Source organism: Tistrella sp., from assembly GCF_002684955.1.
GTDB lineage: Bacteria > Pseudomonadota > Alphaproteobacteria > Tistrellales > Tistrellaceae > Tistrella > Tistrella mobilis.
The window spans coordinates 57,672-170,271 of the sequence record NZ_NYWI01000071.1 but is presented as its reverse complement, the minus strand read 5'-3'; the positions used below and the strand labels follow the sequence as shown (position 1 = coordinate 170,271).

Here is a 112,600-nt window from a genome sequence, read left to right as displayed (position 1 = left end):
TCGCGGGGCAGTGTCGATGAAGGTTATCGCTTGCAACAGCAACCGGCCGCTGGCCGAAGCCATCGCGACGTTCCTGAACCTTCCCCTGACCAAGGCGAATATCCGCCGGTTCTCCGACATGGAAGTGTTCGTCGAGATCCTGGAGAACGTCCGTGGCGAGGACGTGTTCGTCATCCAGTCGACCAGCCACCCGGCGAACGACAATCTGATGGAGCTGCTGGTGACGCTGGACGCGCTGAAGCGCGCCTCCGCCCGCCGGATCACCGCCGTCATCCCCTATTTCGGCTATGCCCGCCAGGATCGTAAGCCCGGTCCGCGCACGCCGATCTCGGCCAAGCTGGTCGCCAATCTGATCACCACCGCCGGCGCCGACCGCGTGCTGACGCTGGACCTGCATGCCGGCCAGATCCAGGGCTTCTTCGACATCCCGGTCGACAATCTCTATGCAGCACCGGTGATCGTGCGCGACATCCAGGAGAAGTCGGCCGGCCGCAACCTGATGGTGATCTCTCCCGACGTGGGCGGCGTGGTGCGCGCCCGCGCGGTCGCCAAGCGCATCGATGCCGATCTCGCCATCGTCGACAAGCGGCGCGAGCGCGCCGGCGTGTCCGAGGTGATGAACATCATCGGTGATGTCGAGGATCGGGACTGCATCCTGATCGACGACATCGTCGACAGCGCCGGCACGCTGTGCAACGCCGCTGCCGCCCTGATGGCGAACGGCGCCCGCTCGGTGAAGGCCTATGTCAGCCATGGCGTGCTCTCGGGCGGCGCCGTCGCCCGCGTCACCTCCTCGGCACTCGAAGAGCTGATCGTGACCGACTCGATCGCCGCCACCGAGGCGATGCGCGTGTCCCGCAACATTCGCAGCCTGAGCATCGCGCCGCTGATCGGCGAGGCGATGCGCCGGATTGCCGACGAAAGTTCCGTGTCCAGCCTGTTCGACTGACGTCCCGGACACCTGACGGTATCGAGGGCGGGCACCCCTGGAGGCCCGCCCTGCCGTATTTCCGGACCAAGGCATCAGCGAACCGGCATAACCCCCCGGCGGGCCGTACAGACAGGCACCGCCGGCCAGCAGGAGACCATCCTCATGACCACTCAGCCCGTGCTGAATGCGACGGCGCGTGACCGCGGCGGTAAGGGGGCCGCGCGTCAGGCCCGCCGTGACGGCCTCGTCCCCGGCGTGATCTACGGCGGCAAGCAGCCCGCCCAGATGGTGTCGTTCAACGCCCGCGAGTTCGGCCTGTTCTTCAACCGTACCCCGGACCTGGCCTCGACCGTGATCGAGGTGAAGCTGGACGGTGAGAGCATCCGCGTGCTGGCCCGCGACGTGCAGCTCCATCCGGTCACCGACGTGCCGCTGCATGTCGACCTGCTGCGCCTGACCGGCGATCACGAGATCCGCGTCGAAGTCGCCGTGCACTTCGTCAACGAGGCGACCTGCCCCGGCATCAAGAAGGGTGGCGTGCTGAACGTCGTCCGTCACGAGGTCGAGCTGATCTGCGCCCCCGACGCGATCCCGCAGTCGATCACCGTCGACCTGGCGAACGCCCAGATCGGTGACAGCATCCACATCAGCGCCGTCGAGCTGCCGAAGGGCACCCGTCCGGCGATCACCGATCGCGACTTCACCATCGCGACGATCGCGGCGCCGGCCGGCCTCTCCGAGGACGCCGGTGAGGCCGAAGGCGACGAAGAGGCCTGACGATCATGTGGCTGCTGGTCGGTCTGGGCAATCCCGGCCCCGAATACGCCGGCAATCGCCACAATATCGGCTTCATGGCGGTGGACGAAATCGTCCGCCGCCATGGCTTCTCCCCCTGGCGCCGCAAGTTCCAGGGCGAGATTTCCGAAGGCCGCATCGGCCCCGAGCGCGCGATCGCGCTCAAGCCCCTCACCTACATGAACGAGAGCGGCCGTTCGGTCGCCGAGGCCGCCCGCTTCCACAAGATCGAGCCGGGCCGCATCGTCGTGTTCCACGACGAGCTTGACCTCGCCCCCTCGAAAATGCGGGTGAAGACCGGCGGCGGCCATGCCGGCCATAACGGCCTGCGCGACATCACCCGCCATATGGGGGCCGATTTCGTGCGCGTGCGGCTGGGCATCGGCCATCCGGGCGACAAGGCCCGGGTCCATGGCTGGGTGCTGGGCGATTTCGCCAGGGCCGAACAGGATTGGCTCCGCGATCTGACCGATGCGGTGGCGGTGCATCTGCCGCTGCTGCTGGCCGGCCGCGAGAGCGATTATATGAGCAAGGTTGCGGGTGCCGTCCGGCCGCCGAAACCGCTGAAGCCGGCAAAGCCGGCGAAGCCGGATGCCGCGGGTGCCCCGCCCGCGGGTGCGACCGGCGGCGAGGAGTAATCCCATGGGCTTCAAATGCGGCATCGTCGGCATGCCGAATATCGGCAAGTCGACCCTGTTCAACGCGCTGACCAGCACCGCGGCGGCAGAAGCGGCGAACTATCCGTTCTGCACCATCGAGCCGAATTCCGGCCGGGTGATGGTGCCGGATCCGCGCCTCGACAAGCTTGCGGCCATCGCCGGTTCGAAGCAGATCATCCCGACCCAGCTCGACTTCGTCGACATCGCGGGCCTGGTGCGCGGCGCCAGCCGGGGGGAAGGTCTGGGCAACCAGTTCCTGGCACATATCCGCGAGGTCGATGCCATCGCCCATGTGCTGCGCTGCTTCGAGGATGACGACATCACCCATGTCGAGGGTGGCGTCGATCCCTTGCGCGATGCCGAGACCATCGAGACCGAGCTGATGCTGGCCGATCTCGAAAGCCTTGAGAAGCGCATGGCCGGCATCGAGAAGCGCGCCAAGGGTGGCGACAAGGACGCCAAGGCCCAGATCGAGCTGATGGGCCGGGTGCTGACCGCTCTTCAGGATGGCCGCCCCGCCCGGACCGTGAAGATCGACGCCGAGGAGCGCCGTGCCTTCCAGCTGCTTCAGCTGCTGACCGCCAAGCCGGTGCTCTATGTCTGCAATGTCGACGAGAGCGCCGCCGCCGAGGGCAATGAGCTGTCGGCCCGGGTCTTTGCTCGCGCCGAGGCCGAGGGCGCCGCGGCCGTGGTGGTCTCCGCCAAGATCGAGAGCGAGGTCGCCATGCTCTCCGACGAGGCAGAGAAGCGCGATTTCCTCGAGGCGCTGGGGCTTGAGGAAACCGGCCTCACCCGGGTCATCCGCGCCGGATACAGCCTGCTTGATCTGCTGACCTTCTTCACGGTCGGCCCCAAGGAGGCCCGCGCCTGGACCGTCCGCAAGGGCGCCACCGCCCCGCAGGCCGCCGGCGTGATCCACACCGATTTCGAGCGCGGCTTTATCCGCGCCGAGACCATCGCCTTCGACGACTACATCACCTGCGGTGGCGAAAGCGAGGCCCGAGCCGCCGGCAAGCTGCGCATGGAAGGCAAGGAATACGTGGTCCGCGACGGCGACGTCTTCCACTTCCTGTTCAACGTCTGACGGCCCGTCCTCCCGGCCACCGCGCCCGACACGGAACGCCCGGCATGCTGTCATGCCGGGCGTTTCGCATAAGCACGGAATGCTCGGTCACCAGTCCTTCTCGAGCGGCAGATCCCAGGGCAGTCGGTTCCAGGGGCTGTCGGCATCGGCGCTGAGGCCGGCTGCCGCCTTCTCGAAGACCGGTTGATCGGCGTCCGCACCACCCGACCACAAGGCCCGCCCCTCCAGATAGGCCGCCGCCATATCGGTCCACGAGCCATAGGCGCTCTGGATCTCGCGCGCGATCGGCAGCATCCGCATCCAGGCATCATCGGCATCGATCCAGCCGGCCATGTGGCCCCAGCGGATCAGCATCAATGCCCGGCCGAAATCCCAGGCCATATGCCGGTCATGGGTGACGGCGCCGGGACCGGCTGCCTCCAGGAGCCGCAGCCGCCCCAGCTCTTCGGCCGGAAAGTCGGGATCGGCCAGCTGGTGCAGGAAGATCCGGAGCTGGACATAGAGCTCGAGCGCCCCCGGAACCTCGATCACTTCGCGCGTGAAGGCCGCGCGCCAGGCGTCGAAGGCGCCCACCCCCTCGTCGCCGAATTCCGTCCCGACCATCTCGCGGGCCCGCGCCCAATGGGGTTCGAGCTCGTCCGCATCGACCTCGGGATCCCACAGCGGGCCCAGCATGGCGGTCTCCACCAGATCAACCACGGAAGGGTCGGTCTCGGGAGCACGGCGCAGCACGCCGCCCATCACCTGCAGGCCCTGGGGGCCGTAGCGCAGGGCGATCAGGTCGGCGAGCGCCCGCTGCCGGGCGGCGGGATCATTCGCCAGCCCACTGTCTGTGAGGGCGTGGAGGGCCCGGCCATAGCGCACCCGCTCGCCCTCAGACAGCTCTGCGACACGGGCGGTGAAGCCGAAATCCTCGCGATGCCCCCGGGTGATCAGGGACATGACTTCGCGGTCGACATCCTCGCCGCCCGGAATGCCCCAGCCCTCGCGCAGCAACGCCACGGCCTTGCGCCGGCCAAGCGCCCCGAGCGGCCCCGACACCTCTCCCAGCCGGTCGACCGGATGGCCGTTGGCGCGGGCGAAGATCGCGCCGGCGCCGATGATCCAGCCCTGGACCGGGGTCAGACGTCCCGGCGCTTTCGGAAGATCAGCGGAAAGGCCGGTCCCGGCGCCGGTGATCTGTCGGGGTGGAGAGGCTGGGCCTGCAGGCCGCGTGAAAGGTAGCCGCCGTTCCAGCAGCTCGACCAGCCGCGCCCGGACGGCCTGCGCCGCCTCCATCTTCGCTGCCGGGAAATGCGCCAGGCGTCGGTTCAGATCCGGATGCTCCAGGCTGAGCGCCACCCCGTCGTCATCGGGCGTCAGCTCCAGCTGAGCGGGCAGGATCCGGTCGAAAGGCAGGCTTGCCCCGCCATGGATCACGGCCCGCTGCCGCAGATCGAAATGCGTGCCCGAGCGCGGCGCTGCCCAGAGGGCGAGGCAGAGCAGGACAAGCGCCAGGGCAAAAAAGCTCCAATCCGGCAGAGGAAGACCAAGGAGCGCCAGATCGTTGATCAGAAACAGCGAGACGACGCCAGCCACCAGGGACACCGCCGCCAGGATCACGATCACGGCGAGCATCCCGTCGCCATTGGCGCTGCCGAAGGTCAGCCTGACCGCCCGTCGGTCGTAGTCCAGCCGGCCGTCATCCATCGCCCGCGCGAAGCCCAGCAGTTCGGCCGCGACCTCGGCGATGCTCCGTTCGTGGCGTCCGCCCGATTGCGCGGCCGCCGTCATCGTCTGACTCCCCATAAGTCCCGTGCTCCGACCAAGAGATCCCCTCTCAAAGGGTCCGGTCTCCACGGGTGCCGTCCGATCCATAATCGTCGACCGCCGGCCGTGCAGATCTTCTGCGGCAGGCGGTGGTCTTCTTCCGAAGATCTCTCAAGGCATCATGACGGCAGAGGGGCAGCCGGTCATGCGACCAGACGGTGTCAATCCTGGTTGCGGCATACCCGTCTCTTCCGTTCCCCAACATCATGTCGTATCTGAGAGGAGGCTCCGGAGCGTCCCGGAGCCCCGCCGCAACATCGTCACGAGGTTTCGCACATGGGTGAGTTCATCCGTCTGGATGCCGCTACCGGCACGTCGATCTCGGCCTGGCATGCCACGCCCCGCCAGCCCGCGCGGGCCGGCCTGGTGGTCCTGCAGGAGATCTTCGGGGTGAATGCCCATATCCGGGGCGTGGCCGATCGCCTTGCCCTGCCGGGCTATGAGGTGGTGGCACCGGCTCTGTTCGACCGGGTCGCGCCGGATACCGAACTCGGCTATGGCCCCGAAGACCTGAAGCGCGGCATCGAGCTGAAGGGCCAGGTGCCCGACGACGAGGCCCTGACCTATGTCGCCGCCGCGGTGGATCGGCTGCGTGCCCGCCACGGCGCCGCCTTCCCCGTGGGCGTGGTCGGCTTCTGCTGGGGCGGCAGCCTCGCCTATCTGGCCGCCGCAAAGCTGTCGATCGACGCCGCCGTCAGCTATTACGGCGGCCAGGTGCCGAAATATCTGGACGAGGGCATCAAGCCGGTGGCGCCGCTTCTGGTCCATCTGGGCGGGCGCGACGGTCATATTCCGGCGGGCCCCACCGCCGATAAGCTGCGCGTGGCGGCACCCGGTGCCGAGATCTACGTCCACCCGCAGGCCGGCCACGGCTTCAATTGCGAGGCCCGCCCGGACTATCGACCGGAAGAGGCCCGCTATGCCATGGAGGTGACCCTGCGCTTCCTGGACCGCCGCCTGTCGGGGCCGCGCCGGCCGCCGATCTGAAGATCCCGCGCCTGAACCGACAAAGGGCGGCCTCGACGGGGCCGCCCTTTGTCATGTCCCGGCGCAGATCCGTCGGTCAGACGGAGGTAAATTCGATCAGCACGCCGCAGGCCTCTTCGGGGCCGACGATAAGATCGCCATTCTGCTCGCGATCGAAGGCCACCCCGTTCTCCTCGAGCACGGCCGCCGTACGGTCGCGATCGGCGACGCCGATCTGCAGCGCCACCAGGCCGTGATCATGGGCGCGGGGCTCGTCGTCGAGATCGGGATGCAGATTGGGCAGGTCGTAGGGCGTGGCGAACATCAACACCCCCCGGCCGGTATGCACCGCGATCACGGTATCGGTGGGGGTGACCGCACCGCTGCCGAACAACCGGGAATAGGCCTCGGTGGCCGCGTTCACATCGTCGACCACGATGGTGGCCGACAGAATGCAGCGGGCGGTGTTGGGATGGGCCAGCCAGTCCGGGCGGCGCATCTTCTCGGGCGTCAGATGCTGGCAGAGGAAGGCCGGAATGCCCGGCGTGGCCCCGTCCGCCAGATGGACGTTGCGGAAGGCGAGTTCCACCGGGCCGCCATCCGGACCGTTCTCGATCACCCGGCCCAGATTGCGCAGCGCATTTTCGGGTGCAACCAGCCCGGCCGCGCCCAGCAGGGCGTGCGAGGCCTCGGCATCCGGGGTGGAGAACACCACGCCAAGCCCACCCTCGCCCTTTTCAAGGAAACGATCCAGGCCGTTGGTGAAGGCGGCGGGGTCGATCAACCCCAGCAGTTCCAGATAGTCGTCGTCGAACATGACGCAGTAATTCGCCGTGCCCCAGCCGACATGGCGTCCGCGGTCGGTGACGGCAAAGCCAAGCCGCCGAAACCGCTCCCGTGCCGCTTCCAGGTCGGCGACACCGATGATGGCATGATCGATGCCGTTGATCGCGTGGGTCATCTCTCCGGCGCTCCGCTTTTGTGGGGCTTTGCCGATTAGTGACCCGAACCGCGCTGCGGGGCAAGACCCATGCATGGGCCGGTCCGTCATGCGGCCCTGATTTTCCCCGGTCGGGCGCACGAAAAAGGGCGGCCGCAGCCGCCCCTCGTCTCTCAACCCGAGGTTCCCGATCCCGGATCGTCAGCCGGCCAGTTCCCGGCCGCGGTCGCGTGCGGCGGTGACCGCGCGCGCCATCAGCGGCGGCAGCCCCGCCTGCCGGTCCATCAGCACCGACAGGGCCGCGGCGGTGGTGCCGGCCGGGCTGGTGACGGCTTCCCGCAATGCGGTCTCGGTCTCGGGCGAGGCATCGGCCAGCGCTGCGGCGCCGATCACGGTCGCCCGCGCCAGCCGCCGGGCGGTTTCGTGGGGCAGCCCCACCTCTTCGCCGGCCAGGGTCATCGCCTCGATCATGTGGAAGACATAGGCCGGTCCGCTACCCGAAACGGCGGTCACCGCATCGATCAGCCCTTCATCCTCGATCCAGACCACCTCGCCCACGGCCGAGAGCAGTGCCTCGGCCAGGGCACGATCAGCGCCCTCGGTCTCGGGGACCGCATAGCAGCCGGTGATGCCGCGACCAATTGCCGCAGGGGTGTTCGGCATCGCCCTGATCACCTTCCGCGGATGGCCGAGCAGGTCGCGCAGGGTCTGCACCGTCTTGCCGGCGGCGACCGAGACCACCAGGGTCTCAGCCCCGACCAGAGGGGCTGCGGGCGGCAGGGCCGCCTCGAAGCTCTGCGGCTTCACCGCCACCACCAGCACGTCGAAACCGCCATCGGGCATGGCCACCGCATCGGCATCGGCGGCGACGCGCACGCCGCGGGCCTGCAGCCGGGCCCGGCCGTCGGCAGAGGGGTCGATCACGGTGATGCTGCGCGGATCGCGGCCACGGGCGATCCAGCCCTCGATCATCGCCCCGCCCATCCGGCCGGCGCCGATCACGAGAAGCTGACCGGCCGTCCCGGCTTCGGATGCGCTGGTCATCGGGAATCAGGCCTCGCCGACGGTTTCGAACATGGCGGCGGTGATGGCCTCGTCGGCCGTCTTGCCGCCCCAGATCACGAACTGGAAGGCGGGATAGGCGCGCTCGCATTCCGAGACCGCGATGTCCACCACCTCTTCCACATGCTCAGGGGTCAGCGGACCGCCGCGGACCAGCAGGGTGTGGCGGAACAGCGGCACCGATTCCTCGGTCCAGAGATCGAAATGGCCCAGCCACAGGCGCTCGTTCAGCTGCGCCAGCAGCGGGTAGATGTTCGCGCGGCGGCCGGCTGGCACCTTCATGTCCAGGGCACAGGACAGATGCAGGGCGGCGGTTTCCGGGCGCCAGGCGAACCAGAGGCGGAAGTCGCAGAACTTGCCGGTGATCTCGACAGCCATCTCGTCTTCGGTCTGGCGGTCGAACGGCCATTCGTTGGCGATGACGATCTGTTCGACGAGATCGAGAGGGTTGGCCACGACTTCTTCGGCTTCCGCGATGATGAAAGACATGCTCGATCGCCTCCTTGGGCGGGCGGCTGCGGGCCGCGGATCCCGGCGGCGGTCTCGATGGACACCGCCGCTGGCGCGAAGGTGGGGGCGAGAACACGACGACCTGCCGGACCTCCGCAGGAGCACGAGTTCATCGTCACTCCCGCGGTGCGGCGGCCTGCCGTCGGGTTCGAGGCGGCTACCACATCTTGTGGCGCAGACGGCGCAAACCGACTACGTCGGCAGCGTGCACGAAGCCCCGGTCAGCCGCAAGGCCCGTTGTTTAGCCATAATGGCGGGGCGGATGCAACGTCTTTCCGCAATGCACCCGCCACGACCGGAAAATCCCGTGGGCTCAATACCCTGGCCGATGACGGGGCATCGGCTGAGGGACGCGAAAAATCTGCCGGAAAAATCGATCCTGCCCCCTGCCCGTCTGCCCCGGCCGGATCAATAGAGGGTGCGCGGCAGGCGAGTGACGGCCTCGGCATCATAGCCGGCGGCGTCGAAATCCTGACGGGCCGCCTTCAGCATCTGCCCGGCGGTGGGCAGGGTCTCGGTGACCGGCCATGTTTCGGGGGTCCACAACCCGGACCTGATCAGCGCCCGCGCGCACTGGAAATAGACCGTGTCGATGGCGACCAGGATCACGGTGCGGGGCAGGTGCCCGTCGACCGTAAAACTCTCGCACAGTGCCGGATCGGTCGAGATGCGGGCCCGGCCATTGATCCGCAGCGCCTCGCCCTTGCCGGGGATCAGGAACATCAGGGCGACACGGGGGTCGCGGACGATGTTGCGCAGGCTGTCGATCCGGTTGTTGCCGCGCCGGTCCGGGATGGCCAGCGTCCGGTCGTCCAGCACCCGCACGAAGCCGGCCGGGTCGCCGCGCGGCGAACAGTCGAGCCCCTCGGCCGCGACGGTGGCGAGGGCGAAGAACGGGGCCGCCTCGACGAAGGCGCGATAGGGCGCAGTCAGGCCTGGGACTTCCTTGATCAGCGACGCCTCCACCGGGGTGCCGTAAAGTGCATCGAGTTCGGCTTCGGTGGTCACGACATGCCCGGTCATCGCATCCTCGGTTTCTGTCAGGGACGGCCGCCATCCGGACCAGCGGATGAAGCCGTCGTTGAGCCCGGGGCCGAGCTTATACCATCATGCGGTGATCCGTCGCCCCGCGACATGTTCCGCCCCTTGTCCTGCCCCCACCCTGCCGGAGCCCACAGATGACCAGCGCCACCGATCGCTTCGCCCCGCCCTCGCCCGCGGCCGAGGGCGCGGCCGACCGTCCCCGCCTCGACGGCCGGCGGATCGCCATGCTGGGCCTGGGGCTGATGGGCCGGCCGATGGCAGTTAACCTTGCCCGTGCCGGGGCGGAGCTGACCGTCTGGAACCGCAGCCCGGCCGCAGCGGAAGAGGTCTCGGCGGCGACCGGTGCCCGCGCCGCCGCAAGCCCGGCCGAAGCGGCCGCCGGCGCCGACATCGCCATCATCTGCGTCACCGACACCGCGGCGGTCGAAGCCGTGCTGTTCGGCGCCGGCGGCATCACGGCGGCCCATCCCGCACCGCGGGTGGTGATCGACATGGGCACCACCGACCCGCTGGCGACGCCCGATATCGGCCGCCGCCTGACTGAGGGCTGCGGCGCCAGCCTGATCGACGCCCCGGTTTCCGGCGGCACCCGCGGCGCCGAGGCGGCGACGCTTTCTATCATGGCCGGCGGGGAAGACGCGGCCTTCGACGCGGCCCTGCCGGTGCTGCAGGTGCTGGGCAGCCGCATCACCCGGATCGGCGGACCCGGCGCAGGCCAGGTCGCCAAGGCGGCGAACCAGGTGGTGGTCGGCGTGGTGATCCAGGCCGTGGCCGAAGCCCTGGCGCTGGCCGAGGCGGCCGGCGTCGATCCGGCCCGGGTGCGCGAGGCGATGATCGGCGGCTTCGCCGACGGCACCATTCTGCGTCAGCACGGCGAACGCATGGTCGCGGGCAATCTCGTCCCGGGCGGCAAGTGCCGCATCCATCTGAAGGACATGGTGCAGGCCACCCGGCTGGGCGATGCCAATGGTCTGGCCATGCCGGCGTCGACCCTGGTCCGCGATGCCTTCGCCCGGCTGGTCGAACAGGGCCGCGGCGAGCTCGATCACAGTGCGCTGCACCTGCTGCTCACCGCTACGTTCCGCGCCTCTGACGATGATGTCGCGGCACGATAGGCCACCAGAAATCCTCAAGACAATATCAGAAACGAAACATCCACGAGAAGAAACAAGATCAAATCTTTCCAAAGAGTTGACCGGGAAAAAATGTATCGCTAGGCTTCCCGACTTGATGAAGGGGGGAAACAATCGGACGAAGCCTGCCGACAGGCGGGCTTCACATGTCGGGACTTGCCGTCGCCGTCGGTCCCGAAACCGTTCCGCCCTCTCGATTTTCAGGAGCGCTTCCCGAAACATGACCCAGTTCCGCCCCGGTCCGCTGAACGCGATCACCGACGTCCCCGGCATCAAGGTCGGACAGGCGCATGACGACCGGCTGTGGAGCGGCGTCACCGTGATCGTGCCGGACGAGCCGATGCTGGCGGCGGTGGATGTGCGCGGCGGCGGCCCCGGCACCCGCGAAACCGATGCCCTCAATTCGGCATCGATGGTGCAGAAGGTGCATGCGGTCGTCCTGTCGGGCGGGTCGGCCTACGGGCTGGATGCCGCCTCGGCGGTGATGTCGCGGCTGGCGGCCCAGGGCCGGGGTGTGCAGATCGGCGAGGCGATCATCCCGATCGTGCCGTCGGCCATCCTGTTCGATCTGGTCAATGGCGGCGACAAGAACTGGGGCGCGGAGCCGCCCTATCGGGCGCTGGCCGGCCAGGCGATGGACGCGCTTGGCACGACCGTCGCCGAGGGCAATGCCGGTGCCGGTTACGGCGCCAAGGCGGGCGCCTACAAGGGCGGCCTCGGTACCGCATCGATCGTGACGGCCGAAGGCCACACGGTGGGGGCGCTGGTCGCCTGCAATGCGTTCGGCACGCCCGTCATCCCGGGCACGCCCTGCTTCTGGGCCTGGCCCCACGAGATTGACGACGAGTTCGGCGGGCAGCCGCTGCATCAGCTGGCGAAGCCTTCCACCCACGACTTCACCTTCACCCCGGGCCGCCCAGGCGTGCCGGGAGAGGTGCTGGACACCACGGCTGCCGGGGAGAGGGCGGCCGGGGCGACGAAGATGCCGGCGGATCTGGACGGCGGCGACCCCGCCGCGGCAGCGGCCGGCGGCAACACCACGATCGGCATCGTCGCCATCGATGCGGATCTGACCCGCGGAGAGGCGGAGCGCATCGCGATCATGGCCCAGGACGGCTATGCCCGCGCGGTGCGCCCGATGCACACGCCGTTCGACGGTGATACGATCTTCGTCCTCGCCACCGGCAAGCGACCGCTTGCAAATCCGGTGGTGGACGTCGCGCGGCTCGGCATGCACGCGGCCGACTGCGTCGCCCGTGCCCTGACCCGCGGCGTCTATGCGGCCGAGACGCTGGGACGGTATCCCGGCTATCGGTCCGTTCACGGGCATCGGCTCAATCGGGCCGCGCAGGGAGGCTGAAAAAACATGGGCACCATCAAGCCGTGGCTCGCCGCGGCGCTTCTTGGCACGGCGGTCGCCTTCGGGCCGGCCGCGGCCTTCGCCGCGAAAGACACCTTCTCGATCGGTGCGGTGCTGGAACCGCCGCATCTCGACCCGACCGCGGGTGCCGCGGCGGCGATCGACGAGGTCGTCCACATCAACATCTTTGAAGGTCTGGTTCGCCTGGATGAGCACGGTGCCATTCAGCCGTTGCTCGCCGAAAGCTGGACAATTTCAGATGACAACCTGACCTACACTTTTAAGCTCAGGCAAGGCGTCAAATTCCACGATGGCACCACCTTCGACTCAGCTGACGTGAAGTTCAGTTTTGAGCGGGCCATGGCGCCAAACAGCGTCAACGCGCAGAAGGGCCTGTTCGCGCCAATTGCTTCAATTGAGACCCCGGATCCATTCACGGTCGTCCTCAAGCTCAAGCAGGTCGTGGGTGCGATGCTCCAGAATCTCGCCTGGGGTGACGCCGTAATCGTAGCACCGGAAAGCGCGGGTGAGTCCGAGAAGAGCAAGCCGATCGGTACTGGCCCGTTCAAATTCAAAGAATGGGTCAAAGGCGATCGCGTCGAGCTTGTTCGTAATGACGAATACTGGGGTGAAAAGGCTGGCATAAGGGAAGCGACCTTCCGCTTCATACCGGACCCGGCCGCAGCGACTACAGCCATCATGGCTGGTGATATCGACGCCTTCGCAAACTTCCCGTCACCGGAAAATCTGCCTCAGCTGGAGGCCGATCCCCGCTTTAAGGTATCGGTCGGCACCACAGAAGGCGAGATCATCCTCGCACTCAATAATGGGATAAAGCCACTTAACGACATTCGCATACGCCGAGCCCTGTCTTATGCTATCGATCGTCAGGCAGTAATCGACGGGCAGTTCGGCTACGGTACGCCGATCGGATCTCACTTCGCCCCACATGCGCCTGGTTATGTGGACCTCACCGGTCGCTATCCCTACGATCCGGCAAAGGCAAAAGCGCTGCTGGCCGAGGCCGGCTATCCGAACGGCTTCAAGACCGCAATTACGCTTCCGCCTCAGCCCTATGCGCGCCGTGGTGGCGAGATCATTGCAGCCATGCTGGCCGAGGTCGGCGTTACCGCTGAGCTCATCCCCATTGAATGGGCGCAGTGGCTGGATCAGGTATTCAAGAACAAGGCCTATGCGATGACAATCATTTCGCATAGTGAGCCGATGGATATCAACATCTATGCCAGAGATAACTACTATTTCAATTACAAGAGCTCGGCGTTCAAAGATCTGATTGCCAAGATTGACGTCACTGTCGATCCGAAAGAACGCGAACAGCTGTACGGCGACGCACAGAGAATGATCACTGAAGATGCCGTGAACGTCTTTCTGTATCAGATGCCGCAGTACGGCGTGTGGAACGCCAAGGTTGAAGGCCTGTGGACCGACCGTCCCTTCCAGGTCAACGACCTGACCAAGGTGCACTGGACCGAGTGACCGGTCCCCGCCCTGCGGCCGGACTGCTCCGGCCGCAGGGCGACCCGCACCGCCTGCCCGACGGCACCATCACTTCCAGACCGACACTTCCACCCGAGGACGCGCCGGCTCCATGGCCCTGTTCCTGTTCCGACGGCTGATCACACTGATGCTGACCCTGCTGGTCGCGGCAACGGTCGTGTTCGTCGTGCTCGAAATCCTGCCGGGCGATCCGGCCTCGGTCATGCTCGGCCTGAATGCCGAGCCCGACACGGTGGCGGCGCTGCGCGCACAGCTCGGGCTGGACCAGCCGCTCACCGACCGCTTCTTCGGCTGGCTGGGCGGCATGATCGTGGGCGATTTCGGCCGCTCCTATACCTATAGCGTGCCGGTGACCGAGCTGCTGGCCGATCGCGTCGCGATCACCGTGCCGCTCGCCCTGTTCGCGATCACGCTCTCCACCCTGATCGCCATCCCGCTCGGCGTGTTTGCCGCCCGCAACCACAACAAGCTGGGCGATGTGGGCGTGATGGGCTTTTCGCAGATCGGCGTGGCCGTGCCGAACTTCTGGTTCGCCCTGCTGCTGATCATCCTGTTCGCGGTCAATCTGGGCTGGACGCCCGCCGGCGGGTTCCCCGGCTGGGATGCCGGTATCGGCCCGGCGCTGGGCGCGCTGCTGCTGCCCGCCATCGCCCTCGCCCTGCCCCAGGCCGCCATCCTTGCGCGCATCACCCGGTCGTCGGTGCTGGAAGTGCTGCGCGAGGATTATGTGCGCACCGCCCGCGCCAAGGGGCTGGACCGGCGCGCGGCGCTCTGGCGCCATGCCGTGCCCAATGCGCTCATCCCCGTGGTCACCATTCTCGGCCTGCAGATTTCGTCGCTGCTCGCCGGCACGATCATCATCGAGAACGTCTTCGCCCTGCCGGGCGTCGGCCGGCTGATCTTCCAGGCGATCGCCCAGCGCGACCTGATCACGGTCAAGAGCCTGGTGGTGGTCATCGCCGCCGTGGTGGTGTTCGTGAACTTCCTGGTCGACCTGTCCTATGCCGCCCTCGACCCGCGTCTCCGGCGCGGCGGCGACATGCTCTGAGCCGGTGGAGGATCCCATGAGCCAGACCACCACCGTCACCATCCGCCGCCCCTCGGCCGCCGCCGAGATCTTCCGCCGGGCCCTCGCCAGCCGGAACTTCGTCGTGGGCGGCGTGATCACCCTGCTCTTCCTCGGCATCGCGGCGACCTCGCTGTTCTGGACGCCGCTCGATCCGACCAAGATGAATGTCCGCGCCCGTCTGCAGGCGCCGTCGGCGGCCAATCTCTTCGGCACCGACCAGTTCGGCCGCGACATCCTGTCGATGATCATGACCGGGGCGCAGAACTCGATTCTGGTCGGCGTGGTCGCGGTCGGCATCGGCCTGACCATCGGCACCGCGCTCGGCTGCCTCGCCGCCGCCCGGCGCGGCTGGATCGAAGAGCTGGTGATGCGCTTCAGCGACTTCGCCTTCGCCTTCCCGGCCCTGCTTTCGGCGGTGATGATCACCGCCCTGCTCGGCCCCGGCGCGGTGAACTCGATCCTGGCGATCGGCATCTTCAACGTGCCGGTGTTCGCCCGCATCACCCGTGGTGCCGCCCTCGCCGTCTGGTCGCGCGAATACGTCATGGCCGCGCGGCTCGCCGGCAAGGGGCCGGTGCGGATCACGCTGCACCATGTGCTGCCCAACATCCTGTCGATCATCATCGTGCAGGCCACCATCCAGTTCGCCCTCGCGATCCTGGCGGAAGCTGGCCTCAGCTATCTGGGCCTCGGCACCCAGCCGCCCACCCCCAGCTGGGGCCGGATGCTGAACGAGGCGCAGACCTTCATCTACATGGCGCCGCAGCTGGCGATCATCCCGGGTCTCGCCATCGTCTTCACCGTACTTGGCCTGAACCTGCTGGGCGACGGTCTGCGCGACGTGCTCGACCCCAAGCTCCGGCGGGCCCGCTGATGCCAGGCTTCCGGTTCGCCACCCCCGCCCATCCCTCCAACCCTGCCCGTGCCTGAAGGACCGCCAGCCCCATGACCGCAACCGACGAGCCTCTGCTCTCGATCGCAGATCTCCGGGTGACGCTGCCCACGCCCGACGGCCCGGCGCCGATCCTGCGCGGCGTCAGTTTCGACGTCGCCGCCGGCCAGATGCTAGGCCTGGTGGGCGAAAGCGGCTCCGGCAAATCCATGACCGCGCTCGCCATCATGGGCCTGCTGCCCGACAAGGCGATGGTCGAAGGATCGATCCGGCTGGCCGGCGAAGAGCTGACCCGGCTGTCCGAGCCCGAACTCTGCAAGCGCCGCGGCCGCAACATGGCCATGATCTTCCAGGAGCCGATGACCGCGCTCAACCCGGTCAAGACCATCGGCCAGCAGGTCTCGGAGGGCATGCGCCTGCATCTGGGCATCGGCCGGGCCGAAGCCGACGGCCGCGCCCGGCGGCTGCTGGAACGGGTGGGGCTGAACGCGAAGCGCTTCCCGCTCGACCTCTATCCTCACCAGCTTTCGGGCGGGCAGCGCCAGCGCGTCATGATCGCGGCAGCGCTTGCCTGCGAGCCCAAGCTGCTGATCGCCGACGAGCCGACCACCGCGCTCGACGTCACCATCCAGGCCCAGATTCTGGATCTGGTGGTGGAGCTGGTCGAAGAGATGCGCATGGGGCTGGTGCTGATCACCCATGACCTGGGCGTCATCGCCGAGACGGTCGACAAGACCGCAGTGATGTATGCGGGATCGATCGTCGAGGCCGCACCGACCGAGCCGCTCTTCGCGCAGATGGGCCATCCCTATACCCACGGCCTGTTCGCCGCCATTCCCCATGCCCACGGGCTGGAACATGCGGCCGACGGCGACGGTCCGGCCCATACCCGGCCGCGGCTGGCGACCATTCCCGGCACGGTGCCCGATCCGCGGCGCCTGCCGCCCGGCTGCGCCTTCGCCGGCCGCTGCCCGCGGTCGGATGCCGCCTGTGCCGGCGACATCCCCTGGGTGCCGCTTGCCCCCGATCACGGCGTCGCCTGCGTCCACCCGGTGGCCAAGGGTGAGCATATTCCGGAGTTCGCCGCATGATCGCCGCAGAGACTGCCTCCCGGCCCGCAGCCGATGCCGCCCGGACGCCCCTGCTGCGCATTCAGGGGCTGGTGCGCGAATACCGCCTGCCGCGCGAGCGGCTGACCCAGGCGCCGCCGGTGCTGCGGGCGCTGGACGGTGTCGATCTCGAGATGGCGCCGGGCGAAAGCGTCGGCATCGTGGGCGAGTCGGGCTGCGGCAAGTCGACCCTGGCCCGCACCGTGGTGGCGCTGGAAGCCCCCAGCGCCGGCAAGGTCTGGTTCGACGGCGACGACCTGTTCGCGCTGAAAGGCCGCGATCTGCTGAAGCGGCGCCGCGACCTGCAGATGGTATTCCAGGATCCCTACGGCTCGCTGGATCCGCGCCACAAGGTGGAACGGATCATCGCCGAGCCGATGGAGGGGCTGCATGTCGGCACCCGGGGCGAGCGCGCCGGCCGGGTTGCCGAGGCCCTGGCCCAGGTGGGTCTGCGCCCGACCGATGCCGACCGCTACCCGCACGAGTTCTCGGGCGGCCAGCGCCAGCGCATCGCCATCGCCCGGGCCCTGATCACCCGGCCGAAGCTGATCGTGGCCGACGAGGCGGTCTCGGCGCTCGACGTCTCGGTACAGTCGCAGGTGCTGAACCTGATGATGGACCTGCAGGCGGCCGTCGGCATGGGCTATCTGTTCATCAGCCATGATCTGGGCGTGGTCGGCCATGTCACCGACCGGGTCGCGGTGATGTATCTGGGCCGGATCGTCGAGACCGGTGCGACCGCCGAGATCTTCCGCGCGCCGGCCCATCCCTATACCCAGATGCTGCTGGGGGCCGTTCCGGTGCCCGATCCCGCCCGCAGCCGCAGGCGGCGTGCCCGCCAGACGGCGGATCAGGGTCCCGCTCTGCAGCCCCAGGCGGCCGGCCAGTCGAAGCCGGCCTGCGCCTTCATGCCCCGCTGCGCCCGCGCCACGGCCCGCTGCGGCACGGAACGCCCGGAGCTGAAGCCCGTTGCCGGGGGGCGTCTGGCCGCCTGTCATCACGTCTGACGCCGGCATGGCGGGGGGTTCAAGAAATCGCCACATTTCGCTTGCATTCCCCGCCGCCCCGCCTTAAGTTCCGCCCGTCCCGACGAGGTGGCCCGGACGACGCTCCGAACACCACCGAAGATGAGGACGGATACGCACCGGTAGCTCAGTTGGATAGAGCATCAGACTACGAATCTGGGGGTCGGGAGTTCGAATCTTCCCCGGTGCGCCATTCAGGGGACCAGCCGAGCAGGCTGGTCCCCTGTTTCTTTTGGGGCACCGGGTTTGCGGGCCCCTTGCCAGCCCGATCGCGGCCGGCTTATCCTTGACAGGTAACGTGTCGGTCCGCCAGGCCCACCGTCCGGACGCCCGGTCCAGTTCTTCTTCAGGTTTTTCCGGCCGCCCGGCCCCCTTACGCGCCCACCGCACCCGGCGGACAGGCCCCTCGCATCCACGTCCTCCCCGACGGCCGGCCCGATCCGGCTGCCCTTCGGCGGGAGCACGGCATGCGGCCGGATGACGGCGCCTTCGTGGGGAGGCGGGCGGCGCCGGACGCATGGCACCGGATGCGGGGTTCTCTCAGCTTCGGGTGGTTCATGGACAGCCTTGCGGACTGGCTCAAAGCCAACGCGATCACCGAAATCGAATGCCTGGTGCCGGATCTGAGCGGGGTGGCCCGCGGCAAGATCCTGCCCGCCGACAAATTCGTCCGCAGCCTGACGAGCCACGGGCTCCGGCTGCCGGAACCGGTCTTCACCCAGACGGTCACCGGGGAATACCCCGACGAGGACATCACCGACGAGGCGATGCCCGATGTCTGGATGAAGCCCGACGAGAATTCCATCCGCAAGGTTCCCTGGTATGTCGACGCCACCGCCCAGGTGCTGTGCGACTGCTATTATCTCGACGGCCGCCCCTGCGACATCGCCCCACGCTACGTGCTGCGCCGGGTGCTTCAGCGCTTCGCCGACAAGGGCTGGGCCCCGGTGGTGGCGCCGGAGCTGGAATTCTTCCTGGTCAAGATCAACCACGATCCCGACTATCCGCTGGAGCCGCCGGTCGGCCGCAGCGGCCGGCCCGAGACCGGGCGCCAGGCCTTCGGCATCGATGCCGTCAACGAGTTCGATCCGCTGTTCGAAGAGATGTACGACTTCTGCGAGGCGCAGGAGATCGACATCGACACCCTGACCCACGAGGCGGGTGCCGCACAGATGGAGATCAACTTCAACCACGGCAATCCGCTGGATCTGGCCGACCAGACCTTCCTGTTCAAGCGCACGGTCCGCGAGGCGGCGATCCGGCACAAGGTCTATGCGACCTTCATGGCCAAGCCCATGCAGCGCGAGCCGGGCAGCGCCATGCACATCCATCAGTCGCTGACCGATGTCGAAACCGGCCGCAATCTGTTCGTCGGTGAAGGCGGAGCCAGTTCGGAACTGCTCTACGGCTTCATTGCCGGCCTGCAGAAATACCTGCCGGCGGTGATGCCGCTGATCGCGCCCAATGTGAACAGCTACCGTCGGCTGATCCGCCATTCCGATGCGCCGATCAATGTCGACTGGGGCTATGAGAACCGGACCTGCGGCCTGCGCGTGCCGCATTCCGAGCCCGATGCGCGGCGGATCGAAAACCGGGTGCCGGGCGCGGACGCCAATCCCTATCTCGCCATCGCCGCCAGCCTGGCCTGCGGCTATCTGGGCATGATGGAGGGGCTGACGCCCACCGAACCGCTGCGCGGATCGGCCTATGTCCGTGCCCATGGCCTGCCCCGCCACCTGCCCGATGCGCTGTCGCAGCTGGCCGATTGCGATCCGCTGGTCGAGCTTCTGGGCGAACGCTTCGTGAAGGTGCTGATCGCGGTCAAGGAGGCCGAATACGACGCCTATTCCAGCGTGATCTCCTCGTGGGAACGGGAGTGTCTGCTGCTCAACGTCTGATCGTTCGTCATTGCAAGACGAATTTTTTCGGAAAACGTGACGAGCGGCGTCCCTCTTCCCCCGGCCGCGGTTGACCGCGGCGGGCGCCTTGTCGAAAAATGCCGGTCGGAGCGTGGTGTCCCGCCGTGCTCCGGCTCGCCCCGAAGTGCAGGCGGCAGCGGTCGGTCACGACTGCCCGCGGTCTGCCGTTGCGGAACCGAGCGCGGACAGACGCCCGCGCATGATAAGGATGAGGCGCCGCCCGATGACCAACCGACGCACCCGTCGCCCGACCACCGGCTCTGCGGCCGTAACCGGCCTTGCCGCCGGTATCGCGCTTCTCGCCCTGGGCAGTGCCCAGGCCGCCGAGGAGAAGGTCCTGAACGTCTATAACTGGTCGGACTACGTGGCCGAGGATACGGTCCCGAATTTCGAGCAGCAGAGCGGCATCAAGGTCAATTACGACGTCTATGACACCCAGGACGTGCTGGAGTCGAAGCTGCTCGCCGGCCGTTCCGGTTACGACGTCGTCGGTCCGACGCTCGCGCCCTATGCGGCGCGCCAGCTGAAGTCGGGCATCTATCAGAAGCTCGACAAGTCGAAGATTCCGAATTTCGGCAATCTCGATTCGAAGCTGATGGCGCGGGTGGCCAAATACGATCCGGGCAACGAGTATCTGGTGCCCTATATGTGGGGCACCACCGGCATCGGCTACAACGTCAAGATGGTCAAGGAACGGCTGGGCGAGAACGCCCCGCTCGACAGCTGGCGGCTGATCTTCGACCCGGAAGTGGTCTCGAAGCTGGCCGATTGCGGCGTCTCGGTGATGGACAGCCCCGACGAGACCTTCCCGGCCATGCTCAACTATCTTGGCCTCGATCCCGACGGACATAAGGTCGAGGATGTGGACAAGGTGGCCGAGGCCTACATGAAGATCCGGCCTCATATCCGCAAGTTCCACAACAGCCAGTACATCAACGACCTGGCCAATGGCGAGGTCTGCGTGGCCATGGGCTATTCGGGCGACATCCTTCAGGCGCGTGACCGCGCCCAGGAAGCCGATAACGGCAACGAGATCGTCTATGTGATCCCGACCGAGGGCGCCCAGCTCTGGTTCGACATGCTGGCGATCCCGGCCGATGCGCCGCACCCCGAGAACGCCCACACCTTCATCAACTACATCCTCGAGCCCAAGGTGACCGCGGCGATTTCGGACTATGTCGCCTATGCCAACGCCAATGCCAAGGCGACCCCGCTGGTCTCGGAAGACGTGCGCAACGACCCCGGCATCTATCCCTCGGAAGAGACGATGAACCGCCTGTGGGTGGTGACCCCGCACGACCTGAAATACGAGCGGGCCCGCACCCGCGCCTGGACCCGGATCCGCAGCGGCAGCGAAGGCTGAGCTTTCATGATTGATCGGGGCGGTCGTCTTGTCCGACAGGGTCGAGGCGGTCGCCCCGTTCGCGTTCCGGCAGTGACGGCCCGGTCCGGACATGGGGATGTCGGTCCGGGTCGGGCAGATCCCGCAGCCTGCGGAGGGAATGTTCCCGATGACCATGGAACAGCGCGAGCGGGCCACGCGCCCCGCCCGGCCGGCCCCGTCCCAGCCCTGGGCGGATGACGATGCCGTGCCCTATGTGCGGATCGTCGGCGTCACCAAACGCTTCGGCGATTTCGTCGCGGTCGACGACCTGTCGCTCGACATCTATCGCGGCGAGTTCTTCTCGCTGCTCGGCGGCTCCGGCTGCGGCAAGACCACGCTGCTGCGCATGCTGGCCGGCTTCGAAACCCCGACCGCGGGACAGATCCTGATCGACGGCGTCGACGTCGCCCAGGTGCCGCCCTATCAGCGGCCGGTCAACATGATGTTCCAGTCCTACGCCCTGTTCCCCCATATGACCGTGGAGCAGAACGTGGCGTTCGGGCTGAAGCAGGAAGGGCTGCCCAAGGCGGAGATCCGCGAGCGGGTGGCCGACGTCCTGACGCTGGTCCAGATGCAGGACTTCATGCGCCGCAAGCCCGACCAGCTGTCGGGCGGCCAGCGCCAGCGCGTGGCCCTGGCGCGCAGCCTGGTCAAGCGGCCGAAGCTGCTGCTGCTCGACGAGCCTCTGGGCGCGCTCGACAAGAAGCTCAGGGAACGCACCCAGCTGGAGCTGGTCAATATTCAGGAGTCGGTCGGCGTCACCTTCGTCATGGTCACCCACGACCAGGAAGAAGCGATGACGATGTCGAGCCGGATCGGCGTGATGCGCTCGGGCCGGATCGACCAGATCGGCACCCCCAACGAGATCTACGAGTACCCGACCAGCCGTTTCGTCGCCGACTTCATCGGCTCGGTGACGATGTTCGAAGGCTATGTCGCCGAAGAACATTCCGACGGCGCGCTGATCGACAGCGAGGAGACCGGCGGCCGGATTCAGGTCGCACACGGGGTGTCTGCGACCGAGAACCAGACGCTCTGGGTGGCCATCCGCCCCGAGAAGGTCCGGCTCAGCCTGACAGCCCCCACCGACACGCCCAATGTGTACAAGGGCGTGGTGCAGGACATCGTCTATCTGGGCGATGTGTCGACCTATCACGTGCGCCTGGCGAGCGGGAAGATGGTGCTGGCCACCACCCACAACATGCTGCGCCTGGCCGAGCCCGAGATCTCGTGGGATGACGAGGTCTACATCTCCTGGCATCCCGGCAATGCCGTGGTGCTGATGGCCTGACGGCCGCCCCTGCCCGGGGCGCACCACCCGTCTCCTTGCTTCTTCCCGAGCCGAAGGGACCGACCGGATGGCCGATCTCGAAACGCCCGCAGCAACGCCCGATGCCGGCCGTCGCCTGCGCCTGCCGATGCCCGGCAGGGGCATCGTGGTGGCGATGCCCTATGTCTGGCTGCTCGCCTTCTTCCTGCTGCCCTTCGTCATCATCCTGAAGATCAGCTTCGCCGAGGCGATCATCGGCCAGCCGCCCTACACGCCGCTGCTGGAATGGGTCGACGATCTGGCGCTGACCATCACGGTCAATCTCGGCAACTACGCCTATCTGCTCGACGATCCGCTCTATATCCACGCCTATCTGAACAGCGCGGAACTGGCGGCGGTCTCGACCATCGTCTCGCTGCTGCTCGGCTATCCGCTGGCCTATGCGATCGCCCGCAGCGACCAGAAGATCCGGCCGCTGCTGCTGCTGCTGATCGTGCTGCCGTTCTGGACCTCGTTCCTGATCCGGGTCTATGCCTGGATCGGGCTGCTGCAGAGCAACGGCCTCATCAACAATGCCCTGATGTGGGCGGGCGTGATCAGCGAGCCGCTGCCGCTGATCAACAACAACTTCGCGGTGGTGATCGGCATCGTCTACAGCTACCTGCCCTTCATGGTGCTGCCGCTTTATGCCACGCTCGAAAAGATGGATCTCAGCCTTCTGGAAGCGGCGGCGGATCTGGGATGCCGGCCCGTGAAGGCGTTTTTCGCCATCACCCTGCCGCTTTCCATGCCGGGCGTGATCGCCGGCGCCATGCTGGTCTTCATCCCGGCAATGGGCGAGTTCGTCATCCCCGACCTGCTGGGCGGGCCGGACACGGTGATGATCGGCCGGGTGCTATGGAACGAATTCTTCCAGAACCGCGACTGGCCGGTGGCATCCGCGGTCGCCATCGCCATGCTGCTGCTGCTGGTGGTGCCGATCATGATCTTCCAGAACGTGCAGGCGCGCGGCGCCGGGCGCGGGTAAGGGGAGCGACAGATCATGGCTACCCGTTTTCCCTGGTTCCGCCTCAGCTCGCTGCTGGTCGGCTTCCTGTTTCTCTATGTGCCGATCCTGCTGCTGATCGTCTATTCCTTCAACGAGTCGCGCCTGGTCACCGTCTGGGCCGGGTTCTCGCCCAAATGGTATGGTGAGCTGCTGCGGGACGATGCCATCCTGAACGCGGCCTGGGTCAGCTTCCGGATCGCCGCGATCTCGGCCACACTGGCCCTGATCCTGGGGACCATGGCCGCCGTGGCACTGGTGCGCTTCGGCCGGTTCCGGGGCCGGACCCTGTTCTCGGGCATGATCAGCGCGCCGCTGGTGATGCCCGAGGTCATCACCGGCCTGTCGCTGCTGCTGCTGTTCGTGACGCTTGAACAGATGATCGGCTGGCCGGCCGGCCGCGGGGTGATGACCATCATCATCGCCCATGTCACCTTCTCCACCGCCTATGTCGCGGTCATCGTCCAGTCGCGGCTGGCGAGCTTCGACATCAGCCTGGAAGAGGCGGCGCTGGATCTGGGCGCCCATCCGGCCAAGGTGTTCTTCGTGATCACCCTGCCGATCATCGCCCCGGCGCTGGTGGCGGGCTGGCTTTTGTCCTTCACCCTGTCGCTCGACGATCTGGTGATCGCAAGCTTCGTCTCGGGCCCCGCCTCCAGCACCCTGCCGATGGTCATCTTCTCGAGCGTGCGTCTGGGCGTCAGCCCCAAGATCAATGCCCTTGCCACCATTCTGGTGGTGCTGGTGACGATCGCGGTGGTCCTGGCGGCGCGGATGATGCGCAAGTCGGGCAGCCTTGCCCAATCGGCACAGAACTAGGCGGCACAGAACCAGGCGGCACAGAACCAGGACGGGCGAAGACGGCGATCGAGGGCTGTGGGGCGCGCAGGGCAGCCGCGCGCGGGGGGCCGGCGGAATCTTGCCGCCCCCCTCTGCACAAGCGGGCGTTTGTGCGCTATCTTCCTGTCATCGTCAACCACCAAAAGGTGTCTCGTGCGTCTTGCACATCTGTTTGCCCTGCCCGGCGGGTTCGAAGGCCGCGCGCTGATGGCGCAGCCGCTTCCCCGGTCCGAGTCGGTCGAGAGCCGTCTGCGGGGCAACGCCATGGGATCGCGCAACATGCGGCCGGTGAACCGGCTGCTCGGTCCCGCCACCCTGGGAGCCACTGCCTCGTCCTGGACGCGGCGCCGGCGCACCAGCGAGGTCTGACCGTCGCTTCAGCGACGCTCGGTAGGCAAAAGGGGGCTGCCCGGGAAGGGGCGGCCCCCTTTTCAGTTTCCGGCCTTCAGTTTCAGGCTTTCAGTTCTTCAGTTTCAGTGGCGCCGCAGCCCTACGCCTTGAGATCGGGCCACCAGGCGGTCATGTAGGGCGCATCGGCCAGCCCGTCGCCGAAGCGCGGTGCCCGGCGCTCCTTGAAGCTGTCGACGCCCTCGCGCACATCGTCGCTCGCCATCCGGGCCGCGACCGCCCGGCTCTCCAGCGCGTGCGCGATCTCAGGATGATCCGCCCCCATCATCCGCCACAGCAGCTGGCGGTTCAGCGCCACCGAGACCGGGGCGCAGTTCTCCGCGATGTCCAGCGCCAGCGCCCGTGCCCGCGGCAACAGGTCTTCCGCGGCCAGAAGCTCATGGACCAGCCCGCGCGCCAGGGCTTCAGAGGCCGGGAAGGTCCGCCCGGTCAGCATCCAGTCCTGGGCGGTCTGCATGCCCACCAGCCGGGGCAGAAACCAGCTGGAACAGCTCTCGGCACAAATGCCCCGCCGGGTGAAGGGGAAAGCAAACTTCGCCGTTTCCGCCGCCAGCCGGATGTCCATCGCCAGGGTGAACGTAGCTCCGAAACCCGCCGCGGCCCCGTTGATCGCCGCGATCACCGGCTTGCGCATCCGGAACAGCCGCAGCACGGTCACGCCGCCCACATCCGCAGGCACCCCCTCCCCCGTCGCCGGATCGCCGCCGGCCGGCAGGCGAAAGCCGTCCGAGATGTCGGTGCCGGCGCAGAAGGCCCGGCCGGTGCCGGTCACGATCACCGCACGCACGGCATCGTCCCGATCGGCTGCATCCAGCGCGGCCTGCAGCTCCAGGTGGGTCTCGTTCCGCGCCGCGTTCATCACCTCCGGACGCGCGAAGCTGATCGTCGCGACCGGGCCGTCCACCGCATAGGCGATGTCCTCGAAGACCATGAGCTTCCTCCTTCGGGCCGGATTCTGCGCGGCCTCGATTCGTCTGTTTGTCGGACAATCCGATTGACAGAAGGATATCCCTCCTCCTAGCTATAGTTCAACGAGGATGTCGCGCCGGTCAGGCGCAACGCCGCTTCCGACACCTTCCGTCCAGATGGTCCCTCGCTCACGCCCCAGGGCCCGCGATGGAGCCGCTCCCGCATGACCGCCGGCATGTCCGGCCGACGTCCGGACCCGTTTCCCCCATGACCATGATCACCCCGCCTTCCGACATCGACACACAGGCCCTGGCCACCTATCTGACGGCACGGGTTGATGGCGCCGGCCCCGCCGTCAGCCTCACCCGCCTTGGCGGCGGCCAGTCCAACCCGACCTATTTCCTCGACACCGGCAGCCGGCGTCTGGTGCTGCGCAAGCGGCCGGCAGGCACGCTGCTGCCGTCGGCCCATGCGGTCGATCGGGAATACCGGGTGCAGGCGGCGCTGGCCGATACCGGTGTCGCGGTGCCGCGCATGGTCCATTTCTGCGATGATCCGGCGGTCATCGGCACCCAGTTCTATGTGATGGAGCGGGTCGACGGCCGCGTGCTGCACGACAACGCCCTGCCCGACATCCCGATCGGCGACCGCGCGGCCTATTTCGAGGCCCTCGCCCGCATGCTCGCGGCCATCCACGCGGTCGATGTCGCCGCGGTCGGGCTTGGCGATTACGGCCGCAGCGGCCGCTTCGCCGCCCGCCAGATCGCGCGCTGGACAAAGCAATGGCAGCTCTCGGCCACCGCCGCCGATCCGGCGATGGAGCGGCTGATCGACTGGCTGCCCCGCAACCTGCCCGAGGATGACCACACCACCCTGGTCCATGGCGATTTCCGCCTGGGCAATGTGATGTTCCACCCGACCGAGCCCCGCATCGTGGCGGTGCTCGACTGGGAGCTGTCGACCCTGGGCCACCCGCTCGCGGATCTCGCCCACAGCTGCATCTACACCTGGATGATGCGGCCGGACGAATACGGCCGGGGCCTCGCCGGGCTCGACCGCGCAGCGCTGGGCCTGCCCGAGATGGATGCCTTCTGCCGGGCCTATTTCGAAGCCTCGGGCCAGGCCGGCCCGCTCACCCGCTTCCATCTGGTGCTCGCCCTGTTCCGCAATGCGGTGATCTTCGAAGGCATCGCCGCCCGCGCCCGCCAGGGCAACGCGGCATCCGATGACGCCGCCGAAGTCGGCCGGCTGGCGCCGGCCCTGGCTGCCCGGGGTGTGGCCCTCATCGAAGAGGCCACCGCCTGACAGCCGCATCGCCGCCATCCGGCGACCCGACAGATGAAGATCCGGACGCCTGACGATCCGGACGCCAAGGGAGGACTGCCCATGAACCGCTTCGCCGTGACCGCCCTCGCCGGCTGTCTCTCCGTCGCCGCCACCGGTGCCCAGGCCGGCGCCGATCTGATCATGGCATCGTCGCTGCCCCAGGTGCATTTCTGGGTCGGCAAGCACATGGATCTCTTTGCCGACGCGATCGAAGAGCGCAGCCACGGCGATATCTCCTTCACCCGCTTCTATGCCGGTGAACTCACCTCGGTCGGCCGTGAACTCGACGCGCTTCAAGGCGGCGCGATCGACGTGGCCGCCCCCCTGCTCGCCCCCTATCACGAGGGCGCCTTCCCGCTCTCCGACGTCACCCAGCTGCCGACGGTCGGCACCAGCTCCATCACCCAGACCAAGGCCTTCCTGGCGCTGATGGACAGCAAGACCGAACTGGTCGACGGCAAGACCTTCTACGACTACGAAATCGCCGCCAAAGGCATCCATGCCTGGCCGGTCGGCACCACGGCGGCCTATGCGATCAGCTTCGCCAACAAGACGCCCAAATCGGCCGCAGACCTGAAGGGCATGCCGCTCCGCGCCGGCTCCGCCCTGCACACCATCTTCCTGAGCGAGCTTGGCGCCACGCCCGTCACCATGCCGTCTTCGGCCTCCTATGAAGCGCTGTCGCGCGGCACGGTCGAAGGCACCATCCTGTCGATCGGCGACTGGCGGTCCTATTCGCTGCAGGATGTGCTGACCTATACGGTCACCGGCGTCGCCGTCGGCCATTGGGGCAGCTATCTCGCCATCTCGGACACCGGCTGGACCGGGCTTTCCGCCGACGAGCAGAAGCTCTGGGCCGATACGGCGCGCGAGATCGCGCTGCGCAATGCCGAGCTGATCGAGGCGCAGGACACCGAAGTGCGCGAGGCGGCCGCCGCCAAGGGGTCGACTTTCGCCGATCTCTCGACCATCGCCCCCGATCTCAAGGCCGCCATCGAAACCGCCTCGACCGCGACCTGGCGGCGCTGGGTGGAGCAGACCGAGGCCGCCGGCCATCCGGGCCTCGCCACCGCCCGCCTCTGGGCGAAGCTGGTTCAGGACCAGGGCGGCAAGCTGCCCGAGGGCGTGGCCGCCTATCTCGAAAAGGGGGCCTGATCCGCTGGCCGGCCGGGCCCGTTAGCGGGTCCGACCCTCCCCCTCCCCTCTCCCGCCGGCGACACCGGCGGGCCTGAAGGTCTCGTGCAAGGCCCGGATCCCATGTCCCACGACATCATCCTGCTGATCGTCGCCGGCTGGTTCGTCTTTTTCCTGCTGCTCGGCCAGCATGTCGCCACGGTCCTGCTGGGGACCGGCATCGTCGGCATCCTGCTCTGGACCGGCCCGCGGGTGCTGAACGGCGTGCTCGGCCAGGACGTGTTCTACACGGCGTCGAACTATTCGCTGTCGATCATCCCGCTCTACCTGCTGATGGCACAGCTGCTGCTCCGCGGCGGGCTGGTGCTCGACCTGTTCCGCGTCGGCCATCGCATGGCCGGCTACCGGCGCTTTCCGCTCGGCGTCGCCACGCTGGTGATCGGCGGGTTGCTGGGCGCGGTCTCGGGTTCGGGGGCCGCCTCCGCCGCCTCGCTCGCGACCCTCTCGGCCCCGGAACTGGAACGTGTCGGCTACAGCCGCCGTTTCGCGATCGGCCTTGCGGCGGTGGCGGGTTCGCTCTCGGCGGTCATTCCGCCCAGCCTGATCGTGATCATCTACGGCGCCATCACCTCGGTGCCGATCGGCGCCCTGTTCATCGGTCTGCTCGGCCCCGGGCTGCTGTGCATGCTGGTCTATATCGGCTGCCTCGCTCTGTTCGAGGAACTGCGCCCGGAAGGTGCCGCCCCCGGCGCCCGCCCCGACCAGCCCTCCGAGCTGGAGCGGGGGGCACTCGGGGCCTCACTGTTCATGATGGCCCTGATGCTGGTGGTGTTCGGCGGGATCTATACCGGCATCATCACCGTGGGCGAGGCCGGTGCCGTCGGCGCCTTCACGGCGCTGGTCGGCCTCACCCTCATGCGCAGGATCGGCTGGCGCGATCTGGCGGCGGCATTGGCCGACAGCGTCAAGATCTCGGCCATGCTGATGCTGATCGTGATCGGGGCCCAGATCTTCGCCCGCTTCCTGGCCTTCTCGCGCCTGCCCCGCGATCTGCTGGCGCTCGCCGAGCCGCTGGTCGGCTCGCCCGGCCTGCTGGTCGCGGTATTGATGGCGGTGCTATTCATCGCCGGCATGATCCTGGAGAGCGCCGCGGTGATCCTGCTGATCGTGCCGATCGTGCTGCCGATGCTGGAGGCCGCCGGTATCGACCTGCTCTGGTTCGGCGTGCTGGCCAGCTTCATGATCGCCCTCGGCCTGCTGACGCCCCCGGTCGGCCTTTCGGCCTATGCCGCCGCAGCGGCCCAACGTCATCCGGTGGCCGAAGTCTTCCGCCCGGCCGGCAAATTCGCGCTCGCCTCGGCCGTGATCGTCATCGGCGCCACGATCCTCTTCCCCGGGATCGTCACCTGGCTGCCCGGCAACCTCAGGTGAGCCCCATGACCAGACTTCACGGACTGCTCGGCCGCTTCGAATGGGGGCTGGCCTCGATCGGCGCCGGTCTCTGCCTGTTCGCGGTGATGATCCTGACCGTGCTCAGCGTTTTCGGCCGCTACGCGCTGCACACCGACCTCGTGCCCGGCGCCTACAACATCATCGAGCGGATGCTGTTTCCGCTGATGGTGTTCTGGGCCCTGCCGCTCGCCCATCGTGACGGGATCTTTCCCCGGCTGGAGGTGATCGCGACCGCCCTGCCCCGGCGGGCCGGATCGGCAGTCGCCATCCTGATGCTGGCGGTGGAGCTTGCGATTTTCCTGTTCCTGTTCTGGTACCTCGCCCAGTATGCGGCCACCGGCCTCAGGACCGGGCGGACCATGCAGCTGGGATCGGATTTCTTTCCGGTCTGGCCGTTCATCATGATGGTGCCGCTGGCGCTCGGGCTGATGGCGATCGAGATGGTCTGGCAGATCGCCCTGCATGTCCGCCATTTCGCAACCGGCACGCCGCTGCCTGCGGCAGAGGCCGACCCCACCGCCGGCGGGCAATAGCCCCGCCGGGCGGTTTATGGGTAAATTGCGGAACCGGAACGGCTTTCCCCCGCCCGGCGGTTCGGTTACACCGATGCGGCGCGTTTTCACCCCGGATGCTGGACGGTCGTCATGCTCGAGATCGCGAAACTGAAGATCCCGCCGGCCTATCAGGTCGTCTCGAAGGAGCTCCAGCGCCTCATCGTCGACGGCCGGCTGAAGCCGGGCGAGCAATTGCCCAGCGAGACCGAACTCGCCACCCGTTTCGGCGTCAACCGCTCCACCATCCGCGAGGGGATCCGGCAGCTGGAAAGCGAAGGGCTGCTCCGGCGGGAGGGCCGCAAGCGGCTGGTGATCGCCATCCCCGGGCAGGAGGACATCTCGCCCCGGATGGAACGCGCGCTGCTGATGCATGACGTGAAGTTCAAGGAACTCTGGGAGGTCGCCCGGGTTCTGGAACCGCTCGCCGCCTCGCTCGCCGCCGCCCGGATCACCGATGCACAGATCGACGCGCTGGAGGTGAACCTGGATGCCACCACCCATCTGGTGGCGGCGGGGGAGCCGACCGACGGTGTCGACACCGAGTTCCATACCATGCTGGCCGAATTCTCGGGCAACCGCGCGCTGATGCTGTCGCGTGAGCCGATCGGCCAGCTGCTGTTCCGACCCTATGTCGAACTCGGCAAACAGGTGAAGCAGGCCCCCCGCCGCAATCTCGAGGCCCACCGGGCGATCGTGGCCGCCCTGAAACTCAGGGATGCCGACGAGGCCTCGACCTGGATGGCCCGTCATATCGAGGATCTGCGCCGCGGCTGGCTGCTCTCAGGGCGCGCGATCGAGGATCGCATCGAAGAACGTTGAGAGGCGGAACATCGACAGACCGGCCGACATGTCGACGAGGGCTTGCCCTTTGACATATCGCCCGCGAACATCACCTGAAAGGGGAACGGCACCGCCGGACGAACCGCGTCCCGGCATGGATGCCGTCACCACAGGGGATCGATCCGCGGATGGCCGTCTATCTGGTGACCTATGAACTCCGCGCCGAAGGGCAGAGCTACGACCGCCTGCACAAGGCGCTCGCCTCGGTGGCCCATGCCCATGCGCTGGAAGATGCCTGGCTGATCGACCTCGAGGCCTCGGCCGAAATGGTCCGCGGCTGGCTTGCCCAGTATATGGACGACGAACTCGACCGGCTGATGGTGGTCGAGGTGAAGGGGGATCTGGCCGCCCTCAATCTGGGGCGCGGGGCAGAGGCCTGGCTGCAGAAGCGGGTGTGACCGCCGCCGCGGCATCGCCGCCATCGCGCATCACCCGGGCAAAGACCTCGGTCAGCCAGTCGACGAAGACCCGCACCCGCAGCGGCATGTGGCGGTTCTGCGGGTACAGCACCCAGACCGGCATCGGCGGCGGCGGCAGATCCGGCAGGACGATCCGCAACCGGCCCTCGGCCAGGTCGCGCTCGAACCGGTAGCGCGGCAGCTGGACCAGACCAAGACCCGCCAGCGCCGCGGCATTGTAGAGTTCGGCCCCGGTCAGGGTCAGCTCGGCGGGCAGGTCGACCGTCCGAAGCACGCCATCCACCATGAACTCCAGCGGATAGGCGGTGCCCGTCGCCGAGGCGAGGTAGCCGACCATGCGATGCCCCGCCAGATCCTCGAGCTTTCGCGGCTCGCCGAAGCGGGCCAGATAATCCGGGCTCGCGACGGTCACCACCTCCAGGCTGGCCACGCGCCGGCCGGTCAGTGAACTGTCGGCCAGATCCCAGGCGCGCAGCACGCAGTCGACCCCCTCCTGGATAAGATCCACCATCCGCTCCCCTTCGCCCAGGCGCAGGCTGATATCGGGATAGCGGGCCAGGAATTCCGGAAGCGCGGGCATGACGAAGAAGCGCGCGAGCGTGCCCTGGACATCGACCCTGAGCGGCCCCGCCGGCCGGGCATGGCGAAAGGCGCCTTCCACCTCGTCCAGATCCGCAAGCAGCCGGGTGCACTGCTCGAAATAGGCGACACCGTCCAATGTCGGCGCCACTTGTCGTGTGGTCCGCTCCAGAAGCCGCGTGCCCAGCCGCGCCTCCAGCTGCTGAATGGCATGGGTCACGGTCGGCCGCGGAATCTGCAGGTCGCGCGCCGCCTGCGCAAAGCTCCCCCGCTCCACGATCCGGGTGAACAGCCTCATCACGTCGATGCGGTCCATGTGGGGTTTCCTACAGCTCGCGCACGATATTGTTCGGACTGGCGGAATGGTTCTGTCGAAATCCCGGGTCCAGACGTCTCGCCTGAAACAATTAGGCTATAGGGAGCCGGGTCGCGCAAGGCCGGCATCTTCCCCTTTCCGGAGACGACGTCATGACCCACACGGATCATCAGGGCCGTCAGCCGGCGCCCCGCCTCATCCTGCCGGCTCTCGGCCCGGTCTATGCCACGGGCACACCGCTCGCCGGGGCGGCGCTCAGGATCGCCTTCGGCCTCACCATGGTCACCCACGGGCTGCCCAAACTGCTCGGCTCCTCGCACGGATCCATGGCCGACCCCATGGCCGGATCCACGGGGCTGATCCGCAACGTACTGGGCCTGCCATTCGCCGAAGAGCTGGCCATGCTGGTCACCCTGCTCGAGACCTTTGGCGGCCTTGCCCTTGCCGCAGGCCTCGCCACACGGCTCATCGCCGTCATGTTCACGATCGAGATGATCGCAATCTCCGTGGCGCTCGGCCCGACCTGGCCCTGGATCGATCGCGGCATCGAATACCCGGTGATGCTGGGCTTCACCGCCCTTCTCTTCGCCTTCACGGGCGGTGGCCGCCTTTCCCTCGACCGCCGTCTCGGCCTGGAAATCTGAAGGAGGCGACGATCATGACCATGTCCGACGGCGTCTCTCGCCGCACCGTTCTCAAGACCGGTGCGGCCGCCACCGCAGCCGGCAGCATCGGCCTTCACATCTCCGCCGCCCGGACCGCTACGCCACCGGCGATGGATGGAGCCAGCCCTGTGGTGCTCCGGATCAATGGCGAACGATACCAGCTCGATCTGGATCCGCGGACCAGCCTGCTCGATGCCCTGCGCGAACATCTGGATCTGACCGGCACCAAGAAGGGCTGCGATCACGGCCAGTGCGGCGCCTGCACCGTGCTGATCGACGGCCGGCGGGTACTGGCCTGTCTGACCCTGGCGGTTCAGGTCGATGCTCGCCCCGTCACCACCATCGAAGGGCTCCGCGGCCCCGATGGCGGGTTGCATCCGATGCAGCAGGCCTTCATCGACCACGACGCGCTGCAATGCGGCTACTGCACCCCGGGGCAGATCCTGTCGGCGGTCGCCTGCCTGAGCGAAGGCCATGCCGGGTCGGTGGACGAGATCCGCGAATATATGAGCGGCAATCTCTGCCGCTGCGCCGCCTATGACGGCATCACCGCCGCGATCGCCGCGGTGGCCGGCCTGCCGGCCCCTGGATCGGAGGCATGACCGGATGCAGCCCTTCAGCCATATCCGCGCCCGCTCCGTTCAGCAGGCGGTCGACGAACTCGCCCGCGGCCGGCCGGGAGATGTCCGCCTGCTCGCCGGCGGCACCAATCTGGTCGATCTCATGCGGCTGGGTGTCGAGGCCCCCACCCGGCTGGTCGACATCAACGGCATTCCCGGACTGTCGACGATTTCGGTGTCGGAGACGGGTCTCACCCTCGGCGCGCTGGTCCGCATGTCGGATGCGGCCGACCATCCCGACATCCGGCGCGACTGGCCGGCGGTCTCGGAGGCTCTCTGGAAAGGCGCCTCGGCCCAGCTGCGCAACATGGCGACTCTCGGCGGCAATCTGATGCAGCGAACCCGCTGCCCATGGTTCCGGGACGTGGCGGCGGCCTGCGACAGGCGCATGCCCGGCAGCGGTTGTGCCGCGACCGGCGGGCCCGACCGGCATGCGGCCCTTCTGGGCGGCGGCACGCAGTGCGTGGCGGTCCATCCCGGCGATTTCGCCGTGGCGCTCACCGCATTCGATGCCCGGGTCGAGGTGATCGGCCCCGCCGGCAACCGCCATGTGCCGGTGGCGGAGCTGCTGAGGCTGCCCGGTGACAGCCCCGCACGGGAAACCTCGCTCGACCCGGCGGAGATGATCCTCGGCATCACCATCCCATCGGCCCGGGCGGCCCGCCACTCGGCCTATGTGAAGCTGCGGGATCGGGCCTCCTACGCATTCGCACTCGCCTCGGCCGCCGCAGCGGTCGTCGTGGAAGGCGGGATCGTCACCGAGGCGCGCCTCGCGCTCGGTGGGGTCGCGACCATCCCCTGGCGGGCGCCTGACGCAGAGGCGTCTCTCATCGGCCGGCCGCTCACCTCCGAAACGGCAGCGGCAGCCGGACGCATCGCACTGCAGAACGCCCGGCCGGGCCGCCAGAACCGCTTCCGGATCGACCTCGCCGCCGCAGCGGTCGCCGAGGCACTGATCACCGCAGGGACGAGGAGCTGACCCAATGTCCGTGTCAGAACCCCGCATCGGCGCCGACGCGCCCCGCATCGATGCCGTCGAGAAGGTCACCGGCCTGCAACGCTATGCGGCCGACCGGCGCCCCGACGGCCTGCTGCATGCCGTGACCGTGCCGGCCACCATCGCCCGCGGCCGGATCCTCGCCATCGATACCACCGCCGCCGCGGCAGTGCCGGGGGTGGTGCTGGTGCTGACCCACGACACCATGCCGGCCCTCGGCAGCGTGCAGTTCATCATGGCGGGTGGCCATGCCGCGCAGTCGATCCTGCCCATGACCTCGGCCGAGGTGCACCATCACGGCCAGACGATCGCCCTGGTGGTGGCACACAGGCTGGAAACGGCCCGGGGCGCCGCGCGGCTGGTGAGCGTGCGATATGAAGCAGAGCCGCCGGTCACCACCCTGGACGACCCCCGGGCTGAAACCCTGCTTCAGGAACAGGCCATCCCGCTGCCGATGATGCGCGACCGTCGCAATGGCGATGCCGAAGCCGCACTTGCCGGCTCGACCACGGTGATCGACGTCGCCTATGCCACGCCGGCACAGCACCAGAACCCGATCGAGCTTCTGGCGACCGTGGCGGTCTGGCAGGGCGACCGTCTCACGATCCACGAGCCCAGCCAGAACAGTGGCGCAGTCCGGGCCGGCCTCGCCCGGGTCTTCGGCATCGATCCTGCCGCCATCCGGGTGATCTCTCCATCGGTGGGCGGCGGCTTCGGCCAGAAGAATGCCCTGGGCGCCCACACCGTGCTCGCGGCCGTCGCGGCACGTGCCACGGGCCGGCCGGTGAAGCTGGTGATGCCGCGCGCCCAGGTCGCCCGCATTGCCGCCTTCCGCCCCGCCGCCCGCCATCGCATCCGGCTGGGTGCCGGAGCCGACGGCCGGATGACGGCCGCCATCCACGAGATCACCCAGCAGACATCGCGCCACGACCTGATGCCCGGGCTCGGCACCGAGGTCAGCCTCAAGCTGCATGCGATCCCGGCGGTTCAGGGCATCGAACGGCTGACGCGGCTGGACACCCAGACCCCCGGCTTCATGCGCGCGCCTTACGAGTTCGGGGCCGCTTTCGCCTTCGAGAGTGCGGTCGATGAACTCGCCTGGGAACTGGGTGCCGATCCGGTCGCCTTCCGCCTCGCCCATGATACCGACCGCGATCCCGTCAGCGGCAAACCGTTCTCGTCACGGCATCTGGCCGCCTGCCTGGAGCGCGGGGCCCGGGCCTTCGGCTGGCACGACCGCGACCCGCGACCCGGACGGATGCAGGATGCCCATGGCCGCATGACCGGCATGGGCGTCGCCGTGGGCGCCTACAAAGCCGCCCGGGCGCCCGCCATCACCCGGCTGACCCTCCGCGCCGACGGATCGGCCGAGATCGCCGTCGGCGGCCACGAAATGGGCCAGGGGTTGCGCACGGTCGTCGCCCTGACCCTGTCCGACCGGCTGGGTATCGATCCCGCCGCCATCCGCGTGATCGCAGGCGACACGGCAAGTGTGCCACAGCATCTCACCGCCGGCTCGTGGGGGACGGCCACCGTGGTACCGTCGGTCGCGGCGGCGGCGGAGAAGATGCGGAGCCTGATCGCGGAACGGGCGGGCCAGGGCGGTCTCGCTGCCGGCCTCTCACGCCTCCTTGCCGATAGTGGCGGCCGGCCGCTGGAGGTGACGGTCGAAAGCCTGGCCCCCGGCCAGGGCCAGCCGGCCCTGGACCGGCTGCGCCAGGGTCTGCCGGCTGCGGCCGGGCCCGACTATCCCGAGGCGGTGGCGATGTCCTTCATCGCCCATTTCGTGGAGGTAGCCGTCGATCCACGCACCCGGATCCTGCGGGTGGTCCGCGCCCATTCCGTGATCGACTGCGGGCGGGTGATCTCGGCGAGAACCGCCCGAAGCCAGGCGCTGGGCGGCATGATCTGGGGGATCGGCGGCGCCCTGTTCGAGGCAAGCGAGGTCGATCCCCGCGATGGCAGCTTCCTGAATGCCGACCTCGCCGAATATGTGGTCGCAAGCCATGCCGATATCGGCCGGCTTTCGGCAGAGTTCATCGACCTGCCGGACCCGATGCCGGGCGGGCCGGGCATGAAAGGACTGGGCGAGGTCGCCTCGGTGGGCATGCCGGCGGCCATCGCCAACGCGGTCTTCCACGCTACCGGCCGTCGCATCCGCGACCTGCCGATCAGGGTCGATGCCCTGATCTGAAACGGCCCCCGACAAAAAAGGATCCCGGCGACCTGCGTCGCCGGGAGCTGCGGGGTCAGAGCACCTCGGCCGCCACGTCGTTCAGCACCGCCTCGAAGCGGTCGGCGATCATGTCGACCTCGTCGGCCTTGATGATCAGCGGCGGGCAGAAGGCGATGGCGTCGAGCATGTTGCGCACGATCACGCCGCGCGCCTGCAGGGCGGCCGCAACCTTGCCGCCGAGCGCGCCAGGGGCCTCCAGCGCCGTCTTGGCTTCCTTGCTGGTGACGAGTTCGACCGCCGCGATCAGGCCGACACCGCGGACCTCGCCGACCAGCGGATGACCTTCGAGGGCATGGAAGCGGCCGCGCAGGCGCTCACCCATCTCGCGGGCATTGGCGACCAGATCGCGCTCTTCGATGATCTTCAGGTTCTCGAGCGCCACGGCCGAGGCGACCGGATGGCCGCCGGCCGTGAAGCCGTGGCCGAGCACGCCGATGCGGTGGCTCTCGTCGGCGATCGGCCCGTAGACCTTCTCGTTGATCATGAAGGCCGAGATGGGCAGGTAGGACGAGGACAGCTGCTTCGACATGGTCATGATGTCGGGGCGCATGTCGTAGGTCTGGCTGCCGAACATGTTGCCCGTCCGGCCGAAGCCGCAGATCACCTCGTCGGCGATCAGCAGGATGTCGTATTTCGCCAGAACCGCCTGGATCTTCTCCCAATAGGTCGCGGGCGGCACGACCACGCCGCCGGCACCCATCACCGGCTCACCGATGAAGGCCATGATGGTCTCCGGCCCCTCGGCCAGGATCATCGCCTCCAGCTCTTCGGCGCGACGGGTGGCGAAATCCTCTTCGCTCTCGCCCGGGTTCGCGTCCTTCCAGTGATGCGGCGAGCCGGTATGCAGCACGTTCGCGATCGGCAGATCGAAGGAGCGGTGATTGTTGGGCAGACCGGTCAGGCTCGCCGAGGCGATGGTGACGCCGTGATAGCCGCGGACCCGGCTGATGATCTTCTTGCGCTGCGGCTGGCCCATGGAATTCGAGCGGTACCAGAGCAGCTTCAGGATGGTGTCGTTCGCCTCGGAGCCCGAATTGGTGAAGAACACCTTGCTCATCGGCACGGGGGCGAGCGAGATCAGCTTTTCGGCCAGATCGATCACCGGGCCGTTGGACTTGTAGCTGAAGGTGTGGGCGAAGGGGAGCTTCGCCATCTGGCGCGCGGCGGCATCGGCCAGCCGCTTCTCGCTGAAGCCCAGCGCCACGCTCCACAGCCCCGCCATCGCTTCGATGTAGCGGTTGCCGTGGATGTCCTCGACGAAGACCCCGTCACCCTTCTCCAGGACCACCGAGCCGGTCTCTTCATGCCGGCGGGCATCGGTATAGGAATGGAGGTGGTAGGCGATGTCGCGGGCTTCCGGCGAGTTCGGACTGTAGGCCATGATCCGGCTCCTGGGGTGGGATCGGGGGGGAACTGTCGATGAAACGATACGCCGGTCAGCCCAGCGCCGCATCACAGGCGTTGAGGAAGACGACGGCATTGTTCGAAAGCGAGGGGCCCAGATAGCCGCCTTCCTGCACCAGCACGGTGGGCAGGCCCATCCGGGTGATCTTGGTTGCCGTCGCGGCAAAGCCCTCGGCCGTGCAGCGGACCACCGAAAGCGGGTCGTCATGGGCCATGTCGAAGCCGAGGGAGACCACCAGCGCCTCGGCCCCGTAATCCCGGATCGCGTCCAGCGCCCGATCGACCGCCGCCCCGATCTCGGCATCGCCCGATCCCGGCGCCAGGGTCAGGTTCAGATTGGCACCCGCCCCCTCGCCGCGGCCGGTCTCGTCGGGATAACCGACGTAATAGGGCACGTAATCGGTGGGATCGACATGGATCGAGGTGAAGAACACGTCGCCGCGCTCATAAAAGATGTCCTGGGTGCCGTTGCCGGCATGGGTGTCGACATCGATGATCGCCACCTTGCCGAACCGGCGCCGGAGATGATGGGCGGCCGCGGCGGCATTGTTGAAGAAGCAGAAGCCGTTGCTGGCATCCCACGAGGCATGATGGCCGGGCGGACGCGACAGGCCATAAACCATGCGCTCACCCGCCATCACCCGCTCGGCGGCATCCAGCGCCGACTGGGCCGACCAGTAGATCGCCTCCCAGGTGCCCTCGGTCACGGGGCAGGCCGTGTCGGTGGAATAGTAGCCGAGCTGGCCGATCACACCCTCGGGCCGGCGGGCATCGCGCCGGGTGGTGTGATAATTGGGCACGGCGGGGTTGGTGCTCCCGGTCGCCTCCACCCACCGCGCCCAGGCGGTGCGGAAGAAATCGACATAGCCCTGATCATGAACGGCATAGAGCGAGTCCAGGCCGTGATCCGCAGGCGTCACGATCTCGTGGCCGGCACCGGCCAGCGCGTCGCGGAGCAGGATCGCGCGCAGCGGCTGCTCGGGATGGGGGATGAAGGCACCACGGCGGAAATACTGCTCCGGCGCATGGGCGGTCTGGCGGGGGTCGAAGACGACTTTCATGAGGCACACGTCCCGAAAGAGAAGTGCAGGAGCCGGAGCGGTCAGTATCCGGCGCCGCGATCGACCGAGGTCTCGACCGGCAGTCCCCGGTCGAGACGCTCCGCCACCGCGGCGATGTGACGGGCAAGCGCACCGGCATCCGGTTCACTCGCTTCATGCGGCGTGATCAGGATGCGCGGATCGCGCCAGAAGGGGTGGTCGGCCGGCAGCGGCTCGACCTGGAAGACATCGAGCGAGGCCGCCGACAGCTGCCCGGCATCCAGCGCCGCCAGCAGATCGGCCTCGATCAGCTGTTCGCCGCGACCAAGCTGGATCAGCACGGCGCCGGCCGGCAGCTTCGCGAAGAGGTCCGCCGCCAGCAGGCCGCGGGTGTCCTCGGTCAGCGGCAGCAGGTTGATCACCATATCCGCCTGGGGCAGCAGGCGATCGAGCGCATCGGGACCGGCAAGCACGGTCACGCCATCGGGTACCAGAGCGGGATCCGGCGCCCGCCGGGCCACCGCCCGCACGTCATAGCCGAGCCCCGAGAGCACGCCGGCCGCCACCCGGCCCATATGGCCGAAGCCCAGGATCAGGATCCGCACCTCGCGTGCCGGCTGCTTGCGCAGCTTGCGCTGCCAGACGCCGTCCCGCTGCTGGGCCAGATAATCCCCCATGCCGCGGTGATGCCAGAGCACATGCCAGGCCGCGAAGCCAGCCATCATCCGCGCCTGATCGTCATCCCGCACCCTCAGCACCGGCAGCCCCTGGGGCAGGCTGGGGCAGGCCAGAATATTGTCGACCCCGGCTGCGATCGACGAGACGAAGGCAAGCTTCGGGAAGGGGATGAAGGCATCGGCCGCCGGCTTCCAGGCCAGGGCGAAATCGACCGAGGCCGGGTCCTCTGCCGCGGTCACGGCGTCGACCAGTTCGATATGCGGGGCATGGGCCCGGAAATCGGCGCCGAAGATGGCGCCGAGATCCAGGGTGGCACTCAACCAGACGCAACGGCGCGCCCGCAGCATGGTGGTCATGCGCCGGCACCTGCGGCGAAGCGCTTGAGCGGCGTGCCCGGGCCACGGCCCGGAATGGCCGCCAGCAGGTCGCGGGTGTAGTCGCTCTTCGGCGCGCCGAACACCTCGGCCACCGGACCGAGTTCAACGATGCGGCCGCGCTGCATCACGGCGATGCGGTCGCAGATCTGCGCCGCGACGCGCAGGTCATGGGTCACGAACAGCATGGACAGCCTGAGACGGGTCTTGAGTTCGGCCAAGAGGTCGAGCACCTGGGCCTGGATGGAGACGTCGAGGGCCGAGACCGCCTCGTCGGCGATGATCAGCTCAGGATCGAGCGCGAGCGCCCGGGCGATGCCGATACGCTGGCGCTGGCCGCCCGAGAATTCATGCGGGAAACGGTCGGCGGCAGAGGCATCCAGCCCCACCACTTCCAGCAGTTCCCGCGCGCGTTTGCGCGCCTCGGCGGCCGGCACACCGGCCGCGATCGGGCCTTCGGCGATGATCTGCCCCACCCGCGTGCGGGGATTGAGCGAGCCGTAGGGGTCCTGGAACACCATCTGCACCCGCCGGCGTTCGCGGCGGAGCGCCGCCCCGTTCAGGGTTGCGAGATCGACCCCGCCGATCTCGGCCGAGCCGGTCTCGGGGTCGATCAACCGCACGATGCAGCGCCCGAGGGTCGACTTGCCCGATCCGCTTTCGCCGACGATGCCCAGCGTCTCGCCACGGGCAAGATCGAAGGAGATGTCGTCCACCGCCTTGACCACCCGTGCCTTGCGGGTCAGCCCGCCCTTGCCGTGATAGGTCTTGGTCAGCCCCCGCACCTTGAGCAGGACCTCGCCCTCGACCGGCTTGCGATCAGGCACACCCATGCCCGGGATCGCATCGATCAGCCCGCGGGTATATTCATGTTCCGGCGCGCCCAGAACCTTTGCGGCCGTGCCGATCTCCACCACCTGGCCATAGCGCATCACGCAGACCCGGTCGGCGATCTCGGCCACCACGCCGAAGTCGTGGGTGATAAACATCACCCCCATGCCGTGGCGGCGCTGCAGGTCGCGGATCAGTTCCAGGATCTGGGCCTGGGTGGTGACGTCGAGCGCCGTGGTCGGCTCGTCGGCAATCAGCAGCCGGGGCTCCAGCGCCAGCGCCATGGCGATCATCACCCGCTGGCGCTGACCGCCCGACAGCTGAAAGGGATAGGCGTCGATCGCGCGTGCGGGATCCGGGATGCCGACCTCGGTCAGCAGCTCCAGGGCCCGGGTACGCCGCTCCCTGGGCTTCAGCCGGTTATGGCCCTCGAAAACCTCGGCGATCTGCTCGCCCACCCGCATCAGCGGGTTCAGTGCCGTCATCGGTTCCTGAAAGATCATCGCCACACGGGCGGCACGCAGTTCGCGGAAGCCGGCCTCGTCGAGGGCCAGCAGATCGCGTCCTTCGAACAGGATCTGCCCGCCCGCCGGTTTCACACCCGGCGGCAGCAGCCCCATCACCGCATTGGCGGCCATCGACTTGCCGGAGCCGCTTTCACCCACCACGCACAGGATCTCGCCGGCCTTCAGGTCGTAGCTGACCCCGTCGACGGCGAAGGGCCGGTCGGCCCCCTTGGGCAGGGCCAGCTTCAGATCGCGGATCGAAAGGAGGACATCCTCGGTCATCTGGGCCTCGGTCATCTGGGCCTCCCTCACCCGTCCTGCCGCGCAAGGCGCGGGTTGAGCGCATCGTTCAGGCCTTCGCCGACCAGGTTGAGCGCCAGCACCGTCAGCAGAATGGCGACGCCGGGGAAGAAGCTCAGCCACCAGGCCTGACGGATCACGGTCCGGGCGGCGCCGATCATATAGCCCCAGCTCATCACATTGGGATCACCCAGCCCCAGGAAGGAGAGCGAGCTTTCGAGCAGGATCGCGGTCGCCACCATCAGCGAGGCCAGCACGATGATCGGCGACAGCGTGTTGGGCAGGATCTGCTTCAGGATGATCGTGGTGTTCGACTGGCCGGCGAGCATTGCCGCCTCGACATATTCGCGGGTGCGCAGCGACAGCACCTCGCCGCGCACCAGCCGTGCCACGGGCGGCCAGCTGACCACCGCAATCGCGATCACGATCGAGGTGATGCTGGGCTGGAAGATCGCGACCAGCACGATGGCGAGCGCGAAGCTCGGCACCGTCTGGAAGAACTCGGTGAAGCGCATCAGCGCGTCGTCGACGATGCCGCCGTAATAGCCGGCCACGGCCCCGAGCGGCACGCCGATCGCCAGTGCCACCACGGTGGAGACCAGGCCGATCAGCAGCGAGACCCGCGCCCCATGGGCAAGGCCGGCTGCGACATTGCGGCCCAGCGTGTCGGTTCCGAAGGGCAGGCCCGCCACGTCGAGCGGCGGCAGGAAGGGCCGCTGCACCATCTTCCAGGGCGAGACCGGGTAGATCAGCGGCGCGATGATCGCAAGCACGATCACCGCCAGCAGGATGATCATGCCGACGACCGCACCGCGGTTCTGCGCGAAGCGCACGAGGAACTTCTTCATGCCCCCACCTCGATCCTGGGATCGGCGACCCGGTAGATCAGGTCGGTCACCAGGTTGAACAGGATCACCATCGCCGCCGAGACGAAGAAGATGCCGAGCAGCAGGTTGTAGTCACGCTGCAGCAGGGCCTCGAACATCAGCCGGCCGATGTCCGGCCAGGCGAAAACGGTCTCGGTGAGGATGGCACCGCCGACCATCTGCCCGGCCTGGAGGCCGGCCAGGGTGACGATCGGCAGAATGGCGTTACGCAGCACGTGGCGGCGCTGGATGACGGCGGGTTTCAGCCCCTTGGCACGTGCGGTTTTCACGAAATCCAGCCGCGAGACCTCCAGCATCGACGCACGGGTCATGCGGGTGTAGACCGCCATGAAGAACAGGCCCAGGGTGAAGGCTGGCAGGATCAGGTGTTCGGCGACATCGAGCACATGGCCGAAGCCGGTGGCATCGCCGCCGACAGTTTCCATGCCGAAGCCCGGCAGCCAGCCGAGTTCCACCGAAAAGAGCAGCACGGCCATCAGCGCCACCCAGTAAAGCGGTGTCGCATAAAAGATCAGGGCGGCCGTCGTGATGGCCGTGTCCGACCACTTGCCGCGGCGCATGGCCGCAACCGCTCCGGCCGCGACGCCCATGATCAGCGAGATCACGAAGGCGGTGCCGGTCAGCAGCAATGTCGCCGGCAGGCGGTCCATGATCAGATCCAGGACCGGCATCTGCTGACGATAGGAATAGCCGAAGTCGAGCGTGACCACGCCCGAGAGGTAGATCCACAGCTGCACATGCAGCGGCTGATCGAGGCCGAAGCGCTCGCGCAGCTGCTGGATGAAGATCTCGTCGGCGGCACCGGCCTCGCCGGCCATGACCGCCGCCGGATCACCCGGCGCCGCGTGGATCAGAAAGAAGTTCAGCACCAGAACCGCAAGCAGCACCAGGGCGGCCTTGACCAGCCGGCCGAACAGGAAGCGTGCAAGCGCCATCGACAGGTCTCCTCGACGGGGCGCCCGGAAGGGAATGGCAGGAACGCGACGGATGCGACGGCCGGCCCGGCGGGACCGCTCCCGGACAGAGCGGTCCCGACCGGCCGTCACATCCCGCCGGTCACTCGATCCAGGCGTCCTTGAAGCCGTCGTTCACGCCGATGCCCGTGGTGATCAGGTTCTTCACGTTGCAGCGGGTGATGGTCGGGAAGCCGAGTTCCAGCAGCCAGGCCACCGGCACGTCTTCGACCAGCTTCTTCTGGACGACCTTGTAGACGCCCTCACGCTTCTTGTCGGAGAAGGCGCTGGCCCCCTCGTGGAACAGCTTGTCGATCTCGGGCGAGACATAGCCCTCGACATTGTTCCAGGGCGAGCCCTTGGCGATGTTGGTCGAGACATAGGTCCGCGACACGCCGAGCGCCGGGTCGCCATACTGGTAGAGATAGGTGAAGGCGAGGTCGTAATCCCAGTCGGCCACCTTCTGGTTCCAGCCGGCGACGTCGGTCGCGACCAGTTCGACCTTGATGCCCACCTCTTCCAGATTCTGCTTCACCGCTTCCGCCCAGCGCTGCCAGGTCTCGCCATAGGGCAGCGGCAGCAGGCGGACGGGCGTGCCGTCATAGCCCATCTCCTTCAGCAGCGCCTTGGCCTTCTCGGGGTCGTGCGGATAGGGCGTGACGTCGTCGGAGTAGAAGCGGATCTTGGACGAGAACGGACCCGTGGCCACGTCACCCAGACCGTTCCAGAGCACGTCCTTCGCGAATTCGCGATCCATCGCGTACATGATCGCCTTGCGGAAGCGCACGTCCTTGGTGGGGCCTTCGCGGTTGTTCAGCCACAGCCATGAGAGGGGCGAGAAGAACTCCCAGCCCTCGTCGGTGACGCAGACATTGTCCATCGCGGTCAGCCGCGGCACGTCGAAATTCTCGACCGAGCCGCCCGGCAGGATGTCGACCGTGCCGTTTTCGAAGGCGACGGCGCGCGAGGCCGCATCGGGGATCACATGCCAGTAGATCTCGTCGAGATGGGGCTTGCCCTTCTCGTAATAGTTCTCGTTCTTGACCAGCAGGATATGCGAACCCTTGACCCATTCCTTGAACTTGAAGGGGCCGGTGCCGATGGGCGTGTTGTTCGCGGGATTGGTCTTGTAGTCGGTGCCTTCATAGATGTGCTTCGGCACCATCGGCATGGTGCCGACCTCGAAGATGCCGAGGAAGGGGCCGAAGGGCTCCTTCAGCTTGAAGACGACGGTGTGGTCGTCCGGCGCCGAGATGTTGTCGACATAGGCGAGCGAGGCGCGCAGGCGCGCATGGGTCTCGCGCAGGAACTTGTCGACCGAGAAGACGACGTCGGCCGAGGTGACGGGCTTGCCGTCATGCCAGGTGACACCCTGGCGGAGCTTGAAAGTGTAGATCGTGCCGTCGCCGGACACGGTCCAGCTCTCGGCGAGCTGCGGCATCGGCTTCAGCGATTTGTCGTAGCGCAGCAGGCCTTCATAGATGTTGCCGGCCACCATCTGCGTCGGGCCGTTCTGGATCATGCCCAGCATCAGTCCCGGCGGCTCGGGCTGGATCACCACATTGGCCCGTCCTCCCTCGACGGGTGCCGCGGTGGCCGCGAAGATCCACGACAGCGCTGCCACGCCGCCGAGCAGAATTCCCCTGATCATTCCTGTTCCCCCTGACGTCTCGGTTTTACGTCGGTCTTCGGACGTGGCTCATCCCGTTCTGGTGTCGTTGGTTTCGATCTGTCGTCGAACGGCCACGAAATCCGCGCCCGGCCTCCCTGCCGGGCACGAAATCCTGTTCTGGTCGGTCAGTTCTCGAAATCGGGCTGGGTCCGACGGAGGAGGCGCAGATAGGCCTCCCACTCCGGGTCGGGCCGGTTGTGGCCGTGCTTGTCGCTCCAGCCCGAATACTGGGCGGCGGTCTTGCGCGCCACCTCGTCGCTCGGGCGATGGACAGGCGCGCCCGAGGCCTGCAGGGCAAGCTGCGCCTTGCAGCTGCGCTCCAGATTGTACATCAGCTTGAACGCCTCCGCGACCGTGCTGCCACAGGTCAGCAGGCCGTGATTGCGCAGGATCATCACCTTGCGGTCGCCCAGATCGTTCACCAGCCGCTCGCGCTCGTCCAGATCCAGCGCAATGCCTTCGTATTCATGGAAGGCGATGCGGTCGTGGAACTGCAGCGACCACTGGTTCAGCGGCAGCAACCCCTCTGCCTGGCACGACACGGCGACGCCGGCGACGGTGTGGGTGTGCAGCACGCACTGCACGTCGTGACGTGCGGCATGAACGGCGCTGTGGATGGTGAAGCCCGCGGCATTGATGCCGGCGCCATACGGGTCGTCGATGATCCGGCCGTTCAGATCCACCGTCACCAGGTTCGACGCCGTCACCTCGTCGAAGCGCAGGCCGTAGGGATTGATCAGGAACCGGCCGGTCCCGTCCTCGGCATCGGCCACGCGCGCCGAGATATGGGTGAAGATGCTGTCGTCCAAGCCGAAATGGGCGACCAGCCGATAGGCCGCGGCCAGATCGACCCGGATCTTGTCGACGGGATCGGTGGTGGGGTGGAGCTGGGATGCGGTCTGCATCAGGCGGACCTCGCGCGGAGATGACGGATGCGGTGCCCCGCAACGGCGGGCGCGGAAAGAGTCGTCGATAGACTGGGGCGGTCGACGGACGGGGCAGTCGACGAAGCCGGGCGGTCGACGGGTGGGGGCTGCAAACGCGGCGCGGGGGCGGCGGAATGTCGCGTTGCAAATTGTCGACAATCGACATTCGACCATGTTTCGGGCATAGTCGCAAGGGAGAGGTGACATATGACCGCAACCGGACCGACACGCCCCCCGCATAGTGCCGCAGGTACCCAGGCCACGCCGCAGCTTGCGGCGCTGGCGCAGGACGACCTGGTCAACCGCATCGCCCAGGTCTTGACCGAGGCGATCATGAAGGGGGGGTTTGCCCCCGGCGCCCGGTTGACCGAGGCGACCATCGCGCGCGATCTGGGGGTGAGCCGCGCCCCCGTGCGCGAGGCGGCCCGCCTGCTGGAGAACCGGGGGCTGGTGGTCGCGGTGCCGCGCCGCGGCTTTTTCGTCCGCAGCTTCGATGCGGCGGATCTCGACCAGATCTATGATCTGCGCATGTGCCTGGAACGCCATGCAGGCGGATTGCTGGCCGGCCGGTTGACGCCCGAGATGGATACCGCCCTGTCGGCCCAGGTGCAGCTGCTCCATCGTCTGGCCGAGGCAGGTGATGGCGACCGTCAGATCGAGGAGGATCTGAAGTTCCACCGCATGATCTGCGTCTTCGCCGGCAATCGCCGCCTGCTCAAGGTCTTCGACGAGCTGACCGCCGAGACCCGCTATGGCATTGCCATGATCGGCCGGCTTTACGACGACCCGCACGAAATCGCCCGCACCCACGAGCCTTTGCTCGACGCGCTCCGGTCAGGCGACGCGACGAGTTTCGCGGAGGCGAGCGACTATCATATCGGCACGGCCCGGCAGAGGGTCGTCGCGATGTTCGGTCCCGGTTGAGACCGGCGGCTCAACGCCGCTTCTGCAGGGCCCGGCCGGCCGGCCGGTCACCGACCAGCTGCCAGAGGGCGCGGGTGACATGGTCGAGGTCGTCGCCGTTCAGTCGGCGCGACATGTCGGCGTGATATTGACGATCGATATCGGTCAGCCGCTGGACCTGGGATCGGCCGCGGTCGGTGAGGGTGAGAGTGATCATCCGGCGGTCGGTGTCGGAACGGTCCCGGCGCACCAGGCCGTGTTCGACCAGACCATTGACCAGCCGGCTGGGGCTGCCGGTCTCGCAGACCAGCAACTCGCCCAGATCGACCAGCGACAGGGGCTCACGCTGGGCCAAAACCGTCAGCACCTCCGCCTGGGAGGGCGTAAGGCCGAGCGGCCGCAGCCGGTCGGCGAGCTGACGGTAGGCTTCGCGCTGTGCCGCCAGGATCAGATAGCGAAGCTCTTCGACGGGCTGCATCCTGCCTCCCTCTGGTTCGAGGACGAATTCGAGGATGGGTACGTCATTCGGACGGGATGCCGCGGCCGATCATGATCTTGTCGGGAGATCCCTGATCGGAAACCGCATCCCCATGACCTAGACATAGGTCCTGCGTCACCGATTACCAAGCCGCCGAATGCGGAAGTGTCGGTCAGACCACGAAAAAACGCCCATGCCCCTCAAAAAGGACACGGGCGTTCCGGGAACCTGGGACGTGCGCGGGCAGAGGGTTCTAGTGGATGCCCAGATGGACCATCGCCCCCAGCACCGCCCCCTTGATGCGGGGCAGGAACAGGAAGGTCAGGATCAGGCTGAGCGGAATCCAGAGCAGGACATGCACCCAGAGATCGGGCATCCAGTCCTTTTCAACCCACAGCATCAGCGGCACCACGATGTGGCCGACCAGGAAGATGGTGAAATAGGGCGGCGCGTCGTCGGCGCGGTAGCTGCCCAGCGCTTCGCCGCAGTGATCGCAGTGATCGCGCACCTTCAGATAGCCGTCGAAAGCCGGCGCCTCGCCGCAACGGGGGCAGCGGCGGGCGAAGCCGCGGCGAAGCGCGCGCCAGAAGCCCGGCGACGCCGGCTCGGCGGCTGCCTCTTCTGTCATTGTATTGGTCCAGACCATTTCTTCCTGGCCCGACATGTTCTGGCCCGGCATGGGCTCTTCTCCTCGGGGCTGGGGCGCATCGCTGATGGGAACGGGACTGCGGAAGGGATCCCGGAAACTGGCGGGACGGATGCGCAATCCTCAATATGGGCGCACGCTTCGTCGCGTGACACGCGACACGACGTCGCGGCCTCCACATCACCCCATCCAGTAATGGGCGGCACCGAACAGGGCATCGACACGATCGCCGGCATCGCTCACCGGCAGCAGGATGCGTTCATAGGTCACGTAGTCCTTGTTGATGGCAAAACCAGAGCGGCGGGCGAAATTCGGCCGCCCGGTGCGGACCACGCCGTGATAATCCTCCTCGATCCGCGACCACTGATCGCCATGGACGTCGCGCAGCAGCCGCCCGCGATGATCGCCGCCATGGGCTTCTGAGATCCGCGTCCCGACCAGACGGAAGCGGTAGTCCCAGCTGCCATCCTCCGCCCGGACGACGTCATAGATGAACAGGTTCGGCAGCAGCCGGCGCAGATCGAGCGGATCGATCTGGCGCCGCAGGGGCATGCCGGTGTCGCCGCAGAGCCCACGCCAATAGGCGTAGGCCGAGCGAAGGATGTCGGTTTCGAACTGACGCGCGAAATCGTCCATATTGCGGATGCCTGCCTGGCGGTCGCACGGCCGGTCATGGCCTTCTGCAACGATAGCAGCCCCCGCCCTGCCCGTCCGGAGGATTTTCCCGAATCGCAAAGAAAAAGCCACCCCTCGCGGAATTTCCGAAGGGGTGGCTTTGGTGCAGCGCAATATTGCTACGGCAATGCAGGATCACCGCAGGCCCATGCCGATGAACAGGACGCCGATCAGTAGGACTTGGCGAAGATGGCCTCCACGGTCGCAGGCGCGCCGGTCAGCACACAGGCCTTGCCCGCCACATCGCCCTGGTCATAGGGCAGGCAGCGGATGGTGACACCCAGATCGTCGAGCTTCGCCTCGCTTTCCCGCGTGCCGCACCAGGGGGCCCGCACGAAGCCGAGGCCGCCGGTGAAGTCGCTGCCCTCCTTCGAGAAGAAGGCGCGGAAGGCCTCGTAATCGGTGATGTCGGTGCGGATCCGGGTCTCGCGGAAGGCGGCCGCCTCGTCATAGAGCCGCTTCTGGATCGCAGCCAGCCGGTCCGAAATGCCCGAGACCAGTTCGTCCTGCGGCAGGATCGCCTTCTTCTGGTCGAGGGCGGTACGCTCGGTGACCGCGACCGAGCCCGAGGCGACGTCGCGGGGGCCCACTTCCAGGATCACCGGCACGCCGCGCTTGATCCACGACCAGCGCTTTTCGCCGGCATTCATGTCGCGACGGTCGACCTCGACCCGCACCGGGAGGTCCAGATAGCGTTCGCCCGACAGCCGCTTCGCCAGCGCCTCGACCGCCGGCATCACCTGGGCTTCGCTCGCCTCGTCGCGGATGATCGGCAGGATCACGATCTGCGCCGGCGCCACGGCCGGGGGCAGCCGCAGGCCGTCATCGTCGGAATGGGTCATGATCAGCGCGCCGATCAGCCGGGTCGAGACGCCCCACGAGGTGGTGTAAACGAATTCGAGCCCGCCATCCTTGGTCTGGAACTGGATATTGGCGGCCTTGGAGAAGTTCTGGCCCAGGAAATGCGAGGTGCCAGCCTGCAGCGCCTTGCCGTCCTGCATCATCGCCTCGATGCAATGGGTTTCCACCGCGCCGGGGAAGCGCTCGCTCTCGGGCTTTTCACCCGGGATCACCGGCACCGCCAGCCAGTCCTCGACCACCTCGCGATAGACTTCGAGCATGGTCGCGGTCTCGTCCATCGCCTCCTCGCGGGTGGCATGGGCGGTATGCCCTTCCTGCCAGAGGAATTCGCTGGTGCGCAGAAAGACCCGGGGCCGCATCTCCCAGCGGACCACATTGGCCCACTGGTTGATCTTCAGCGGCAGGTCGCGATAGCTGCGGATCCAGCGGGCAAAGGCCTCGCCGATCACGGTCTCCGAGGTCGGGCGGACGACCAGCGGCACTTCCAGCTGTCCATCGGGGACCAGCTTGCCGTCCTTCTGGACCAGGCGGTGATGGGTGACGACCGCCATCTCCTTGGCGAAGCCCTCGACATGGGCCGCCTCTTTCTCGATCAGGTCGAGCGGGATGAAGATCGGGAAATAGCAGTTCTGATGGCCGGTCTCGCGGATGCGCTGATCGAAGCGCTTCTGGATCTGCTCCCAGACGCCATAGCCCCAGGGGCGGATGACCATGCAGCCACGCACGCCCGAGGGCTCGGCCATCTCGGCTTCCTTGACCACTTCCTGGAACCAGGCCGGAAAATCCTCGGCACGGCTGATACGGATGGCGGTCTTCCGCTGGGCGCTGGACATCGGACGGAGGTCCCTGTGTGTTGGACGACGGCTGTTGAACGGCGGGGACCGCGCCACAAAGCGCATGGTCCCATACTCGCCGGCATCATCCACGTTTCAGGGCCGAGAACAAGAGCTTCCAGGCTCAGAAGCTGCCGTGCGAGGCAAGCGCCACGCCCACCGCAAGCGGCAGCAGCGGCAGGACCGCCGTGAACCCATAACCGCGGATCATGCGCCGCTTCAGTCCCGAGCCACCACCACCGACGACAATCGCTGCAATGGCGACCGGCAGCCAGCCGGCAAGACCAAGCGTCACCGCTGCCTCGGCGCCGTCGAGCACGGCCGTGACGGCGACGGCCGCCAGCACGACAACCGCGAGTGCCGCGATGGTGGCGGGCAGGCCGGATCGTGCCGCAGCCAGGCCAGCAGCGATACGGCCAGCACGGGCCGTGGCGGGTTTTCGCGGATCGGAGGCGATGCGGGGATCACGATCGGCGGACATGGGCGGGACACTCCATCTACTGGAATGAATCTAAGTTTCACTCTTATATACAGGAGCACGCCCCGGACTTGTAGAGGCGAATGCGGATGGACACGATAGGCAGTCCCGATCGTCACGGAGCCAGCCCACCCCCATGACCCTGACCGAACTCAGATATCTGGTCGCCATCGCCGATCACGGCCATTTCGGTCGGGCTGCCGCGGCCGCAGGCGTCGCCCAGCCCACCCTGAGCGCCCAGCTGCGCAAGCTTGAGGACTATCTGGGCGTGGAACTGGTCGAGCGCAGCCGCAAGGGCGTGCGGCTGACGGCGGCCGGCGAGCGCATCGTGACCCATGCCCGCCGGGCGCTTGCGGAACAGCAGGCGATCCTGCGGCTGACCCGGCATCGGGCGAAGCCGCTGGAGGGACCCTACCGGCTGGGGGCGATCCCCACCCTCGGCCCCTATCTGCTGCCGAGCCTGCTGCCGGCACTGAAGCAGGCACATCCCGAGCTCGACCTGGTGGTGATCGAGGATCTGACCGACAATCTGCTGGGGCTGCTCGACGACGGCCGGCTGGATGCCGCCCTGGTCGCCCTGCCGGTCGAACTGCGCGGCCGGCAGGCGGCGCCGCTGTTCGACGAAGGCTTCTTCGCCGTCGAGCCCGCAGACACCGACCGCCCCCTGCCCGACGAGGCGCCCGCAATCAGCGAAGCCGAGCTGGCCGTGGCCCGGCTGCTGGTCCTTTCCGACGGTCACTGCCTGCGCGACCAGGTATTGGCCGCCTGTGCCCGCCCCAGCCCCGGCGGTGACGACTTCCGCGCAGCCAGTCTGGAGACCCTGCGCGAGCTGGTTGCCGCCGGCTTCGGCACCACCCTGGTGCCCGCCCTCGCCGCCCATGCCTGGCAGCGGGGCGGGGAGCGGCGGATGATCTTCCGCCCGGTCGAGGGTGAGGCCGGCCATCGCCGGATCGGCCTTGTCTGGCGGCGCGGAACAGGTGATGCCGATGCAACCGCCCTGGCGCGTGTCTGTCGTCAGGCGGCTCCGCCCGGGACACAGGTGGTGGCGCCGTGACTGAACGGCCTTGATCCCTGCCGGCGGAACACCGATGGTCTGGACGAGGTCTTCTTCAGACAATCAGCGGAGGGCAGGTCCCATGCATAGTCGCCCGACCGATGAATGGCAGCCGGCCCACGGCTTCGGACAGACCGTGCGACGCCCGGTCGAGCGCCGGGTTCATGCCGTCATTGCATTGACCATCGTCACCATGATTGCCGAAGTGGTGGCCGGCTGGCTGACCGGCTCCATGGCCCTGCTGGCCGATGGGCTGCATATGGGCACCCATGCCTTTGCACTCGGCCTTGCCGCGCTCGCTTACATCCTCACCCGCGCCCGCGCCCTGGACCGGCGCTACAGCTTCGGCAGCGGCAAGATCGGGGAACTTGCAGGCTTTGCCAGTGCATTACTGCTTGGCGTCTCCGCCCTGGTCATCGCCGGCGAAGCGGTGGCGCGGCTGTTCGATCCACGACCGATCGCCTATGGCGACGCGATCATGGTCGCGGTGATCGGGCTGATCGTGAACCTCGCCTCCGCAGCGCTGCTCGGGCTTGATCATCATCATGGCCACGATGACGGACATGATCATCATCACGATCATCATCACGGGCACGGGCACGGGCACGGCCTCGACACCAATGCCCGGGCCGCACTTCTGCATGTGCTGGCCGATGCCCTCACCAGTCTTGCCGCCATTGCAGCCGTCGGTCTCGCCTGGATGACGGGCTGGCTCTGGGCCGACCCGCTCGCGGCATTGCTGGCCGCAGCGGTGATCCTGAAATGGTCGGTGGATCTGGGACGGCAATCGGCCGGTGTGCTGCTCGATCGGCAGGCCCCCGAAGCGATGCGGCGCGAGATCACGGCCGCTCTCGAATCGGATGGAGATTCCAGGGTGGTCGACCTGCATCTCTGGTCGGTCGGCCACCAGGCCTGGACGCTGGTCGCGGCGGTCGTCACGCATGGGGATGCCGGCCCCGACGACTATCGGGCACGACTGCCCGGGCGCCCCGACCTGCATCATCCGATCATCGAGGTCAATCGCTGTCTGGGCGACGGTCCGGAACATGGATAGATAGTCAATAACTATCACATAGATTTCTACAATCGATTTCCACTATAGGCGTGCAGACCTCAGGATCACAGGCGAGGGCAGATGGCGACAAGCCGATGCCGGATGCATGTGAGGAGGCAGACCCCATGAGCACGCCTAAGAACGACGCGGCCCAAAATACCCGGGCTGATCAGACCACCCGACCGACCCTGACCACCGCCGCCGGTGCGCCGGTTGCCAGCAACCAGTACAGCCGCACCGCCGGCCGCCGCGGCCCGGTCACGCTCGACGACGTCCACCTGATCGAGAAGCTGGCGCATTTCAACCGCGAGCGTATCCCCGAGCGCGTGGTGCATGCCAAGGGCTCCGGTGCCTTCGGCAGGCTGACCATCACCAACGACGTCACCCGCTACAGCAAGGCGAAGATCTTCGCAGAGGTGGGCAAAGAGACCCCGCTGCTGATCCGGTTCTCGACCGTGGCCGGCGAGCGCGGCGCCGCCGATGCCGAGCGCGATGTGCGCGGCTTCGCGGTCAAGTTCTATACCGACGAGGGCAACTGGGATCTGGTCGGCAACAACACGCCGATCTTCTTCATCCGCGACCCGCTGAAATTCCCCGATTTCATCCACACCCAGAAGCGCGACCCGCGGACCAATCTGCGCAACCCCACCGCCATGTGGGATTTCTGGTCGCGCAGCCCGGAGAGCCTGCACCAGGTGACGATCCTGTTCTCGGATCGCGGCCTGCCGGCCACCTATCGTCACCAGCACGGCTTCGGCAGCCACACCTTCGGTCTGGTCAATGCCGCCGGTGAGCGGGTGTGGGTGAAGTTCCACCTGAAATCCATGCAGGGCATCCGCAACATCACCGATGCGGTCGCGGCCGACATCATCGGCCGCGACCGCGAGAGCCATCAGGCGGATCTCTACGAGGCGATCGAGCGCGGCGACTATCCGCGCTGGCGGATGATGATCCAGGTGATGACCGAGGCCGAAGCACGGCAGACGCCCTATGACCCCTTCGACCTGACCAAGGTCTGGCCGCATGCGGATTTCCCGCTGATCGAGGTCGGCGTCGTCGAGTTGAACCGGAACCCTGAGAACTATTTCGCCGAGATCGAGCAGTCGATCTTCAGCCCCGGCAATCTCGTGCCCGGCATCACCGCCTCGCCCGATCGCATGCTCCAGGCCCGGCTCTTCGCCTATGGCGATGCGCATCGGTATCGGGTGGGGGTGAATGCCGACCAGCTGCCGGTGAACCGGCCGGTCGTCCAGGCGCATCCCGCCCATCGCGACGGCGCCATGCGCTTCGACGACAATGGTGGCCGGCAGCCCAATTACGAGCCGAACGGCTTCGGCGGGCCGGTCGAGGATCCGGCGGCCGGCGAACCGCCCCTGCCGCTCGACGGCCCGGCCGACCGCTACAGCCATCGCGAGGGCAATGACGATTACACCCAGGCCGGCGATCTGTTCCGGCTGATGAGCGAGGCCGAACAAGACCGCCTGATGACCGCGATCGCCGGTGCCATGGCCCCGGTGCCTGAAGACATCCAGCGCCGCCAGATCGGCCATTTCGCCAAGGCCGATCCCGCCTATGGCGCCGGGGTCGCCGCACGGCTGGGTCTGAGCCTCAGTGACGCAGCCGAATGACCTCTGCCTGACCTGCCTTCCCGCCCCCCGATTGCGCCCCGGGGGGGGTGGTGGCGGCGGTTTCCTCCGTGTGCCCGCCCGGATGTCCGCCGCCGCCCGCAGGGATCGTCTGCCTCCCGGTCCCTGCGGGAGATCGTCGCACGGCCGGTTGTTGCCGCGACCGGCCGTGCGGCCTACTCTCCACCCATGACGACGGAGCCGGACCCGATGTTGCGCGACACGGCCGACGAGCGCGGGCCAGAGGCGGCCGCGCCCGATGGGGAAGCCGCGCCGCCGCATCCCCGCGCCCGGCTGCTGCGCATCGCCGGCTGGATCTGCGTCGGGCTGGGGGCGATCGGCGCGGTCTTGCCGCTGATGCCGACCACGATCTTCCTGATCCTGGCCGTCGCCTGCTTCATGCGCGCTGATCCGGAACTCGCCCGCCGGCTGCTGGAACATCCCCGCTACGGCCCCTCGATCCGCGCCTGGCGCGAGCGGGGGATCGTGTCGCGCAAGGCGAAGATCGCGGCCGTGGTCGCGATGACGGCCGGACTGACCCTTTCCTGGGCGCTCGGCGCACCGACCATGGTGCTGGCCGGAACCGCGGCCATCCTTATCCCCGTCGCCACCTGGCTGGTGCTGCGCCCGGAAGACTAGGCCTGCACCTCCGGAACCGGCCCGGGACGCACACCGCCTGCCGCCGCCAGCAGCCGGCGGCCCTCGGCCGTGAGATAGGGCTCGAAGATGCCCATCAGCTGCCAGGCGCCCCAGTCGAGATGCCGGCGGGTGATGTCGCCGACGCCATGGCGCATGCGCAGATAGTCGATCCAATAGGTCGCGACGATCCAGGCGTTGACCATCATCCGCTCCAGTTCGTCGTCATCGGCCACGATCAACCCGTTTGCCGCCATCGACCGCAGCGCCCGGCGCAGATCCGCCTGGCCCTCATCGGCCAGCCTTTCCAGTTCGGCCTGCAGGCCCGGGGCCAGCCTGCGGACGACCATGGCATCCCGGTAGAAGAACCGCCATTCCCACATCAGGCCGAACCAGCCACGGAAATACCGCGCGGCCCGGGTCTCTGCCTCCCCCTCCGCCAGATCAGCCGCCGCCACCTCGCGCAGTTCGGCCGCGAAAGCCGCGAACAGGGTCTCGAGGATCTGCTCCTTGCGCTTGAAGTGGTAATAGAGGTTGCCCTCGTTGATGCCGACCGCCGCCGCGATCTCGGCGGTGGTGATGTCGGCAGTCCCCCGCCGGTTGAACAGCTCCCGACAGGTCTCCAGGATCCGCTGTCGCGTTCCCGACCTGCGCCCTGCCGTCGTCGCCATCCGGATCCTCCTGCGGCACGTGTTGACTTATCTAAGGTAAACACCTTAGGCTGACCTCCGTGCAAGCGTAACACGCACATCGCCGCGGATCAGAGAGACCGGCAGGGCCCTCGCCCGAAAACACCCGGCCCGGCCCGCGACGCCAGGGAGGATACCCGTTCATGGACACCACCACGATCGGCTCCGGCAGTGCCGGGACCGCAAGCCCTGACCTGCGCGCCGTCGACGTCCTGGTGATCGGCGCCGGCCTGTCGGGCATCGCCGCCGGCTACCATCTTCAGACCCGCTGCCCCGGCCTCGACTATGCCATCCTCGAGGCCCGCGATGCGATCGGCGGCACCTGGGATCTGTTCCGCTATCCCGGCATCCGCTCCGACAGCGACATGTACACGCTGGGCTTCGGCTTTCGCCCCTGGATCGGCGACAAGGTTTTCGCCGACGGTCCCTCGATCCGCGATTATGTGCGCGACACGGCCGCCGAATTCGGCATCGACCGGCGGATTCTGTTCGGTCACCGGGTCGTCTCCGCCGACTGGGACAGTGCCACCGCCCGCTGGCAGGTGCTTGTGGAGGCCGGACCCGAGCGGCGCCCGCGCCGTTTCACCTGCCGGGTGCTCTATGCCTGCAGCGGCTATTACGACTATGCGGCGGGCCATATGCCCGACTGGCCGGGCATGGCGGATTTTCGCGGCCGCATCATCCATCCCCAGGACTGGCCGGCGGATCTGGACCATCGGGACAAACGGGTGGTGGTGATCGGCAGCGGCGCCACCGCCGTCACCCTGGTACCGGCGCTCGCAGAAAGTGCTGCGCATGTGACCATGCTCCAGCGCTCCCCCACCTATATCGTCGCCCGGCCATCCCGGGATGCCGCCGCAGGCTGGCTCCGCCGACATCTTCCGGAACGCCTCGCCTTCCGGGCGGCCCGATGGAAGAACGTGCTGCTGTCGATCTATTTCTACAACCTTGCCCGCAAGAAGCCGGCGCTGGTGAAGTCGAAGATCCTCGCCGGCGTGCGCCATCAGCTTGGCCCCGACCAGGATCGCCACTTCACACCGGCCTATGACCCCTGGGATCAGCGGCTCTGCCTGGTACCGGACGGCGATCTGTTCCGGGCGATCCGGGCCGGCACCGCCTCGGTCGTCACCGACAGCATCGAGCGCTTCACCGAAACCGGCCTTCGCCTTACTTCGGGGGAAGAGCTGGCGGCCGACATCGTGGTCGCAGCCACCGGCCTTCGGATGAAGCTGCTCGCCCATATCACCCTCTCGGTCGACGGCCGGCCGGTGCGGGTGGGCGAGACGACGTCGTACAAGGGCATGATGCTGAGCGGCGTGCCCAATTTCGCTCTGGCCCTCGGCTACACCAACGCCTCCTGGACGCTGAAATGCGAGCTGACCGCGCAGCACCTCTGCCGTCTGATCCGCCGCATGGACGCCAAGGGGGCGGACTGGTTCATGCCCCGCCCGCCCGAGCCCGACCTCGCCACCCGGCCGGCGATCGACCTTGCCTCGGGCTATGTCCGCCGGGCCGCAGCCGACCTCCCCCGTCAGGGCGACCGCAAGCCCTGGCGGCTCAATCAGAACTATCTCCTCGATATGGCCGCACTGCGCTACGGTTCGGTGGTCGACGACAACCTTGCCTTCGGGCGGCGCAGAGATGCGGGAGGTGCAGGCTGATGCTTCTGGAAGCGATCATCGCGCTGGGTGCCACCGGCGGCGGGCTCGCCCTGTTCACCGGCTGGACGGCCAGCCGGGTGGAGAAGGCGCTGCCGCCGCGCGGCCGGTTCATGGACGTCCGGGGCAATCGCCTGCACTATCTGGACGACGGCACCGGCCCGGACGACGACCGGCCGGCGGTGGTGATGGTCCATGGCCTCGGCGGCCAGATGCATCACTTCACCCACAGCCTGCTCGGCCGGCTCCGGACCGATCACCGGGTGATCCTGGTCGACCGGCCAGGCTCCGGCCATTCCACCCGCCCCGACGACGCGCCCGCCAATGTGCTGGCCCAGGCCGGCGTGATCGCGGATTTCATCCGGGCGCTGAAGCTGCCGCACCCGCCGCTGCTGGTCGGCCATTCGCTCGGCGGCGCGATCGCGCTGGGCGTGGCGCTGGATCATCCGGAGACGATTTCGGGTGTGGCGCTGATCGCCGCTCTCACCCACCCGCAGGAGACGCCCCCCGACATCTTCAAGGGGCTGGCGATCCGCTCGGATATCGCCCGTCGGCTGGTCGCCTGGACGATGGCGACGCCGATGTCCTTCCTCCGCGGCCGCAAGGTGCTGGACGAGGTGTTCGGCCCCGATCCGGTTCCCGCGGATTTCGCGATCGCCGGCGGCGGCCTGCTCGGCCTCAGGCCCAAGGCCTTCCGCTCGGCCTCGATCGACATGGTGGCGGCCAATGACGACCTGCCCGTCATGGCTGCCCGCTATCCCGACATCGCCCTGCCCGTCCACATGATCTTCGCCCGCGGCGACCGGATCCTGGACTGGCGCGCCCACGGCCAGGCCCTGCAGACAAAGCTGCCGGCGCTGCAGCTGACACTGATCGACGGCGGACACATGCTGCCGGTGACGGCGCCGGATGCAGTCGAGGCCCTGATCCGCAACGCGACACTGCGGACTTGACTCTCCATAAGTCACCATACTATATGGCGCCTTATGGAAAAAATGGACATCAAATATCAGGCTTTGCTCGACGAGGCTCAACGGCGGGGCCTCACCGGGCTCAACGGGCTCCGGACCTGCATGGAGCTGCTGTCGACGGCTCGGGCCATCGATCGCGATTGCGCCATCCGGCTCGGCAGTCATGGCCTCTCGGAAGGCAGGTTCGTGCTGCTCTTCCTGCTCCGCGACCGGACGGACGGGCTGGCACCGCATGTCCTGGCCGATCGGGCCGGCGTGACCCGTGGCACGATCACCGGTCTGCTCGACGGGCTGGAACGCGACGGTCTTGTCCGGCGCACGGCCGATCCCGAGGACCGCAGACGGGTCAGGGTGATGCTGACGACATCCGGCGAAGCGGTGACGGCCAGGGCGTTCCAGGAGCATGCCGGCTGGATCGCCGGACTGACGGCGGGGCTTTCGGCGGAAGAGCAGGCAGACCTCGTCAGGCTGCTCGGCAAGTTGAGAGCAGGTCTTGCCAGCGAGGACGGATCATGAAGCCGACGGCCCTTTCCCCCGACCGCCATGCCGCGCTGAATGCCGGAGAGGTTGCCGCCACGACCCTTGCCGAATGCCTTGCGGTCGATTTCGCGATCCTGATGCGGTCGGTCTTCCCCGATGCCGGTGGTCAGGTGCTGCAGGCGATGGATGCGGCGGCGGCACTCGGCATCTCGCGGCGCATGGCGCTGGCGGCGGAGCTGATCATCGGCCGCTATGGCCCCGAGGTGATCCGGCACCTGGCCGATCACCCATCGGATACCGTGCGCGGCTGGGCCTGTTTCGCCGTGGGCCGGACTGCCCCCGCAGATCACGACCTCTGGCGCGACGCCATCCGCCCCTTCGCGGATGACGGTCATTTCGGTGTGAGAGAATGGGCCTGGCTTGCGATCCGCGACCGCATCACCGCCGATATTCCGGGCGCCATCGCGGCGCTGATGCCCTGGACGGCAGAAGCCTCACCGCGCCTGCGCCGCTTCGCGAGCGAGGCAACCCGGCCACGCGGGGTCTGGTGTGCCCATCTGAAGCCGCTGAAGGCGGACCCGACCCCGGGCTTCGCCCTGCTAGAGCCGCTGAAGGCGGACCCTGAAACCTATGTGCAGGACTCGGTCGGCAACTGGCTGAACGATGCCGCCAAGGACCGGCCCGAGACAGTGCTGGCGCTCACCGGCCGCTGGCAGACTGAAAGCCCCTGCCCTGCCACGGCCAGGATCTGCCGGCGGGGGCTGCGCTCGATCCGGGCGTGACGGGGGCCAGGCCGTGACGCGAGTGAGGGTGTGACGCGGGTCAGGCGGCAACCGGCTCGGTCAGACCGACATCCCAGCCGGTATCGTCGTCGAAAAACAACCGCCCCCGCTTGACCCGGAGCGCGACCGTCCGGCCATTGGCGAGGCCGAGCGCGTCGGCTTCCTCGCGCGGCAGTTCGGCCTCGACCAGATCCAGCCCGGGCACATCGAGTTCGATGCGCACCGAAGCGCCGAAAGCCACCAGATGGCGCACGGTCGCCGGCAGCGCATCGGTGGCGCCCGCCGGCAGCACCGCCAGATCATGCGGCCGGACATAAAGCGTACCCTGTTCGGCGCGGGTCGCCTCCAGCCCCGCCGGCAGCGGCAGCCCCGCCGTGCCGGCTCCGCTGACGCCTGCGACCTTCAGACGCCCTGCATCAACCGTCACCGGCAGCTTGTTGACGTTACCGAAGAACTGATAGACGAAGGCCGTCGCCGGCCGGTCATAGACCTCGGCCGGGGTGCCGATCTGTTCGATCCGGCCCTGGGACATCACCACCACCCGGTCGGCGACTTCCAGCGCCTCTTCCTGGTCGTGGGTCACGAAAACACCGGTCAGGCCCAGATCGTCGTGCAGACGGCGCAGCCAGCGGCGCAGTTCCTTGCGGACCTTGGCGTCGAGCGCGCCGAAGGGCTCGTCGAGCAGCAGGACCCGGGGTTCGATGGCGAGCGCACGCGCCAGCGCCACGCGCTGCCGCTGGCCGCCCGACAGCTGGTTGGGGAAACGGTCCGCCAGGCTTTCCAGCTGCACCATCCGCAGCAGCGACGAGACCCGCTCGGCAATCTCCGCCCGCCCCGGGCGGCTGGCACGCGGCCGCACCGTCAGGCCGAAGGCGACGTTGTCGAAGACGGTCATATGCCGGAACAGCGCGTAGTGCTGGAAAACGAAGCCCACCCGGCGCTCGCGCGCGCCCAGGCGGCCCGCATCCTCGCCGCCGAAGCGGATCGCGCCACGGTCGGCGGTCTCCAGCCCGGCAATGATGCGCAGAAGGGTGGTCTTGCCCGACCCCGACGGCCCGAGCAGTGCCACAAGTTCACCATCGCGGATGTTCAGGTCGACATCGACCAGCGCGTCATAGCCGCTGAACCGCTTGGAGAGGCCCTTGATCTCGATCATCGTGCGTGTCCTTTTCCACCACGAACCGAATTGTCCGTGGGGAAAGGGCGAGAGTCAAATTATTTTACAGTCGCATACGTCGCATATCGGCGATGCGATCTTTTATATACGTCATTTTTTGTGTGATTTCCCCGCCGTGCAGGACAGCAGCGCCGCTTTCAGGCCCGGCAGGCGCTCCAGGGGCAGGGACAGCTCCGCCTGCGGGTCGCTCGTCCCATCAGGGATCAGGGTTCGGGCAAGACAGGTGCTGGCCGGGTCGTCGTATTCCCCAAGCCCGTCGGCGGTGACCGTCACCACCTCTCCCGGCAGCGGCGGCGCATCGGCGGCACCGCCATGGGGGGCGAGCGTGGCGGCGTCGAGGCGAAGCAGCACGGTACCGGCACAGCAGGCGGCGCAAAAAGGCAGGTCTTCGGCGGCCTTGCCCAGGGCCGCGGGCACGCCGTCGGGCGCATCATCCGGCGCCAGGCCCAGGATCAGCGAGACCAGATCGTAAGGGGTCGCCCACTGGGCCACGTCCAGCGCCCTGCCGTCGACGCGGGTTGCGGTATGGATGCCCCCGTTGCAGCGGTCCCCCGCCGGTGCCAGAACCAGATCCTCCAGCACCGGCACGCCTTCCGCCGCGGCAAGCCGCCCGGACAGCAGCATCGAGAACACCCCCGTACCGCCACCATTCTCGACCAGCTCGTAGACCAGCCGATCGCCATCGAAACGGCCGACCAGGCGGCTGCCCACCCAGCCCCGCGACCAGCCGCCGGGATTGTTGCCCTCGGGCTCGGCCGGCGGGCGGACCATCACCATCATGTCCTGGCGCGGCTCCGGCGCGATCTCGCTCCCGGGGCAGCCGGCCAGCGGCAGGCGTTCAAGCGCCGTCTCTCCGGTATAGGCCTGCGAGACCAGGCTGTCGAAACAGGCAGGATGGACCATGGCCGGGTCGAAAGGCGCCGATGCCGTCCCGGACGACGCAGAGGCGGGAACCGACCACGCCAGACCGGCGATCAGACCGGCGGCGAGTGTGCTGCGGATGCCCATGGCGTCGGATACTCCTGGATCGCGGGAGGACCACTCACTCCCGCCTGGATGGCTGGCCCGTCAGCGCTTCCTGCCGCAGCCAGTCGGTGAAGGCCAGGACCCGCGGATCGTTCCAGCCGGTCTCGGTCGACACCAGATGATAGGCCTGTGCGGCCTGGATCTGAATCGAAAGTGGCCGCACCAGCCGCCCCGCGGCCAGGTGATCGGCGATGAGCGCGCTGCGCCCCATGATCACGCCCTGCCCGGCGACGGCCGCAGCCACCGCCACGCCGGTATCGTTGATCCGCATCTGCCGGTCCAGATCCTGAGGCGGATCAATCCCCGCGGTTGCGAAGAAGCTCCGCCAGGAGACGGCGACCTCGCCGCCCGTCACATCGGCATCGTGGATCAGCGGCAGATCGAGCAGGGCCGCGGGTTCCGTCACCGGCCCCAGCCGTTCCAGCAGCGCCGGGCTCATCACCGGCCCGAGCGTTTCCTCCATCAGCCGCTCGGAAACCAGCCCGCCGTCGATCGCCGTGACATAGCGGATGGCGAGGTCGACCGTGTCGCGATCGAAATCCACCAGCCGGGTCTCGGCGCGCAGGAACAGCTCGATATCCGGATAGGCCTCGCGGAACCGGCCGAGCCGGGGGGCGAGCCAGAGACCGGCGAAGGACGAGAGCACACTCACGGTCAGCCGCCCGCCCAGATCCCGGCCGCGCAGTTCGGCGGTGGACCTGGCGATGCGGTCGAAGCCGTCGGTCAGCCCCGGCAGATAGGCGCGCCCCGCCGCGGTCAGCAGCAGACCATTGGGCAGGCGGCGGAACAGGGTGACGCCGAGCCAGGCCTCCAGCCCCTTGATCTGATGGCTGACGGCGGCCGGCGTGACGTGCAGCTCTTCCGCCGCACGGGCAAAACTGGAATGACGGGCGGCGGCTTCGAAGGCACGCAGACCGTTCAGGGGCGGCAATTTGCGCGGCATGACATGTCCGGACCGGGCATCCCGTCGGCACGGCGGAGCGGCCCGGCGGGGGTGGAGGACGGGCAGGCCTTCATCGTGCCCGTCGCCGCCCTTCGTGACCCACGAATAGTTTTCCTAAGGGAGTGTACGAGAAAGCCTCGTTTGCCCGCAATCGGCCAAGGGCGGAAGATGCAGTCACCGCCGGAGCCGTCCCTCATCCCCCTCCCCCCCTTCCGGCGGCTCCCTTCCAGCCGGAGATGACGAAGATGACCGTCGTGACCCTGCGGCACCGCGCCGACGCCTGCGCGGGAGCCGGACTGCCCCCCGTTCGCGCCCAGGCTGCCGTGAAGCCGGTTCACGGCGTGCTCGAGCGGATGATCGCAACCCTCGGCCTCTGGGCCGAGCGCCACCGGCAACGCCGCTGCCTGGCGACACTCGATGCACATCTGCTGCGCGATCTGGACATCGACCCGATCGATGCATCGCGTGAGGCGAACAAGCCCTTCTGGCGCGCCTGACCCCCACATCCGCCCCCGCGAAAAATGGCCGCGGCTCCCGACCGGAGCAGCGGCCATTCCCGTTTCAGGCCCTGCACGCCATCAGCCGACCATGGCGTTGCCGAACAGGGTGTTGGGCAGCCAGAGCGAGATTTCCGGCACATAGGTGATGATGATCAGGAAGGTGATCAGGATCATCAGCCAGGGCCATGCGGCCTTCACCACGCTCAACACCGGCATGCCGGTGATACCCGATGTCACGAACAGGTTGAGCCCGACCGGTGGCGTGACCATGCCGATCTCCATGTTCACCACCATGATGATGCCGAAATGGATCGGGTCGATCCCGAGACCGGTGGCGATCGGGAACAGGATAGGCGCCAGGATCAGGATGATCGCCGAGGGCTCCATGAAGTTGCCGGCGACCAGCAGGATGATGTTGACCACCAGCAGGAACTGCCAGGGCGCCAGCCCGGCTTCGGTGATGCCGCGGGCGATCGACTGCGGGATCTGCTCGGTGGTCAGCACATGGGCGAAGAGGAAGGCATTGGCGATGATGAACAGCAGCATCACCGTGACCTTCGCCGCATCGACCAGCACATGCGGCACATCGGTGAACTTCAGGTCGCGATAGACGAACAGCGCCACCACCGCCGCATAGACCGCCGACACCGCAGCGGCTTCGGTGGGGGTGAAGATGCCGCCATAGATGCCGCCCATGATGATCACGATCAGCAGCAGGCCCCAGAGCGCGTTACGGCCGGTTCGGATCACCTCGGCCAGCGGCGCTCTGGGCTGGCGCGGAATCCTGTTCACGCGTGCAGAGATGTAGATCGCGGTGGCGAGCATCAGCCCGAGCAGGGCCCCGGGGATCACACCCGCCATGAACAGCCGGCCGACCGAGCTTTCGGTCGCCGCCGCATAGACCACCATCACCAGCGAGGGCGGGATCAGGATGCCGAGCGTGCCGGCATTGCAGACCACACCGGCCGCAAAGGTCTGGGTATAGCCCGCGCGGACCATGCCCGCGATCACGATCGAGCCCACCGCCACCACGGTCGCGGGGGACGAGCCTGAGACCGCTGCGAACAGCATGCAGGCCACCACCGAAGCGATGGCAAGGCCGCCATACATGTGCCCGACGCAGGCATTGGCGAAGGCGATCATCCGCCGCGCCACGCCGCCGGTCGTCATGAAGGCGCCGGCCAGCACGAAGAACGGGATGGCGAGCAGGGTGTAGAGTTCGGCGGTCTGGAAAAACTTCAGCGCCAGCGAGGCCATGCTGTCATTGGCGAACAGCAGGATGGTGAGCAGGCTGGACAGGCCGAGCGAGATCGCGATCGGCATGCCGATGATCAGGAAGACGAAAAGCGCCACGAACAGAAAGAGTGTGGTCACCGGCCCCGCCCTCCCCGTGCAGATGCGTCGTCGGTCGGGTCGTCCTTGCCCCGCTGGTCAAGCGCCATCGCCTCGGCCGCCTCGTCGGCCAGCTGAAAGCCGTCGGCCCGCCCGGTCAGGATCGCCCAGCCCTGTTCGATCAGCCTGAGGCCCAGCAGGGCAAACCCCACCGGCAGGATGATCGACAGCATCCAGCGTTCGACGGGGATGTCCTCTGCCTCGATGCCGAGCATCATCATGCGGTCGGTGTAGTTCCAGGATCCCCAGAACATCAGCCCGGCATAGAGCAGCGCCAGGGCGACCGCCACCAGCCCCACCACCTTGCGGGGGGCGGCCGGCATCATCTTCACCACCAGATCGATGCCGATATGGGCATGAACCCGCACGCAGTACGAGATGCCGATCATGATCAGCCAGGCGAAGAGATAGAACGTCGCCTCAAGCGCCCAGACCAGGCCGCTGTTGAACACGTAGCGCAGCACCACCTGGACGAAGGTGAGCAGCGTCATGGCAGCCAGGAGGAAGGCGATCGCGCCTTCCTCCAGCCGTCCCCAGATGCGGGCGATCATCTTGCTGATCCCGTGAACGGGGTCGCGGCCGCTCAGCTGGCGCCGTTCGACGCCTGGGCCGCGTCGATCACGTCCTTGCCGATCTCACCTTCGAACTTGGTCCAGACCGGCGCCATGGCCTTGCGCCATGCCGACACCTGATCCTTGGTCAGGGTCAGGATCTCGGACGAGCCGCTTTCGGCGATCCGCTTCTTGTCGCGCTCGTTGATGTCGTTGGCCATCTTATTCACGGCCGTCGTCACCTCGCCCATGATCTTCTCAAGCTCGGCACGGACATCGTCGGGCAGGCCGTTCCAGAATTCGGTGTTGGTCACCACCATATAGTCGAGCACGCCGTGATTGCTCTCGGTGATGTACTTCTGTACCTCGAAGAACTTCTGGCTGTAGAGGTTCGAGTACGGGTTCTCGGCGCCATCGATCGCGCCGGTCTGCAGCGCCTGATAGACCTCCGAGAAGGCCATCTTCTGCGGGTTGGCACCCAGCGCTTCGAACTGCGCCAGCAGCACGTCTGAGGCCTGGATGCGGAACTTCAGGCCCTTGGCATCTTCAGGCATGCGCAGCGGCTTGTTGGCCGACAACTGCTTCATGCCGTTATGCCAGTAGCCGAGGCCGATGAAGCCCTTCTTCTCCATCGAGCGCAGCAGGCTGTGGCCGATATCGCTCGCCTGGAAGCGGTCCACGGCGGCGATGTCGTCGAACAGGAAGGGAAGGTCGAAGACCTGAAGCTTCTTGGTATAGCGATCGAATTTCGACAGCGACGGCGCGATCAGCTGGACATCGCCCAGCGCCAGGGCCTCCATCTCCTTGCCGTCGCCGAAGAGCTGCGAATTGGGATAGACCTCGACCTTCACCTTGTCGCCCAGCCGCTCGGCGACGAGCTTCTGGAACATCAGGGCGCCCTGGCCCTTGGGCGTGGAGTCGGCCACGACATGGCTGAACTTGATGACGATCGGATCGGCGGCCATGGCACTGCCACCGGCCAGCAGGCCCGCCACGACGGCGAGCGACGCGAAAATGCGCATGGATCGGTTCCTCCCCTGGACCTGATCAACGGCTCCTCAGGCGCTGGCATGCGGTCCGGACCCTCGTCCCCCGGAGGCTCTGGCCGGGGATCGATCCCCAGGCATGGCCGTTGTTTTTCCCGGACCGTCACGACGCCTTGATGACGGGATGTTATCATCCCCACATGCCCGATGTAGCACGACCTGAGCGATCGGCCGGAATGGAAAATCGGTCAACCTCTCGTCGAAACGCGATTTCGGGCGATTTGTTTCGCATATCGGGACAGGCCCGATGAATGGAAGACGGCCCGCGCCCCGCCGCAGGCCTGATACCGAGGAGAGAGAATGAACCGGCTCTGCGTCTTCTGCGGCTCCAACCCCGGCGATACCCCCGCCTTTACCGAGGCAGCACGACAGCTGGGCCGCGAGCTGGCCCGGCGGCAGCTGGGCCTTGTCTATGGTGGCGGCCGGGTCGGCCTGATGGGCCAGGTGGCCGACGCCACCATGGCGGCAGGCGGCGAGGTGATCGGCGTGATCCCCAAATCGCTGGAGGACCGCGAAGTCGGGCATCGCAACATCACCGACCTCCGCGTGGTGGGCTCGATGCATGAACGCAAGGCGATGATGGCCGATCTCGCCGACGGCTTCATCGCCCTGCCCGGCGGCATCGGCACCTTCGAAGAACTGTTCGAGGTCTGGACCTGGGCCCAGCTCGGCAGCCATGCCAAGCCGGTGGGGCTGCTGGATGTCGACGGCTTCTATCAGCCGCTGCTCGGCTTTCTGCACCATGTCGCCCAGCGCGGCTTCATGAAGCCGCAGCATCTGGACATCCTGCTGGTCGACACCGACCCGGCCCGGCTGATCGAACGCTTCGCGGCCTATCGCCCGAAGGTCGAGCACAAATGGATCGAGATCGAAGAGCGCTGAGCCGCCTCAATCGATCCGGGTGATCACCTCGTCCAGATCGCCCATCAGCCGGCCGCGCAGCTCCGGCCCCAGCAACGTCGCAAGCTCGTCCTGGGCGGCCCGCCACAGCGGTGCCGCCCGGCGCAGCACCGCCCTACCCTGTTCCGTGATGACCAGCAGGCGACGACGGCGATCTTCCGGGTCTGCCCGGGTTTCGATCAGCCCGGCCTGTTCCATCGGCCTCAGATTGCGGGTGAGCGTGGTCCGGTCCGTCACCAGACGCTCGGCCAGCTGGCCGAGCGGCGCCGGCCCGTCGGCCCTGAGCAGGGCCAGAACCGGAAACTGGGTGATGCGGAGCCCCGCCGGCTCCAGCCGCCGGTCGTAAAGCCGCGTGACCTGCCGCGCCGCCTGCCGCAGCCGCAGACAGGTGCAGGGAAGATCCGTCCCGCCCGTCATCATCTCTCCCCTTGCCGTCTATGCTGCACCGCATTAGTCTGCAGCATAAGAGTGTATATACACGTATTTATGGGCACAAGCCGCACCGGGAGTTCCGTCCATGACGAGCGAGATCAACGCCGCGGCAACCGAAGCGACCGAGGGGCGGGGCATCGGCGTCGCCAGCCTCGAAGAAATCGCCGATATTTCGGGGCTCGAAATGCTGCAGCGCCTCGCCGCGGGTGACCTGCCCCGCCCGCCGATCGGCGCCACGCTCAACTTCGATCCCGAAACGGTGGAGCACGGCCGGGTGATCTTTGCCGGCACCCCGCTCTTCGACCATTACAACCCGATCGGCACCGTCCATGGCGGCTGGATCGCGGCGATGCTCGACAGCGCGCTCGGCTGCGCCGTGCACAGTACCCTCGCCGCCGGATCGGCCTATACCACGGTCGAGATCAAGGTGAACTATCTGCGCCCGGTGACCACGGCGACCGGCCGGATGCGAGCCGAGGGCAAGGTCATCCATGTCGGCCGCAGCTTTGCGACCGCCGAGGCGACGCTCACCGACGAGGCCGGCAAGCTGTATGCACACGGCACGACCACCTGTGCCATCTTCCCCCTGTCACGCCGGGGGGGCTGATTCCCGCCCGGACATGATCAGCAGGATCTGCAGCGCGGATCACCACGAGAAGCGCAACCCGGCGGTCAGCCGATGGTCGCCGCCGGTCTCGTCGATCGCACCGGCATAGCCGACGCCCAGCGTCACGCCAGGTGCGACATCGGCCTCGACCGCGGCACCGATCCGGCCCGTGGTCCGGCCCTGCGAGACGCCGTCCACCTGGAAGGGGTTCGCCGGATCCCCGGCGAAATGCGCGGTCAGCGTCTGATCCCGATCAAGCAGTTCCTGGCCGATACCCAGGGTGAAGCTCGGCCGGATCACGGTCTCACCCTTCGCCGCATCGCCATAGGCCGTGGAGAAACGCACCCCGGCAAAGGCCTCCAGGCCTTCGACCGTGCCGCCCTGGACGACCAGCGCCGCGGCGCCGGCACCGGTTTCGGTGACGTCGTCGCTCTTCTGCCGGTCATAGATCAGGCGCAGCATCGGGGTGACGGTCCAGCTTGGGGCCCCCGCCGCCGCCTCGGGCGTGCCGGGCTTCGCCCCCGGCACCACAAGATCGGTCGAAACGCCGATGGCGGCAGTCACCTGATCGGTATCGAAGCTGCCCCGGGCCGTGCGGCCGGTACCGGTGATCGACCGGTCGGCATCCGAAGACGACCGGGTATAGGCGACCACCGCATCCAGCGTCACCGGCCCGGCCGGCACCGCACCATAGGCGCCGATATGCCAGCCGGTGGTATCGATGCCGGCATCCCGGCTGCGGGCGGTGGTCCGGCCGTCGGTCACGCCGGCTGCGATGCCGAGGCGCGCCGTCTCCCCCACCGCGAAGTCGATGCCCACCGCCGTGCCGGCGCTCCGCCAGCGCAGATCGCCCGCGTCATCCTCGCCGCTGGTCCGGCCGGTATTGCCGAAACCGGTGATCCAGGCGCCGCGATGACCGGCATGGCCGGCATTTGCCGCGCCATCGATAAAGGCACGGCCTGCCCCACGCAGATAGCGCCAGTGGCCGGCATATTCGGATCCGGCCAGATCGCCGAGGGCCGCGGCCGCATCGGCATCGCCCAGGGCCGCCAGCTCGCTCAACAGCTGGTCGCGATCCCCGGTCGCCGTCAGCCCCTGGGTCTCCAGCACGGTTGCGACATTGCGGGCATTGCGGGTGGTGGCGAGCGCCCGGAAACCGTTCTCGGTATCGACCAGCCTGAGCGAGATCACGTCGCCATCGGCCAACAGACGGCCGACCAGACCGGCCCGATCGGTTTCGACCGTATCGAAGGTGCCGGTGATGCCGTCCGTCGCCGTGATCAGTTCGGTGCTGGCATAGCGGGGCGTGCTGCCGTCGAACGAGGTCAGCGACAGCGTACCGCCCTCGATCGTGGCAGCCCCACCCACCACCAGCCGGTCGGTGACGGTGCCACCGGCACCGTCGGCGGCATATTCCATGGCGAGCGTACCGGTTGCGGTCTGGGTGAAATCGCCGGTGACGGTGATGGTGCCGATCGAATTGCCCGGCGCCACCCGGCCCTCACTGACCAGATCGCCCTCGATCGTGCCATTACCGGAAAGCGTCCCCCCGGTCCCGACCGTCATCTCATCGCCGGTGAAGCGGCCGTCGAGGCGGACCCCCCCCTCGTTCACATCGAAGGCGGCAGCGAGCAGATTGCCCGAGAAGCGCCAGGTGCCGGCCCCCTCCTTCTCGATCAGGCCGAAACCGCTGAGGTCATGGGTGAAGCTGCCGCCGCCTTCGAAGGTGGCGACGCTGTCCTCCCGGTCGCGGGCGGCGTTAAGGTCGTTGGTCTCTCCCGCCAGAACGTCGCCATCGATAACGGCGCCGTCGCGCACCGTCAGCCAGCGCTCGTCGGCATCTTCCGAGAAGGTCAGGGCCCAACCTTCTTCATTGGCGCCAAGCCGTCCGCCGATATCGGCGATATTGACCATACCCGCGTCATAGATCACACCGCCCCGGATCTCACCACGGTTGACCAGTGTCGGGGTGTCGATCGGCAGGGCGTCCGGGTCGATCGAACTGGTGAAGACGATGCCGAGGGCCGCGGAGATCAGACCGCCTGCCTGATTCTCGACGGAAGCCTCACCACCGACCTGGATCGCCAGACGCTCTGCCTCGATCACGCCGGCATTGACCACATCGACCAGACCGTCGGCATCGGAAGAAATGGCGACGCCACCGGTGATCCGGCCGCCGGCCGCATTGGTCAGGGTGCCGTCGCCGATAAGGAACATGGCGGGCGCATGCCGCTCGTCATTCCCGCCCGAGATGGCGCCCGCATTCTGGATGTCGAAACCGCCTTCGACATCGATGGCACTGATCCCACCGGTGATCTCGCCGCCCGCCCGGTTGACGATCGACACATCATCGGCCGTGGCGTAAACGCCATAATCCTCGCCGGTCAGGAAGCCGGCATTGTCGACGTCGAGCGTATCGACCTCGGCATCAATGGCCGTGACGCCGGCGATGCGTGCGCCCGACAGGTTGGCCACCTCGAGCGACGCCCAAGCGGACTCGTCCGAGAGGCCGGCATCGATGCCGTCGGCATCATTGCCCGCGATCAATCCGGCATTGGTCACGACCGCCCCATCGACATCGAGCAGATCGATCACGGCGGAGTCGGGCTTTCCGTCTTCACCGCGCGCACCGGTCCGGATCATCACGCCGCCGGCACGATTGTCGACCACAGCACCATTGCCGTTGAGCCAGAGACCGCCATCGATCAGCCCGGCCTGATTGACGATCATCGCGTCTTCGCCCGAGAGGTCGACGGCGCGGATGCCGCCGGCAATCCGGCCGCCGATATTCTCGAGGACGAAGTCGTCGCCCATACTGGTCACGGCCACACCGGCCAGGATCTGTCCCTCATTGCGGACGGTGGCGCCATCACCATCGGCATCGCCCTGATCCACCACCCCGGCTTCCGCGCCCAGAACCAGGCCGCCGGCCGCGTTCACCAGACTGCCGCCCTCCAGCAGAATGGCGGCATAGATCTCGTCCGGGTCGGCCAGAGGATCATCCTCATCGTAGCGGCCGAGCGAAACGATGCTGCCCGAATTGTAGATCGCTCCGTTACCGAAGTTGACGGCCACGTCTTCCGTCGCCCGAATCGCGCCATCATTGATCAGTTCGGCCGAAGCTTCCGGATCAAGAAGCTCGATGCCACCGCCACCCGAGATGACGCCGCCCTCGGCATTATGGATCGCGCCCCCCAGAAGCGAGACGCCGGCTTCGCCCCCGGAAATCGTGCCGGTGTTCTCCAGGAACAGATCACCATCGACAAGAATGCCCGCGACACTGCCACTGATCGTGCCACTGTTCCCGATCTCGGCGGCCCCATCGACCAGAGCCACGATGCCGATGCTGCTGTCCAGATCGCCGATATCGTCGAGACCGTCGGTCGGCTCATCCACCCCCGTAATCCGGCCGCTATTGGAGATCACGACCGATCCGGCCTCGATCAACAGCCCCGTGTTGCCGCTGATCAGCCCCGCATTGTCGACGACGACCTCCACCCCGGCGAGCCTGTTCGGCGCGTTGCCGGCGATGACGCCGGTTTCGCCGTTCTGCAGGCTGAGCACGCCGTCGTCGGCGGCCGCCATGAGGCCGGAGATATAGCCGGCATTGTCGATCGTCGCATTATGTGCAGCGGCGAGGCCGATCCCCTGGAAGCTGCCGGCGATCACCCCGTCGACATCGTTGGTGACGGTCACGTCTTCGCCGGCGGCCCCGAGGCCGGTCAACACGCCGGTGATGACACCGGCATTGCCGATATCGATCGTCCCGCCGAGGACGGACATGCCGCCGTCCTCGTCGCCACCGCCGCCGCCGCGGATCAGCGCGCCGGCGCCGTTGGAAACCGACACCGTATTCGCCTGCAACCGGACCCCGGTGCCGCCCTCGCTGACGATCACCCCGCCATTGCCCAGCAGCACCTCGCCGGCAGTGACCTGCATGGCGGGTCCGTCGGCCGCAACGATGGTGTTCGTATTGGCGATTTCCAGCCCGCCGACGATATCGGCCGCCAGCGCCACGCCGGCACCGCGCGCCTGGATCAGGCCGTCATTGGCAATGGCGGTCGTCAGCTCCCCGGCATCGTCGGCGACGTCACCGATCATCACCGCGCCGGCACCGCTTTCGATCACGCCGGTATTGGCGATCAACCCGCCGCTGCCGACCAGAATGGCGACCCCTTCCGCATCGCCGCCGCCGAAGGTCGGATCGGTGGACGAGATACGCCCGGCATTGGTGAGCGATGCCGTGCCCGCCAGCAGAAGGGCCGGTCCGGCGGCCTCGATGACACCGCCCGCAGCATTGTCGACCACCGCATCGCCTTCGACCGTGATCGCAATGCCCTGTTCGGACCGGATGAGGCCGGCATTGGCGATCAGCGCTTCGCCCACGATCTCGATCGCAGAGCCTTCGGAGACGATCTCCCCGCCGGCCCGGTTGTCGATGGTTGAACCGCCCACCGCCTTGACGGCAACGAAGCCGCCTGAAATCCGGCCGGTATTTTCGAGCGCGAGCCCACCCTCGGTGCCGATGCCGACCACGCCGCCGGTGATCGCCCCGCTGTTGACGACACTGGTGCCGGCCGTCGTGACGCTCGCGATCCCGGCGCCGCTACCCCCTTCGATGGTTCCGGTATTGACGACCCGACCCGCATCGCCCCCAAGAACCAGGGCAGAGACCCCACCCTGAATGACACCGGCATTGTCGACCGTGATCGCCTTGCCGAGCAGCCCATTCTGTTCATAGGCAGCCACAACACCTGTCGCGGCGTTGTCCAGCCAGGTGGACATGCCGCCGTCGACGATCATGCCGTTGATGAAGCCGGCATTCTCGATCGCCGCTTCGTCCGCGGCGGTGAGGGAGACTCCCATCCCGTCGCCGGCGATGATGGCGCCCACCCGGTTGGTCACCACGGTCCTGTCTCCGAGGGCGGCAACGCCCGCGATCATCTGCACATCCTCATCGGCACTGCCGCCAATGATGGCCCCTGCATTGTCGATGATGGTCGTGCCGGCCTGAAGCAGGATACCTTCGGCGCCAGCCGACAGAATGTTCCCGCCCTGACGATTGGAGACCGTCACCCGTCCCGCCACATCGACAATCACCCCTCGACCGGAGCCTTCGGAGCGAATCAGGCCGGCGTTCTCGATGACCGTCTCACGGTCGGCCGGATCCTCATCCCCCAGACCATCCGACACGGCAATGCCGGACCAGCGTCGGTTGAGGATCACGCCGCCCGCAAGATTGTCGACATGGCTGCCACTGCCCACGGCCACCGCACCGTCCGGGACATCGGCGGGCACGACACCGTGGACGGTAACGATCTGCCCGGCATTGACCACATCGGCGGCGCCGGTGGTGAAAACCGCCGTCCCCCAGGTCAGAATCTCGCCCGCGGCAGCATTGGTCAGAGTGGCATCGCCATCGATCAGGAAGCCGGTGCCACCGGCGACCAGGCCCTCGTTGACGACATGGGTGACATCGGCCGTGGCGCTGACGGCCGGAGCCAGGATACCGTCGATCGTGCCCCGGTTTTCGATCCGGATCACGTCACCGGAAAGCACGGCCGCACCGTTGAAGCCGGTGATCCGGCCGCCCGTTTCATTGATCAGGATGGTCTCGGCCGGCCGGTCCGCGCCTTCGCGGGTGCCCGCAATCAGGCCGATTTCGCTGCTCCGCCCTGGCCTGCCAGCCTCGATCGTGCCGGCATTTTCCACCCGCACGATGCCGCGGCCCGTGACGAGATTGTCGGTTTCGGCAGTGATCGAGCCGCCAGCGAGATTACGCAGCAGGGCCTGCGCCTCACCGTCGATCATCACGCCGTTCAGCACGCCGCCATTGACGACCTCTGCCGTATCGGCCGCCTCGACCGTGACCCCGGCCTCGCGCCCCAATACCATGCCGCCGGCCTCGTTCCGCACGGTTGCGGTGTCGGCCTGAATGGCAATGCCGCCCGCCACGGGCTGGGCGCTGTTGGCACCGCCGGCAATGGTGCCCGCATTCGTCACCTCGACCGCACCGCCGGTGATGCCGAGGCCGATGGCGTCGCCGATGATCGCCCCGTTTGCACCATTGGCGAGGACCACGTTGCCGGCATCGATCAGGGCGCCATCGGTCCCGCTGCTCTGGATCGTGCCGTCATTGCCCACCACCGCCTCGGCGGCCTGAACAGCCAGAGCCGGCCCAGCGGCGAAGATCGCACCCGACGTCTGATTGTCGAGGGCAAAGAGGCCCCGTCCCCCGGCCACCAGGCCGGCACCTGCCTGGCCGGTGATCACGCCGGCATTCTCGACCCCAAGGCCCGCGGTACCGTCCGGGTCGGCCATCTGCACGCCGGCAGCACCGGTGATCCGGCCATCGCTGCCGTTGACCAGGGTGCTGCCGACCAGCCCCACGGCCAGCCCCTCCGCGGTAATCTCGCCGCCATTCTCAAGCGTCCAGCCCGCCGTCTCGGACGAGACTGCCGGTGCATCGCCGGTCACCGTCCGGCTGGCCCCCGCGGTGATCTCCACCGTCGTCGGCAGATCCGACAGCTCTTCAAGCCTGAGCGGGGTATCCCCCGAGCCGACCGTAATGGTCTCGGCCAGAACCTCGTCGCGGCTGCCCGCCCCCCAGACCATTACGGTCATGGCGGCACCGGCCATCAGACGCCGCCTCAGATGGCTGAGACGGCGGGACAGGTCGACCTCGTGGCAGAGAGAGCGGGGGTGGCCAGCCATGATGCGCGCATCCTTCGGGCAAAGCGATCCGACGCCGGAGCCGGGCGCTCCGACCGAGCCTCCAACATGTCGGAGCCGCATCGGTGTCGGAAGGCCCACAGATCGACAGGTCAACCCGGGTTTACATCGCCTTAACCTAAAGCCGCGCCCCGAAGCTGACACAGGTTTTCCCGTAGCGACATCAGCCCCGCTCAGGCATGCTGACGGCCATGCACCGAGGATTGGCCTGCGCATGACCACCGACCAACCCCCGAAGCCGCGTCCGGGCCGATCCGCCCGGCCAGCGCCTGGCCTGCTGCGCCGGGTTTTGCGGGCGGTTCGGGCCGTGGTGCTGACAATACTGGCGATCTGGGCGGCAATGCTGGTGGCCTATCGCTGGATCGATCCGCCGGCGACACCGCTGATGCTGATCCGTCTGGTGGACGAGGGGCGGCTGGACTATCGGCCGCGCGACCTGGATCAGATCGCCCGCGCCCTGCCGAATTCGGCGATCGCCGCCGAAGACAATAATTTCTGCAGCCATTTCGCCGTCGACTGGAACGCGGTCGGCGAGGCGATCGACGAATGGCGCGACGGCCGGCCGCTGCGCGGCGCCAGCACCATCACCATGCAGACCGCGCGCAACCTGTTCCTCTGGCCGGGCGGCGGCTTCCTGCGCAAGGCGCTGGAGGTGCCGCTCGCCTTCGCGATCGAGATCCTCTGGCCGAAATGGCGGATCATCGAGCTTTACGTGAACGTCGCTGAAATGGGGCCGGGCATCTATGGCGCCGAAGCCGCCGCCCAAGCCCATTTCGGCAAGCCCGCCGCGGCGCTGACCGCACGGGAAGCGGCCCTGCTCGCCGCGGTTCTGCCCAATCCGCGCCGCTGGAGCGCCTCGGAGCCCACGCGTTACATCCAGCGCCGGGCGGGGGTCATCACCCGCCGTGTGGGACAGCTGGGGCCGGCGACGGCCTGTGCGGCACCGCCGGCCTGAGCGGCTCCGGGGGGCTCAGCCGAGGCCGTGGTCGCGGAACCAGGCGAGGCAGCGCGCCCAGCCGTCCCTGGCGGCTTCGGGCCGATAGCTCGGCCGATAATCGGCATGGAAGGCATGGGGCGTGTCGGGATAGACGACGATCTCCGACGCCTGCGCCGCCGGTGTGCCAGCCGCGGCGAGTGCCGCGCGCATCTGCTCCACCGTCGCAACCGGAATGCCGCTGTCGGCCCCGCCATAGAGGCCCAGCACCGGCCCCGCCAGATCGGCGGCCACTTCAACGGGCTGGCGCGGCGTGATCTCGTTCGACGGCCCGACCAGCCGCCCATACCAGGCGACGCCTGCCTTCACCTTCGGATTATGGGCGGTATAAAGCCAGGTCGTGCGCCCGCCCCAGCAGAAGCCGGTGATGCCCAGCCGCTCCGGATCGCCGCCGCGTTCGGCTGCGGCATGAGCGGCGATGGCGTCCAGATCGGCCATCACCTGGGCATCCGGCGTTTTCGAGACCACGGTCGAGATGATGGTCTGCACGTCGGGCAGCGTGGTGACGTCCCCCTGACGCACGAAGGGATCGAAGGCGATTGCCAGAAAGCCCTCATGCGCGAAACGCCGGCAGACATCGGCGATGTGCTCGTGCAGGCCGAAGATTTCGGGCGCGACCAGGATGGTGGCAAGCCTTTCGCCCCCTGCCGGCCGAGCGAAATAGCAGGGCACGTCGAAGCCCGAGACCGGCAGGGTGAAGGCGCCCGCCTCCAGCCCCGCGGCATCGGTCGTGATCCGCGTCTCCGCCCGCACGGGCCTGGCGGCCAGCGCAAACCCCACCGCCAGCGAGCCGAGGGTAAAGCCGCGGCGGGTGACGTCCACAGGCGGCACGAGGCTCGCCAGGTCAGATGAATGATTGGTCATTTTTCTGGATCTCCGGCAAGGGGCGCGGTGGACGTCACCACCGCTTCCTTCGCCAGATGGCCTGATATCCCCTCGTCGACCAGCGTCTTACGCGAAACGCTGCATCCACGGGAATGCACCAATCCGCATTGACGACCTAGTCGAGCAGATCCGGCTGTTCCTTGACGATCCGGGCATAGAGCGGCTGGAACTGGAACCAGCCGGCCTGGGCGGTGCCGGTGACTGAATAGGCCTGGGCGGCCGACGCATCGGAGATGACCTTGGGCGTGCCTGCCGCCTCTGCCATCAGCTGGACCTGGCAGCAGCGCTCCATCGCCACATACCACCAGACCGCCTCGTCAACTGAGGCGCCGACCGTCAGCAGGCCGTGGTTCTGCAGAATCGCGGCCTTGTTGTTGCCCAAGGCCCGCGCGATCCGGTCGCCCTCGTCCAGTTCGACCACCACGCCGCCGAAATCGTCATAGACGGCATGGTCGTTCCAGAAGGCACAAGAATCCTGGGTGATCGGCTGAAGCGGCCGTCCCAGCGTCGACCAGGCGCGGCCATAGACCCCGTGGCTGTGGGCCGCGGCCATCACATCCGGGCGGGCCTTGTGGATGCGGGAATGGATGGCGAAGGCGGCGGCATTGCAGATCGCATCGCCGTCGACCACCTGCCCCTCTTCATCGACCCGGATCAGGTTGGAGACCTTGATCTGGCTGAAATGCACGCCGAAGGGGTTGGTCCAGAAAGTGGTCGGATGTTCGGGATCGCGCACGGTGATATGTCCGGCGACGCCTTCATCCAGGCCGAAGCGCGAGAAGATGCGGAAACCCGCGGCAAGGCGCTGCTTGGCGTGGAGCCTGGCCTCTTCCACCCGCTCGAAGCGGGGCGGGCGGGGCAGGTTGCCGTAGCGGGCCGCGGCGGCGCTCATCGGCCCCGGATCGGTCGCAGGGCGCCTGGCCGCGGGATCGGCGGCCGGGGTGGGATGCTGGGCGGTCATGGCGTCAGTCCTCCATCGCCTTCTTGTAGACCGACTGCTTCGGGGCGGCGAACACCCGTCGCAGCATCGGCTCGAAGGCCTCGAGCGGCATGCATGCGGCATCGGCATCGAAGGCCGGCGCATCGTATTTCTCGCAGAAGGCCGCCGTGCGGTCGAAATTCGGATGCCCCCGGAACTGTTCCCGGATGTCGCGGTCCAGCCCGATATGGTGGAAGAAATAATAGCCCTGGAACAGGCCGTGCTTCTCCACCATCCAGTGATGCTCCGGCTCGACGAAGGGCTTCACGATCGCGGCCGCGATATCCGGATGATTATAGCTGCCGAGCGTGTCACCGATGTCGTGGAGCAGGGCGCAGACCACGTATTCCTCGCTCTCGCCGGCCTGGTGGGCCAGCGTCGCGGTCAGCAGCGAATGATGCAGCCGGTCGATCGGGAATCCGCCGAAATCACCGTCGAGCAGTTTCAGGTGATCCAGAATCCGGTCGGGCAGCGCCCGGGCATAGCCGCGGAAACTGCCGGCGATCTTCGCCCAATCCTCGGCGGTGCCCTCCTGCATGCGGCGAAAGCCGGCGCGGGCCTCGGCATCGGGCGGCGTGATGGCGTTCATGTGACGGCTCGTCCTCCCTTGGATCCTTCGACGGAGCGGTTGTCGCCCCTTGCCCGGACGGTGGTTCCGGGACAAACATGCTAGGATCATGTAATGCCTGTCGTCTGTCGGCCCTGCGACAGTCCACGCAACCATCCCGCCGCATCTTTGCACCCCCCTCTTCCCCGAGACCCCGCACCGCCCGATGACCATCCCCTTCGCCGACCAGAGCGGCTTTCTTTCCTCGTCCCTGCCCGAGGACACGGTGCGGCGCCTGACCGAGGCAGGCAGCCGGCGCCGGGTGCCGGATGGCGGGCTGATCCATGCCAAGGGCGACGAGGCCGATGCCCTGTTCGGCGTGATCTCAGGTGCGGTGCGCATCGCCTCCGCCGGCGATGACGGTCGTGAACTGGTGCTGGCCGTGCTGGAGCCCGGCGCCTGGTTCGGCGAAATCGCCCTCATCGACGGCGGCCGGCGCACCCATGATGCGGTGGCGCTGGGCGAAAGCGAGCTGATCGTGGTGCCGAAAACCGCTTTCGTGCGCCTGCTGGCGGAGCATCCGCCGCTGTCGGCTCATCTTCTGGTCCTGCTCTGCCGCCGGCTGCGCATGACCTTCTCGGCCCTTGAAGACGAGGCCTTCCTGCCGCTCGATCGCCGGCTCGCCAAGCGCCTGCTGGCGCTGGCCGATGCCTATGGAGAGGTCGAAGGCACCGCCACACGGATCGCCCTGCATCTGCCGCAGGAGGAATTGGGTCACATGCTCGGCACGTCACGCCAGACCGTCAATCGCCTGCTCGGCGCCTGGGCCCGCGACGGGCTGATCGCCCGCGCCTATGGCCGGGTGACGATCACCGACCGCGCCGCCCTCGACCGGATCGCCCGCGGATGACGGCGGGCGGCGAGGAGCGTCTGCCCCTGCGGATCTGCGTCATCGGCGACAGCTTCGTCGCGGGTGCGGGCGACAGCACCTGCCTGGGCTGGGCAGGCCGGGTGGCGGCAAAGGCCATCGCCCGCGGTGCCGATCTCACCCTCTACAATCTGGGCATCCGCCGCGACACCAGCCGCGACATCGCCGAACGCTGGCTGAGCGAAAGCCGCGCCCGGCTGCCGGAGGGCGTCGACGGCCGGCTGATCTTCGCCTTCGGGGTCAATGACCGCATGGAGGCGACCACACCCTTCGGCACCAGGCTGCCGATGGCCGAAAGCCTCGCCAATGCCGAGGGCATTCTGCGGGTTGCCGGCGCCCGTCGGCCGGTGCTGATGATCGGCCCGCCGCCGATCGCGGAAGACGACGCCAATCTGCGCATTCAGGCATTGAGCGACGCCCTCGGTCCGATCTGCCGGCGCCTGGGCGTGCCCTGGCTGCCAGTTTTCGATGCCCTGGCCGCAGATCCGGTGTGGATGGCAGAGGTCCGGGCGGGAGATGGCGCACATCCGGATGCTGCGGGCTATGAACGCCTCGCCGCCCTGATCGAAGGCTGGCCGGCCTGGCAGGGCTGGACCGGCGGCGCCTGATGGAGCGTTGACCGGTTCAACGCGGCATCTTCGCAATTTCCGCCATCAGCCAGTCACGAAAGGCCGCCACCGCCGGCCGGCGCAGCCCCACCTCGGTCGCCACCAGGTAATAGCCCCAGCCGTCATCGGCTCGGATGTCTGGGAAAAGCTGCACCAGCCTGCCGGCTGCGATCGCATCGGCGGTCAGCGACGGCCGGCCGATGGCGATGCCCTGGCCGGCCTCCGCCGCCTCGATCACGGCGGTCGATTCGCTGAAGACCGGTCCGCCCGGCCCGGCGGCGATCCCCTCCGGCATCGCCACCCCCGCCGCCCGGAACCAGCAGCCCCAATCATCGAGTTCGGCGAAGTGCAGCCGCACCTGATCCAGCAGGCGGGCGGGCGCAAAATCGGTGCGGGTGCGCAGCGCGGCGGCCAAAGCAGGCGCCTCCACCGGGGTGAGGGGTTCGGGACCGAGCGGCAGCACCACCAGACCGCGCCAGTCCCCGCGCCCCCAGCGCAGGGCGATATCGGCCTCGCCGCGGGCGAGGTCGACATGGTGACGCTGGCTGTCGAGGCGCACGGCCAGATCGGGCTGCGCCTTCAGGAACCCGCCGATGCGGGGGGCCAGCCAGAGGCTTGCAAAACTCGGCGCCACGCCGACGGTCAGGATGCCGGGCGCCGTGCGGGCCAGCGCCCGTTCATAGGCATGGGCCATCCCGTCCAGCGCCTGATGGGCGGCATCGGCAAGGTCGGCACCGACGGCGGTCAGGCGGACCCCGCGGGCTTCGCGTTCGAACAGCTTCAGCCCCAGGCGGTCCTCCAGCGTCTTCACCTGCTGGCTGACGGCCCCGGGGGTGAGGCCAAGCTCTCCTGCTGCCGCCGCCATGCCGCCCAGCCGCGCCGCGGCGGTAAAGGCCCGGATCGCGTTCAGCGGCAGGCGCGCAATGGTACGCGCCCGCGCGATCTCGGGCCGAAGCGCCGGATCGGCATGGGCGCCCCCCGGTTCGGGATTGGGATCGCGGAGCGGAGCATCAGCCATGCCCCGATCATGCCGTGGCGGCAAGCACCGGTCCAGCAGCGGCGAACCGGGCTGCGGGTGCTGCACCGGCGGGCAGGCTGCGCAGACGCAACCGGCCAACCCCCAGCAGGGGGCCAAGCTCGGCCTCACGGAATGGCGGCCGCCGGTCGGCAGGCAGATCCAGCTCGACGGTGGCATCCGCCGTGATCTCGCGCCCGCCCGCCACATCGCGCACCAGGGCCCGCAGCCGATCCAGGCGTCGGTTGGCGAGGATGGTTCCCGGCGTCGCCCAGAGCGGATCCACCGACGGCCACAGACGTTCATGAACACTGCCGGCACCGGCACCCCAGCGCGCCAGCCAGGCCTCTTCGGCCATGAAGGGCAGAAGCGGCGCGATCCAGGCGACCAGATGGTTGAAGCTGCGCGCCGCGACCGCCGCAACCGCCCGCCGCCCGGGGGCATCTGCATCCCCCGCCAGCAGACCGGCCCGGAGCCCGGCCCAACCGGCGGTCAACTCGTCGGCGCAGAACCGGGCCAGCCGGGCCAGCATCGCCGGCAGATCGGCCGCCTCCAGATCGTCGCGCAACTCGGCATCGATTTCGACCAGCCGGGCGAGCAGCAGGATCTCGGGCATGTCGAGCCGGTCGGCCGGCGGCAGCAGCCCGGCTGGTGCCACCGCCAGATGATCGAGCAGGCGCCCAAGGGCCGCGCGGATGCCGCGGACCGCCCCGGACGCATCGACAGTGTCACCGGCTGCAAATCGGGCACGGAGCAGGTCTGCGCCGTCCTGGTCCGCACGCGCGGCCCAGCGCCGCCAGTCGGCACCGGCATCACCCGCCGCGGCATCGGCATCCGCCAGCAGGCCGAGGCGCCGTCCGGCCGCATGCGCCGCCCCGGCCGGTGGCGGGGTGTCGAAACCGGCCATGCGCCGGGCCCGCGCCAGCATGTCCCGGCAGAGCGCCGCCTCGACCACGCCAGCCCCCGCCGGCAGAAGCGCGGACATCTCGGGAAGGGCCGCACGCGGGCGCCCGGCGCAGGCGCTACGGGCCCGGCGGTCCAGACGCATCTCCGCCCAGGCATCGACGAGCCGGGCTTCGCGTGCGGGATCAGCTTCGGGAGAAAAGGTCGGATCGTTGGCCGTGAGGTCGGCAGAGAAGGGCGCGGCGGTGGCCTGAAGAAGCAGCTCGGTCATGATCGGGTCCCGTCGGTCGTACCGCCCCGCCGGGCGGTCCCTCCGGTGTGAAACCGGGACCTCGTCTCCGAACGGTCAGGCGGTGCCTGTATCGTCGCTCCGGCGCCCTATGACGACGCCGGTCCCGGCCTCCGCAGAGACCGGGCGGGAAATTCGCGCAATCGATACCGATACCAGGCAGCGGACACGGGCGGCCGGGGAGCGGCGGGCATGCGTGCAGATGCCGGTGATCATGACTGCCCTCCTCTCCTGCGCGTGATGAACCGATGCGGGGAAGCCTGCGCGATGGCGCACCTTCCCGTCAAGAACGATCTGCCGGGGGTTGCCGATCAGCCGGCGCGGATCCGCGCCAGGATCTCGCGCACCACCTGGTCGAGCCGGGTGATGGTGGCCGTCAGCTCTTCGGTGCCGGCCAGCACCGCATCGGCGGCATCTCCGGTCCGGTCCGAGGCCTGCCCCACCTCGGCCGCGCGCACCGACACCCGATCGGTGGCGGTGGCCGCTTCCTGAACATTGCGGGCGATTTCCGCAGTGGCGGCCCCCTGCTCGTCGATCGCCGAGGCGATGGTGAGCGCGATCTCGTGCATCTCGCGGATGCTGACCGTCACCCGGTCGATCGCGGTGCCCATATCGGCGGCAGCGCCCTGGATCTCTCCCAGGCGGCCCGAGATGTCGGCGGTCGCCCGCGCGGTCTGGTCGGCCAACGCCTTCACCTCGGCCGCCACCACCGCGAAGCCCTTGCCGGCCTCGCCGGCCCGCGCCGCCTCGATGGTGGCGTTCAGGGCCAGAAGATTGGTCTGGCCGGCGATGTCGCCGATCAGCGACACCACCTGGCCGATCACCCGCCCGGTTTCGGCCAGCCGCTTCGCCTGGCTGTCGGCACTGCCCGCCTCTTCGACCGCCCGATCCGCGGCACCGCGGGCACGGCCGACCTGAGAGCCGATCTCGCCGATCGAGGCCGACAATTCTTCCGCCGCGGCAGAGACGGTCTGGACATTGGCGGCGGCGGCTCGGGATTCGGTATCCACCGCCCGCGCGCCATCGATCGAGGTCGCCGACATCTGGCCCATCTCGGCCGAGGTGTCGCGCATCCGTGCCGCCGCCGCGATCAGCTCCTGCAGCATCCGCCCGGCTTCCTGCTCGAAGGCGTCGGCGATGCGCCGGCGCTCGGCCGCAAGCTCCGCCTCATGGGCCGCGCGCCGACGTTCGGCTTCGTGGGCCAGTTGGTCGGCCCGGGCCAGACCGTCGCGGAACACGACCACAGTGCGGGCCATGGCGCCGATCTCGTCGGCTCGGGCGGTTGCCGGTACCTCGACCGCGCGATCGCCCTCGGCCAGCTGATGCATGGTGCCGGTCAGCCGGCGGATCGGTGCGGCGATGGCATGGCCCATCCAGAACAGGGCCATGCCGGCGCCGAGGGCGATCACCACCAGCCCGATCGACAGCCGCCGCTCGACGGCGCGGGCTTCGGCGAACACCGCCGCTTCGGGCACCGTGACCAGCACCGTCCATTTCGCGGCGCCATGGCCCAGATCCACCGGCAGCGCCCGAACCAGGACCGGACCGGCGGGGCCGGCCACATCCGCACCGTCGACTGCCTGCTCCACGGGGCCGCGGGCCGCGGCCTTCAGGATGCCGGCGATCGCCGGGGCCGTCGCCGGCCTGCCGCGCCGCGCGTCATCGGGATGCACCACCCAGAGCCCGTCGGCGGACAACCCCGCCACCTGGCCGCTGCCGAAGGGACGGGCCGATCCGATCCGGCGCTGGAGGTCGTCCAGGCCCAGATCGACGGTGGCGACACCCACCGGCTTGCCCGCCCGCAGGATCGGGGCGGCAGCGGTGGTCATCAGCACATCCCGGCCGGCGACGGGGTAGAGATAGGGTTCGGTCACCAGGCTGCGGCCGGCGCGCATCGGCGCCCCATACCAGGCATCGGCCGCCGCATCCATGATCAGCGGCTCGGTCACCACGCCGCCATCGGCAGTGCGCGACATGTAGGGCACGAACCGGCCGTCGGCGTCGCCGAGCCCGGTGTTGCGGAAATCGGCATCCCGGCCGTCGGGCAGGCCGGGCTGCCAGCCCAGGCCGCCGCCGACCACCCCCGCTTCGGCCGCGACCACCCCGTGCAGTGCCGCCGCCAGGACCGCACGATCGGTGGTGCCGGCCGCCAGCATACCGGTCTGCCCGGCCGCCATGGTCTCGGCCAGCGCAACCGCACGTCCGATCTCTTCGGCCACCACCGCCGCCTGACCGGCTGCGGTTTCCGCCAGAATCCGGTCGGCCGCAAGCCTGGCCGCCTCTTCCTGGGTGTGCAGCACATAGGCGGTCGCCAGCCCGAAGCCGACGATCAGGATACCGCCGCCCAGCACCAGGATGCGCAGGCGCAGGGATCTGAAGATGCCGCGTCCGGCCATGTCGCCCTCCATCGATGTCGTGTGCCCGATCTATCACACCAACCATGACGCGCGGATGACGGTCCGGCTGTGGTTCAGCGGCACTGCCCCTCACCCCCAGAAATCCTGGATGGACCCGCGACCGCAGATGGGCGAGGCTTCAGACGTCCCCCGCCATCGCCGGATACGCGCCCCCATGCCCGACGCCGCCCCCGCTCATACACCGCTCGTCACCCCGCTGCCGGTGCCGGTCATCCGGCCACTCGTCGACGCCGATGGGGAGGGGCTGATCGCGCTGATCGATCTCTGCTGGTCCGCCTATCCGGGCTGCATCCTGGATGTCGACGCCGAACTGCCGGAGCTGCGCCACTATGCCAGCCATGTCGGCGCCCGTGGCGGCGCCGCCTGGGTGGCGGTTGCAGGCGGCGATCCCGCAGCCCCGGCGACGGCGGACACGATCCTGGCCAGTTGTGCCGTGATGGCGGCAGAGGGGGAACCCGCGGGCCATTTCGAGCTGTTCAAGCTCTATGTCTCGCCACGGGCCCGGCGGTCCGGCCTTGCCCGCCGGATGCTGGTGCGGGCGATCGAACACGCCCGCGATGCCGGCGGTCGCCATCTGATGCTGTGGACCGACACCCGCTTCACCGAAGGCCATGCCTTCTACGAGGCGCAGGGCTTCACACGCGGCCCCCTCACCCGCGCGCTTCACGATCTGAGCCGTTCGGTCGAATACCGCTACGATCTGCCGCTCGGATCCGGCGCATGAGCGCGTCTGACCGGACGGAAACCGCCGGGGCCCGGCCGGTCGGCGCGATGCTGCTGGCGGTCTGCCTGCTCTCGACCATGGATGTCGTGGTGAAGCTGCTGGGCGGCGACCATGGCATCGGTCAGATCGTGCTGCTCAAATCCGCGGCCTCTCTGCCCTGGGTCGGGCTCTGGTGGCTGCTCAGGCCCGAGCGGAGTACCTGGCGGCTGGCACGGCCCGGGGCCCATCTGCTGCGCGGCGTGCTGCTCGCGATCGCAGGCTTCGGCTTCTTCACCGCCTTCACCCTGCTGCCGCTGGCAGAGGCCTATGCCATCCTGTTCACCGCCCCGATCGTCACCGTGCTGCTCGCCTGGGCGCTGATGGGCGAACGGCCGGGCAAGGGGGCGGGCATCGCCCTCTCGGCCGGCTTCCTGGGCGTGCTGGTGGTGGCGTCACCGGGGTTGATGGTCCAGGACGGTCAGGGCCATGGCCCGCTGACGGGCTATGTGGCGGCCCTGATCGGGACGGTGGGCTATGCCGGCGTCATCGTGACCACCCGCAAGCTGGCGCCGTCGGAGGGGATCGGGGCGCTGGCGCTGAGCGCCAACCTGGTGGCGGGCACGGTTGCGATCCCGGTGGCGCTGATCGACTGGACGCCGGTCTCGACCACCCAGCTTGCCGGCTATCTGGTCGTGGCCGGGCTGAGCGTCAGCGGAATCGCGCTGATTTCCTGGGCCCTGGCCCGGGTCGAGGTGCAGCGGGTTGCCCCGCTGGAATACACCGCCTTCGCCTGGGCCGTGCTCTATGACTGGGCGATCTGGCGGACGACGCCGGGTCTGGCATCGATCCTGGGGGCGGCGATCATCGTCAGTGCCTGCCTGTGGCTGGAAACCCGCCGCGCCGCCGGGCAAAGGCGGGCGGCGGGGTGATGCCGGGCGCAGAGGCGGGGTTGATGATCGGGGTTGATCCCCGCCATCAACCCGACCATCAACCCTGCGCGGCCATATCCTTCAGCTGCGCCTTCAGCACCTTGCCGGTGGCGGTCGCGGGGAAGGCATCCATGATCACGAATTCGGCCGGGCGCTTATAGGGCGCCAGCCGCTCCGAGACCCAGGCGACAAGCGCCTCACGGGTCAGCACCCGCCCGGGCACCGGCTGGACGAAGGCCACCACCTCTTCATTGCCCGGAACCGTGCGGCCGACCACGGCCGACTGCGCCACGTCGGGATGGGCGTTCAGCACCCCCTCCACCTCGGGCGGGTAAACGTTGAAGCCCGAACGGATGATCAGCTCCTTGGCCCGGCCGGCGATGAAGATCCGCCCCCCCTCCAGGCGTGCCAGATCACCGGTGTCGAACCAGCCGCCTGGCTTCATCACCTCCGCCGTCAACTCCGGCGCCTTGTAATAGCCCTTCATCACCCCGGGGCTGTGGATCCAGAGCCGGCCGACCTGGCCGTCGGGCAGGTCGCGGTCTTCGGCATCGACCACCTTCACCGCCATGTTCGGCAGTGGCCGGCCGACGCTGTCGTCGATGGCCGGTTCGGCGGGGGTAGTCTGCGACACGGCAGAGGTCGTCTCGGTCAGGCCATAACCGTTGTGGAGCGACGTCCCCACCAGCGCCTCGGCCGCTGCCTTCACCGCCGGATCCAGCGGCGAGCCGCCCGCCGAGCAATAGCGCAGATGCGGCCGCGCGATCGTCGTCTGGCCGCGAGATTTCAGCACCGCCAGCAGGCGCTGATACATCGCAGGCACACCCTGGAACATGGTGACGCCCTCGTCCGCCAGGGCGCGGAAGACGGCATCGGGGTCGAAGCGCGGCGCCAGGCGCAGCGTCGCCCCGCGCATCATCGATCCGGTCAGCACCGACGACAGGCCGAAGATGTGCGACATCGGCAGCACGGCATAGACCACGTCGCGATGGGTGATCTGGCGGCCGCGGCCGGATTCATCCGCCACCAGAATCAGATTGGCATGGGTGATCATCACACCCTTGGGATTGCCGGTGGTGCCGGTGGTGTAGACCAGCGCCGCCACCTGCCCCGGGCCCTCTTCCACCGGCTCGGGCGTCGCCTCAGGGTTTTCGGGCGACAGCATCACCCGGCCGAGCGCGCCCAGATCGATCTCCTCCGCCCCGGCACGTGCGCCATGGGCCGCCGCCTCGGGCGATACGCCGCTGGTATAAAGGATGCGCCGGGCCCCCGAATGGGCCGCGATCCGGTCCACCTCGGCCCCGGTCAGCCGGGCATTGAGCGGGATGACCCAGACATCGCGGCGGCTGGCGGCCAGGATCGCGCCGACCAGGGCGGGGGCATTCTCCGACACCACCAGCAGCCGGTCCCCCGGCCGCACGCCCCAGCCGTCGAGCCGGCTGGCCAGAGCCTCGCTCTCGGCCATCAGTTCGGTGAAGCTGATCCGGCCGTCGTCATGGATGATCGCAGGCTTGTCCGGATGGGCGCGGGCGGCCGCCTCCATCACCTCGTGCAGGCGGCGATAGCGATGCGGGTCCCCGACATGATCCTCGAAACGCGATGTCGCAGCAGGGGCAGCGGCGGTCATGAACGGGCCTCGCGGATCATGTTGCGGGCGATCACGATCTGCTGGATCTGGCTGGTGCCTTCATAGAGCCGGAACAGGCGGACATCGCGATAGAAGCGCTCGACGCCGTAATCGGCGATATAGCCGGCACCGCCCAGGATCTGCACCGCCCGATCCGCCACCCGGCCGACCATCTCGGACGCGAAGAGCTTGCAGCACGAAGCGAGCATGTTGACGTCTTCGCCGGCATCACGGCGGCGGGCGGCGTCCTCCACCATGCAGCGCCCGGCATAGGCCTCGGTGCGGCTGTCGGCGAGCATGGCCTGGATCAGCTGGAACTCGGCGATCGGCTGGCCGAACTGGCGGCGGTCCATGGCATAGCTGAGCGCGTCATGGATCAGGCGCTCGGCCACGCCGACACAGACCGAGGCGATGTGCAGCCGGCCGCGATCCAGCACCTTCATCGCCGTCTTGAAGCCCACGCCTTCAACGCCGCCGATCACCGCCGAGGCCGGCACGCGGCAATCCTCGAAGATCACATCGGCGGTATGGGCACCGCGCTGGCCCATCTTGCGATCGGGTTTCGCCACCGTGAGACCCGGTGTGCCGCGCTCGACGATGAAGGCCGAGATGCCCGAGGCCCCGCGCTTCTCGGGGTCGGTCCGCGCCATCACCGTATAGATGCCGGCCTCGGGCGCATTGGTGATGTAGCGCTTGGTGCCGTTCAGCACATAGCTGTCACCATCGCGCCGGGCACTGGTCCTGAGGCTCGCCGCATCCGAGCCGCTTTCGGGTTCCGTCAGGCAGAAGGATCCGATCACCTCACCCGAAGCGAGCTTGGGCAGCCACTGCGCCTTCTGTTCGGCGGTGCCGTCCATCACGATGCCCTGGGCGCCGATGCCGTTATTGGTGCCGAGCAGTGACCGGAAGGCGGGCGATGTCCAGCCCAGCTCGAAGGCGACCTTCACCTCTTCGGTCATCGACAGCCCGAGCCCGCCGAACTCCTCCGGGATCGACAGGCCGAACAGGCCGAGTTCACGCATCTCGGCCACCACCTCATGCGGGATCTCGTCGGTCTCGGCGACCTGCTGCTCCAGCGGCACCAGCCGCTCACGCACGAAGCGCCGGACGGTGCCGACCAGCTGTTCCAGAGTTTCGGGATCGAGGGCCATGATTCGGGGAATTCCTCAACGCGGGCGGAAGCGGATGCGGCGGGGATCGCAGCACGGCTGCAGACGAGAACGGCGGCCGCCACGTCGCCGGATGGCGGAGGGGTATCGCAACAGGCCACCGTCCTCATCGCCCGAAACGATAGAGGGGCGCGCGGGCATGGGTCAAATCAGCGGAATGTGTGGCCGCATGGTGGAATTTGATGGATGCAGACGCTGCCGGTCAGGCCCTGAACAGCTGTACCTGCTTCGGAGCGCTCGGCCGCTCCCGTCAAATCAGCAGGTGCGGCGGTGGCAATCGCCGCACCTGCCTCGTCAGAAATCAGGAGACGGTGATCCCGTCGAAGTTGGAACCGGCCTGCGCCCGGGTGACCACGTCGAGGTCCACGCACTGCACCTGTGGTGCGGACCACACCCGCTTCACGGAAGCCCTCGTCACATCGGCCGTCGCCTCGCCCTGCATGCCAATCCGTTCGATGCTCGTGCTCATGTTCTGCTCCCAATTCTCGGCACTGAAAGACGCCCCTTACGCCTCCCTTCAGCAGAGCATAGCCTATGGACGAGTATCGATGGACTCCGGAGGCGTCATATTTTCCCGACAGGGCAGGCATCACATCACAGTCTTGCAGCACTTGCTCGACAGCCCCTGACAAAATCATCTCACAGGAGAATTTTACCGAGCGATGTTGGAAAAGTGGATCAATCCCATCTACCTCGACGACACGCGGACATCGCAGCTGCGCGCCGATTTCGAAACGGACCCGGTCCGTATGCTGATACTGGACGATGTCCTGCTGCCAGAGCGATATGCGCGGATCTCCCAAGGCCTGCGGACGGATTGCGACTGGACGACCCATTACGGGGTCGACGCCAGCGGCGAACTGACCTCGGCCGAACGGTTCGATGCCGCCCCGGCGGATCGGCGCCTGTTCCGCCACGGAAACTATCGGGCACCCAAGAAGGGCCGGGAGCTGGCGCCCGGCATGCTCGCCATCGTGAGCTTCAAGATCCTGGCGGGGCGCCCGGACTTTATGAACTGGCTGCAGGCCCTGACCGGGATCACCACCACCTCCATCGCCGATCTGCTGGTCCGACGCATGGGCCTGGACGATTTTTCCACCCGCCATGACGATCGGGCGGACGAGCGGCGGCTGTGCCTGCTGCTCTATTTCAACGACGACTGGCGTCCCGATATGGGCGGTCAATTCCGCGTCTTCACGCCGGACGGCGTCCGGATCATCGACCCGCTGCCCAATCGCGCGATCCTGTTCGACGTCAATGCCGACCAGTCTCACGGCGTCGATCCGCTCCTCAACGTGCCAGCCGAATGGTATCGCTACAATTTCACCCTCTGGCTGGGATGAGCGTGGCAGCTCACGGATTTTCAGCCTGGACGATCCGGCCCTTTTAGATGATAGTCATCATGTAAATTTCCAGGCCGGGCTGCCCGGTCGGTGCAGAGGGAAGGTAGTGATGACGGCGAGCACGGGCACGGCACTGGTCACGGGTGCCTCTTCGGGGATCGGGGCGGTTTACGCCCAGAGGCTGGCGCAACGCGGATATGACCTGATCCTGGTTGCGCGCGATCGGGCGCGCCTGGAAGCGGCTGCGGAACGGATTGCCGCAGCCCACGGAGTTGCAGTCGAGGTTCTGGCCGCCGATCTGGCGGCGCCCGGGGAGCTGAACGCCGTGGCCGCGCGGATCGAGACGGATACCGCTCTGTCGCTGCTGGTCAATGCAGCCGGGCTCGGACCCGCCGGGCCGGCGCTGGCGACGCCGCCACAGGGCTATGATGCGATGCTGGCATTGAACGTAGCGGCCCTGCAGCGGCTGACGCTGACCGCGGCACAAGTCTTTGCCGGGCGTGGACGGGGCACGATCATCAATCTCGCCTCGGTGGTCGCCCTGATCCCGGAGCGGATGAACGCCCCCTATGTCGCCGGCAAGGCTTTCGTGCTGGAGCTGACCCGGGCACTTGCAGCCGAACTCGCCGGCAGCGGCGTCCGGTTTCAGGCGGTACTGCCCGGCCTCACCCGCACCGAGATCTTCGAGCGTGCCGGCGGCAGCCTGGACCACTTCCCCGCCCATATGGTGATGGAGGCCGGCGACATGGTCGATGCGGCCCTGGCCGGGCTGGACGCGGGTGAGCTGGTCACCATTCCGTCCCTGCCCGATGCGGCCGACTGGGCGGCCTATGACGCCGCCCGGGCGACGCTTGCTCCCAACCTGTCGCACGATCGGCCGGCGGCCCGCTATCTGGCCCCGAGCCCGGCCTGAGCCAGGACCTTAATCATGATAATCAGCATATAAACGCCGTTTTGATCTTCAGGAGGCCCGGCCATGTCGGCTGCCGAAACCGCCACACCCGCCGCAGCCACGGCGGCGCCCCGCCGCCTCAGCGGGGGCATGCTGGCCCTGCTCGCCGGGCTGGCCGCACTGGGCACGCTCTCGACCAACATCATCCTGCCGGCCTTCCCCTCGATGGCGGCAGCGCTCAATGTGCCGGCGCGGGATCTGGGCCTCACCCTCACCAGTTTCTTCCTGGCCTTCGCCCTCGGCCAGCTGGCGGTCGGGCCGGCCTCGGACCGCTTCGGCCGGCGGCCGCTGGTGCTGGGCGGGCTGATCCTGTTCGTGATCGGCTCGGCCATCTGCTGGGCGGCGCCGGACTTCAACATCCTGATCATCGGCCGCGTCATCCAGGCGGCCGGCGTCTGTGCCGCCTCGGTACTTTCCCGCGCCATCGCCCGTGACCTTTTTGACGGCGAGGCCCTGGCCCGGGCGCTGGCCTTGACCATGGTCGCCATGGCGGCGGCGCCAGGCTTCTCGCCGCTGCTGGGCAGCGCGCTCGACACGGCCTTCGGCTGGCGGGCGGCCTTCGTGCTTGTGGGTGTGGCGGGCATCCTGCTTGCCATCGCCCATCTGACCGTGGTGGGGGAGACCCACCCGGCCGATCGCCGCCGTCCTGCCGGCATCGGCGGCATCGCCCGGGCCTATGTTGAACTTGCCCGCGATCGCCGCTTCATCCTGCCGGCCAGCGCCGTCTCGCTGGTGCTCGGCGGGCTTTATGCCTTCTTCGGCGCCACCCCGGCCATCCTGATGACCGGCATGGGTTTCACCTCGCTGGAACTGGGGCTGTTCTTCGCCGCCACCGTCTTCGTCGTGTTCGGCGCCGGCTTCGCCGCACCGCGCCTGGCCCATGCCTTCGGCGCCGGCCGTGTCGCCCGTGCCGGCACCCTGCTCGCGCTCGCCGGCGGCCTGGCGCTGGCCGCAGGCGGCAGCACGCCCGGGATCGCCATCTTTACGGCGGCGCTTTCGGTGTTCCTGTTCGGGATGGGGCTGGTCAACCCGCTCGGCACCGCGATCACCCTGCAGCCCTTCGGCAGCCGGGCCGGCCTCGGCTCCGCCCTGCTCGGCTTCCTGCAGATGGCCATGGCGGCGCTCGCCACATTGCTGGTGACGGCCCTGCCTCTGCCGCAGACGCTGGCGATGGCCGTGGTGCTCACCGGCGCCTCGGGGCTGGCGGCACTCGCATTCACAGCTCAAGGACATAAGTGACCGCTCGCTCAGATACAAGATCCGGGAGAGGAACGCAGCGTTGCAGCGATGAAGGCTTGACCGGACGGGTGATCCTGAAGTCTCGTCTTCTGCCGCGTCCACCTCCGTTGCAAGGCGCCCGATGCAGTTCCTTACCGCTACCAGCCTGCGCGTCAGGCAGATCCTGGGCTTCGCCGTCCTGCTCATGATGCTGGCGGCGCTTACGGCCGTGGGTATCTCTCAGGTCGATACGATCGACGACACCCTCACCCGGATCAACACCGTCAATTCGGTCAAGCAGCGCCACGCCATCAATTTCCGGGGCAGCGTCCATGACCGCGCGATCGCCCTGCGCGATCTCGTCCTGATCCAGGATGTCGCCGAACGGCGCAAGGTCGTGGCCGACATCCGCCGGCTGGAAGGCTTCTATGCCGATGCGGCCCGCGCCCTGGACGGCATGATCGCCGCCGGCGCGGAGATGACGGCTGAAGACCGCACCCGGCTCGACCGGATCAAGGCGGTGGAAGCCCGAACGATGCCAATGGCTGCACAGATCATCCGGCTGAGCGAGGCCGGCGACACCGCCGGCGCAACCCAGGTTCTGATCACCGGCGCACGCCCCGCCTTCACTGACTGGCTGGCGGCGATCAATGCCTTCATCGACCTGCAGGAGGTCAAGAACCAGGAGGCGGGCGCCATTGCGGCAGCGAAGGCGAGCGGCTTCCGCCAGCTGATGATCATCGCCTGTGCGGCGGCGCTGGCGGTGGGCCTGCTCTTCGGCCTCTGGTCGGTGGCGGCGCTCAGGCCGTTGCGCCGGCTGACCGGGGTGATGCTCACCCTCGCCCGCGGCGACCTGACCGTCGAGGTGCCGAAAGTCGCCAGCCGCGACGAGATCGGCGACATCGCCGGCGCGGTCGCGGTCTTCAAGGCCAATGCGATCGAGGCGGCCGACTTCCGGGCCCGGCAGGAATCCGCCGAGCGCGACGCCCAGGCGCGCAAGAAGGCCGAGATGGCAAGCCTCGCCCAGAGCTTCGAAAACCAGGTTCAGGGCGTTGTGACGGGGCTCTCGGGCTCGGCGGACCAGCTCCGCAGCTCGGCCCGCGCCCTTTCGGGCACCGCCGAAGACACCGAACGCCGGGCACATCAGGTGCTGCGGTCGGCCGAATCCGCCTCGACCAATGTTCAGACCGTCGCCGCCGCCACTGGCCAGCTTTCGGCATCGAGCAACGAGATCGGCCGGCGGATCGAGGAAAGCGCGGTCAAGGCACGCGCGGCAGCAGATCAGGCCGAGGGCACCAATGCCGTCGTCCAGGGCCTGCGCGAGAAGGCCGAGCGGATCGGCAATGTGGTGAAGCTGATCTCCGATATCGCGGAACAGACCAACCTGCTGGCGCTCAACGCCACCATCGAGGCGGCCCGCGCCGGCGATGCCGGCCGCGGCTTCGCCGTGGTCGCGAACGAGGTGAAGTCGCTGGCCACCCAGACGGCGACCGCCACCGGCGACATCGCCGCCCAGATCACCGACATCCAGGCGGTCACCCGCGACGCCGTCGGCGCCATCCAGGGGATCGCCGCGGCGATCCGCGAGGTCGACGGCATCGCCGCAACCATCGCCGCCGCGGTTGAGGAACAGAATGCGGCCATCGGCGAAATCGGCCGCAATGTCGATCAGGCCTCGCGCGGCACCGGCGAAGTCAGCGAGGCGATCGCGGGCGTCGGCGAAGCGGCCTCGCGCACCGGCAGCGCCGCCGCCCAGCTGCTCGGTGCATCGGAAGAGCTGTCGCGGCAGGCGGGGGCCCTGCAGACCCAGCTCGACCGCTTCCTGGCCGGTATCAGAGCCTGAGGATCCGGGGACCGGATCAGGCGAGCAGATCGCATGTGGCGGGATCGGGCATCCCGCCACACCAGCGGTCCAGGGCGGCCTGGAAGACCGGTACCTCTGAGACGGTCCCGAACAGGGTGACGCAGGACCGGAATTTCAGGTCGTCCGGGCTGCCGAAAAGCGCGTGCAGCGATGCGGCGGGGGCGGCGGTCGCCGTCTTCACCGCACTGACCAGTCGCGGGCCCAGCACCGGATGGGCAAGATAGGCCCGGGCCTCGTCGGCATCGCCGATGCCATAGCGCTGCGCCGTGGGGCTGCGGCCAAGGGCGCGCAGCTGCGGGAAGATGAACCACATCCAGTGGCTGCGTTTCGCGCCTGCCCGCAGCTCCGCCAGTGCCTGATCGAAGACCGGCGCCTGGGCGGTCACGAAGCGCGCAAGATCATAAGGGTCGTCAGCCGGCGTCATTGAACCTGTCCTTCGTGATGGCCCCGGTCGCTTTCTCCGGAAAGAGTCGCCTTCTCCGGAAAGAGTGGCGATGACGGCAAGCGCGATCAAACCGGCCCCGGCCGATCATGCCATCATCATGTGGTCGAGAATGTCGAGGAGAGGCAAAGCATGGCCGATACGCCGGTGGACAGGGTGCTCTGGTTCATCGACGGCCATTATCGCGAGGCGCTGGACCTGGACCGCATGGCCGAGGTTGCCGGCGTGTCGCGTTTTCACCTCTGCCGGGCCTTTGCCGCCGCCAACGGCGGCACGGTGACCGGCCGGCTGCGCGAGGTGCGCCTGCTCGCCGCGGCCCGTCAGCTGGCGGCCGGCGCACCGGACATCCTGACCGTGGCGCTGGCCTGCGGCTACGGCTCTCACGCCGCCTTTACCCGTGCCTTCCGCAGCCGCTTCGGGCTTCCGCCCGACCGGTTTCGCACGGCAGCCCTCGCCGACCCATCCCGCTTCCCGCTTCCGGAGACCGCGATCATGCAACCGACCATCCTTCAGAACCTGCCGCCCCCGCGCACCGAACGCCTCGGCCCCTTGCGCGTCGCCGGCCTCAGCGGCCATTACGACCTCAGCACCATCGGCACCATTCCGGCCCTCTGGCAGAAACTGGTCATGGAATACGAGCCCCTGCCCGGACGGCTGGACGGCGTATCACTGGGGGTGTGCTATGCCGGGGATGCCGAAGGCGGCTTCGACTATCTGGCCGGTGCCCAGGTCTCCGGCTTCGACGGCCTGCCGGCAGAGCTGACCCGCCTGGAACTGCCGGCGCGCAGCTATCTGGTCTTCGCCTGGCCGGGGCACATCTCCGAGATCCGCAACCTGGTCCACACCATCTGGAACCACTGGCTGCCGACCCATTGCGTGACCCCGGCCCGGGCGCCGGATTTCGAGCGCTATCCCGAAAGCTTCGACGGTGCCACCGGCGATGGCGGCTACGAAATCTGGATCCCGCTGGACGACTGATCTCAGCGCACCGCCGAGACCCCGCCATCGACCACCAGCGCGGTGCCGGTGGTGAAGCTCGACATGTTGCCGGCCAGATAGAGCGCCGAGCGGGCGATCTCGGCGGGCTCGGCCAGACGCTTCAGCGCATGCAGCCCTTCGACATGGGCGCGGATCGCGGGGTCGGGCATGGCGGCACGCCCCATCGGCGTGTCGGTGCCGCCGGGCAGCAGCGCATTCGCCCGAATGCCCTGCTGCCCGTATTCCGCCGCGATCGCCCGGGTGAGGCCGACCACACCGGCCTTGGCCGCCGCATAGGCGCCCATCATCGGAAAACCGACCACGGCGCCCACGAAGCTGGCGGTGAAGATCAGCGAACCGCCGCCGCGGGCGATCATCGCCGGAATCTGGTGCCGCGCGCCCAGAAAGGCGGCGGTCAGGTTCACGTCCAGCACCATCCGCCAGTCCGCCTCGTCGAGCCCGGTCACCGGCACCGCCGGTCCGGTCAGACCCGCATTGTTGAACGCAATGTCGAGCCCGCCGAATTGCCCCTCGGCGGCCTCGACCGCCGCCCGGGCCACGGCGTCGTCGCGCACATCCCCTGCGACCGCCACCGCTTCCCCACCCCGGGCGGCGATCTCTTCCACCAGCCGGTCGAGTTCCTCGCGCCGGCGGGCGACCACCACCAGTCGCGCGCCTTCGGCCGCAAACAGTTTCGCGGCCTCATAACCGATCCCGGAACTCGCCCCGGTCACGATCGCCACCTTTCCCTCAAGCTGCGACATCGGTCGCCCTCTCTCACGGGTTATCGATGACGCGCAGAGTTCCCGGGCCGGCGGTTGCCCGCCATCCGCCATCGGACAGGGCATCCCGCATCAGCCAGGGTGCCAGGCCGACTGAATGCAATTCGTTAGCATATTTCATGTTTGTATGTGATTGACGCATCAATCAGCGGCACCGGCCATGCACCCTGCCGCAGCACTCATCGGGAACCCATCGACATGCAGCTTCTGGGTCGTCTGCGGATCCGGACCAAACTCGCGCTGCTCCTGGCGCTGTTCGTGGCCGGACTGGTCTCCCTTGCCTTGATCGACGCCCGCGCGCTGGAGCGCCGGATGTATGCCGACCGGGTCGCCAAGCTCGAAGCGGCGGTGGATATGGCCGTCAGCCTGGCTGCCGGGCTGGACCGGCAGGTGACCGCGGGCAATCTTGGCCGCCAGGACGCGCTGGAGCAGCTGCGCACCGCCGTTCACACCATGCGCTTCGACGCCGGCGACGGGTTCATCACCGTGCTCACGTCCGGCGGTGTCGTACTCGCCCATGGCGCGCTGCCCGATCGTGAGGGCAAGCCGGCACCGGCGCGGGATGCCGAGGGCAACTCGATCACCGATCTCATCTCCGCCGTGCTCCGGGCCGGCGACACCGGCACCATCACCTTCAAGGGCGTGCGGCCGGGTGTCGATACGCCGCAGCCCAAGGTCTCCTTCGTCCGCCACTTCGCGCCCTTCGATGCGGTATTCATCTCCGGGGCCTTCACCGATGATCTCCGCGCCGACGTCCGCGAAAGGCTGGTGGAGACCGCCGGAGTCGGCGGGGGCATCCTGATCCTGGTGGTGGTGATCGCCGGGCTGATCGATCGCGACATCACCCGCCCGCTTGGCCGGTTGCGCACAGCCATGGCCGAGCTTGCAGCCGGTAACCTCTCCACGCGGATCGACGGTACCGGTCGCCGTGACGAGGTGGGCGAGATGGCCGCCACCGTGCAGGTCTTCAAGGACAATGCGATCGAGATGGAACGCCTTCGCGCCGAGCGTCAGGCGAGCGAGCAGCGCCTCGCCGAGGAACGTCGCCACACCCAGCTGCAGCTTGCGCAGAGCTTCGAAACTCGGGTCGGCGACATCGTCGCTGCCTTGGCCTCGGCAGCGACCGAGATGGAAGCGACGGCAGTGGCGATGACCCGGGCGGCAGAGACGGCGGGTCGCCAGGCGAGCGTGGTCGCCGCCGCCTCTGAGCAGGTCTCGGGCAATGTTCAGGCAGTCGCCGGCGCGACCGAGGAACTGTCAGGGTCAGTGGACGAAATCGGCCGGCAGGTGACGCTGTCCTCGACCATATCGGGTGAGGCCGTGACGGAGTCAGAGAGGACTGACGCCCTGGTGACCAGTCTGGTCGATACCGCCCGGAGGATCGGCGACGTCACCGGTCTGATCAGCGATATCGCGGCTCAGACCAACCTTCTGGCGCTGAACGCCACCATCGAGGCGGCGCGTGCCGGCGAGGCCGGCAAGGGCTTTGCGGTCGTTGCCTCGGAGGTGAAGAATCTGGCTGGCCAGACCGCCCGGGCAACGGACGAGATCAGCAGCCAGATTGCGGCCATCCAGTCGGCCACTGGCGACACCGCCACCGCCATCCGGTCGATCGGCGGCACGATCGGCCGGATTCGGGGCATCGCCACCACCATCGCCTCGGCCGTCGAGGAACAGGGGGCCGCAACCCGCGATATCGCCCGCAGCGTTCAGCAGACCGCCGCGGGCACTGCCGAGGTCTCGGGCAATATCGCAGGCGTCAGCGATGCGGTCTCCCAGACGGGACAGGCTGCGGAAGACGTGCTCGCTGCCGCCGGCCAGCTTGCCCGTCAGGCAGAGAGCCTCAGGCACGAGGTCACGGGCTTCCTGGCAGAAATGCGCACCGCCTGACCGGGGGGGCCGCACCGGCAGCCGCTCACACCGGCTGCCGGTTGCGGATCACCGTCCGGATCGCAAAGCTCGACTGGATGCGTGCCACGCCCGGCATGCGTGAGAGCACCTCCTTGTGGACGCGCTCATAGGCGGCCGCATCCTCGGTTTCCACGCGGAGCAGATAGTCCGACAGGCCGGTCATCAGATAGCACTCCCGCACCTCGGGGCAGCGGCGGACGGCCATCTCGAACCGGTTCAGCACCTCCTCGGTCTGGCGCTCCAGGGTGATCTGGACGATGACCACCGTCGGTTCCTCGTCGGCGGGCAGATCGATGAGCGCGGTATAGCCGCGGATCACCCCGGATTTCTCCAGCAGTCTCAGGCGCCTGAGGCAGGCCGATTGCGACAGCCCGACGGCCTCGGCGAGGCGCGCATTGCTCATGCGGCCATCCTTTCTGAGCAGGCGGACGATGCGGTCGTCGACCGGGTCGAGATGCGGCGGCATGATCTGCGGTTTCCTTCGCAGAAAATTGTGTATAGCCCGATATCTTCAATGATTCTGCGACAGATCGGCAAGACAATCGACGACCTTTGTTCATACGCTGTGTGGAGTGCCATCCCCGCCCGAGCCGACCGCCGATCGAAAGCCGCATGCCATGAATGTGAGCGTCAGCGCCGCCCTGTCCGACCGGGAGACGACACGCCCCCGCACCGCGGAAGATGCCGCAGCAGCCCGCGCCGGGGCCTTCCTCACCATCGATCTTGCCGCCCTTCGTGAGAATTACCTGGCGCTGCGCAACCGCCTTGGCGGGCGGGCCTGCGCGGCGGTGGTCAAGGCCGATGCCTATGGTCTGGGGGCCGCACGGATCGCGCCGGTCTTCCATGAGGCCGGCTGCCGGCATTTCTTCGTCGCCCATCTGGATGAAGGCCTGGCCCTGCGGCAGGCACTGCCCGACGACTGCGCGATCATGGTGCTGCACGGGCCGATGCCGGGTGCGGAAGCCGATTGCGCCCATGCCGGGCTTGTACCGGTGCTGAATTCCATGAAGCAGATCGAGGCCTGGGGTGGTCTTGCCCGGGCGCTGGGCCGACGGCTGCCGGCCTTCGTGCAGATCGACAGCGGCATGTCGCGCATGGGCCTGCCCGAAGCCGACGTCACCCGCATCGCCGCTGCGCCCGACCTGCTGGACGGCATCATCGTCGAGGCGGTGATGAGCCATCTGGCCTGTGCCGACGAGCCCGACCATCCTGCCAATGCCGAGCAGCTGGCGAATTTCCGCCGCCGCAAGGCGCTGCTGCCCGACGCCCCCGCCTCTTTCGCCAATTCGAGCGGCATCTTCCTGGGCCCGGATTATCAGTTCGATCTGGCCCGGCCGGGTGCGGCGCTCTACGGCCTGAACCCGCAGCCGCATCTGCCCAACCCGATGAAGAACGTGGTCCGGCTGATGGCCAAGGTGGTGCAGACCCGCGAGATCCCGGCGGGTGCCCATGTCGGCTATTCCTGGCGCTTCCGTGCCGACCGGCCGACCCGCATCGCCACCGTTTCGGTCGGCTATGCCGATGGCTGGCTGCGCAGCCTGAGCGGCCGCGGCGCCGTCCTGGTCGACGGCCGGGCGGCCCCGATCGCCGGCCGGGTGTCGATGGACAGCATCACCGTCGACGTGACCGACCTGCCCTCCGAGGCCGTGAAGCCCGGCAGCCTGGTCGAGCTGATCGGCCCCGATCAGACCCCGGATGCTGTGGCGGCCCTGGCCGGCACCATCGGCTACGAGGTGCTGACCAGCCTGGGCAACCGCTATCACCGCCGCTACCTGAACGGCTGAGCACCGCACCAGCCGTCCCGCCACCCACACCCCACACCCCACGCACCCCGGCGGCCCCGCCGCCACCTTCGAAGACTGGGCAGAGCCTGTGAAGATCATCATCCTCGGTAGCGGCGTCCTTGGTGTCGCGTCGGCCTATTATCTGGCCCGCAAGGGGCATGAGGTCACCGTCGTCGACCGCCAGCCGGCGGCGGCGATGGAGACGAGCTTCGGCAATGCGGGGGAAGTCTCTCCCGGCTATTCGGCCCCCTGGGCCGGGCCGGGCGTGCCGCTGAAGGCGATCAAGTGGCTGACCATGGAGCATGGGCCGCTGAAGATCCGGCCCAAGCTGTCGATGCATCAGTGGTCGTGGCTGGCGCAGATGCTGGCCAACTGCACCAGCGAGCGCTATGCGGTGAACAAGGCCCGCATGGTGCGCATCGCCGAATACAGCCGCGACTGCCTGAAGGAGCTGCGCGCCGAGATCGGCATCACCTATGACGAGCGCACCATGGGCACGCTGCAGCTGTTCCGCAAGCAGGAGCAGCTGGACGGCATCGATGGCGACGTGAAGGTGCTGAAGGACAGCGGCGTCGCCTTCGAAGTGCTGGATCGCGACGGCTGCATCAGGGCCGAGCCGGGCCTCGCCCGCGTGCGCGACAAATTCGTGGGCGGGCTGCGCCTGCCGGGCGACGAGACCGGCGACTGCCACATCTTCACCCAGAACCTGGCCGCCGAGGCCGAGCGCCTGGGCGTCACCTTCCTCTACGACACCAGCATCCAGGCGCTTGCAGCCGAAGGCGACCGGATCACCGGCGTCTCGACCAGCCGCGGCGTGCTGACCGCCGATCGCTATGTGGTGGCGCTGGGTAGCTATTCGCCGCTGCTGCTGAAGCAGATCGGCATCAAGGCGCCGATCTATCCGGTGAAGGGCTATTCGATCACGGTACCGATCACCAACAGCCAGCTGGCACCGGTCTCGACCGTGATGGACGAGACCTACAAGATCGCCATCACCCGGCTGGGCGACCGGATCCGGGTCGGCGGCACCGCCGAACTCGCCGGCTTCGACCTGGCCCTCCGCGACGGTCGTCGCAAGGCGCTGGAACATTCGGTCTCGGATCTTTTCCCCGAGGGCGGCGACGTGGCGGCGGCCAGCTTCTGGTGCGGTCTGCGCCCGATGACGCCGGACGGCACGCCGATCATCGGCGGCACGAAATATCGCAACCTCTGGCTCAACACCGGCCATGGCACGCTGGGCTGGACGATGTCCTGCGGCTCGGGCCGGGTGCTGGCCGATCTGATCTCGGGCGACCGGCCCGATATCGACACCCACGATCTGGCCATCGACCGTTACGCCGCCTGATCGGCCCGTCTCGCTTTCCTTCGCCGGTCCTGTTCCGATCCAAGCTCCGGTCCGGCGCGAAGACGCCCCCGCCACCTTCGGGTGACGGGGGCGTTCTTCGTTGCAGGCGGCGGGTGGCCCTCCTCAGGCCACCTTCACCTCTTCGATGAAGCGGGTAACGTCGCCGCGCAGCACGTCGGCACGCTGGGCCAGGCTGCCACCGGCGGTGAGCACCTGCCGGCCGGCGGCACCGGTGCGGCTGGCCTCGGCCGAGACTTTGACCACGGTTTCCGCCACGTCGCGGGTACCGTTGGCCGCTTCGGAAATGCTGCGGGCGATCTCGGTCGCGGCGGCTGCCTGCTGCTCCACCGCCGAGGCGATGGTGGTCGCAATGGCATCGACTTCCGACACCCGACGGCCGATACCGCCGATGGCATCCACCGCCGCATCGGTCTCGGCCTGGACGGCGCGGATCTGGGCGGCGATTTCTTCGGTCGCCTGGCTGGTCTGGCGGGCGAGGTTCTTCACCTCGGCCGCAACCACGGCGAAGCCCTTGCCGGCATCGCCGGCGCGCGCTGCCTCGATCGTGGCATTCAGCGCCAGCATATTGGTCTGGGCGGCGATGCCGTTGATCAGGTCGACCACCCGGCCGATCCGGTCGGCCGCTTCGGCCAGGCCGTGGACGGTAGAGGCGGTGGCATCGGCCTCGCGCACCGCCAGGGCGGTGATGCGCGCACTTTCGGTCACCTGCCGGCCGATCTCGCGGATCGAGCTGGTGAGTTCGTCGGTCGCAGCCGCGACGGTCTGGACATTGGTCGAGGTCTGTTCGGTTGCAGCCGAGGCCGAGCCGGCATGGGCATTGGTCTGTTCGGCGATGCGGGTCATTTCGACCGCGGTCGATTCAAGCTCGTTGGCGGCCCCGGCGACCTGGTCGACCAGTTCGGCGATCTCCAGATCGAAATCGCGCACCAGCGCCTCGATCCGGGCGGCACGGGCATTGCGGGCGGCCTGATCGGCATCATGTTCTGCCTGCAGGCGCTGGCGCTCACGGGCGTTGTCGCGGAAAACCTCCAGCGCGCGCGCCATCTCGCCCAGTTCATTCCTGCGGTCGGCGCCGCTGATCTCGACCGTCACATCGCCGTCGGCCAGCCGGCGCATACCGTCGGTAAGGCCACGCAGTTCACGCGACAGACCACGGGCGTTGAGAGTGGCAAGCCCGATCAGAACCAGGGCCAGCCCGCCGGCCCAGAGGGCATTGCGCAGCATCGCCGCTTCAAGTTCGGCATTCAGGTCGTCGATATAAACGCCCGAGCCGATCACCCAGCCCCATTCCGGTACCAGCTTCACATAGGACAGCTTCTCCACCGGCTCGGTTCCGCCCGGGCGCGGCCAGTGATAGGTCAGCAGCCCCGACTTTTCCGGCCCGGTGGCCGCGTCGACCATCTTGTGGAAGATCAGGTCGCCGGTCGGATCCTTGAAGTCGCTCATATCCTGGCCGTTCAGCCGCGGCTGGATAGGATGCATCACCATCCGATAGTCCAGATCGTTGACCCAGACATATTCACCATCATTGAAGCGCATGGCCTCCAGCGCCCGCAGCGCCGCAGCCTTGGCCTGATCGGCGGTGGCGGGGGTGGCGCGCTTCACTTCGGCCACAACGATGGCGGCCGCGGCATCCACCGAGGAGCGTACCAGCCTTTCGCGATCTTCCAGCATCTGGGCACGCTGGTCGAAGGCGCCGATGATCGCAAGCGCCAGAAGGCCGATGGCGGAGAGCCCGACCATCACGGCAAGCCTGAGGCCGATGGTGGCGTTCCTGAGGCGCGGCAACGAGAGCGACATAGGATGTGCCTTCCCGATCTTCATGACCGGCTGCGGGGGACGAGCCGGTGCTTCTTTTTGTGAAGACAACCGGTCGATGCCTGCCCCTTTGCGGACCTGGGTACGGCATCCCGGCTGCCGGACCCCGTCCGGCGGTTGCAAGACTAGGTCTTGCACCGTGAACCCGCCTTGATCTGTGCCAAAGCGCGGACCTGGGCGCCTGATCCGCGACGGAATGCCGCAGGCTGCCGCACAAGATCGATCTTGTGGTCTTCCGCACGGGAAAATTCACAGCAACAGGCTAGACTGTGTGCGTTCCGTGATCCGTCGCGGGATTACGACCGTAGTTCACGGCATGGCCACCCCGACAACCGGCCGGCCCACGAAGGCGATGACGCCTCCACGAGGACGAGACAGATGACCTTGTTGACCAGGATCGGCGCGGCCTGCGCCCTGACCGTCACCATCGCGGCCGGCGTTGCCTACGCCCAGTCCGATGTGATCAAGGAACGCCAGGACGGCTTCCAGGCCATCCGCAAGCAGCTGGGCGCCGTGAAGGCGACGGTGGAGGGCGGCGGCCCGGCCGACGCCGTGGTCGCCCCCGCCGAGGCGATGATCGCCTATGCCGAGCGCATCCCGTCGCTGTTCCCCGCCGGATCGGACAGCGGCGACACCAAGGCGCTGGCCACCGTCTGGACCGACCGCGCGGGCTTCGAAGCGGCCGCCCGCAATTTCCGCCAGGCCGCGCAGGAGCTGGCCGATACCGGCCGGTCGGGCGACATGGATGCCGTTGCGGCCGCCTTCGGTGATGTCGGCAAGGCCTGCGGCGCCTGCCACAACGATTATCGCGGGAAGTAAACCGCATCTCCCCGACAAAGAAACGGCGACACCGCGCGGTGTCGCCGTTTCTTTGTCGGAAAAAGGGTCTCTGTCAGCAGAAGATGCCGGCCCCCTAGCCGCCCCAGACCATGATCGCCACCACGACGGCGATTCCGACCGCAAGGGCCAGGACGGCGCGGGGCAGAGAGCCCGCCCGCGGCGGCAGCGGCTTCACCTCGACCGGCGACACCCAGGGCTTGTAGCCGGTGATCATCGGCCGGATCAGGTTCTGGCGGCGGGCGATCCAGTAAAGCAGCACCGCCGCCACATGCAGGCCGATCACCCAGGGCAGGATATTGCCCAGCACATGGTGGATCGCGGTGATCTGCAGGCGGGTGTCATACGACACCAGTTCCCCCAGCGGGCCCACGAACAGGATGTCGTCGTCGGTGAACAGGCCGAGCGTCACCTGCAGGCCGATCAGCCCCAGCAGCAGCAGCACCATCCAGCCGCCGGCGGCATTGTGCCCGGCCTCGGGCGGCGCCGCCTTCGCATCGCGCAGCTCGCGCAGATGCCGGGCCACCGCCGTCGGCCCGCGCACGAAATCGGTGAACCGGGCGTGGCGACCGCCGATCACCCCCCAGATCAGGCGGAAGACGATCAGCACGATGATCGCATAGCCACACCAGACATGAACCTGGCGCGGGCCTTCACCCGTCGCCCAGGCCCCGATCACGGCTGCGGCCAGCAGCCAGTGGAACAGGCGGGTCGGCAGGTCCCAGACCAGCGCCCCCTTCGGCTTCGCGCCGCCGGGGCCGGATCGGGAGGTGGCGTCGGACATGATCTCGCCCTCTTTGTCGTCATTCGGTCACGCCGGAGGTGCGGCCACCGGGGCCGCAGCCTCTTCAACATGTCGCGGGACGACATCGCGCTGCAAGACCGCAGATCCACAGGGCCCGACTGACGTGGCCATTGTCACGGCCGCAACGCGTCAGGGGCCGGAGACGGCCTGCCGCCCCCGGCCCCTGAGGATGTTGAAAGCGTCCCCGGTCAGGACGGCCGGACCGGGAAGACCTCGCCATACACACAGATGCAGAAATTCAGCGTCAGCGCCGGCTGCCGGTTTTCATGCGCCTGATAGCTGCCGATCTGGGTCAGGCTGCGCACATCCATCATCACCACCGGCGACGGCGACGGCAGCGGGTTCGGGTAGGGCGCGTAGGCCGCACCACCCACAGTCCGTCCCAGTATAGCGGCGCTCGATGGCGTCAGCGTCGGGTCGGTGAGAACCGTTTCATTGAGCCCTTGACCAGTATGCGTGTGGGGCGGGATCTGCGAGATCGCCAGTGTCACGGTCTCGGTCCCGATCTGCTGGGCAACCACACGCGGCGTCAGCCCGACACCGGTTCCGGACCCGACCGCCACCTGGCCCTGCAGATTGGGCAGGTTGAACTTGTTCTGGCTGAGATTGCCGCCATACATCGTGCCGATCACCGCCGCCAGGGCCTGATACTGCTGGATCTGGATCTCCTGCCCGGCACAGTAGGCCCAGTTGGCCGGCGCGAAGGCGAACGTGAATGCGCGGATTTCACCGTAGAACGGATCTGCCATGATCGCCTTCTCCTCACGGACGGGTCGGGTAATTGCCCTTCAGGGCAATGATGAAGCTGATGACCAGCCCGGGCATGATATTGGCATGCGCGCCGCCGAGCCCGGTCGACCCGATCATCTGAGACGCCATCGGCCCGATCGTGGTCGGGGTGGATGCCGTGGTCCTGTAGATACCGGAGAAAGTCGGCGTCGTGCTGGTCGGCACATTGGTGCCCAGCATCTGCGCCTGGGGCGCCTCGGTGGTTGAGGGCTGCGGATAGGTCTGCCAGCTATGGCTGTGCGCCGGCATCATCGCCTCGGTCAGCGTCACCGTCTCGCTGCCGAATTGCTGCGCCAGCGGATGCAGAAACGGCATGCCCGGCCCCTGGCCGGCATGCACCGCCATCCGGCCGCGCAGATCCGGCAACGCAAAATTGGTCACCGCATCGCCGCCATATTTGACGCCGAGCAGCGAGTAAAGCGCCTCATTGCCCACGATGGGCAGCAGCGCGCCGTTGCAGATGGCCCAGTCTTCCGGCGCGTAATTGCCGGCGAACATCCTGATTTCGCCCAGAAATCCGTCCATGATGTCTCATCCTGTCGATGAAGATCTATCAACCGGTTGTGCACACCGATCCGGTGATGGCATGACCGGCCGCAGAGATGATGGTCGGGTTCAGGACCGCGGCGGCCACAGCCCGGTGGTTGCGATGCAATAATACACCGCCAGGCTGGGCTGCTCGTTCGGATGCGCCTGGCCACCCCCCGTCGATGTCACTGCCTCAGGGCGAAGTGGCGTCAGGGTTGCAGTTGGCGACGGCGTCAAATAAATCTCTGGCCCATCAGGTTGGGTAGGATTCTCGCGCGTGTTGGCGAGCATCATCCCGACGCCTGAGCTGGTCGTCGGCATAGGCACCGCGGCCTCGGTGGAAAGGGCCGACAAAGTATGCGTGTGCTGCGGCAGCTGGCCGACCGTCAAAGTCACCGTCTGGCTGCCGATATTATTGCCCATGCTGTAGCTGAAGCCATTGTGCTGGCCCTGGCCCAGGGGCGCCCGGCCACGCAGGTCCGGCAGCTTAAAAGTGGTCGGCCAGTTCCCGCCATAGGTGTTCCCGAGCAGGGCAGCAAGCGCCTGATTCTGGCTCACCTGCAGCTCCTGGCCTTCACAAGGCATCCACCCTGTCGGCGCAAAACCAAACGGGAAAATGCGAATTTCTCCGATAAATGGATCCATCGTCCGTCATCCTCGCGGGGATAAAGCTATCGGGACCGTGGGCCGACCACATTTTAAGTGCCTTGGCAGCTATCGCATCGCGCTGTGAGGCATATGCAATCATCTCCACAACTCTTAGATTAAATAACCTCCGATCGAAATATGCAAATAAAATAAAAATGTCAGAAAAATAAATCGAATCTTTTCGGCAGAATTTAGGCAAAGAGGCATATTTTGAACCTTAACATATGCGTCAAAGACTGTCTCGATCAGTCAATAATCGTCACCTCATCTTCAAAACCATCTCAAGATCCATTATAGCCACCATCCGCGAAACTTACATACACAGACCCCAATGTGAAGTCCTTGGACTTCACTACAACCATAACAGGCTTACTCCAAACAGCTCCGTCGTTGTCTGCATGCGAAAGCACGTTCTCGGCAATACTGCTTCCGATGTATCGGCCTTCTTTCATAATACACCCCATCTGGTCACGTTACCGCTTTTCAGGACCCGATGCGCCACAAGTGCACAAAGCATGGTATCTTGATCCGTATGGTCCTGTCACCCTACACTCAAGCGATAATATCCTGTAAATCGTCGCGAAAATAGCCCAAAATTAGGTGCATAAGGGATGATCATGCGCGCCCCCCTCGACCTCACCGCCGACGAATTTGAAGCCGCCGCCACCCACCCCTTCGATATCCCCTCGGGCGAAGCGGGGGTTCTGATCGAACGGCTCACGCTCAGAAGCGTGACCCGCAAGCCTCCACTGCCGAGCTTCGATCGGGAACGGTTCAGCCTGTTTCTGGACGGCAGCCGGACGGACATCGCCATCGACGGCCAGGAGGTTCTGCTCTCGCACGAAACCATGGGCCAGATGCGCCTGTTCATGGTGCCGATCGGCCGCAATCCCGACGGGACGGTGCGGTATCAGATCGTGTTCAGCTGAACCCCATCTCCGGCGACCGTGCCGGCATCGGCGGGAAAATCTCCCCAGCTCATATAGAAATAGGGGCCTTCAAGTCGGCGATCGACGAAGCCGAGCCGCTGATACAGCCGCCGGGCCGGGTTGTAGCTTTCCACATGCAGCCCGACATAGCGGCCGGTGCGCGCGGCTTCGTCGAGCAGGACCCGGATGATGGCCGATCCGATGCCCCGGCCGGTGAGCATCGGCACCAGGATGATATCCACCAGCCGGATTTCGTGCACGCCGCCCCGGTCGATATACAGCCGCCCCACCGGCGCGCCGTTCTGCGTGATGATCAGGAAGGCGGTGGTGGTGTAATGGGTGGTGTAGTGGTTGTCCTGCAGCCGGAACTGGTCGGCCAGGAAACTGCGCCGCGTGGCCTCGGGCCAGCCGGCGGCCTCGAGTTCCGCCCAACGGAACGAGATGTACAGCTCACGCAGGAAGTCGGTGTCCTGGGGCGTGCGCGGCCGGACGGCGAAGCCTTGGGTTGCAAGCTCCGGCGGCATCTCGAAACTGAGATCGGGGGCGGGCGTGGTTTCGGACATGAGGCACTGCCTGGCGACGGGGTGAGGGGGAAGCCACAGATCATGGCTGCACCCCCAAACCATCCCACGCAGCGGTCGTCCGCGTCCAGGCGAAGTTGCGCCGGCGGCGGGCCGGGCGATGGCGGATCAGGCGGCGAGGCGCACCAGATCGTGCTCGGCCATCCGTTCCAGAAGCTCCATCAGATCGGCGCGGATCTCTTCGGCATCGCCCTCGTAATCGGCGACCAGCGCGGCATGAAGCTCGGCCACCGACACCGGCCCGGCCATCCGCTCCCAGATGTCGGAGCCGATCTGGTCCAGACCGTAATAATTGCCCTTGTCGACATGCATCAACACAACCTCGCCGTCGATTTCGGCGATCATCAGATCGTCATTGCGGGTGACGGTGGTCTCGGGCGTGATCGGCATCGGACAGGTCCTCTGGTGCGTCTGCGGCGGCGGGTCGGCCGGTGAACGATCGGCGACCTCTGATGGGGAAATATATCGAGCACGACGCGATAAAGCGCCATGATCAACTGCATCGGCCGCCGGAAAAATGCCGGATGCACCCCGGCCGCACTCTGCCTTCGGTCTCGCACAACCACGACAGGGCAAAGGAGCGACGCTGATGCCGCACCCCTCATCCCCCCACCTCTCCTCACATCCCCGGATCGGCCGCCGCAGCTTTCTGGGGCTGCTGAGCGCCGGGGCAACCACGCTCGCCGTCGGCGGAGCCGCACCATCCTGGGCCGCCGATCCCCTGCCCCGGCCGGTGGTCACCGGCGATGCCGCGCTGGCCCGGCTGATGGCCGGCAATGCCCGCTGGGCCGAGGGCAAGCCGGAAGCGCGCGACCACATGGCCGGCCGCGACGCCCGCGCCCGGGCGCAATATCCGATTGCGGCGATCATCTCCTGCGCCGACAGCCGGATCGCCCCGGAGCTTGCTTTCGATCAGGGGCCGGGAGAGGTGTTCGTCGTGCGCCTGGCCGGCAATTTCGCCAATGACGACGGCATCGCCAGTCTGGAATACGCCGTCGCCGTGCTGGGCGTTCCGCTGGTGATGGTGCTGGGCCATTCCGGCTGCGGCGCGGTTTCCGCCACCATCGACGTCATCCGCAACGGCACCATCCTGCCCGGCCATCTGCCCGGCCTGATCGATGCCATGCGCCCGGGGATCGAGCCGTTGGTCCTGTCCTCCGGCGCCGACCGCACAGCCGCGGATCTGCTGGCCGATGCAACCATCGGCAATGTCCGCCACACCCTCAGCACACTTGCAGATGCAACCCCGGTTCTGTCCCAGGCCATCGCCGACACCCGCGTCAAGGCGGTGGGCGGCGTCTACGACATCGCAACCGGCAAGGTGACGCTGGTCTGACCGCCCTCACCGGACAGCCCCCGCCGGTGCCGGTTTCCGCCGACGCGGCGCCCGATGCCTGATGTCAATCCACGATCTCGGGCAGCGGGCGCGGCGTGGACACTTTCCGCAGCCGGTCGTACAGCCTCCGCGCCTCGTCGATCCGCCCCTCTCCAGCCTTCTCGGGCTTTCGCCGAGCCGTCTCGGCCCAGGGAGTGGCGTGATTTTCTTCAGCCGCCAGATAGGCGGCAGTCGCAGCAAGCTCCAGCACCACGGCATTCGCATCGGCCGCTATGACGGCAAGCGCACGCCGCGACGCCTCCGTTGCGGGATCGGTCGACGGCAACGCCTCCTCGCCGGCAGGCGCCAGCTCGTAGGTCGAATAAAATCCACCCCACGATGCCTTGCCCTCGCTTTCCGTCACCAGATTGAACAGGCCGGCCACACGCGCGCCCTCTGCCACCGCTTCGCTATAGGGGCCGTAATGCTTGTAGCTGAACGACAACCCGTCCTCGAGCCCGGCGAGGGTAAGAAGATAGGCCGTCTTCTGCAGCCGGGTCCGTCCGACGATCCGCCCACCGGCATCGCGCACGATGCCAGCCACTTTCAGGGCCTCACTGTTCTGCATGTCCGGTCTCCTCCGCCACGATGCGCCAGACCTCGTCTGCGGCTGCATTATCGGCGACATACACTCTGAACACCTCGAACGTACGCAGCGCCGCCACCATCCGGGATCGCTCCTGAAGATCGACGATCAGCCCCGCGTCGTCGCGAACGCTGATCCGATCCAATACCCCCTTCGCCCGATCGCCCGACTTATATGGGGTGCGAACCGTCTGGTCGACCAGAATGGGCGGCAGGCGATCTTCCGACTGTTCCGTAAGGCGCCCTGCCAGCCTCTCTTTCACCCGGACACAGCATTTGCTGATCTCGTCATCACGTGCGCCACGACCGGACGGGTCAAGGTCGTGCTCGATTTTACGGCGGATATCCAGACATTTGAACAGCCGCCGCTCCCGAAGCCGTGTCGCCACCTCGCGGATGATGGGGTCCGTTGCACCGGATAGTTCCGGCAAAGCGCCCCAGATAACGGTGTCGTCAAGTTGCAGCAAACGCTCCGGGTCGTCGGGAGCAGACGCGAATCTGATGATCGGGTGCCGCTTCCCCAGGCCGGTCACGTCTGCCTCGTAAGATCGGCCTCGTTCGATCACCCTGACCAGCAGTTCTGTAAAAAGTCTCTCAGCACCACGCGTCGCCTTGTGAAAGTAGACGGTGGGGTAGAGTTGGAACAGGCCGGCAATGAAGGCTTCTGCCGCCATTACGGCCTTGGGCCCCAGGACGAATGTCTCGATCTTACCGATCGCGGTATCATCGACACCGCTTACCACCTGCCCGACTTCGAGATTGGCGATGAGCCACTCAAAATCGATGCCGCCGTGATGCGTCCCGGTCATCAATCTGTCCCGCTGCAGGTAATCGAGCCGGTCTGCGTCGAACTGGCTTGAGACAATCGCGTTGTGGATTGTCTGAGTGCCCTGCCCTTTGACCATATCCGCCACATCATCAGCAAACCCGCTGCCCAGCCCGCGCAAAAGCTCGCCGATTTCGCCCCTCCGGATGAGGATATCGCTCATCTCCTCGTGGTTTGCGAACCGCAGGCCAAGGCGCTTCCCGACCGCTTCGAAGGCATGACTGAACGGTCCGTGCCCGACGTCGTGCAGCAACGCTGCCGCCAACGCAATCGAGATCCGATGCACGTCGCGGCCGCTTCCCTTTTGCTTGACCACCTCCGCCAGACGCCGCGCCGTATGGAAAACGCCGATACTGTGGGCAAAACGCGAATGCGTCGCCCCGGGATAGACCAGATCCGAGAAGCCCAGCTGCTTCACACGTCTCAGGCGCTGAAACGGGGACGTCTGGATGATGTCCCACATCTTCTGCTCGAAGTCTTGCCCGGAGAATTCGATAAGGTTGTGCAACGGATCCCGAATACGTTGAACCTTCATCTCGCCTCCGCGACGTGGCTTTGTTCCGATTATGTTCCCAACCATATGCGGGATCAATGGCCGAAATCGATCGCAAGACGCGAGAACATCCCCGTCGCGCACCCGGCGTGCCGCCAGGGGCCCTGAAGGCAAAAACGATCACAGCCATCCGAAACGGATCGCTGTGCTGGCCTACGTCACACTCAGGGAAGA

At 67.6% G+C, this 112,600-nt stretch carries 105 protein-coding genes, 1 tRNA gene and 1 pseudogene; 57 read left to right on the top strand and 50 right to left on the bottom strand.

What is annotated here, in order from left to right; genetic code table 11:
• Positions 1–16 precede the first annotated feature (16 nt).
• The 4 genes from CMO28_RS22345 (at position 17) to ychF (ending at position 3,469) form a co-directional block, all read left to right on the top strand.
• Positions 17–949 (top strand): ribose-phosphate pyrophosphokinase, encoded by a 933-nt coding sequence (locus tag CMO28_RS22345; protein WP_041604782.1) that lies wholly within the window; start codon positions 17–19, stop codon positions 947–949.
• A 144-nt stretch (positions 950–1,093) separates the two neighbouring features.
• Positions 1,094–1,708: a 50S ribosomal protein L25/general stress protein Ctc gene (locus CMO28_RS22340; RefSeq protein ID WP_296717236.1), complete on the top strand. Its 615-nt coding sequence runs from the start codon at positions 1,094–1,096 to the stop codon at positions 1,706–1,708.
• Between the two features lie 5 nt (positions 1,709–1,713).
• The gene (gene pth, locus CMO28_RS22335; protein WP_062761164.1) at positions 1,714–2,364 is read left to right on the top strand and encodes an aminoacyl-tRNA hydrolase; all 651 of its coding nucleotides are present in this window, start codon (positions 1,714–1,716) and stop codon (positions 2,362–2,364) included.
• Positions 2,365–2,368: 4 nt separating this feature from the next.
• Positions 2,369–3,469 (top strand): redox-regulated ATPase YchF, encoded by a 1,101-nt coding sequence (gene ychF, locus CMO28_RS22330; RefSeq protein ID WP_296717232.1) that lies wholly within the window; start codon positions 2,369–2,371, stop codon positions 3,467–3,469.
• 87 nt (positions 3,470–3,556) lie between these two features.
• On the opposite strand, the gene CMO28_RS22325 is transcribed toward ychF, so the two are convergent.
• Positions 3,557–5,242 carry a DUF1266 domain-containing protein gene (locus tag CMO28_RS22325; protein ID WP_296717229.1) on the bottom strand — a complete coding sequence of 562 codons (1,686 nt, stop codon included), beginning with the start codon at positions 5,240–5,242 and terminating at the stop codon, positions 3,557–3,559.
• A 312-nt stretch (positions 5,243–5,554) separates the two neighbouring features.
• Here CMO28_RS22325 and CMO28_RS22320 point away from each other — a divergent pair, with 312 nt between their 5' ends.
• Positions 5,555–6,265 carry a dienelactone hydrolase family protein gene (locus CMO28_RS22320; RefSeq protein ID WP_296717226.1) on the top strand — a complete coding sequence of 237 codons (711 nt, stop codon included), beginning with the start codon at positions 5,555–5,557 and terminating at the stop codon, positions 6,263–6,265.
• 76 nt (positions 6,266–6,341) lie between these two features.
• Here the strand turns inward: CMO28_RS22320 and CMO28_RS22315 are convergent, their stop codons facing one another.
• From CMO28_RS22315 to CMO28_RS22300, 4 genes are all read right to left on the bottom strand, one after another.
• Complete coding sequence (locus tag CMO28_RS22315) at positions 6,342–7,205, bottom strand: VOC family protein (protein ID WP_014743821.1); 864 nt, start codon at positions 7,203–7,205, stop codon at positions 6,342–6,344.
• A gap of 180 nt (positions 7,206–7,385) precedes the next feature.
• Positions 7,386–8,228 (bottom strand): pyrroline-5-carboxylate reductase, encoded by an 843-nt coding sequence (gene proC / locus CMO28_RS22310; RefSeq protein ID WP_296717223.1) that lies wholly within the window; start codon positions 8,226–8,228, stop codon positions 7,386–7,388.
• Between the two features lie 6 nt (positions 8,229–8,234).
• Positions 8,235–8,735: a YbjN domain-containing protein gene (locus tag CMO28_RS22305; protein WP_296717220.1), complete on the bottom strand. Its 501-nt coding sequence runs from the start codon at positions 8,733–8,735 to the stop codon at positions 8,235–8,237.
• Between the two features lie 429 nt (positions 8,736–9,164).
• Positions 9,165–9,779, bottom strand: coding sequence for a pyridoxamine 5'-phosphate oxidase family protein (locus CMO28_RS22300; protein WP_296717217.1), 615 nt, complete (start codon positions 9,777–9,779; stop codon positions 9,165–9,167).
• Between the two features lie 155 nt (positions 9,780–9,934).
• On the opposite strand from CMO28_RS22300, the gene CMO28_RS22295 reads away from it, so the two are divergent.
• The 14 genes from CMO28_RS22295 to CMO28_RS22230 all read left to right on the top strand — a co-directional run bounded on the left by CMO28_RS22295 (position 9,935) and on the right by CMO28_RS22230 (position 24,733).
• Positions 9,935–10,915, top strand: a complete 981-nt coding sequence (locus tag CMO28_RS22295) for an NAD(P)-dependent oxidoreductase (RefSeq protein ID WP_296717213.1) — start codon at positions 9,935–9,937, stop codon at positions 10,913–10,915.
• A 238-nt stretch (positions 10,916–11,153) separates the two neighbouring features.
• Positions 11,154–12,293 (top strand): P1 family peptidase, encoded by a 1,140-nt coding sequence (locus CMO28_RS22290; protein ID WP_296717210.1) that lies wholly within the window; start codon positions 11,154–11,156, stop codon positions 12,291–12,293.
• A gap of 6 nt (positions 12,294–12,299) precedes the next feature.
• A complete protein-coding gene (locus CMO28_RS22285; RefSeq protein WP_296717207.1) occupies positions 12,300–13,790 on the top strand; it encodes an ABC transporter substrate-binding protein in 1,491 nt (496 codons plus the stop codon).
• Between the two features lie 112 nt (positions 13,791–13,902).
• Entirely contained in the window at positions 13,903–14,859 is a 957-nt protein-coding gene (locus CMO28_RS22280; RefSeq protein WP_062761680.1) for an ABC transporter permease, read from the top strand.
• 16 nt (positions 14,860–14,875) lie between these two features.
• Entirely contained in the window at positions 14,876–15,754 is an 879-nt protein-coding gene (locus tag CMO28_RS22275) for an ABC transporter permease (protein ID WP_296717204.1), read from the top strand.
• Between the two features lie 71 nt (positions 15,755–15,825).
• Complete coding sequence (locus CMO28_RS22270) at positions 15,826–16,863, top strand: ABC transporter ATP-binding protein (protein ID WP_296717201.1); 1,038 nt, start codon at positions 15,826–15,828, stop codon at positions 16,861–16,863.
• Positions 16,860–17,888: an ABC transporter ATP-binding protein gene (locus CMO28_RS22265; RefSeq protein WP_062761683.1), complete on the top strand. Its 1,029-nt coding sequence runs from the start codon at positions 16,860–16,862 to the stop codon at positions 17,886–17,888. The genes CMO28_RS22270 and CMO28_RS22265 overlap by 4 nt, the downstream gene beginning before the upstream one ends.
• 134 nt (positions 17,889–18,022) lie before the next feature.
• Positions 18,023–18,099: transfer RNA gene (locus tag CMO28_RS22260), tRNA-Arg, on the top strand.
• A 364-nt stretch (positions 18,100–18,463) separates the two neighbouring features.
• Entirely contained in the window at positions 18,464–19,804 is a 1,341-nt protein-coding gene (locus CMO28_RS22255) for a glutamine synthetase family protein (protein ID WP_062761684.1), read from the top strand.
• A gap of 244 nt (positions 19,805–20,048) precedes the next feature.
• On the top strand, positions 20,049–21,188 hold the full coding sequence (locus CMO28_RS22250; RefSeq protein WP_296717195.1) for a polyamine ABC transporter substrate-binding protein: 1,140 nt from the start codon (positions 20,049–20,051) through the stop codon (positions 21,186–21,188).
• Positions 21,189–21,342: 154 nt separating this feature from the next.
• On the top strand, positions 21,343–22,500 hold the full coding sequence (locus CMO28_RS22245; RefSeq protein ID WP_062761777.1) for an ABC transporter ATP-binding protein: 1,158 nt from the start codon (positions 21,343–21,345) through the stop codon (positions 22,498–22,500).
• A gap of 67 nt (positions 22,501–22,567) precedes the next feature.
• Positions 22,568–23,506: an ABC transporter permease subunit gene (locus CMO28_RS22240; RefSeq protein ID WP_082828227.1), complete on the top strand. Its 939-nt coding sequence runs from the start codon at positions 22,568–22,570 to the stop codon at positions 23,504–23,506.
• 15 nt (positions 23,507–23,521) lie between these two features.
• The gene (locus tag CMO28_RS22235; protein ID WP_296717192.1) at positions 23,522–24,343 is read left to right on the top strand and encodes an ABC transporter permease subunit; all 822 of its coding nucleotides are present in this window, start codon (positions 23,522–23,524) and stop codon (positions 24,341–24,343) included.
• Between the two features lie 174 nt (positions 24,344–24,517).
• Complete coding sequence (locus CMO28_RS22230; protein WP_041604779.1) at positions 24,518–24,733, top strand: hypothetical protein; 216 nt, start codon at positions 24,518–24,520, stop codon at positions 24,731–24,733.
• 121 nt (positions 24,734–24,854) lie between these two features.
• On the opposite strand, the gene CMO28_RS22225 is transcribed toward CMO28_RS22230, so the two are convergent.
• Entirely contained in the window at positions 24,855–25,703 is an 849-nt protein-coding gene (locus CMO28_RS22225; RefSeq protein WP_296717185.1) for an enoyl-CoA hydratase-related protein, read from the bottom strand.
• 245 nt (positions 25,704–25,948) lie between these two features.
• Between CMO28_RS22225 and CMO28_RS22220 the strand changes: the two genes are divergently transcribed.
• The 6 genes from CMO28_RS22220 (at position 25,949) to CMO28_RS22195 (ending at position 31,385) form a co-directional block, all read left to right on the top strand.
• A complete protein-coding gene (locus tag CMO28_RS22220) occupies positions 25,949–26,986 on the top strand; it encodes a phosphotransferase family protein (RefSeq protein WP_296717183.1) in 1,038 nt (345 codons plus the stop codon).
• A gap of 81 nt (positions 26,987–27,067) precedes the next feature.
• Complete coding sequence (locus tag CMO28_RS22215) at positions 27,068–28,162, top strand: TRAP transporter substrate-binding protein (protein ID WP_296717180.1); 1,095 nt, start codon at positions 27,068–27,070, stop codon at positions 28,160–28,162.
• 102 nt (positions 28,163–28,264) lie between these two features.
• The gene (locus CMO28_RS22210) at positions 28,265–29,572 is read left to right on the top strand and encodes a TRAP transporter large permease (RefSeq protein ID WP_014743802.1); all 1,308 of its coding nucleotides are present in this window, start codon (positions 28,265–28,267) and stop codon (positions 29,570–29,572) included.
• Between the two features lie 5 nt (positions 29,573–29,577).
• Positions 29,578–30,126 (top strand): TRAP transporter small permease, encoded by a 549-nt coding sequence (locus CMO28_RS22205; protein WP_296717177.1) that lies wholly within the window; start codon positions 29,578–29,580, stop codon positions 30,124–30,126.
• Between the two features lie 111 nt (positions 30,127–30,237).
• Positions 30,238–30,966 (top strand): FadR/GntR family transcriptional regulator, encoded by a 729-nt coding sequence (locus CMO28_RS22200; protein ID WP_296717174.1) that lies wholly within the window; start codon positions 30,238–30,240, stop codon positions 30,964–30,966.
• Positions 30,967–31,115: 149 nt separating this feature from the next.
• The gene (locus CMO28_RS22195; protein WP_014743799.1) at positions 31,116–31,385 is read left to right on the top strand and encodes a hypothetical protein; all 270 of its coding nucleotides are present in this window, start codon (positions 31,116–31,118) and stop codon (positions 31,383–31,385) included.
• On the opposite strand, the gene CMO28_RS22190 is transcribed toward CMO28_RS22195, so the two are convergent.
• Positions 31,339–32,301 carry a LysR family transcriptional regulator gene (locus CMO28_RS22190; RefSeq protein ID WP_296717168.1) on the bottom strand — a complete coding sequence of 321 codons (963 nt, stop codon included), beginning with the start codon at positions 32,299–32,301 and terminating at the stop codon, positions 31,339–31,341. The two genes, CMO28_RS22195 and CMO28_RS22190, sit on opposite strands and share 47 nt — an antisense overlap.
• A 152-nt stretch (positions 32,302–32,453) precedes the next feature.
• Between CMO28_RS22190 and CMO28_RS22185 the strand changes: the two genes are divergently transcribed.
• Genes CMO28_RS22185 through CMO28_RS22170 form a run of 4 tightly spaced genes read left to right on the top strand, consistent with a single transcriptional unit; the run spans position 32,454 to position 36,777 of the window.
• Positions 32,454–32,945, top strand: a complete 492-nt coding sequence (locus tag CMO28_RS22185) for a DoxX family protein (protein WP_062761690.1) — start codon at positions 32,454–32,456, stop codon at positions 32,943–32,945.
• A gap of 20 nt (positions 32,946–32,965) precedes the next feature.
• Positions 32,966–33,568, top strand: a complete 603-nt coding sequence (locus tag CMO28_RS22180) for a (2Fe-2S)-binding protein (protein ID WP_416370980.1) — start codon at positions 32,966–32,968, stop codon at positions 33,566–33,568.
• A gap of 4 nt (positions 33,569–33,572) precedes the next feature.
• Positions 33,573–34,565, top strand: coding sequence for an FAD binding domain-containing protein (locus tag CMO28_RS22175; protein ID WP_296717160.1), 993 nt, complete (start codon positions 33,573–33,575; stop codon positions 34,563–34,565).
• A gap of 4 nt (positions 34,566–34,569) precedes the next feature.
• The gene (locus CMO28_RS22170; RefSeq protein WP_296717158.1) at positions 34,570–36,777 is read left to right on the top strand and encodes a xanthine dehydrogenase family protein molybdopterin-binding subunit; all 2,208 of its coding nucleotides are present in this window, start codon (positions 34,570–34,572) and stop codon (positions 36,775–36,777) included.
• A 55-nt stretch (positions 36,778–36,832) separates the two neighbouring features.
• On the opposite strand, the gene CMO28_RS22165 is transcribed toward CMO28_RS22170, so the two are convergent.
• From CMO28_RS22165 to CMO28_RS22130, 8 genes are all read right to left on the bottom strand, one after another.
• Entirely contained in the window at positions 36,833–38,200 is a 1,368-nt protein-coding gene (locus tag CMO28_RS22165; RefSeq protein WP_296717156.1) for an aspartate aminotransferase family protein, read from the bottom strand.
• 55 nt (positions 38,201–38,255) lie between these two features.
• Positions 38,256–39,284: a histone deacetylase family protein gene (locus tag CMO28_RS22160; RefSeq protein WP_062761695.1), complete on the bottom strand. Its 1,029-nt coding sequence runs from the start codon at positions 39,282–39,284 to the stop codon at positions 38,256–38,258.
• A gap of 41 nt (positions 39,285–39,325) precedes the next feature.
• Complete coding sequence (locus tag CMO28_RS22155) at positions 39,326–40,297, bottom strand: 2-hydroxyacid dehydrogenase (protein WP_296717152.1); 972 nt, start codon at positions 40,295–40,297, stop codon at positions 39,326–39,328.
• Positions 40,294–41,949, bottom strand: coding sequence for an ABC transporter ATP-binding protein (locus CMO28_RS22150; RefSeq protein WP_296717149.1), 1,656 nt, complete (start codon positions 41,947–41,949; stop codon positions 40,294–40,296). Before CMO28_RS22150 ends, CMO28_RS22155 begins: the two co-directional genes overlap by 4 nt.
• Positions 41,950–41,960: 11 nt before the next feature.
• On the bottom strand, positions 41,961–42,800 hold the full coding sequence (locus CMO28_RS22145) for an ABC transporter permease (protein ID WP_014743791.1): 840 nt from the start codon (positions 42,798–42,800) through the stop codon (positions 41,961–41,963).
• Positions 42,797–43,774 (bottom strand): ABC transporter permease, encoded by a 978-nt coding sequence (locus CMO28_RS22140; protein ID WP_296717144.1) that lies wholly within the window; start codon positions 43,772–43,774, stop codon positions 42,797–42,799. Before CMO28_RS22140 ends, CMO28_RS22145 begins: the two co-directional genes overlap by 4 nt.
• A gap of 121 nt (positions 43,775–43,895) precedes the next feature.
• Positions 43,896–45,443, bottom strand: a complete 1,548-nt coding sequence (locus CMO28_RS22135; protein WP_296717141.1) for an ABC transporter substrate-binding protein — start codon at positions 45,441–45,443, stop codon at positions 43,896–43,898.
• 146 nt (positions 45,444–45,589) lie between these two features.
• A complete protein-coding gene (locus CMO28_RS22130; RefSeq protein WP_296717138.1) occupies positions 45,590–46,369 on the bottom strand; it encodes a class II aldolase/adducin family protein in 780 nt (259 codons plus the stop codon).
• 228 nt (positions 46,370–46,597) lie between these two features.
• Between CMO28_RS22130 and CMO28_RS22125 the strand changes: the two genes are divergently transcribed.
• Positions 46,598–47,314 carry a GntR family transcriptional regulator gene (locus tag CMO28_RS22125; protein ID WP_082828230.1) on the top strand — a complete coding sequence of 239 codons (717 nt, stop codon included), beginning with the start codon at positions 46,598–46,600 and terminating at the stop codon, positions 47,312–47,314.
• A 10-nt stretch (positions 47,315–47,324) separates the two neighbouring features.
• Here the strand turns inward: CMO28_RS22125 and CMO28_RS22120 are convergent, their stop codons facing one another.
• From CMO28_RS22120 to CMO28_RS22100, 5 genes are all read right to left on the bottom strand, one after another.
• Positions 47,325–47,771, bottom strand: a complete 447-nt coding sequence (locus CMO28_RS22120) for a MarR family winged helix-turn-helix transcriptional regulator (RefSeq protein ID WP_062761698.1) — start codon at positions 47,769–47,771, stop codon at positions 47,325–47,327.
• A 253-nt stretch (positions 47,772–48,024) separates the two neighbouring features.
• Entirely contained in the window at positions 48,025–48,450 is a 426-nt protein-coding gene (locus CMO28_RS22115; protein WP_296717132.1) for a DUF983 domain-containing protein, read from the bottom strand.
• A 147-nt stretch (positions 48,451–48,597) separates the two neighbouring features.
• On the bottom strand, positions 48,598–49,053 hold the full coding sequence (locus CMO28_RS22110) for a PAS domain-containing protein (RefSeq protein WP_296717130.1): 456 nt from the start codon (positions 49,051–49,053) through the stop codon (positions 48,598–48,600).
• Between the two features lie 209 nt (positions 49,054–49,262).
• Positions 49,263–50,786 (bottom strand): proline--tRNA ligase, encoded by a 1,524-nt coding sequence (gene proS, locus CMO28_RS22105; protein ID WP_296717128.1) that lies wholly within the window; start codon positions 50,784–50,786, stop codon positions 49,263–49,265.
• Positions 50,787–50,910: 124 nt separating this feature from the next.
• A complete protein-coding gene (locus tag CMO28_RS22100; RefSeq protein WP_296717125.1) occupies positions 50,911–51,267 on the bottom strand; it encodes a hypothetical protein in 357 nt (118 codons plus the stop codon).
• Between the two features lie 133 nt (positions 51,268–51,400).
• Here CMO28_RS22100 and CMO28_RS22095 point away from each other — a divergent pair, with 133 nt between their 5' ends.
• From CMO28_RS22095 to CMO28_RS22080, 4 genes are all read left to right on the top strand, one after another.
• On the top strand, positions 51,401–52,318 hold the full coding sequence (locus CMO28_RS22095; RefSeq protein WP_296717123.1) for a LysR substrate-binding domain-containing protein: 918 nt from the start codon (positions 51,401–51,403) through the stop codon (positions 52,316–52,318).
• 82 nt (positions 52,319–52,400) lie between these two features.
• A complete protein-coding gene (dmeF, locus tag CMO28_RS22090; RefSeq protein ID WP_296717121.1) occupies positions 52,401–53,372 on the top strand; it encodes a CDF family Co(II)/Ni(II) efflux transporter DmeF in 972 nt (323 codons plus the stop codon).
• A 125-nt stretch (positions 53,373–53,497) separates the two neighbouring features.
• Positions 53,498–55,000, top strand: a complete 1,503-nt coding sequence (locus tag CMO28_RS22085) for a catalase (RefSeq protein WP_296717118.1) — start codon at positions 53,498–53,500, stop codon at positions 54,998–55,000.
• Positions 55,001–55,207: 207 nt separating this feature from the next.
• Positions 55,208–55,636: a YbaN family protein gene (locus CMO28_RS22080; RefSeq protein ID WP_296717112.1), complete on the top strand. Its 429-nt coding sequence runs from the start codon at positions 55,208–55,210 to the stop codon at positions 55,634–55,636.
• Here the strand turns inward: CMO28_RS22080 and CMO28_RS22075 are convergent.
• Positions 55,633–56,304: a TetR/AcrR family transcriptional regulator gene (locus CMO28_RS22075; RefSeq protein WP_296717109.1), complete on the bottom strand. Its 672-nt coding sequence runs from the start codon at positions 56,302–56,304 to the stop codon at positions 55,633–55,635. The genes CMO28_RS22080 and CMO28_RS22075 overlap by 4 nt on opposite strands.
• Positions 56,305–56,465: 161 nt before the next feature.
• Here CMO28_RS22075 and CMO28_RS22070 point away from each other — a divergent pair, with 161 nt between their 5' ends.
• From CMO28_RS22070 to CMO28_RS22055, 4 genes are read left to right on the top strand one after another with little or no spacing between them, the layout of a single operon-like run.
• Positions 56,466–57,983 carry a flavin-containing monooxygenase gene (locus CMO28_RS22070; protein WP_296717108.1) on the top strand — a complete coding sequence of 506 codons (1,518 nt, stop codon included), beginning with the start codon at positions 56,466–56,468 and terminating at the stop codon, positions 57,981–57,983.
• Complete coding sequence (locus tag CMO28_RS22065; RefSeq protein WP_296717103.1) at positions 57,983–58,933, top strand: alpha/beta fold hydrolase; 951 nt, start codon at positions 57,983–57,985, stop codon at positions 58,931–58,933. Before CMO28_RS22070 ends, CMO28_RS22065 begins: the two co-directional genes overlap by 1 nt.
• A 42-nt stretch (positions 58,934–58,975) precedes the next feature.
• The gene (locus tag CMO28_RS22060) at positions 58,976–59,467 is read left to right on the top strand and encodes a MarR family winged helix-turn-helix transcriptional regulator (RefSeq protein ID WP_296717100.1); all 492 of its coding nucleotides are present in this window, start codon (positions 58,976–58,978) and stop codon (positions 59,465–59,467) included.
• Positions 59,464–60,213, top strand: a complete 750-nt coding sequence (locus tag CMO28_RS22055; RefSeq protein ID WP_296717097.1) for a HEAT repeat domain-containing protein — start codon at positions 59,464–59,466, stop codon at positions 60,211–60,213. The genes CMO28_RS22060 and CMO28_RS22055 overlap by 4 nt, the downstream gene beginning before the upstream one ends.
• Positions 60,214–60,253: 40 nt before the next feature.
• Here the strand turns inward: CMO28_RS22055 and CMO28_RS22050 are convergent, their stop codons facing one another.
• From CMO28_RS22050 to gcvA, 3 genes are all read right to left on the bottom strand, one after another.
• Positions 60,254–61,369: a sulfate/molybdate ABC transporter ATP-binding protein gene (locus CMO28_RS22050; protein ID WP_296717095.1), complete on the bottom strand. Its 1,116-nt coding sequence runs from the start codon at positions 61,367–61,369 to the stop codon at positions 60,254–60,256.
• 111 nt (positions 61,370–61,480) lie between these two features.
• Entirely contained in the window at positions 61,481–62,398 is a 918-nt protein-coding gene (locus CMO28_RS22045; RefSeq protein ID WP_296717092.1) for a hypothetical protein, read from the bottom strand.
• Positions 62,399–62,432: 34 nt separating this feature from the next.
• Positions 62,433–63,359 carry a transcriptional regulator GcvA gene (gene gcvA, locus CMO28_RS22040; RefSeq protein ID WP_296717090.1) on the bottom strand — a complete coding sequence of 309 codons (927 nt, stop codon included), beginning with the start codon at positions 63,357–63,359 and terminating at the stop codon, positions 62,433–62,435.
• A 245-nt stretch (positions 63,360–63,604) separates the two neighbouring features.
• Between gcvA and CMO28_RS22035 the strand changes: the two genes are divergently transcribed.
• Positions 63,605–63,856 carry a DUF1127 domain-containing protein gene (locus tag CMO28_RS22035; protein ID WP_014743764.1) on the top strand — a complete coding sequence of 84 codons (252 nt, stop codon included), beginning with the start codon at positions 63,605–63,607 and terminating at the stop codon, positions 63,854–63,856.
• Between the two features lie 81 nt (positions 63,857–63,937).
• Here the strand turns inward: CMO28_RS22035 and CMO28_RS22030 are convergent, their stop codons facing one another.
• Genes CMO28_RS22030 through CMO28_RS22020 form a run of 3 tightly spaced genes read right to left on the bottom strand, consistent with a single transcriptional unit; the run spans position 63,938 to position 66,824 of the window.
• Positions 63,938–65,233, bottom strand: coding sequence for a TRAP transporter large permease (locus CMO28_RS22030; protein ID WP_296717086.1), 1,296 nt, complete (start codon positions 65,231–65,233; stop codon positions 63,938–63,940).
• On the bottom strand, positions 65,230–65,802 hold the full coding sequence (locus CMO28_RS22025) for a TRAP transporter small permease (RefSeq protein ID WP_296717083.1): 573 nt from the start codon (positions 65,800–65,802) through the stop codon (positions 65,230–65,232). Before CMO28_RS22025 ends, CMO28_RS22030 begins: the two co-directional genes overlap by 4 nt.
• A gap of 32 nt (positions 65,803–65,834) precedes the next feature.
• Positions 65,835–66,824, bottom strand: a complete 990-nt coding sequence (locus CMO28_RS22020; protein WP_296717080.1) for a TRAP transporter substrate-binding protein — start codon at positions 66,822–66,824, stop codon at positions 65,835–65,837.
• Positions 66,825–67,148: 324 nt separating this feature from the next.
• Here CMO28_RS22020 and CMO28_RS22015 point away from each other — a divergent pair, with 324 nt between their 5' ends.
• Positions 67,149–67,730: a TIGR00730 family Rossman fold protein gene (locus CMO28_RS22015; RefSeq protein WP_014743760.1), complete on the top strand. Its 582-nt coding sequence runs from the start codon at positions 67,149–67,151 to the stop codon at positions 67,728–67,730.
• A gap of 6 nt (positions 67,731–67,736) precedes the next feature.
• On the opposite strand, the gene CMO28_RS22010 is transcribed toward CMO28_RS22015, so the two are convergent.
• Positions 67,737–68,168, bottom strand: a complete 432-nt coding sequence (locus CMO28_RS22010) for a MarR family winged helix-turn-helix transcriptional regulator (RefSeq protein WP_062761720.1) — start codon at positions 68,166–68,168, stop codon at positions 67,737–67,739.
• Positions 68,169–68,265: 97 nt separating this feature from the next.
• Between CMO28_RS22010 and CMO28_RS22005 the strand changes: the two genes are divergently transcribed.
• Positions 68,266–68,787 carry a PaaI family thioesterase gene (locus CMO28_RS22005; protein ID WP_296717075.1) on the top strand — a complete coding sequence of 174 codons (522 nt, stop codon included), beginning with the start codon at positions 68,266–68,268 and terminating at the stop codon, positions 68,785–68,787.
• A 39-nt stretch (positions 68,788–68,826) separates the two neighbouring features.
• On the opposite strand, the gene CMO28_RS22000 is transcribed toward CMO28_RS22005, so the two are convergent.
• The gene (locus CMO28_RS22000; protein ID WP_296717072.1) at positions 68,827–75,501 is read right to left on the bottom strand and encodes an autotransporter domain-containing protein; all 6,675 of its coding nucleotides are present in this window, start codon (positions 75,499–75,501) and stop codon (positions 68,827–68,829) included.
• A 232-nt stretch (positions 75,502–75,733) separates the two neighbouring features.
• Here CMO28_RS22000 and mtgA point away from each other — a divergent pair, with 232 nt between their 5' ends.
• Positions 75,734–76,474 carry a monofunctional biosynthetic peptidoglycan transglycosylase gene (mtgA, locus tag CMO28_RS21995; protein ID WP_296717068.1) on the top strand — a complete coding sequence of 247 codons (741 nt, stop codon included), beginning with the start codon at positions 75,734–75,736 and terminating at the stop codon, positions 76,472–76,474.
• A 15-nt stretch (positions 76,475–76,489) separates the two neighbouring features.
• On the opposite strand, the gene CMO28_RS21990 is transcribed toward mtgA, so the two are convergent.
• From CMO28_RS21990 to CMO28_RS21980, 3 genes are all read right to left on the bottom strand, one after another.
• Positions 76,490–77,377: a dienelactone hydrolase family protein gene (locus CMO28_RS21990; RefSeq protein ID WP_296717066.1), complete on the bottom strand. Its 888-nt coding sequence runs from the start codon at positions 77,375–77,377 to the stop codon at positions 76,490–76,492.
• Between the two features lie 136 nt (positions 77,378–77,513).
• Entirely contained in the window at positions 77,514–78,290 is a 777-nt protein-coding gene (locus CMO28_RS21985) for a class II aldolase/adducin family protein (RefSeq protein ID WP_041605220.1), read from the bottom strand.
• A 73-nt stretch (positions 78,291–78,363) separates the two neighbouring features.
• The gene (locus tag CMO28_RS21980) at positions 78,364–78,966 is read right to left on the bottom strand and encodes an HD domain-containing protein (RefSeq protein ID WP_014743753.1); all 603 of its coding nucleotides are present in this window, start codon (positions 78,964–78,966) and stop codon (positions 78,364–78,366) included.
• Between the two features lie 184 nt (positions 78,967–79,150).
• On the opposite strand from CMO28_RS21980, the gene CMO28_RS21975 reads away from it, so the two are divergent.
• Both CMO28_RS21975 and CMO28_RS21970 read left to right on the top strand, forming a co-directional pair.
• Positions 79,151–79,834 carry a Crp/Fnr family transcriptional regulator gene (locus CMO28_RS21975; protein ID WP_296717063.1) on the top strand — a complete coding sequence of 228 codons (684 nt, stop codon included), beginning with the start codon at positions 79,151–79,153 and terminating at the stop codon, positions 79,832–79,834.
• Positions 79,831–80,460, top strand: a complete 630-nt coding sequence (locus CMO28_RS21970) for a GDSL-type esterase/lipase family protein (protein WP_296717061.1) — start codon at positions 79,831–79,833, stop codon at positions 80,458–80,460. Before CMO28_RS21975 ends, CMO28_RS21970 begins: the two co-directional genes overlap by 4 nt.
• Before the next feature lie 16 nt (positions 80,461–80,476).
• Here the strand turns inward: CMO28_RS21970 and CMO28_RS21965 are convergent, their stop codons facing one another.
• The 3 genes from CMO28_RS21965 to CMO28_RS21955 all read right to left on the bottom strand — a co-directional run bounded on the left by CMO28_RS21965 (position 80,477) and on the right by CMO28_RS21955 (position 85,063).
• Positions 80,477–81,478 carry a LysR substrate-binding domain-containing protein gene (locus tag CMO28_RS21965; protein WP_296717058.1) on the bottom strand — a complete coding sequence of 334 codons (1,002 nt, stop codon included), beginning with the start codon at positions 81,476–81,478 and terminating at the stop codon, positions 80,477–80,479.
• 7 nt (positions 81,479–81,485) lie between these two features.
• Positions 81,486–82,649: a class I tRNA ligase family protein gene (locus tag CMO28_RS21960; protein WP_296717056.1), complete on the bottom strand. Its 1,164-nt coding sequence runs from the start codon at positions 82,647–82,649 to the stop codon at positions 81,486–81,488.
• Between the two features lie 329 nt (positions 82,650–82,978).
• Positions 82,979–85,063 (bottom strand): methyl-accepting chemotaxis protein, encoded by a 2,085-nt coding sequence (locus CMO28_RS21955; protein WP_296717053.1) that lies wholly within the window; start codon positions 85,061–85,063, stop codon positions 82,979–82,981.
• Between the two features lie 175 nt (positions 85,064–85,238).
• Between CMO28_RS21955 and CMO28_RS21950 the strand changes: the two genes are divergently transcribed.
• Together CMO28_RS21950 and CMO28_RS21945 are read left to right on the top strand one after the other, a co-directional pair.
• A complete protein-coding gene (locus CMO28_RS21950) occupies positions 85,239–85,808 on the top strand; it encodes a GNAT family N-acetyltransferase (protein ID WP_296717050.1) in 570 nt (189 codons plus the stop codon).
• Entirely contained in the window at positions 85,805–86,716 is a 912-nt protein-coding gene (locus tag CMO28_RS21945; RefSeq protein ID WP_296717048.1) for a DMT family transporter, read from the top strand. Before CMO28_RS21950 ends, CMO28_RS21945 begins: the two co-directional genes overlap by 4 nt.
• A 58-nt stretch (positions 86,717–86,774) precedes the next feature.
• On the opposite strand, the gene CMO28_RS21940 is transcribed toward CMO28_RS21945, so the two are convergent.
• From CMO28_RS21940 to CMO28_RS21930, 3 genes are all read right to left on the bottom strand, one after another.
• The gene (locus CMO28_RS21940; RefSeq protein ID WP_296717045.1) at positions 86,775–88,343 is read right to left on the bottom strand and encodes a class I adenylate-forming enzyme family protein; all 1,569 of its coding nucleotides are present in this window, start codon (positions 88,341–88,343) and stop codon (positions 86,775–86,777) included.
• Entirely contained in the window at positions 88,340–89,494 is a 1,155-nt protein-coding gene (locus tag CMO28_RS21935) for an acyl-CoA dehydrogenase family protein (protein ID WP_296717042.1), read from the bottom strand. Before CMO28_RS21935 ends, CMO28_RS21940 begins: the two co-directional genes overlap by 4 nt.
• 319 nt (positions 89,495–89,813) lie before the next feature.
• Complete coding sequence (locus CMO28_RS21930; protein ID WP_296717039.1) at positions 89,814–89,981, bottom strand: hypothetical protein; 168 nt, start codon at positions 89,979–89,981, stop codon at positions 89,814–89,816.
• A 193-nt stretch (positions 89,982–90,174) separates the two neighbouring features.
• Here CMO28_RS21930 and CMO28_RS21925 point away from each other — a divergent pair, with 193 nt between their 5' ends.
• The 4 genes from CMO28_RS21925 to CMO28_RS21910 all read left to right on the top strand — a co-directional run bounded on the left by CMO28_RS21925 (position 90,175) and on the right by CMO28_RS21910 (position 94,868).
• On the top strand, positions 90,175–90,855 hold the full coding sequence (locus tag CMO28_RS21925; RefSeq protein WP_296717037.1) for a 2OG-Fe(II) oxygenase family protein: 681 nt from the start codon (positions 90,175–90,177) through the stop codon (positions 90,853–90,855).
• Positions 90,856–90,964: 109 nt separating this feature from the next.
• Positions 90,965–91,768: an SDR family NAD(P)-dependent oxidoreductase gene (locus CMO28_RS21920; protein ID WP_296717034.1), complete on the top strand. Its 804-nt coding sequence runs from the start codon at positions 90,965–90,967 to the stop codon at positions 91,766–91,768.
• 63 nt (positions 91,769–91,831) lie between these two features.
• The gene (locus tag CMO28_RS21915; RefSeq protein ID WP_296717032.1) at positions 91,832–93,046 is read left to right on the top strand and encodes a multidrug effflux MFS transporter; all 1,215 of its coding nucleotides are present in this window, start codon (positions 91,832–91,834) and stop codon (positions 93,044–93,046) included.
• 121 nt (positions 93,047–93,167) lie between these two features.
• Positions 93,168–94,868, top strand: a complete 1,701-nt coding sequence (locus tag CMO28_RS21910) for a methyl-accepting chemotaxis protein (RefSeq protein WP_296717029.1) — start codon at positions 93,168–93,170, stop codon at positions 94,866–94,868.
• A 16-nt stretch (positions 94,869–94,884) separates the two neighbouring features.
• On the opposite strand, the gene CMO28_RS21905 is transcribed toward CMO28_RS21910, so the two are convergent.
• Positions 94,885–95,313 (bottom strand): DUF1810 domain-containing protein, encoded by a 429-nt coding sequence (locus tag CMO28_RS21905; RefSeq protein WP_296717027.1) that lies wholly within the window; start codon positions 95,311–95,313, stop codon positions 94,885–94,887.
• Positions 95,314–95,463: 150 nt separating this feature from the next.
• On the opposite strand from CMO28_RS21905, the gene CMO28_RS21900 reads away from it, so the two are divergent.
• Positions 95,464–96,309 carry an AraC family transcriptional regulator gene (locus CMO28_RS21900; RefSeq protein WP_296717024.1) on the top strand — a complete coding sequence of 282 codons (846 nt, stop codon included), beginning with the start codon at positions 95,464–95,466 and terminating at the stop codon, positions 96,307–96,309.
• A 2-nt stretch (positions 96,310–96,311) separates the two neighbouring features.
• Here CMO28_RS21900 and CMO28_RS21895 read toward each other — a convergent pair whose 3' ends face one another.
• Complete coding sequence (locus tag CMO28_RS21895; protein WP_296717022.1) at positions 96,312–97,073, bottom strand: SDR family oxidoreductase; 762 nt, start codon at positions 97,071–97,073, stop codon at positions 96,312–96,314.
• Positions 97,074–97,424: 351 nt separating this feature from the next.
• Between CMO28_RS21895 and CMO28_RS21890 the strand changes: the two are divergent.
• Positions 97,425–98,981, top strand: a pseudogene (locus CMO28_RS21890) (methyl-accepting chemotaxis protein); the annotation flags it as partial.
• A gap of 25 nt (positions 98,982–99,006) precedes the next feature.
• Here the strand turns inward: CMO28_RS21890 and CMO28_RS21885 are convergent.
• Positions 99,007–99,468, bottom strand: a complete 462-nt coding sequence (locus tag CMO28_RS21885) for an Lrp/AsnC family transcriptional regulator (protein WP_296717015.1) — start codon at positions 99,466–99,468, stop codon at positions 99,007–99,009.
• A gap of 151 nt (positions 99,469–99,619) precedes the next feature.
• On the opposite strand from CMO28_RS21885, the gene alr reads away from it, so the two are divergent.
• Together alr and CMO28_RS21875 are read left to right on the top strand one after the other, a co-directional pair.
• Positions 99,620–100,786 (top strand): alanine racemase, encoded by a 1,167-nt coding sequence (gene alr / locus CMO28_RS21880; protein ID WP_296717012.1) that lies wholly within the window; start codon positions 99,620–99,622, stop codon positions 100,784–100,786.
• Between the two features lie 88 nt (positions 100,787–100,874).
• Positions 100,875–102,131 carry a D-amino acid dehydrogenase gene (locus CMO28_RS21875; protein WP_296717010.1) on the top strand — a complete coding sequence of 419 codons (1,257 nt, stop codon included), beginning with the start codon at positions 100,875–100,877 and terminating at the stop codon, positions 102,129–102,131.
• Positions 102,132–102,254: 123 nt separating this feature from the next.
• Here the strand turns inward: CMO28_RS21875 and CMO28_RS21870 are convergent, their stop codons facing one another.
• Positions 102,255–103,952 carry a methyl-accepting chemotaxis protein gene (locus CMO28_RS21870; protein WP_296717008.1) on the bottom strand — a complete coding sequence of 566 codons (1,698 nt, stop codon included), beginning with the start codon at positions 103,950–103,952 and terminating at the stop codon, positions 102,255–102,257.
• A gap of 396 nt (positions 103,953–104,348) precedes the next feature.
• Between CMO28_RS21870 and CMO28_RS21865 the strand changes: the two genes are divergently transcribed.
• A complete protein-coding gene (locus CMO28_RS21865; RefSeq protein WP_062761742.1) occupies positions 104,349–104,789 on the top strand; it encodes a c-type cytochrome in 441 nt (146 codons plus the stop codon).
• Positions 104,790–104,883: 94 nt separating this feature from the next.
• Here the strand turns inward: CMO28_RS21865 and CMO28_RS21860 are convergent, their stop codons facing one another.
• From CMO28_RS21860 to CMO28_RS21845, 4 genes are all read right to left on the bottom strand, one after another.
• A complete protein-coding gene (locus CMO28_RS21860) occupies positions 104,884–105,591 on the bottom strand; it encodes a cytochrome b/b6 domain-containing protein (protein ID WP_296717005.1) in 708 nt (235 codons plus the stop codon).
• A 209-nt stretch (positions 105,592–105,800) separates the two neighbouring features.
• Positions 105,801–106,361, bottom strand: a complete 561-nt coding sequence (locus tag CMO28_RS21855) for a phage tail protein (RefSeq protein WP_296717001.1) — start codon at positions 106,359–106,361, stop codon at positions 105,801–105,803.
• A gap of 13 nt (positions 106,362–106,374) precedes the next feature.
• Entirely contained in the window at positions 106,375–106,926 is a 552-nt protein-coding gene (locus tag CMO28_RS21850) for a phage tail protein (RefSeq protein ID WP_296716998.1), read from the bottom strand.
• A 90-nt stretch (positions 106,927–107,016) separates the two neighbouring features.
• A complete protein-coding gene (locus CMO28_RS21845; protein WP_296716995.1) occupies positions 107,017–107,574 on the bottom strand; it encodes a phage tail protein in 558 nt (185 codons plus the stop codon).
• A 620-nt stretch (positions 107,575–108,194) separates the two neighbouring features.
• On the opposite strand from CMO28_RS21845, the gene CMO28_RS21840 reads away from it, so the two are divergent.
• Positions 108,195–108,506 carry a DUF6916 family protein gene (locus tag CMO28_RS21840; protein WP_296716992.1) on the top strand — a complete coding sequence of 104 codons (312 nt, stop codon included), beginning with the start codon at positions 108,195–108,197 and terminating at the stop codon, positions 108,504–108,506.
• Here CMO28_RS21840 and CMO28_RS21835 read toward each other — a convergent pair.
• Positions 108,488–109,069: a GNAT family N-acetyltransferase gene (locus CMO28_RS21835; protein ID WP_296716986.1), complete on the bottom strand. Its 582-nt coding sequence runs from the start codon at positions 109,067–109,069 to the stop codon at positions 108,488–108,490. The two genes, CMO28_RS21840 and CMO28_RS21835, sit on opposite strands and share 19 nt — an antisense overlap.
• Before the next feature lie 126 nt (positions 109,070–109,195).
• Positions 109,196–109,477 carry a PqqD family peptide modification chaperone gene (locus tag CMO28_RS21830; RefSeq protein WP_296716983.1) on the bottom strand — a complete coding sequence of 94 codons (282 nt, stop codon included), beginning with the start codon at positions 109,475–109,477 and terminating at the stop codon, positions 109,196–109,198.
• Between the two features lie 199 nt (positions 109,478–109,676).
• Between CMO28_RS21830 and CMO28_RS21825 the strand changes: the two genes are divergently transcribed.
• Complete coding sequence (locus CMO28_RS21825; protein WP_296716979.1) at positions 109,677–110,423, top strand: carbonic anhydrase; 747 nt, start codon at positions 109,677–109,679, stop codon at positions 110,421–110,423.
• Between the two features lie 64 nt (positions 110,424–110,487).
• On the opposite strand, the gene CMO28_RS21820 is transcribed toward CMO28_RS21825, so the two are convergent.
• Positions 110,488–111,030, bottom strand: a complete 543-nt coding sequence (locus CMO28_RS21820; RefSeq protein WP_296716976.1) for a hypothetical protein — start codon at positions 111,028–111,030, stop codon at positions 110,488–110,490.
• On the bottom strand, positions 111,017–112,408 hold the full coding sequence (locus CMO28_RS21815; protein ID WP_296716974.1) for an HD domain-containing protein: 1,392 nt from the start codon (positions 112,406–112,408) through the stop codon (positions 111,017–111,019). Before CMO28_RS21815 ends, CMO28_RS21820 begins: the two co-directional genes overlap by 14 nt.
• Positions 112,409–112,600 lie beyond the last annotated feature (192 nt).

Coding starts and splice junctions, on each gene's coding strand:
- CMO28_RS22345 (WP_041604782.1), top strand. CDS start 17: ATGAAGGTTATCGCTTGCAACAGCAACCGGCCGCTGGCCGAAGCCATC.
- CMO28_RS22340 (WP_296717236.1), top strand. CDS start 1,094: ATGACCACTCAGCCCGTGCTGAATGCGACGGCGCGTGACCGCGGCGGT.
- pth (WP_062761164.1), top strand. CDS start 1,714: ATGTGGCTGCTGGTCGGTCTGGGCAATCCCGGCCCCGAATACGCCGGC.
- ychF (WP_296717232.1), top strand. CDS start 2,369: ATGGGCTTCAAATGCGGCATCGTCGGCATGCCGAATATCGGCAAGTCG.
- CMO28_RS22325 (WP_296717229.1), bottom strand. CDS start 5,242: ATGACGGCGGCCGCGCAATCGGGCGGACGCCACGAACGGAGCATCGCC.
- CMO28_RS22320 (WP_296717226.1), top strand. CDS start 5,555: ATGGGTGAGTTCATCCGTCTGGATGCCGCTACCGGCACGTCGATCTCG.
- CMO28_RS22315 (WP_014743821.1), bottom strand. CDS start 7,205: ATGACCCACGCGATCAACGGCATCGATCATGCCATCATCGGTGTCGCC.
- proC (WP_296717223.1), bottom strand. CDS start 8,228: ATGACCAGCGCATCCGAAGCCGGGACGGCCGGTCAGCTTCTCGTGATC.
- CMO28_RS22305 (WP_296717220.1), bottom strand. CDS start 8,735: ATGTCTTTCATCATCGCGGAAGCCGAAGAAGTCGTGGCCAACCCTCTC.
- CMO28_RS22300 (WP_296717217.1), bottom strand. CDS start 9,779: ATGACCGGGCATGTCGTGACCACCGAAGCCGAACTCGATGCACTTTAC.
- CMO28_RS22295 (WP_296717213.1), top strand. CDS start 9,935: ATGACCAGCGCCACCGATCGCTTCGCCCCGCCCTCGCCCGCGGCCGAG.
- CMO28_RS22290 (WP_296717210.1), top strand. CDS start 11,154: ATGACCCAGTTCCGCCCCGGTCCGCTGAACGCGATCACCGACGTCCCC.
- CMO28_RS22285 (WP_296717207.1), top strand. CDS start 12,300: ATGGGCACCATCAAGCCGTGGCTCGCCGCGGCGCTTCTTGGCACGGCG.
- CMO28_RS22280 (WP_062761680.1), top strand. CDS start 13,903: ATGGCCCTGTTCCTGTTCCGACGGCTGATCACACTGATGCTGACCCTG.
- CMO28_RS22275 (WP_296717204.1), top strand. CDS start 14,876: ATGAGCCAGACCACCACCGTCACCATCCGCCGCCCCTCGGCCGCCGCC.
- CMO28_RS22270 (WP_296717201.1), top strand. CDS start 15,826: ATGACCGCAACCGACGAGCCTCTGCTCTCGATCGCAGATCTCCGGGTG.
- CMO28_RS22265 (WP_062761683.1), top strand. CDS start 16,860: ATGATCGCCGCAGAGACTGCCTCCCGGCCCGCAGCCGATGCCGCCCGG.
- CMO28_RS22255 (WP_062761684.1), top strand. CDS start 18,464: ATGGACAGCCTTGCGGACTGGCTCAAAGCCAACGCGATCACCGAAATC.
- CMO28_RS22250 (WP_296717195.1), top strand. CDS start 20,049: ATGACCAACCGACGCACCCGTCGCCCGACCACCGGCTCTGCGGCCGTA.
- CMO28_RS22245 (WP_062761777.1), top strand. CDS start 21,343: ATGGAACAGCGCGAGCGGGCCACGCGCCCCGCCCGGCCGGCCCCGTCC.
- CMO28_RS22240 (WP_082828227.1), top strand. CDS start 22,568: ATGGCCGATCTCGAAACGCCCGCAGCAACGCCCGATGCCGGCCGTCGC.
- CMO28_RS22235 (WP_296717192.1), top strand. CDS start 23,522: ATGGCTACCCGTTTTCCCTGGTTCCGCCTCAGCTCGCTGCTGGTCGGC.
- CMO28_RS22225 (WP_296717185.1), bottom strand. CDS start 25,703: ATGGTCTTCGAGGACATCGCCTATGCGGTGGACGGCCCGGTCGCGACG.
- CMO28_RS22220 (WP_296717183.1), top strand. CDS start 25,949: ATGACCATGATCACCCCGCCTTCCGACATCGACACACAGGCCCTGGCC.
- CMO28_RS22215 (WP_296717180.1), top strand. CDS start 27,068: ATGAACCGCTTCGCCGTGACCGCCCTCGCCGGCTGTCTCTCCGTCGCC.
- CMO28_RS22210 (WP_014743802.1), top strand. CDS start 28,265: ATGTCCCACGACATCATCCTGCTGATCGTCGCCGGCTGGTTCGTCTTT.
- CMO28_RS22205 (WP_296717177.1), top strand. CDS start 29,578: ATGACCAGACTTCACGGACTGCTCGGCCGCTTCGAATGGGGGCTGGCC.
- CMO28_RS22200 (WP_296717174.1), top strand. CDS start 30,238: ATGCTCGAGATCGCGAAACTGAAGATCCCGCCGGCCTATCAGGTCGTC.
- CMO28_RS22195 (WP_014743799.1), top strand. CDS start 31,116: ATGGCCGTCTATCTGGTGACCTATGAACTCCGCGCCGAAGGGCAGAGC.
- CMO28_RS22190 (WP_296717168.1), bottom strand. CDS start 32,301: ATGGACCGCATCGACGTGATGAGGCTGTTCACCCGGATCGTGGAGCGG.
- CMO28_RS22185 (WP_062761690.1), top strand. CDS start 32,454: ATGACCCACACGGATCATCAGGGCCGTCAGCCGGCGCCCCGCCTCATC.
- CMO28_RS22180 (WP_416370980.1), top strand. CDS start 32,966: ATGTCCGACGGCGTCTCTCGCCGCACCGTTCTCAAGACCGGTGCGGCC.
- CMO28_RS22175 (WP_296717160.1), top strand. CDS start 33,573: ATGCAGCCCTTCAGCCATATCCGCGCCCGCTCCGTTCAGCAGGCGGTC.
- CMO28_RS22170 (WP_296717158.1), top strand. CDS start 34,570: ATGTCCGTGTCAGAACCCCGCATCGGCGCCGACGCGCCCCGCATCGAT.
- CMO28_RS22165 (WP_296717156.1), bottom strand. CDS start 38,200: ATGGCCTACAGTCCGAACTCGCCGGAAGCCCGCGACATCGCCTACCAC.
- CMO28_RS22160 (WP_062761695.1), bottom strand. CDS start 39,284: ATGAAAGTCGTCTTCGACCCCCGCCAGACCGCCCATGCGCCGGAGCAG.
- CMO28_RS22155 (WP_296717152.1), bottom strand. CDS start 40,297: ATGACCACCATGCTGCGGGCGCGCCGTTGCGTCTGGTTGAGTGCCACC.
- CMO28_RS22150 (WP_296717149.1), bottom strand. CDS start 41,949: ATGACCGAGGCCCAGATGACCGAGGATGTCCTCCTTTCGATCCGCGAT.
- CMO28_RS22145 (WP_014743791.1), bottom strand. CDS start 42,800: ATGAAGAAGTTCCTCGTGCGCTTCGCGCAGAACCGCGGTGCGGTCGTC.
- CMO28_RS22140 (WP_296717144.1), bottom strand. CDS start 43,774: ATGGCGCTTGCACGCTTCCTGTTCGGCCGGCTGGTCAAGGCCGCCCTG.
- CMO28_RS22135 (WP_296717141.1), bottom strand. CDS start 45,443: ATGATCAGGGGAATTCTGCTCGGCGGCGTGGCAGCGCTGTCGTGGATC.
- CMO28_RS22130 (WP_296717138.1), bottom strand. CDS start 46,369: ATGCAGACCGCATCCCAGCTCCACCCCACCACCGATCCCGTCGACAAG.
- CMO28_RS22125 (WP_082828230.1), top strand. CDS start 46,598: ATGACCGCAACCGGACCGACACGCCCCCCGCATAGTGCCGCAGGTACC.
- CMO28_RS22120 (WP_062761698.1), bottom strand. CDS start 47,771: ATGCAGCCCGTCGAAGAGCTTCGCTATCTGATCCTGGCGGCACAGCGC.
- CMO28_RS22115 (WP_296717132.1), bottom strand. CDS start 48,450: ATGCCGGGCCAGAACATGTCGGGCCAGGAAGAAATGGTCTGGACCAAT.
- CMO28_RS22110 (WP_296717130.1), bottom strand. CDS start 49,053: ATGGACGATTTCGCGCGTCAGTTCGAAACCGACATCCTTCGCTCGGCC.
- proS (WP_296717128.1), bottom strand. CDS start 50,786: ATGTCCAGCGCCCAGCGGAAGACCGCCATCCGTATCAGCCGTGCCGAG.
- CMO28_RS22100 (WP_296717125.1), bottom strand. CDS start 51,267: ATGTCCGCCGATCGTGATCCCCGCATCGCCTCCGATCCGCGAAAACCC.
- CMO28_RS22095 (WP_296717123.1), top strand. CDS start 51,401: ATGACCCTGACCGAACTCAGATATCTGGTCGCCATCGCCGATCACGGC.
- dmeF (WP_296717121.1), top strand. CDS start 52,401: ATGCATAGTCGCCCGACCGATGAATGGCAGCCGGCCCACGGCTTCGGA.
- CMO28_RS22085 (WP_296717118.1), top strand. CDS start 53,498: ATGAGCACGCCTAAGAACGACGCGGCCCAAAATACCCGGGCTGATCAG.
- CMO28_RS22080 (WP_296717112.1), top strand. CDS start 55,208: ATGTTGCGCGACACGGCCGACGAGCGCGGGCCAGAGGCGGCCGCGCCC.
- CMO28_RS22075 (WP_296717109.1), bottom strand. CDS start 56,304: ATGGCGACGACGGCAGGGCGCAGGTCGGGAACGCGACAGCGGATCCTG.
- CMO28_RS22070 (WP_296717108.1), top strand. CDS start 56,466: ATGGACACCACCACGATCGGCTCCGGCAGTGCCGGGACCGCAAGCCCT.
- CMO28_RS22065 (WP_296717103.1), top strand. CDS start 57,983: ATGCTTCTGGAAGCGATCATCGCGCTGGGTGCCACCGGCGGCGGGCTC.
- CMO28_RS22060 (WP_296717100.1), top strand. CDS start 58,976: ATGGACATCAAATATCAGGCTTTGCTCGACGAGGCTCAACGGCGGGGC.
- CMO28_RS22055 (WP_296717097.1), top strand. CDS start 59,464: ATGAAGCCGACGGCCCTTTCCCCCGACCGCCATGCCGCGCTGAATGCC.
- CMO28_RS22050 (WP_296717095.1), bottom strand. CDS start 61,369: ATGATCGAGATCAAGGGCCTCTCCAAGCGGTTCAGCGGCTATGACGCG.
- CMO28_RS22045 (WP_296717092.1), bottom strand. CDS start 62,398: ATGGGCATCCGCAGCACACTCGCCGCCGGTCTGATCGCCGGTCTGGCG.
- gcvA (WP_296717090.1), bottom strand. CDS start 63,359: ATGCCGCGCAAATTGCCGCCCCTGAACGGTCTGCGTGCCTTCGAAGCC.
- CMO28_RS22035 (WP_014743764.1), top strand. CDS start 63,605: ATGACCGTCGTGACCCTGCGGCACCGCGCCGACGCCTGCGCGGGAGCC.
- CMO28_RS22025 (WP_296717083.1), bottom strand. CDS start 65,802: ATGATCGCCCGCATCTGGGGACGGCTGGAGGAAGGCGCGATCGCCTTC.
- CMO28_RS22020 (WP_296717080.1), bottom strand. CDS start 66,824: ATGCGCATTTTCGCGTCGCTCGCCGTCGTGGCGGGCCTGCTGGCCGGT.
- CMO28_RS22015 (WP_014743760.1), top strand. CDS start 67,149: ATGAACCGGCTCTGCGTCTTCTGCGGCTCCAACCCCGGCGATACCCCC.
- CMO28_RS22010 (WP_062761720.1), bottom strand. CDS start 68,168: ATGATGACGGGCGGGACGGATCTTCCCTGCACCTGTCTGCGGCTGCGG.
- CMO28_RS22005 (WP_296717075.1), top strand. CDS start 68,266: ATGACGAGCGAGATCAACGCCGCGGCAACCGAAGCGACCGAGGGGCGG.
- CMO28_RS22000 (WP_296717072.1), bottom strand. CDS start 75,501: ATGGCTGGCCACCCCCGCTCTCTCTGCCACGAGGTCGACCTGTCCCGC.
- mtgA (WP_296717068.1), top strand. CDS start 75,734: ATGACCACCGACCAACCCCCGAAGCCGCGTCCGGGCCGATCCGCCCGG.
- CMO28_RS21990 (WP_296717066.1), bottom strand. CDS start 77,377: ATGACCAATCATTCATCTGACCTGGCGAGCCTCGTGCCGCCTGTGGAC.
- CMO28_RS21985 (WP_041605220.1), bottom strand. CDS start 78,290: ATGAGCGCCGCCGCGGCCCGCTACGGCAACCTGCCCCGCCCGCCCCGC.
- CMO28_RS21980 (WP_014743753.1), bottom strand. CDS start 78,966: ATGAACGCCATCACGCCGCCCGATGCCGAGGCCCGCGCCGGCTTTCGC.
- CMO28_RS21975 (WP_296717063.1), top strand. CDS start 79,151: ATGACCATCCCCTTCGCCGACCAGAGCGGCTTTCTTTCCTCGTCCCTG.
- CMO28_RS21970 (WP_296717061.1), top strand. CDS start 79,831: ATGACGGCGGGCGGCGAGGAGCGTCTGCCCCTGCGGATCTGCGTCATC.
- CMO28_RS21965 (WP_296717058.1), bottom strand. CDS start 81,478: ATGGCTGATGCTCCGCTCCGCGATCCCAATCCCGAACCGGGGGGCGCC.
- CMO28_RS21960 (WP_296717056.1), bottom strand. CDS start 82,649: ATGACCGAGCTGCTTCTTCAGGCCACCGCCGCGCCCTTCTCTGCCGAC.
- CMO28_RS21955 (WP_296717053.1), bottom strand. CDS start 85,063: ATGGCCGGACGCGGCATCTTCAGATCCCTGCGCCTGCGCATCCTGGTG.
- CMO28_RS21950 (WP_296717050.1), top strand. CDS start 85,239: ATGCCCGACGCCGCCCCCGCTCATACACCGCTCGTCACCCCGCTGCCG.
- CMO28_RS21945 (WP_296717048.1), top strand. CDS start 85,805: ATGAGCGCGTCTGACCGGACGGAAACCGCCGGGGCCCGGCCGGTCGGC.
- CMO28_RS21940 (WP_296717045.1), bottom strand. CDS start 88,343: ATGACCGCCGCTGCCCCTGCTGCGACATCGCGTTTCGAGGATCATGTC.
- CMO28_RS21935 (WP_296717042.1), bottom strand. CDS start 89,494: ATGGCCCTCGATCCCGAAACTCTGGAACAGCTGGTCGGCACCGTCCGG.
- CMO28_RS21930 (WP_296717039.1), bottom strand. CDS start 89,981: ATGAGCACGAGCATCGAACGGATTGGCATGCAGGGCGAGGCGACGGCC.
- CMO28_RS21925 (WP_296717037.1), top strand. CDS start 90,175: ATGTTGGAAAAGTGGATCAATCCCATCTACCTCGACGACACGCGGACA.
- CMO28_RS21920 (WP_296717034.1), top strand. CDS start 90,965: ATGACGGCGAGCACGGGCACGGCACTGGTCACGGGTGCCTCTTCGGGG.
- CMO28_RS21915 (WP_296717032.1), top strand. CDS start 91,832: ATGTCGGCTGCCGAAACCGCCACACCCGCCGCAGCCACGGCGGCGCCC.
- CMO28_RS21910 (WP_296717029.1), top strand. CDS start 93,168: ATGCAGTTCCTTACCGCTACCAGCCTGCGCGTCAGGCAGATCCTGGGC.
- CMO28_RS21905 (WP_296717027.1), bottom strand. CDS start 95,313: ATGACGCCGGCTGACGACCCTTATGATCTTGCGCGCTTCGTGACCGCC.
- CMO28_RS21900 (WP_296717024.1), top strand. CDS start 95,464: ATGGCCGATACGCCGGTGGACAGGGTGCTCTGGTTCATCGACGGCCAT.
- CMO28_RS21895 (WP_296717022.1), bottom strand. CDS start 97,073: ATGTCGCAGCTTGAGGGAAAGGTGGCGATCGTGACCGGGGCGAGTTCC.
- CMO28_RS21885 (WP_296717015.1), bottom strand. CDS start 99,468: ATGCCGCCGCATCTCGACCCGGTCGACGACCGCATCGTCCGCCTGCTC.
- alr (WP_296717012.1), top strand. CDS start 99,620: ATGAATGTGAGCGTCAGCGCCGCCCTGTCCGACCGGGAGACGACACGC.
- CMO28_RS21870 (WP_296717008.1), bottom strand. CDS start 103,952: ATGTCGCTCTCGTTGCCGCGCCTCAGGAACGCCACCATCGGCCTCAGG.
- CMO28_RS21865 (WP_062761742.1), top strand. CDS start 104,349: ATGACCTTGTTGACCAGGATCGGCGCGGCCTGCGCCCTGACCGTCACC.
- CMO28_RS21860 (WP_296717005.1), bottom strand. CDS start 105,591: ATGTCCGACGCCACCTCCCGATCCGGCCCCGGCGGCGCGAAGCCGAAG.
- CMO28_RS21855 (WP_296717001.1), bottom strand. CDS start 106,361: ATGGCAGATCCGTTCTACGGTGAAATCCGCGCATTCACGTTCGCCTTC.
- CMO28_RS21850 (WP_296716998.1), bottom strand. CDS start 106,926: ATGGACGGATTTCTGGGCGAAATCAGGATGTTCGCCGGCAATTACGCG.
- CMO28_RS21845 (WP_296716995.1), bottom strand. CDS start 107,574: ATGGATCCATTTATCGGAGAAATTCGCATTTTCCCGTTTGGTTTTGCG.
- CMO28_RS21840 (WP_296716992.1), top strand. CDS start 108,195: ATGCGCGCCCCCCTCGACCTCACCGCCGACGAATTTGAAGCCGCCGCC.
- CMO28_RS21835 (WP_296716986.1), bottom strand. CDS start 109,069: ATGTCCGAAACCACGCCCGCCCCCGATCTCAGTTTCGAGATGCCGCCG.
- CMO28_RS21830 (WP_296716983.1), bottom strand. CDS start 109,477: ATGCCGATCACGCCCGAGACCACCGTCACCCGCAATGACGATCTGATG.
- CMO28_RS21825 (WP_296716979.1), top strand. CDS start 109,677: ATGCCGCACCCCTCATCCCCCCACCTCTCCTCACATCCCCGGATCGGC.
- CMO28_RS21820 (WP_296716976.1), bottom strand. CDS start 111,030: ATGCAGAACAGTGAGGCCCTGAAAGTGGCTGGCATCGTGCGCGATGCC.
- CMO28_RS21815 (WP_296716974.1), bottom strand. CDS start 112,408: ATGAAGGTTCAACGTATTCGGGATCCGTTGCACAACCTTATCGAATTC.